Raw genomic sequence first — 113,198 nt, 5'->3', positions numbered from 1 at the left:
CGCTGCCGGCGGCGCTCGAACGCGGCGAGTTCTTCATCGAGTACCAGCCGCTGGTGCACCTCGGCGACGGCAGCGTGCACGGCGCCGAAGCGCTCGTACGGTGGTGCCATCCGCAGCACGGGGTGCTCGGGCCCGACCGGTTCATCCCGCTCGCCGAGAACACCGGGCTCATCGTGCCGCTCGGCCGCTGGGTGCTCCAGGAGGCCGTCCGCCAGGCCCGGTTCTGGCAGGCCCGGCACTCCGACGGGGGCCCGCTGCGGATCAACGTCAACCTCTCGCCGACCCAGCTGCACCACCCGCGCCTGGTCGCCGACACGGTCGACGTCCTGGAGCGGTCGGGGCTGGAGCCGGGCGCGCTCTGCCTGGAGGTCACCGAGTCGGCGCTGATCGGCGCGGACGACGACCTGCTGAAGCCGCTGCGGCAGCTCGCCGAGATGGGCGTCGACATCGCCCTGGACGACTTCGGCACGGGCTACTCGAACCTGGCCAACCTGCGCCGGTTGCCGGTGAGCGTGCTGAAACTGGACCGCTCGTTCACCCAGGGCATGCAGCAGCACCCGGCGGACCCGGTCGACCTGAAGATCGTGGAGGGCATCGTCTCGCTCGCCCACAGCCTGGAGCTGGCGGTGACGGTGGAGGGCGTGGAGACGGGGGCGCAGGCACAGCAGCTCCGCGAACTCGGCTGTGACACCGCCCAGGGCTGGTACTACGCCCGCCCGGGCGCCCCGGACCGCATCCACTCCCTGCTCCTGGCGGACGCGGTGTAGGCGGAGCCGTCTGCCGCCTGCCGTCTGCCGTGGGCGGGGCGGGAGCTGTCGTGCCAGGGGCAGCGCGGTGCGGTCCGGAGCCGTCATGCCGTGGGCGGCGCGGAGGGTGCCGGAGCCGTCATACCGTGGGCGGGGCGGAGGCGCGGGAGGCCAGCAGGACTCGCTGCAGCTCCCGCGCCGCCCGGGGCGGGGCCACGTCGCTGCGGTGCGCCAGTGCGATCGTCCGGCGCAGCCCGGGGCGGGCCAGCGCCGTGACCCGGATGTCGCCGCCCGCGCGGGCGGCGACCATGGCGGGCACCACGGCGACTCCCAGCCCCGCCCGCACGAAGCCGAGCACCGCGTCCATCTCCCCGCCCTCCACCGTGAACGACGGCTCGAACCCCTCCGCCCGGCACGCCGCCACCGTCAGCTCCCGCAGGTCGTAGCCGTGCCGGAACATCACCAGCGGCCGGTCGCGCAGATCGGCGATCCGCACCGGCCGGCTCGGCCACGGCGCCGCCGCGCTCGACGCCACCACCAGGTCCTCCCGCAGCAGCTCCACCGTGGTCAGCGCCGGGGACGGCGTCGGGAGCGGCAGGACCACCAGCGCCAGGTCGAGAGCCCCGCGCGCCAGCTCCCGTACGAGATCGTGCGAGCCGCCCTCCTCGATGAGCAGCTGGATCCCCGGGTGCCGGTCGTGGAAGGCGCGCAGCACGTCCGGCAGCAGCCCCGTGCACAGGCTCGGCGTCGCGCCCAGCCGCACCCGCCCCCGCTTCAGCTGCACCAGCTCCTGCACCTCGTGCCGGGCCGTGTCCGTGTCCGCGAGGATCCGGCGGGCCAGCGGCAGCAGCGCCTCGCCCGCGTCGGTCAGCGCGATGTTCCCCCGGGCCCGGCTGAACAGCTCCGCCCCGAGCTCCTGCTCCAGGGCCCGGATCTGCTGGGACAGCGAGGGCTGGGAGACGTGCACCCGCTCGGCGGCGCGGGTGAAGTGCCGGGTCTCCGCCACGGCCACGAAGTACAGAAGCTGCTGGAACTGCATAGGCTCAGCCTATCGAGATGAGCCGGACCATGTCTTGGACCTCTCGGGCCCTTCGGCCCTAGCGTCTGTCGCATGGCTCTGGCAACGAAGACGGCACCCCCGCCGCCCACCCGCCCCCGCGGCTTCTGGTCCTCGACCATCGGCAAGAAGACCGTCATGGCCGTCAGCGGTCTGCTCATGCTCGGCTACCTGGTGGCCCACGTCATGGGCAACCTCAAGGTCTTCTTCGGCCCCGAGGAGTTCAACGCCTACGGCCACTGGCTGCGCACCATGGGCGAGCCGGTCCTGCACTACTCCTGGGCCCTCTGGCTCGTCCGGATCGTGCTGCTCGCCGCCGTGATCGGCCACGCCGTCTCCGCCTACCAGCTCAGCAGGCGCGACATCAAGGCCCGCCCCACCGGCTACGTCCACCGCCGCAAGGGGTCCTCGTACGCCACCCGCACCATGCGCTGGGGCGGGATCATCATGGGCCTCTTCATCGTCTGGCACGTCCTGGACCTGACCACCGGCACCGTCCACCCCGGCGGCTTCCAGGAGGGACGGCCGTACGAGAACGTCGTCGACACCTTCTCCACCTGGTACGGCAACGTCATCTACATCGTCGCCATGCTCGCCGTCGGCCTGCACGTCCGCCACGGCTTCTGGAGCGCCGCCCAGACCCTCGGCGTCGGCAACGCCCGCCGGGAGCGGCTCCTCAAGATCCTCGCCAACGGCCTCGCGCTCGTCCTGACCGTGGGCTTCGTCTCCGTCCCCGTCGCCGTCATGACCGGAGTGGTGAGCTGACATGAGCTTCCTCGACTACACGACCGGTGAGCCGGTCGTCGACCACAAGGCCCCCGCCGGCCCCATCGCCGAGCGCTGGGACACCCGCCGCTTCCAGGCCAGGCTGGTCAACCCCGCCAACCGGCGCAAGCACACCGTCATCGTCGTCGGCACCGGTCTCGCGGGCGGCTCCGCGGGCGCGACCCTTGCCGAACAGGGCTACCACGTCGTCCAGTTCTGCTACCAGGACTCCCCGCGCCGCGCCCACTCGATCGCCGCCCAGGGCGGCATCAACGCCGCCAAGAACTACCGCAACGACGGCGACTCGATCCACCGCCTCTTCTACGACACCGTCAAGGGCGGCGACTTCCGGGCCCGCGAGTCCAACGTCCACCGCCTGGCCCAGGTCTCGGTCGAGATCATCGACCAGTGCGTGGCCCAGGGCGTCCCCTTCGCGCGCGAGTACGGCGGACTGCTCGACACCCGCTCCTTCGGCGGCGTCCAGGTCTCCCGTACCTTCTACGCCCGCGGCCAGACGGGTCAGCAGCTGCTGCTCGGCGCGTACCAGGCGCTCTCCCGGCAGATCGCCGCCGGGAACGTCGAGATGCACGCCCGCACCGAGATGCTCGACCTGATCGTGGTCGACGGCCGGGCGCGCGGGATCGTCGCCCGGGACCTGGTCACCGGCGCGATCTCGACCCACTACGCGGACGCCGTCGTCCTCGCCAGCGGCGGCTACGGCAACGTCTTCTACCTGTCGACGAACGCCATGAACTCCAACGCCACCGCCGTCTGGCGGGCCCACCGGCGCGGGGCGTACTTCGCCAACCCCTGCTTCACCCAGATCCACCCCACCTGCATTCCGCGCACCGGCGACCACCAGTCCAAGCTGACGCTGATGAGCGAGTCGCTGCGCAACGACGGCCGCATCTGGGTCCCCAAGGCCCAGGGCGACACCCGTCCCGCCGCCGACATCCCCGAGGCGGAGCGCGACTACTACCTGGAGCGGATCTACCCCTCCTTCGGCAACCTCGTGCCCCGCGACATCGCCTCCCGCGCCGCCAAGAACGTCTGCGACGAGGGCCGCGGCGTCGGCCCCGGCGGCCAGGGCGTCTACCTCGACTTCGCCGACGCCGTCCGGCGGATGGGCCGCAAGGCGGTCGAGGAGAAGTACGGCAACCTCTTCGACATGTACGAGAGGATCACCGCCGAGAACCCGTACGAGGTCCCGATGCGGATCTACCCGGCCGTCCACTACACGATGGGCGGACTCTGGGTCGACTACGACCTCCAGACCACCGTGCCGGGCCTGTTCGCCGTCGGCGAGGCCAACTTCTCCGACCACGGCGCCAACCGGCTCGGCGCCTCCGCGCTCATGCAGGGCCTCGCCGACGGGTACTTCGTCCTGCCGGCCACCATCAACGACTACCTGGCCAGGCACCCCGCCGACGCGCCGGTCACCGACGAACACCCCGCCGTGCGCGAGGTGCTGGCGGAGACCGAGGACCGGCTGAACCTGCTGCTCGCGGTGGACGGCGACCGGACACCGGACTCCTTCCACCGCGAACTCGGCGAACTGATGTGGGAGTTCTGCGGAATGGCCCGCACCGACGAGGGCCTGCGCAAGGCGCTCGACCGCATCCCGCAGATCCGCGCGGAGTTCTGGCGCCGCATCAAGGTCCCCGGTACGGGCGAGGAGTTCAACCAGTCCCTGGAGAAGGCCAACCGGATCGTCGACTACCTGGAGCTCGCCGAGCTGATGTGCCTCGACGCGCTGCACCGGGCCGAGTCCTGCGGCGGCCACTTCCGCGAGGAGTCCCAGACCGCGGACGGCGAGGCCGAGCGCCGCGACGAGGAGTTCTCGTACGCGGCGGCCTGGGAGTTCAACGAGGGCGCCGCCCCGGTCCTGCACAAGGAAGACCTCGTCTTCGAGTACGTCCACCCCACCCAGCGGAGCTACGCATGAAGCTCAACCTCCGCGTCTGGCGCCAGAAGAACGCCGACGCCCCCGGAGCCATGTCCACCTACGAGGTGGACGGCATCTCCTCCGACATGTCGTTCCTGGAGATGCTCGACACGCTCAACGAGGAGCTCATCCTGCGCGGTGAGGACCCCGTCGCCTTCGACCACGACTGCCGCGAGGGCATCTGCGGCGCGTGCAGCCTGGTCATCAACGGCGACGCCCACGGCCCCGAGCGCACCACCACCTGCCAGCTCCACATGCGGTCCTTCCGCGACGGCGACACCATCGACATCGAGCCCTGGCGCGCCTCCGCCTTCCCGGTCGTCAAGGACCTGGTCGTCGACCGCTCCGCCTTCGACCGCATCATCCAGGCCGGCGGCTACGTCAGCGCCCCCACCGGCTCGGCCCCCGAGGCCCACGCGACCCCGGTGCCGAAGGCCGACGCCGACTTCGCCTTCGAGCACGCCGAGTGCATCGGCTGCGGCGCCTGCGTGGCCGCCTGCCCGAACGGGTCGGCGATGCTCTTCACCTCGGCGAAGGTCAACCACCTGAACGTCCTGCCGCAGGGCTCCCCGGAGCGCGAGACCCGCGTCCTGGACATGGTCGGCCAGATGGACGCGGAGGGCTTCGGCGGCTGCACCCTCACGGGCGAGTGCGCGACGGCCTGCCCGAAGGGGATCCCCCTGCCGTCGATCGCCGCGATGAACAAGGAGTGGCTCCGCGCGACCCGCACGTCGGGTCGGCGCTGAGGCCGTTCGAACTTCCGCGGGCGGGCGTCCGGTCGGCGCCGAGGCCGTTCGAACTTCCGCGGGCGAGCGTCCGGTCAGCCGCCGACGGCGCGCAGGGTGCCCGGGCGGCGACCGACCAGGCGGTCCAGGGCGGCGGAGGAGGCCTCGTCGGCGGGGAGGCGTACCACCAGCTGCTGGCCGTCGGTCTCCGCCAGTTCGAGCACCTCGTACGCGAGCCGCAGCTCACCGGCCTCGGGGTGGACCAGGCGCTCCACGCCCGAGCGGTCCGGCAGGACGCCCGCCGAGGCCAGCCGGTCCGAGAAGGCCGCGCCCGCCGTGATCGTCAGCTCCCGGGCCAGCTCCGCCATCGTGGGGTCGGAGCCGGTGATGCCGAAGTAGAGCGCGGCCACCTGCTGGTCGGCGACCCGGTCCCAGTCCGGATAGAGCTCGCGGGCCCGGGGGTCGGTGAAGACGTAGCGCGGCAGGCTCGGCGGGTCGCCGTCGAGCAGCCCCACCGGCCCGGCGAGCCGCGCGTAGCCGTCGCTGTACGCGACGGTCTCGCCCAGCATGTTCGTCACGGCGGCCGGGGTCTCGCCGAGCCGGTCGAGCAGGGCGCGCACCGTGGAGCGCACCTCGCGGGCCGGGGCCGGGGCCACCGCGCACAGGTGCTTGTGGTCCTGGGACTTCAGCAGCCGGCGCATGTGGACCCGGGCGTCGAGCGGCAGCCGCAGCGCGTCGCTGAGCGCCCCGAGGACCTGGGCCGAGGGGTTGCGGTCCCGGCCCTGCTCCAGGCGGGCCAGGTACTCCACGCTGATCCCGGCCAGCATCGCCAGCTCGGCCCGCCGCAGCCCCGGTGTCCGCCGGCGCGTCCCGGCCGGAAGACCGGCCTCGGCGGGGGTGAGGGCCTCGCGGCGGGCGCGCAGGAACGCGCCCAGCTCGTTGTCGCTCATCCCTCGATCGTACGAGGAGGCGAGGGCGCGAGGGTGGCCCTGTCACTACCAGCCTCCGTACTACCGGTCCCGGCGCGGCCTTCCTCACGGCGGGGCGAGGCCGCAGCGTTGAGCCATGACCAACGACGCACAGACCTCCACGACCGTGACGAGCTCCACGACCGCGCACGCCACCGGCCCCACGGGTCCCACCGGCCCCACGGACCCCACGGGCTCCGCCGTGGCCCTTCCGCTGACCGCCGGACGCTGGGTCTTCGACCCGCTGCACTCGGCCGTCGGCTTCACCATCCGCCACCTCGGCATCTCCAAGGTCCGCGGCCGCTTCAACGAACTGGACGCGGAGCTCGTCGTCGGCGAGAGCCTGGCGGACTCCTCGATCACCGCGACCGTCGCCCTCGCCTCGATCGACACCGGCAACGCGGACCGGGACGCCCACGTGCGCGCCGCCGACCTGCTCGACGTCGAGAAGCGCCCGACGATGACGTTCCGCTCCACCCGGATCGCCGGCGCGGGGGAGGAGTGGACCCTGGAGGGGGAGCTCACCATCGGGGACGTGACCCGCCCCCTCACCCTCGACGTCGAGTTCGGCGGTGTCGTCGATGTACCGGTGGACGGCAGCCGGCACGCGGGCTTCGACGCGACCGGGGAGTTCCGGCGCAGCGACTTCGGCCTGGACTTCGCCCCCGGCTTCCTCGGCGACGTGATCAAGGTCAGCCTGGAGGTCCAGTTCGTCGAGCCCCGGTAGTCCGGCGGGCGCACCGGCGTCGAGCCCCGGTAGTCCGGCGGGCGCACCGGCGTCGAGCCCCGGTAGTCCGGCGGGCGCACCGGCGTCGAGCCCCAGTAGCCCGGCGGGTGCTCAGTCGTCGAGCCCCGGTAGCCCCGCGGGCGCCCAGTCATCGAGCCCCGGTAGCCCCGCGGGCGCCCAGTCGTCGAGCGCCGGTAGTCCGGCGGCGCAGAGGCGTCGAACCCGGGTGGCCCGGCGGGTGCTCAGTCGTCGGGCCTCGGTGCCCCGGCGGGCGCTCAGCCGCCGAGCCGGGCCGCCAGATACCGCGCGGTCCGGCTCTCCGGCGCCTCCGCCACCACCCGCGGGGGCCCCTCGGCCACGATCCGGCCGCCCTCCTCGCCGCCGCCCGGCCCGAGGTCGATCACCCAGTCGGCCGTGGCCACCACGTCCATGTCGTGCTCGACGACGACCACCGTGTGTCCGGCGTCGACCAGGCCGTGCAGCTGGCGCATCAGGACCTCGACGTCGGCCGGGTGGAGCCCGGTCGTCGGCTCGTCCAGGACGTAGAGGGTGTGAGCCCGGCGCGGCCGCTGGAGCTCGGAGGCCAGCTTGATGCGCTGGGCCTCACCCCCGGACAGTTCGGTCGCCGGCTGCCCGAGCCGCAGATAGCCGAGGCCGACGTCGAGCAGGGTCCGCAGGCTCCGCGCGGCGGCCGGGGTGTCGGCGAAGAACTCGGCCGCGGACTCGACCGTCAGGTCCAGCACCTCGGCGATGGTCAGCCCGCGCAGTCGGACCTCCAGGGTCTCCGGGTTGTAGCGCGCGCCCCCGCAGTCCGGGCAGGGGGCGTACGTGCTCGGCAGGAAGAGCAGCTCGACGGAGACGAAGCCCTCGCCCTGACAGGTTTCGCACCGCCCACCGGGCACGTTGAACGAGAACCGCCCCGCCTTGTAGCCGCGGGCCCGCGCCTCCTCGGTGGCCGTGAACAGCTTGCGGACCACGTCGAAGAGACCCGTGTACGTCGCCAGGTTCGACCGGGGCGTCCGCCCGACCGGCTTCTGGTCGACCGTCACCAACCTACCCACACCGGCGAGTTCCTCGCTCAACTCGCCGACCAGGGTCGACTTGCCCGACCCCGAGACCCCGGTCACCGCTGTGAGGACCCCGGTCGGGAACGACGCCTCCACGGCGCTGAGGTTGTGCCGGGTGACGGGCCCGACGCGCAGCAGGCCCGTGGGCGGGCGGACCGCCCGCTCCGAGACGGGCGCCCGGTCGAAGAGGAAGCGGCGCGTCGCCGACTCCGCCACCCCGGCCAGTTCGCCGGGCGGGCCGCTGTGCAGGACCCGTCCGCCGTGCACCCCCGCCAGGGGGCCGACGTCCACGAGCCAGTCGGCATGGCGGATCACGTCGAGATGGTGCTCGACCACGAAGACCGTGTTGCCTGCCGCCTTGAGCCGGTCCAGGACCACCAGGAGCGCCTCGGTGTCGGCCGGGTGTAGACCGGCGGAGGGCTCGTCGAGGACGTACACGACACCGAACAGACCCGCGCGCAACTGGGTGGCGAGCCGCAGACGTTGGAGTTCGCCGTTGGACAGGCTCGGGGTGGCGCGGTCCAGGCTGAGATAGCCGAGACCCAGCTCGGTCACCGTGCCGATCCGGGCGATCAGGTCCCCGGTCAGCACCCGCGCGGTCTCGGACCCGTCGTGCTCCGCCAGCAGCCCGGCCAGGACCGTCAGCGGCAGGGCGGCCAGCTCGGCGATCGTCCGGCCCGCGAAGGTCACCGCGAGCGCCTCGGGCCGGAGCCGGGCGCCCCCGCAGACCGGGCACGGAGCGCTGGTCAGGAACCGTTCCGCCTTCGCCCGCAGCGTGGCGCTCTTCGAGTCCGCGAAGGTGTGCATCACATACCGTCGGGCGCTCATGTACGTTCCCTGGTACGGACGTTGGATCCGCCCCGCCTCCCGTACCGGATGCACCGTGACGACCGGCTGCTCGTCCGTGAAGAGGATCCATCGCCGGTCCTCGGCGGCCAGCTCCCGCCACGGACGGTCCACGTCGTGACCGAGGGCGTCCAGCACATCGCGCAGGTTCTTCCCCTGCCAGGCCCCGGGCCACGCGGCGATGGCCCCGTCCCGGATCGACAACTCCGGGTTCGGTACGAGTAGTTCCTCGCTCGTCTCGTGCACCCGGCCGAGCCCCTGGCACGCGGGGCAGGCGCCGACGGCGGTGTTCGGCGAGAACGAGTCGGAGTCGAGCCGGGCGGCGCCCGCCGGGTACGTACCGGCGCGGGAGAAGAGCATGCGCAGCGAGTTGGAGAGCGTCGTGACCGTGCCGACCGACGAGCGGGCGCCGGGGGAGGACCGGCGCTGTTCCAGCGAGACCGCCGGCGGAAGCCCGGTGATCTCGCCGACCTTGGGCGCCCCCACCTGATGGATGAGCCGCCGGGCGTACGGCGCGACCGACTCGAAGTAGCGGCGCTGCGCCTCCGCGTAGATCGTCCCGAAGGCGAGCGAGGACTTCCCCGATCCCGACACCCCGGTGAAGACGGCGATCGCGTCACGCGGGATGTCGACGTCGACGCCGGCGAGATTGTGCTCGCGCGCGCCGCGCACACGGACGTACGGATCATGACCCAGGGCGGCCGAGCGGGCGGCCGACGGTTCGCTGGAGCTGTCGGGCATGGCTCGATCCTAGGTGTTTGCCCTGGTCAGGCCGGTGTCAGGCCCGCCGTCCGGGCGAGTCGGCGGTAGGAGTCGAGCAGCGCCGCGCGGTCGTACGTACTGGTCGTCACCAGCACCTCCCGCGCCCCGCTCTCCTTCACCACCCGCTCCAGCGCGTCCCCGACCTGCTCCTCCGTGCCGTGCAGGTGCCCCTCCAGGCCCGACGCGAAGAACCCGCGCTGCTTGTCGGTCATGGCGATGCGCCCGATCTCCTCCGGAGGCAGCAGCGGCGGGAAGACGCCCCGCGTCCGGGAGTACGCGAGCGACCAGGCTTCCGGGACCAGCAGCGTCCGTGCCTCCTCCTCGGTCGCGGCGACCGCGATCGTGCCCGCGATCACGACGTACGGCTCCGAGGACCAGGTCGAGGGCCGGAAGGCGGAGCGGTAGGCGTCGATCGCCCGCAGCATCCGCTCGCGGCCGCGCAGATCGCCGATCACCAGCGGCAGCCCGGCCTCGGCCGCGATCGACGCGCCCTCGCCGGTCGCCAGGACGTACGGCGGTACCCGCAGCCCCTCCGCCGGACGGGCATGCACCTGAGGGTGGGCGGTCTGGGTCCCCGTGAACCAGCCGAGCAGCTCGTCCAGCTGCTCCGCGAACCGGTCGGCGTCGTCCTTGTCCCGGCCGAGCGCCCGCCGGATCCCGTCGGTGAAGCCGACCGAACGGCCGAGGCCCATGTCGATCCGGCCCGGGAACAGCGAGGCGAGGACGCCGAACTGCTCGGCGACGACCATCGGCTGGTGGTTCGGCAGCATCACCCCGCCGGTCCCGACCCGGATGGCGGAGGTGGCGGCGGCGACGGCCGCCGCGAGGACGGTGGGCGCCGAACCGGCCACCCCCGGCACGCTGTGGTGCTCCGAGACCCAGAACCGGTGGTACCCGAGCGCCTCCACCTCCCGCGCCAGGTCCACGGTCGCGCGCAGCGCCACGGAGCCGTCCTCGCCCTCCCGGGTCCGGGAGCGGTCGAGGACGGAGAGACGGATGCCGTCGGCGGAGAGGGTCACGTGGGGTTCAACGCGCGAGGGAGCCGAGGATTCCCGGCGCGGCGGCCCGGTCACGGTCCGGGGTTGCCCAGGTCGTGTCCGGGCACTCCCCCTAGGCTGTCCGTGTGACGCGTACCAGCAGGCCCCTCGCCGTCTTCGACCTCGACAACACCCTCGCCTCCACGGCGCACCGGCAGCGCTTCCTGGAGCGCCGACCGCGCGACTGGGCGGCGTTCTTCGCCGCCGCGCCGCAGGACCCGCCGCTCGCGGAGGGTGTCACGCTGTGCCGGGAGGCGGCCGAGGAGTGCGAGATCGTGTACCTCACGGGGCGGCCCGAGCGCTGCCGCAGGGACACCGTGGCCTGGCTCGCCGCCCACGACCTTCCGCGGGGCGGTGCCCTTCACATGCGGCGGGACAGGGACTTCCGCCCCGCGCGCGTGACGAAGCTGGAGATCCTCCGCCGGCTCGGCCGCGACCGGGAGATCCGGATGCTGGTGGACGACGACGAGCTGGTCTGCGACGCGGCCGAGGAGGCGGGCTTCACGGTCGTACGGGCCCGCTGGGCGGTGGCGTCGGAGGCGCTCATGGAGGCCCAGGAGAAGGAGGGGCGGACGTGACCGTCCGTCCTGGTCAGTCGTCCTCCAGCCGGAAGCCGACCTTCAGTCCGACCTGGTAGTGCCCGATCGCGCCGTCGACGAGATGGCCGCGGACCTGCGTCACCTCGAACCAGTCGAGGCCGCGGAGCTTCTGCGAGGCCCGCTCGATGCCGTTGCGGATGGCCTGGTCCACGCTCTCCGTGGAGGTGCCGACGATCTCGGTGACGCGGTAGGTGTGGTTCGACATGGGGGCCGGATTCCTCTCCTTAGGGGTAGTTCCACGGTGCCCCACCGGGCCCCGGTCCGCGACACGTCGGACCCGCCCGTGCCCGCACCCGCTCGCCGTCCCCTCCGGGAGGTCCCTCAGTACGCGTCTCCCTCCGTCGACGAGGTCACGACGCCGCCCTGGGTGAAGTCCAGCCGCGAGACGATCCGGTAACGGTCGCCCCGGTACACCGAGTGGACGTACTCGACGGGCCGCGCCGAGGTGTCGAGGGTGAGGCGCTCGATCAGCAGCGCCGGCGAGAGCACGGGGATGTCCAGCAGCTTCGCCTCGTCCTCGCTGACGACGGTCGGCTCGATGGACTGGGTCGCCTCCCGGACATGGATCCGGTGGTGGTCGCGCAGATGCTCGTAGAGATCACCGGCCTCCAGCTCCTCGGTGGTGAGCGCGGCGGGCAGCAGGTCCGCCGGGATGTGCAGATGCTCGATGGCCATCGGGGAGCCGTCGACCAGGCGGAGCCGGGCGATGTAGAGCAGCTCGGCCGAGGGGGAGATGCGGAGTTTCCGGCCGATCCGGGCCCCGGCCGTCGTCCTGGCCGACTCGAGGACGCGGCTCGACCACGTGCCGGCCGCCCGGGGCACCGTGAACGCCGAGTCGAGCGGCACGAGTTGCTGCGTGATCTTGGCGGGGGCGACGAACGTGCCGCGCCCGTGCTCCCGTACCAGCGCGCCCGTGGCGACGAGTTCGTCGACCGCGGCGCGCAGGGTGGGACGCGAGACGCCGAGGGCGGCGCAGAGCGTGCGTTCGGACGGGATCGCCACACCGGGCCCGCGTGCCTCGATCAGCCCGAGCAGATGCTCCCGCACCCGCTCCCGTTTCAGCACCCCGCCCGAGGGGCTGTCCTTCATGTGCTCTCCCTGGCTCCCCTGTGCTCCCCTGACTGGTCAGCTGGTAAGCCCCATCCTAGCCAGAGACGGTCACCACTGGTTAGGTGAACAGCGCATATTTTTCTAGGGGTTGACGGTCAGATTGGTCCATGCCACCTTCTGGGCACGCAGCTGACCACTTGACCAATTGGTCACATACTTCTTTCCGAGGTGCCCGTGAAGCTCAGCTCCCTCGCCGTCCCCGTCGCCCTCGCGGCCACGCTCGCCCTCTCCGTCACCGCCTGCGGCTCGGCGGACGACCCGAAGGCCGCCGGCTCCGGCGCGGTCACCGTGTGGATCATGAAGGACAGCGTCACCGACGACTTCCTCACCCGCTTCCGCGCCGACTTCGAGGCGACGCACCGGGGTACCACGCTCGACATCCAGATCCAGGAGTGGGAGGGCATCGGCGAGAAGGTCACCGCGGCCCTCGCCAGCAAGGACGCCCCGGACGTCATCGAGGTCGGCAACACCCAGATCGCGCAGTACGCGGCGAGCGGCGGCGTCCGCGACCTCAGCGACAAGGTCGCCGAGCTGAACGGCGCCGACTGGCTGCCCGGCCTCGCCGAGCCCGGCAAGGTCGACGGCAAGCAGTACGGCATCCCCTGGTACGCGGCCAACCGCGTCGTGATCTACAACAAGGACCTCTTCGCCAAGGCCGGCGTCACCGCGCCACCGAAGACCCGCGCCGAGTGGCTCACCGTCACCACGAAGCTCGACAAGGGCCCGACACAGGGCATCTACCTGCCCGGACAGAACTGGTACGTCCTCGCCGGCTTCGTCTGGGAGGACGGCGGCGACCTCGCCGTCCCGGACGGCGCACGGTGGAAGGGCGCGCTCGACACCCCGCAGGCGCTCGCGGGCATGGAGTACTACCGGCAGCTCCAGGCGCTCGGCGAGGGCCCCAAGGACTCCGACGAGGCCAAGCCCCCGCAGGCCGACGTCTTCGCCAAGGGCGACGTCGCCCAGATCATCGCCGTACCCGGCGGCGCGAAGATCGTCGAGGAGGCCAACCCGGCGCTCAAGGGCAAGTTGGGCTTCTTCCCGATCCCCGGCACGACGGCCGACAAGCCAGGCGCCGTCTTCACGGGCGGGTCCGACCTCATCGTCCCCGGGGCCGCCGCGAACCCCGACGCCGCGTACGAGGTCGTCGCGGCGCTCGCTGGCGAGAAGTGGCAGACCGAGATGGCGAGAGCGATGAGCTACGTCCCCAACCGCACCTCGCTCGCCCGGGTCATCCAGGACGACGAGGGCACCGCCGCCATGGCCGCCGGGGCGGCACAGGGTCGTGCGACACCCAACTCCCCCCAGTGGGCGGCCGTCGAGGCCACCAATCCGATCAAGCAGTACATGACCGCCGTGCTCACCGGCACCGACCCGGCGCGGGCGGCCAAGGACGCTTCGGAGAGCATCACCGAGACCCTCGGCTCGTGAACGGGCGGCGCCGGGCCGCCCTCTGGCCCTACCTCCTCGTCGCGCCGACCGTCGTCGGCGGAGCCCTGCTCCTCGGCTATCCCCTCGTCCGTAATCTGCTGATCTCCTTCCAGCACTACGGCATGGGCGAACTCATCCGCGGCGGAGCCCCGTTCGTCGGCCTCGCGAACTACCGGACCGTCCTCACGGACCCGGAGTTCTGGGAGGTCGTCCGGCGTACCTTCTGGTGGACCCTGATCAACGTCGTCCTGATCATGGTGATCGGCACCGCCGTCGCGCTGATGATGCGGCGGCTCGGCCGGCGGACGCGGATCCTCGTGACGAGCGGGCTCGTCCTCGCCTGGGCCAGCCCGGTCATCGCCACCACCACCGTCTTCCAATGGCTCTTCGCCTCCCGGCTCGGCGTCGTCAACTGGGTGCTCGTACGGCTCGGGTTCACCTCCTACGAGGGCTACTCCTGGCTCGCCGACCCCACCGCCGCCTTCACCGTCCTCGTGCTGCTCGTGGTGTGGCAGTCCGTCCCGTTCGCCGCCATCACCCTGCACGCCGCCCTGCTGACCGTGCCCGAGGAGCTGTACGAGTCGGCCCGGCTCGACGGAGCGGGGGCCGGCCGGATCTTCCGCTCGATCACCCTGCCCCTGCTCCGGCCCCTCTTCGGCCTGGTCCTCTGTCTCGAAGTGATCTGGGTCTTCCGCTGCTTCGCTCAGATCTGGGCCGTCACCCGCGGCGGCCCCGGCGACGCGACGACCACGCTGCCCGTCTACGCGTACCGGGTGGCCCAGTCCCTGCACCGCTACGACCTCGGCTCGGCCGTCTCGACCCTGACCGTGCTCCTCCTGGTCGCCGTCCTGATCGCCTACTTCCGTCAGTTGCTCCGGCAGGAGGCCGACCGGTGAGACCCCGCGCCCAGTCGTCCCGCGCCCAGTCGTCCCGCGCCCCGTCACTCCGCAGCGTGAGAGCACGCGCCCTGCGCCGACTTCCCCTGAACACGGCCGCGGCGATCGTCTTCGTCCTCGCCGTCTTCCCCGTGTACTGGATGGTCCTCACCGCCTTCAAGCCCACCCCCGACATCCAGGCGGAGACCCCCGTCCTCCTGCCCACCGCCCTCACCCTGGAGCACTTCGCGCACGCCGTCGAGGCGGACGGCTTCTGGCTCTTCTGGCGTAACAGCCTGCTCGTCACCGCCGGTTGCGTCCTGCTCGCCCTGTTCGTGGCGCTCGGCGCGGCCTTCGCCGTCGCCCGGATGCGCTGGCGCGGCCGGCGCGCCTTCGTTCTGATGGTCTTCATCGCCCAAGTCGCGCCCTGGGAAGCCCTGTTGATCCCCATGTACGTCATCGCCCGGGACGCCGACCTGCTCGACCGGCTGGCGACCCTGACCCTGATCTACTTCATGATCACCCTGCCCTTCACCATCGTGACCCTGCGCTCCTTCCTGGCCGCCGTCCCCGCCGAACTCGAAGAGGCCGCCCAGGTCGACGGATGTACCCGCGCCGAGGCGTTCCGCCGGGTGACGCTGCCGCTGCTCACGCCCGGTCTGATGGCCACCTCGCTCTTCGGATTCATCACCGCCTGGAACGAGTTCGCCTTCGCCAACATGCTCGTCATCAAGAACCAGGACGACCGGACGCTGCCCGTCTGGCTCTCCTCCTTCTCCAACGTCTTCGGCACCGACTGGGGCGCCACCATGGCCGCCTCCACCCTCTTCGCCCTGCCCGTCCTCCTCCTCTTCCTGGTCCTTCAGGGCCGGGTCGCCGCCGGGATGACCGGCGGAGCCGTGAAGGGATAGCCCGCCACCATGCGCCCGCCCCCGCTCGTGCCCGAACCCACCCACCTCTCCCCGCTGCCGGGGACGTTCACCTTCGACGAATGCACCGCCCTCCGGATCGCCCCCGGCGCCCACGGCGCCGCCGAGCTGCTGCGCACCCTCGTCGGACCCGCCACCGGACTGCGGCTGCCCGAACGGTCGGACGGGCCCGTGGTCCTCGCCGTCGACCCCGCCCTCACCGGCCTCGGGACCGAGGGGTACGGGCTGACCGTCGGCGCCCACGGGATCCTCCTACGGGCCGGGGACCCCCGAGGCCTGCTCGCCGGAGTCCAGACGCTGCGTCAACTCCTGCCGGTCGAGGCCCTGCTCGACCATCCGGTCGCGGGTGTGGAGTGGACCGTCCCGTGCGTGCAGATCACCGACGTGCCCCGGTTCTCCTGGCGCGGCGCCATGCTCGACGTCGCGCGCACCTTCCGGCCCGTCTCCTTCCTCCACCGCTACGTCGACCTCCTCGCCCTCCACAAGCTCAACGTCCTCCACCTCCACCTCACCGACGACCAGGGCTGGCGCATGCCGGTCGCCGGCCGCCCCCGGCTCACCGAGATCGGCGGCCATCCGCACGGCGGCGCCTACACCCGCGCCGAACTCACCGCCCTCGTACGGCACGCGGCCGAACGCGGGGTGACCGTCGTGCCCGAGATCGAGATGCCCGGCCACGTCAGGGCCGCGCTCGCCGCCTACCCGGAGCTCGGCAACCGGCCCGACCGTACGCTCCGCGTCTGGGACCGCTGGGGCGTCTGCGACACCGTCCTCGGGGTCCACGACGAGGCCCTGGACTTCTGCCGCGACGTCCTGGACGAGGTCATGGACGTCTTCCCCTCGCCGTACGTGCACATCGGCGGCGAGGAGTGCCCCACCACCGAGTGGCACGCCTCGCCGGCCGCCCGCCGGCGCGCCGCCGAGGAGGGACTCGACGGCCCCGACGCCCTGCACGGCTGGTTCATGGAGCGGATCGGCGGCCACCTGCGCGACGCCGGGCGCCACCCGCTGGGCTGGACCGAGACCGGCGCCGACCTCCCCGCGTACTTCACCGTCATGCCCTGGCGCGACACCGCCCACGGCCGCACCGCCGCCCGACGCGGCCACCAGGTCGTGATGGCGCCGCACCGCTCCACCTACCTCGACTACCCCCAGTCGGCGAGCCCCGACGAGCCGCCCGGCCAGCCCGGCGCCGTCGTCGACCTGCGCACCGTGCTCGGCACCGACCCCGCACCCGCAGCCTGGAGCCAGGAGGAGTCCGCACGCGTCCTCGGCACCCAGGCCCAGCTGTGGACGGAGTACGTCCCCACCGGCGCGCACGCCGAGTACCTGGCCTTCCCCCGGCTCTGCGCCCTCGCCGAGACCGCCTGGACCGGACGCCGGGACTGGCCCGGCTTCCAGGCCCGGCTGAGCCACCACCGGACCCGGCTCGACACCCTCCGGGTGCCGCGCCGCCTTTCCCCCACCTCCGCCCAAGGAGAGGACACCTGATGAGTACCCGACCGACGAACGCGGACGAGACGAACGCGGACGAGACGCACGCGAGCGAGAAGCACGCGGACGAGACGAGCTCCGGCGCGGCGACGACCCCCACCGCCCGTACCGGCCTGCGGATACGCGCCGCGCTCGCCGTCGCCGCCGTGACCGGCCTCGGCGCCACCGCCCTGACCGCCCTCCCGGCGGCCGCCGCCGGCGAGGCGGTGACCGTGCAGTACCGGCAGAGCGCCACCGGGGGCGACCAGGTGGAGCCCTGGTTCAAGGTGGTCAACACCGGTGCGTCGAGCGTCCCGTTGAGCCAGGTGAAGCTGCGCTACTACTTCAAGGCCGACGCGGGAGCCTCGTACACCTACGCCTGCTCCTGGGCGGTGAAGGGCTGCGGGAACCTGACCGGTACCTTCGGCACCCTCGCGCAGCCCACCGCCACCGCCGACCGCTATCTGGAGGTCGGCTTCACCGCCGGCGCGGGCAGCCTCGCACCCGGCGCCGACACCGGCGACATGCAGCTGCGCTTCCACCGCTCGAACTGGCAGTCGCTGAACCAGAGCGACGACTACTCCTTCGGCCCGACGCAGACCACGTACGCGAACTGGACCAAGGTCACCGCCACCGTCGGGGGCGTCCCCGTCTGGGGCACGGCACCTGCGGGCAACGAGCCGACCCCGACCCCGACCGACCCCACCACCCCGCCGCCCACCAACGGCCCCGCCCTGTTCGACGACTTCGACTACACCGGGCACGCCGACCCGTCGATCGCCGCCCACGGGTGGAGCGTGCGCTCCAACTCAGGGGGCCCGGGCGTCCCCGGAGCCACCTGGGCGCCCGAGAACGTGACCTTCGCCAAGGAGGGCACGAACTCGATCATGAACCTGCGGACCTCGACCGCCGGCACCCCCGAGTCGACCCGGCAGACCGAGGTCCTCACCCGGTCGACGAAGTTCCGGAACGGCACGTACGCCGCCCGGGTCCGCTTCTCCGACGCCCCGTTCTCCGGCCCGGACGGCGACCGTCTCGTCCAGACGTTCTTCACCATCAACGACCTCAAGGCCCCGATGGCGGACGACTACGCCGAGTACGACTTCGAGTACCTGCCCAACGGCGGCTGGGGCGAGCCCGCGAACATCCTCTACACCACCTCGTGGGAGACCTACCGGCCCGACCCCTGGGAGGCGGTCAACCAGCACTCCGAGGTCCGGGCGAGTTACGCCGGCTGGCACGACCTCGTCCTGACCATCGACGACCACACGATCGTCTACCACGTCGACGGCCAGGAGTTCGGCCGCCACGACGCCCGCTATCTCCCCGAGCGCCCGATGTCCATCAACTTCAACCAGTGGCTCATCGACCTCGCCGGCCAGCCCTCGACCACGGCGCGGTCCTACGACCAGAAGGTCGACTACGTCCTGCACGTGAAGGACCAGGTCCTGACGCCCGCGCAGGTGGCCGCCAAGGTCGCGGCCTACCGCACGGCGGGTACGGCCTTCGAGGACTCCGTACCGGCCGTCTGACGCCCCGGCCACCCCGACCGTACCCGGGGTAACGGGCAGGCGTGTACCGCACGCCTGCCCGGAACCGGGCCGTCCGGGGCTTGACCGCTTCGTTGGTCCAGACCAGAATCCAACCCACACACCCGCACGAACACGCCGTTCGGTCCCCCCACGACGGGTCAGCTACCCAACCGCACTCCATTCCTGGAACGCAGAAGGTGACCTACGTGAAGAACCGACACCTGGTCTGTCCCCTGGCAGCCGCGACCGCCCTCGCCCTCGCGGGCTGCGGGCTCCTCCCCGGCGGCTCCGCCGGCACCCGAACGGTCAACGTCTGGCTGATGCGCGACAGTGTCAGCGAGGACTTCCTCCAGCGCTTCACCGAGGCGTACGAGGCCGAACACGACGGTATCGAGCTGGAATTCACGGTCCAGGACTGGACCGGCATCGGCAAGAAGGTCACCGAGGCGATCCGGGGAGAGGGCGGCCCGGACGTCATCGAGGTCGGCAACACCCAGGTCGCCCAGTACGCGGACACCGACAAGCTCTACGACCTGACCCTGGAGTCCGTACGCGACCTGGGCAGCGAGGACTGGCTGCCGGGCCTCGCCGAACCCGGGCGCATCGGCGGGTCCCAGTACGGCATTCCCTGGTACGCCGCCAACCGGGTCGTGATCTACCACAAGGACCTCTTCGCACAGGCCGGCGTCACCAAGCCGCCCGCCACCCGGGCCCAGTGGCTCGACGACACCGAGAAGCTCAACCGCAACGGCTCCCAGGGCATCTACCTCGCCGGACAGGACTGGTACACCCTCGCCGGCTTCATCTGGGACGAGGGCGGCGAGCTGGCCGAGGACAAGGGCGGCGACTGGACCGGGGCCCTGGACAGCCCGGCGGCGCTGCGCGGCATGGAGTTCTACAAGGACCTCCAGTCGCTCGGCTCCGGCCCCAAGAACGCCGACGAGCAGACACCGCCCCAGGCGGAGGTCTTCGCCAAGGGCGACGTCGCCCAGATCATCGCCACCCCGAGCGCCGTCGCCGCCATCACCAAGGCCAACCCGGGGCTCGAGGACAAGCTCGGCTTCTTCCCGATACCGGGCAAGAAGGCCGGGCAGCCCTGCGCGGTCTTCACCGGCGGCTCCGACCTGATCGTCCCGGAGAACGCGCCGGAGCGGAACGCCGCGATCGACGTCGTGAAGGCCCTGGCGGGCGAGAAGTGGCAGACGGAACTGGCCCGCGCCATGAACTACGTCCCCAACAAGACCTCCCTCGCCTCGGTCGTCGAGGGCCAGGAAGCCACCGCCGTCATGGCCGTCGGCGCCGCGCGCGGCAAGGCCACGCCGAACTCGCCGCAGTGGGCCGACGTCGAGGCGGCCAACCCGATCAAGCCCTACATGACGGCCGTGCTCCAGGGCGACGACCCGGAGAAGGCGGCCAGGACCGCCTCGACCCGGATCACGGAGGCCCTCGCCGAATAGCCCGGGGGCTCCAGGGGGAGGGCAGACCAGCATTCAGCGCATACACACCCGCGATCCCCCGCACGGTCATGTCGAATCCAATCGGCCACGGAAGAAGTAAGGAGCCGGACCACCGCTCACCCGGTCCGGCCCTCACCGTCCCCCTTCCGTACGCCGGAGGAGCCCGACATGCCCGCACCGTCACCCGCAGCCGCTGTCGCACCCGCTGTCCCCGTCCCGGCCGGTGTCCCGCTCATGAGCGTCCCCCTCACCGGGGTCCCCGCACAGCCGCAGCCGCAGGAGCAGCCCCTCGCCGCGGAGCGGCCCACGGAGGAGCAGCCCCGCTACGTCGTCTGTCTCGCCCGCGACCAGGACGACGTCCGCGCCGCCCAACGTCTGCGTCACCAGGTCTTCGCCGGCGAGATGGGTGCCCACCTCGACGGACCGGAGCCGGGCCTCGACATCGACGCCTTCGACGCCTACTGCGACCACCTCCTCGTCCGTGAGGAGGCCACCGGCGAGGTCGTCGGCACGTACCGCGTGCTGCCGCCCGACCGCGCCCGGATCGCGGGGCGCCTCTACTCCGAGAGCGAGTTCGACCTCGGCCGTCTCGGCTCCATCCGGGACGACCTCGTCGAGGTCGGCCGCTCCTGCGTCCACCCCGCCCACCGCAACGGCGCCGTCATCGCCCTGATCTGGGCCGGGCTCGCCCGCTACATGACCCGTACCGGCCACAACTGGCTCGCCGGGTGCTGCTCGGTGCCGCTGGCGGACGGGGGCTCGCTCGCCGCGGCCACCTGGGACCGGGTCAAGGCCAGGCACCTCGCCCCCGAGGAGTACTGGGTCACCCCGCACAAGCTCTGGACCCCGGACGGGATCGCCCGCCCCGAGGGCCGCGTCGAGCTCCCGCCGCTGCTGCGCGGCTACATCCGGCTCGGGGCCTGGGTCTGCGGCGCGCCCGCGCACGACGTGGACTTCGGCGTGGCCGACCTCTACGTCCTGCTGTCGCTGCGCAACACCAACCCCCGCTACCTGCGCCACTTCCTCTCCCTCGCCCCGGCGCAGTGACCACCGCCGGCCCCGTCAGTCCCTGGCTCCCGACGTCCCCCTGCGCGCCCGACTCCTGCGCGCGGCACTCCGGTGCGGTCGCCGGGTCCGTCCTCGCGGCGCTCAGGCTGGCCCTGGGCATCGCCACCGTCCTCGCCGGGCTGCTGCTCGCGCCCCTGACGGCGCCGCTGCCGGCGGCGGGCCGGCGGGCGCTCGTCCGGGTGTGGTGCCGGCTGGTCCTGCGGGCCTTCGGTGTCCGACTGAAGGTCACCGGGATCCCGGCGCCGGCGGACGGACCCTTCCTGGTCGTCGCCAACCACATCTCCTGGCTGGACATCCCGCTCGTCGCCACCGTCCTGCCAGGGCGCATGCTCGCCAAGCGGGAGGTCGGGCAGTGGCCGGTGCTCGGCCCGCTCGCGGCGTGGGGCGGCACCCTCTTCATCGACCGCGACCGGCTGCGGGCCCTGCCCGGCACCGTGCGGGCGATGGCCGACGCCATGGCGGGCGGCGGCCGGGTGATCGTCTTCCCGGAGGGCTCGACCTGGTGCGGGCGGGGCGGCGGCGCCTTCCGGCACGCCGCCTTCCAGGCGGCTCTCGACGCGTCCGCACCGGTGCTTCCGGTGCGGCTGGAGTACCGGCCGGTCGGGCCCGCCGCGTTCGTGGGGGAGGATCCGCTCGCCGCCTCGCTCTGGCGGGTCGTGGCGGCCCGCGGCGTCACCGCCGAGGTCCGGATACTGGATCCCATGTCCACGATCCAGTATCCGAACCGGCGGGCGCTCGCTCGGGCGGCTCAGCGAGCCGTCGCCAGCGACAGCGCGAACCGCCCCTCCTCGTCCGTCCACCAGCGGGTCAGTTCGAGCCCGGCCTCGGCCAGCTCCCTGCGCACGCCCGCCTGACGGAACTTCGCCGACACCTCCGTCCGCATCTCCTCACCGGCCTCGAACGGCACCACGAGATCCAGCTGCGGGATCTTCACCGTGAGCGCGTGACGCGCCCGCAGCCGCATCTCGATCCACTCCCGCTCCCGGTCCCAGAGCGCCACGTGGTCGAAGTCGTCCGCCTCCACGTCCGCGTCCAGATCCCGGGCGATCACGGACAGCACGTTCTTGTTGAACGCCGCCGTCACCCCGGCCGCGTCGTCGTACGCGGCGACCAGCGTCGCCTCGTCCTTCACCAGGTCCGTGCCGAGGAGCAGCGCGTCGCCCGGCGCCAGCATCGCGCGCACCGAGCGCAGGAACAGCGCGCGCTCGGCGGGCAGCAGATTGCCGATCGTGCCGCCGAGGAACGCCACCAGGCGCGGTCCCGGCGTTCCGGGCAGCGCGAGGCCCCGCGTGAAGTCGGCGACCAGGGCGTGGATGTGCAGCCCCGGCCGTTCCTCGAGCAGCGCCTCGGCCGCCCCCGTCAGCGCCGACTCGCTCACGTCCACCGGCACATAGGCGGCCAGCTCCGGCAGCAGGGCGTCGATCAGGAAGCGCGTCTTCTCCGACGAACCCGACCCCAGCTCGACCAGGGTCCTTGCCCCCGTCGCCGCCGCGATCTCCGGCGCCCGCGCGATCAGGATCTCCCGTTCGGCACGGGTCGGGTAGTACTCGGGGAGCCGGGTGATCTCCTCGAACAGCTCACTGCCGCGCGCGTCGTAGAACCACTTCGGCGGCAGCTCCTTGGGCGTACGGGTCAGACCGTGGAGGACGTCGGCGCGCAGATCGGCCTCCGTGGCGTCCTCGGGAAGGGTGCGGGTCAGCTGGAACGGGCTCACGAGGACGGCTCCTTGAGCGAGGTGAGGGTGACGTCGGTACGGGTGGCGGTCAGCAGCGTGCGGTCCGGCACCTCGTGCCAGCGCGCGTCGTCGTCGTACGGTTCGGAGGCGACGACCGTGCGGACGACGCCCGGCGGGCCGGGCTCCGTCCGGTACCAGAGGGAGTCCCCCCAGGTGGTCGCCGTGATGGTGGCGCCGTCCGTGAGCAGCAGGTTCAGCCGGGAGCCGGGGGCCGCGTCGGCGACCTCCACCACCGTGTCCCCGAGCGCCCGCTCCAGGCCGTCGCCCGCCCGCAACCGGTGCAGCACCAGCGCCCACACCAGGGCGGAATCGGTACGTGCCTCCAGGGCGAGCAGCTCGGCGGCCGGCAGCGTGGCCGCGGGCGCGGCGAGCGAGCCGGGCCAGCCCCCCACGGCCCCGTTGTGGCTGAACAGCCACGGGCCCGAGCCGAACGGAGCCGCCGCGGCCTCCCCGTCCGCCCCCGGCAGCGTCGCGTCCCGTACGGCCGCGAGGAACGCACCGGCGCGCACCACGCGCGCGAGGTCCACGAACGAGGGATCGGACCAGATCGGCAGGGCCCGCCGGTAGCGCGCGGGCACGGGGTCGTCCTCGGCGTACCAGCCGATCCCGAACCCGTCCGCGTTGACCGTTCCGTACCGCTGCCTGCGGGGTTCCCAGGACTGTCGGTACAGCGCGTGCGGCGGCCGCATCAGCACCTCGCCCAGCGCCACCGTCGGCCCCAGGTAGGCCAGATGACGGCACATCAGGCGAGCTCCGCGTCCCGTGCGGTCCGGAAACCGGAGAAGATCTGCCGACGCACCGGCAGGTCCCAGTTGCGGAAGGTGCCCCGGCAGGCGACCGCGTCCACCCCGAACGCCCCGCCGCGCAGCACCTTGTGCGCGGGACCGAAGAACACCTCCGAGTACTCCTTGTACGGGAAGGCCGTGAACCCCGGGTACGGCAGGAAGTCGCTGGCCGTCCACTCCCACACGTCCCCGATCAGCTGCCGCACCCCGAGCGGCGAGGCGCCCTCGGGATAGCTGCCGGCCGGGGCCGGACGCAGGTGCCGCTGGCCGAGGTTGGCGTGCTCGGGCGCCGGCTCGGCGTCGCCCCACGGGTAGCGGCGCGAGCGCCCGCTCAACGGGTCGTGCCGGGCCGCCTTCTCCCACTCGGCCTCCGTGGGCAGCCTGCGCCCGGCCCAGCGGGCGTACGCGTCCGCCTCGTACCAGCTGACGTGCAGCACCGGCTCGTCCTCGGGCACCGGCTCCGTCACCCCGAACCGGCGCCGCATCCACTGCCCGCCGTCCCGCCGCCAGAACAGCGGTGCGGCGATGTCGTGCTTGCGGATCTGCTCCCAGCCCTCGGCGTGCCACCACCGGTCGTCGGTGTAGCCGCCGTCGGCCAGGAACGCCATGTAGGAGCCGTTGGTGACCGGCACGGTGTCGATGAAGAACGACGGGACGACCCGGGTGTGCGCGGGCCGTTCGTTGTCCAGGGCCCAGGGCTCGTCCGACGTACCCATCGTGAACGCCCCGCCGGGCACCAGGACTTCGGAGGGAAGCGGTCCGGTCTCCGTGGCGGGCGGCGGGGGAGCGGACAGCGCCTGCGGCCCCCTCCGCAGCTGATGGGTAATCAGCATGGTCTCGTCGTGCTGTTGTTCGTGCTGCGCGATCATCCCGAAGGCGAACGCCGCCTCCACCAGCGGTCGGCCCTCCAGCGGGGTGCTCGCGAGGATGTCCAGAACCCGGCCCCGTACGTCCGAGGCGTACGCACGGGCCTCGGCGGGCGGCAGCAGCGGCAAGGTGGGGCGGCTGGCACGGGGATGCTCGAAGGCGTCGTAGATGGAGTCGATCTCCGGGCGCAGCGCCTCACCCCCCGCGACCGACCGCCACAGCCACTGCTCCTCCTGGTTGCCGATGTGGGCCAGATCCCACACCAGCGGCGACATCAACGGAGAGTGTTGCGCGGTGAGTTCGTCGTCCTCGACGCAGGAGGTGAGGAGCGCGGTACGGTCCCGCGCGGTGGTGAGCGCGTCCAGCGCCCGCCGCCGCAGGGCCGCGGGGTCGTCGGTCACGGTCATGACGTCACCTCCAGAAGGTCGTCGGCGGGACAGCTGCCGGGCAGGACGTACCGCTCGTGGAAGGCGGCCACCGCACCGACGACGGCCGGGCTCGCCCCGATCCGGGGCAGCGCCTCCAGTGCGGCCGGGAAGGCGGCCAGCGCCGCGGTGTGCAGTTCGGGATCGGCGAGCCCGTCCCGGGCCGCCGCGAGCCAGAGCGGATTACGCGGAGCGGCCGACGAACCGGCCCGTTCCGCGAGGGGTTTGACGGCGCGATAGACCGTCTCGGCCGCCTCCGGATCGTCGAACAGCGCGGTGGTCACGGCCACCGGCACGATCCAGCCGTCGAGACCGGGCTGAGCGTCGATCATCCGCAGCTCCAGATGCCCGCGCGGCCGCACCGGCGGGAAAAGAGTGGTCATGTGGTAGCGCAGATCGTCCTCCTCGACCGGCCGGGGCCCCCCGGTGCGCAGCCACTCCCGGAAGGTCAGCCCCTCCGGGACGACCCACGGCGCCTCCTCACCGCGTACGCACATCACCGGAGTGTCGAGGACGTGCGCCGCCCAGGCGGCGCGCGGCTCGGCGTTCGGATCGGGGGCGAGCGCCCGCGCCGGGTCGAGATCGGTCCACAGGGCCTGCCGGGTCGAGCGCCAGCCGGTGCGGCGCCCCCCGTGGACGGGTGAGTTGGCGAAGGCGGCCACCAGGACCGCGCCCAGCAGATGGGCCAGCTGCCAGCGGCGGTGGTAGCCGAGCGGCCCCGGCTCCTCGTGGCCGGCGTCCAGGCAGACCTGTACGGACGCCGAGTCGCGCATCATGGCCCGGCCGGCCGGGCCGGTACGGTCGAGAGCCTGCTCCATCGCGTCGTAGCGGGGCTCGCGCAGGATCCGCTCGCGCGGCGCGTTCCAGGGGTCGACCCCGTAGCCGCTCAGGGAGAGACCGAGGGGGGTGAGTGCGTCACGTACCCGGCGCAGATCGGCCGAGAGAGTGTCGACGCAACTCATGAGGGAGCCGGCGGGAGGCGAGCTGAGCTCCAGCTGTCCGCCGGGTTCGAGGGTGACGGCCGAGGCCAGCGACAGCGATCGCACGGTGTCGAGGGCCGGGCCCAGCCGTTCGGGCGGGACGGGGAGCCGCGGGTCACGCAGCTCGTGGACGAGCCATTCCACCTCCACCCCGACCGTGCGGGGTGGGCCCGTCTTGAAGCAGATACATCGCAGCAGGTCTTCGGCCTCGTTCTCGGCTATGGCCTGACCGCCCCGCGGTATACCGCTCGGCGACATGTCGTTTCCTCCTGTTCCGATAGGCGCTGATTCCACCTAAAGCCACCGCCGACGGGCGTGCAAGAGCGCGTCATCGGCCTCAGGGTGAATATCCCGTTGCCCTCGGAGGGCGGATTCGATCATGCTTCCGGGCATGAGCGCACGCCTACGGGGGATCGCGAAGCAGACCGAGGAGCTCGTCGAGGCGGGCCGGTACCGGGCCCCCGGCGGCCGGTCCGTCTCCATCGAGGAGCAGCTGCGCGCCGCACTGGCCGGAACCCGTCTGTACGGTCCCGGCCCCGTCCCCGTCGTCCCCGACACCGGCCGCGCCACCGCGGTCGCGGTCACCGACGAGAGCAGTCTGGTCGCCGCCCGCCGCCTGACGGGGGCGGATCCGGCCTCCCCGGTGGCCGTCCTGAACTTCGCCTCCGCCCGCAACCCCGGCGGCGGCTATCTGAACGGCGCCCAGGCCCAGGAGGAGGCGGTCTGCCGGGCCTCCGCCCTCTACACCACGCTTCTGCGCGCCCCGGAGTTCTACGCCCACCACCGGGCGGAGAAGGATGCCTTCTACACGGACCGGGTGATCCTCTCGCCCGGTGTGCCGGTCTTCCGCGACGACCGCGGCGGCCTCCTGGACGAGCCGTTCACGGTCGGCTTCCTCACCTCGCCAGCCCCCAACGCGGGTGTCGTCCGGCGCCAGGCCCCCGAGCGCGCGGACCGGATCCCGGCCGCCCTCGCGTCCCGCGCCGAACGGGTCCTGGAGACCGCCGTCGCGGGCGGCTACCGACGGCTCGTCCTCGGCGCCTGGGGCTGCGGCGTCTTCCAGAACGACCCGGCCGAGGTCGCCGACGCCTTCCGGGCGCTCCTGACGGACGGCGGCCGGTTCGCCGGCCACTTCGACGAGATCGTCTTCGCGATCCTCGACCGCACGGCCGGACGGGCGACGCTGGGCGCGTTCCAGGACGCCTTCGGCGGCTGAAAGCCCCTGACATGCGCCGTTCGTACCCGCGTGCGAGGCTGAAAACGGCCCCAGCGTCCGAGTACCGCTGTCAGGAGGCACATCGTGGGCAAGAAACAGACCCGGGTGAACAAGGGCGCCCGAACGGGCGGCCACGAACACCGGACCGAGGCGGCGGCGAAGGAGACGACATCGGCTGTGCGGGAGACGCCCCGGCCGATCATCGAGCACGTGTCCCACAAGAAGGAGCGGAAGTTCGGCCACAACTGACCGGCTTCCCCCACGCGACTGACCGGCTTCCCCTCCACGACGACCGTGGCCCGGCGCCCTCACGGCGCCGGGCCCGGCCCTTGTGGACGCGGACGTGCCCGGCGCGGCGTGGCGCGCACCCGCGCTGCCCGCGCCCGCACCCGTAGGCTCCGGTACGGCTACTCCCGGTCGTCACCGACCGGGACCGGCTCCGTCCGCGGCGGCGCGGCCGCCCCGTTCAGGGACGGCGCCCCGGCCGCCGGGGCGCCCGGACTCATGTTCGTCAGCAGCTGGCGGGCGAGCCCCAGACCCGTCCCGCCCATGGTCAGGGCCTTGGCGAACATCTCCGCCATGCCGTCCGCGCCGTTCAGCAGGACCATCTGGTCCACGTTGCCGAAGGCCGACGCACCGGCCTCGACGATTTCCGGCCACTTCTCGGCCAGCTGCTGAGCGACCACGGCCTCCTGGTTCTCGGCCAGGGCCGCCGCCCGCGCCGCGATCGACTCCGCCTCGGCGAGACCCTTCGCCCGGGTCGCCTCCGCGACGGCGAGCCCCCGCGCCTGCTGGGCCGCCGCCTCCGCCTCACCCGTCAGCCGGGTCGCGGTCGCCCGCGCGGCGCTGGCCAGCTCGGTCTCCTTGGCCTCCGCCTGCGCCGCCGAGATCCGCGCGTCGCGCTCGGCCTCGGCCCGGGTCCGGGTCTCGTACGCCTGCGCGTCCGCCGGCTTGCGGACGTCCGCCTGGAGCTGCTGCTCCTTGCGGTGCGCCTCCAGTTCGGCGACCCCCGTCTCCTGTACGACGACCTCCTGACGGGCGCCCGCCTCCGCGAGCGGCCCGGCCTGCCGGGCCTTCGCGGACGCCTGGTCCCGCTCCGCCTGGTAGCCGGCCTGGAGGATCTCGCTGTCCCTGGTGGCCTCCGACATCCGGGCGGCGGCCTGCTGCTCGGCCTCGGTGGCCCGCCGGTTGGCCTCGGCCTGCGCGATCCGGGCGTCGCGCTGCACCGCCGCCGCGTGCGGCGCGGCCAGGTTCTTGATGTACCCCGTCGGGTCCTCGATCTCATGGATCTGCAGCGAGTCGACGATCAGACCGAGCTTCTCCATCTCGGTGCCACAGGCCGAACGCGCCTGCCCGGTCAGCTTCTCCCGGTCCCGGATCATGTCCTCGACCGTCAACCCGCCGACGATGGCGCGGAGATGACCCGCGAAGACGATGTGCACCCGCTCCGACATCAGCTTCTGCTGGTCGAGGAAACGGCGGGCGGCGTTGGCGATCGACACGAAGTCGTCGCCGACCTTGAAGATCACCACACCACGGACCTTGAGCGGAATGCCCTGGTGGGTGACGCACTCCACCTGCAACTGCGTCTCGTTGAGGTCCAGCGACAGCTTCCGTACCGCCTGGACGCCCGGCAGCACGAGCGTGCCGCGTCCCGTGACGATCCGGAAGCCCATGCCCTCGCCGAGCCCCTCCATCTTGTGGTTGGAACCGGAGATGATCAGCGCCTCGTTGGGTTCAGCGACGCGCCACATGAGTTTGAACAGTGCGATGAGGGCGAGGACGGCGACGACCACGCCGCCCGCCAGGATGCCGATGCCCATGGGCAGCTCCCCCTTCACCGGAGCCGTTGCGGATCCGGTGAAGGGAGTGTGCGCCCGACGGGACGGGCGCTCAATGGATGGGTCAACTGTCGTACGCGGCTGTGACATAGACGGTGCGTGGAGGGAGATGTTCCACGACCATCACGACCGTTCCGGTACTGATCCGTTCCTTGCCGTCGGCCGCGTAGGCGAGGAAGTGCTCGGCGCCGCCCCGGATCCGGACGATCACCTCGCCGACGAGACCCGGCCCGACGGTGCCGGTGACCCGGCCGGGCAGGCCCACCATCGAGACGTCGTCCATGACCACACGGTACGTCAGATCCATCCGTCCAGAGCGGCCATGAACCCGTCGAAGTCGTCGCGGTGGATGGTGTGTCCGGCGCCGGCGACCGTACGGACGTCGAAACCGCGCTCCACGAGCATCCGCGCGTTCTCCGCGGAGACCAGCAGGCTCGGGTCGGCCAGGGCGACCAGCGAGGGGACCCCGGCCTTCGCGGGCCACAGATCACGCCCCACACAGCCCACGAGACCGTGGGCCGCGTGCTCGTCCCAGAGCCGTACGGTCGCCATCTCGATGTCCAGATCCTGCTGCTCCCAGCGGGGGTTGAAGGTCGCGATGTGCTCCCGCGTGAACGACTTGGCGTGCGTGAACAGCTCCGGACGATAGCCCGCCTTCCCGGCGGGCAGGTGCCAGGCCGGGTCGACGTACACCGCGCGGAGCGGGGCGAGCCGGTCCACCGCGGCGGCCAGGCTCAGCCCGCCGAGCGAGTGGCCGAGGGCCAACTCGGCCCCGGCGGGCAGGGTTTCGACGAGATCGTCGGCGTAGTCCGCCGGCGTGTACCCCTCGGGCCCGGCGGCCCGGCCGCTGGCGCCGTGGCCGCGCAGATCCACCGCGATCACCCGGTAGCCGCGCTCGGCGAGGGCCGGCCCGACCCGGCGCCAGGTGCGGTGGTCGGACATGATCCCGTGGACCAGGAGCGCGATCCGGTCACCGGATCCCCAGGTGCGGGTGTTCAGCAGCACGTCGAAGCCTCTCGCGGAGCGGGCGGACGGGATGGAGGGAAGCAAGGGACCGTACGAGCGTACGGTCCCCGCCCCGGACTTCAGCGCACGCTGCGGATCGGGCGCACGGCGAGTGCGCCGAAGATCGACAGGACGGCCGCGATCAGGAAGAGGGCCGTGTATCCGCCGCTCAGCGAGACGATGAGCGAGGCCACGAACGGGGCGACGATCTGCGGCCCGGCGTTGGCGACGTTGAGCACGCCCATGTCGCGGGCCGCGTCCTCCGCCTTCGGCAGCACCATCGTGACCAGGGCCGTGTCCACCGCCATGTAGCAGCCGAAGCCGAGGCCGTTGACGGCGGAGAAGACGAGCATCGCGGTCCAGCTCGACGAGACGGCCGGGATGACGAGAGCGACGGCGGCGAGCGCGGCCGAGGCGCCGACGAACAGCTTGCGACGGTCGTAACGGTCCGAGAGCCAGCCGCCGAGGATGGTGGAGATCACCATGGCGACGGAGTTGAGCGGCATCAGGATCGCCACCGCCTCCTCGGGGCTGAGCCCGGCGGGCAGCTCGATGTGGTCCTTGAGGATGTACAGCTGGAATCCGGCGACCGCGAAGTACCCGAGGACGAGCAGCGCTCGGCCGATGAACGCCCAGCGGAAGTCGTGGTCCCTGAGCGCGCTGCCGAAGGCGGCCAGCTGCTGCCGCACGGGCAGCGGCGCCTTGGCGGGCATCCGCTCCTCGCGGGCGCAGGTGGTGAACAGGACGGCGGTCGCGGCCACGATCACACCGAAGACCAGGTAGCCGGTGCGGTAGTTCTCCGAGAACGCGGCGCCGACCAGTGCGCCGATGGTGGAGCCGATCGGCAGCCCCAGCCCGACGGCGGCCGAGGCCTTGCCGCGCGCGGCGACGGGGACCCGGTCGGGTACGACGGAGGTGATCGCCGCCTGGTAGACGTTCATCACCGCCTGGCCCAGACACCAGGCGATGAGCACGAGCAGGATCGTGTGCGCGCTGCCCAGCAGGAACATCACCGGTACCGCGAGCAGACCGCCCGCCAGGATCCAGGGGTTACGACGGCCCGACCGGTCCGACAGCGCCCCGGCGACCGGGTTGAAGACCGTGGCGAAGATCGCGGAGACCCCGGCGACCAGACCGAAGTTCGCCACCTTGTTCGCGGGATCGATGTCCTCGATCTGCAGCGCGAGCAGCAGGCCCGGCACGCCGACGTACAGCGCGTACATCGCCGTGTTCCCGGCGAGGAGCAGGGGCAGCAGACCGCGGGAGGGCCGATGGCCCGAGGGGGCTCCGGTTCCCGTGGTGGCGACTCCGGATGCGGAGGAGGAAAGGGCCACAGTGCCCTCCTGGTGAGGATCGCCCTGTGCGGGGGCGAGGAGCGGAATGTGCGACGGGTGACACGTGTCAGTGACACGTGTGAGCATTGTGTAGCACTCGAATCCGGCCATCCGCCAGACCTCGGGCCGGATCGTTCTGGAAAGATGCCGGAGCGATGAGCCAGTCACCCAGACAGTCCGCCCCACGCCCCGTCCCGACCAGCGCCGATGTGGCGCGGCTCGCGGGCGTGTCCAGAGCCACCGTCTCGTACGTCCTGAACAACACCGCGGCCGTACGGATCAGCGAGCCGACCCGGCAGCGGGTCCGGGACGCCGCCGAGGAGCTGGGCTACGTCCCGCACGCCGCCGCGCGGAGCCTGCGCGCCGGTCACAGCCGGATGGTGCTGCTGCCCACCGCGCACGTGCCGATCGGCCCCCTGTACAGCCGGTTCTTCAACGAGTTGCAGTGGGCCCTGCGCCGCCTCGACTACACCGTCGTGCAGTACGGCAGCCTCGGCCTCGAAGGGGACGAGGCCGCGCGCGCCTGGGCGGAGCTCCGGCCCGTCGCGGTGGTCTCGCTGGGCGAGGTCCAGCTCTCCGCGAGCGGCGTGGAGATCCTCAAGCGTTCGGGGGCCAAGGCCGTCATCACCGTCGGCCCGCACCGGGTCGAAGGGGCGCACGCCCTGGTCATGGACCACGGGCGGGTGGGGCGCGTCGCCGTGGAGCACCTGGTGGCACGGGGGCGGCGGCGGATCGGCGTGGTGCTTCCCGAGGAGCCGGGCCTGGAGATGTTCTCCGGCCCCCGTCTCGAAGGCGCCCGGCAGGCGGTGGCGGGGACCGACGCCACCGTCGTACCGCTGGCGCTGCGGTACGAGGAGGCGGCGGCGGACGAGCTCGCGGGGCGGTGGCGCGAACGGGGCCTTGACGCCGTGTTCGCGTACAACGACGAGTACGCGATGCTGCTCATGCGCGCCCTTCAGGACGCCGGGATCGACATCCCGGCCGAGACGGCGGTCGTGGGTTCGGACGACCTGCTGCTCGGGCGGCTGCTGCGGCCCCGGCTGACGACGGTGCGGCTCGACATGGTGATCGGCCGGCACCTGGCCGAACTCGTCGACACCACGGTCCGCGACCCCGACGCCACACCGGGCACCCAGGAGCTGATGGCCTCGCGGGTGATCGCCCGGGAGTCCAGCTGAGCGGACGGCGGCGGTCCGCGCGGCAGTGGCGGGCGGGTTGTGGCGGGCAGGGGCGGCGGTCCGCGGTCCGCGGTCCGCGCGGTAAGCGGTGGGGCGGTCGTGGCGGGGCGGTAGCGGTCCGCGCGGCAGTGGTGGGGCGGTCGTGGCGGGCGGGGGCAGGCGGGCGCGGCGCGGGTGCGTTCCGGCGGGGTCGTGGCGGGCGCCGGGCGGCGAAGCGGCTTAGCGTCGAAGCATGAGCACAGTTCCGCGGCGTTACGAGATCCTGCTCGTTCCCGAGCATGTGGTGGACCGGGGCGGCGCGTCCGTGGAGGACAGCGCGGTCCGGACGGCGGTCATCGAGGCCACGGGCCGGACGGGCGCGTCCGGCTACCCGCGCTACGAGGGGCACGGCATCGCCGCCGACGTCGACCCGGAGACGCGCACGGTCGAGGCGCTCCTCGTCGACGGCCGCGAACTCGACTACAGCCTGACCGCGCTGGTCCGGGCCGCGCCGGCGGCCTGACGCACCCGCTCCGGCCGGATCCGTTTCACCCACCACGTATCCGCGTTCCCCACCGTTGACAGGAGTTGCCGTCGGGCGGAGACTCGGCGCGCACGTCAACGAAGGAACATTCACCAGGCGAACGCGCGCGAGGGCGCTCGGCTGGGGCGGACCGCCCGAGGGGCACGTGGGAGAGAACCGATGAGCATCCGCGACGTCTACATCGTCGACGCCGTCCGCACCCCGATCGGCAGGTTCGGAGGCGCGCTCTCCGCCGTACGCCCGGACGACCTCGCCGCCCATGTGGTCAGGGCGCTGGTGGACCGTACACCCGCGCTCGACCCCGCCCGCGTCGACGACGTCTACTTCGGCGACGCCAACGGCGCCGGCGAGGACAACCGCGACGTGGCCCGCATGGCCGTCCTGCTCGCGGGCCTCCCGACCTCCGTCCCCGGCGTCACCGTCAACCGCCTCTGCGGCTCGGGCCTGGAGGCGGTGATCCAGGCGGCCCGCGCCATCGCGGTCGGCGACGCCTCCGTGGCGATCGCGGGCGGTGTCGAGTCGATGTCCCGCGCGCCCTGGGTCCTGCAGAAGCCCGAACGCGCCTTCCCGGCCGGCCACCAGCAGCTGCACTCCACGACGCTGGGCTGGCGCATGACCAACCCGAGGATGCCCGCCGAGTGGACCGTCGCGCTCGGCGAGGGCGCGGAGCTGGTCGCCGACAAGCACGCCCTCAGCCGGGAGCGGCAGGACGCGTTCGCCCTCGCCAGCCACCGCAAGGCGGCCGAGGCGTGGGGCAAGGGGCTCTACGACGGCGAGGTGGTGCCGTACCCGGGGGCGGAGCTGACCCGCGACGAATCCATCCGCGACACCACGTCCATGGAGGCCCTCGCCAAGCTCAAGCCCTCCTTCCGCAGCGAAGGCGGCACGGTCACGGCGGGCAACGCCTCACCCCTCAACGACGGCGCAGCGGCCCTGCTCCTGGTCGACGAGGAGGGCCTGCGGGAGACCGGCCGTGAGCCGCTCGCCCGGATCCGCGCCTCCGCGGTCACCGGCATCGAGCCCCAGCTCTTCGGGCTCGGGCCCGTCGAGGCGGTCCGGCGCGCGCTGGAGAAGGCGGGCCGCTCCTTCGCCGACCTGACGACCTTCGAGCTCAACGAGGCCTTCGCCGCCCAGTCCCTGGGATGCCTCGCGGAGTGGCCGGAACTCGATCCCGAGATCGTCAACCCGCGCGGCGGCGCCATCGCCATCGGCCACCCGCTGGGCGCCTCGGGCGCACGGCTCGCGGGCGCGGTCGCCCACCAGCTGGCCGCGGCGGGCTCGGGAACGGGCCTCGCGGCCCTGTGCATCGGCGTCGGCCAGGGCCTGGCGCTCGTACTGGAACGCTGACCGGAGGGTCGTCCGGCCGCCGGGGGTCCGAACGACGAAGCGGGGGCGGTACGGGAGATCCCGTACCGCCCCCGCTTCCGTCACAGCGGCGACATCGCCATCAGCGGAGCTACGGCTGCTGCTCCTGCTGCTCCTGCTGCTTCGCGTCCTCGATGGACTTGCGGACCTGGTCCATGTCGAGGTTGCGCGCCTGACCGATCACGTCCTCCAGGGCCGCCTCCGGCAGCGCACCGGGCTGGGCGAAGACGGCCACGTTGTCGCGGACGATCATCAGCGTCGGGATCGAGCGGATCTCGAAGGCGGCGGCCAGCTCCTGCTGCGCCTCGGTGTCCACCTTCGCGAAGACCAGGTCCTCGTGCCGCTCGGACGCGGCCTCGAAGACCGGCGCGAACTGGCGGCACGGACCGCACCAGGAAGCCCAGAAGTCGATCAGAACGAAGCCGTTGTCGCTCACGATCTGGTCGAAGTTGTCCTTGGTGAGCTCGACAGTGCTCATGTTTTCTACCTCTCCGGGTCTCCTGGCGGATGTCCCTCACGGTCCCCTGGGGACTCGCCCCGCACAACCGCGTATCGAGCCGCGCTATTCCGCGCCGCTCCGCGGGTGCACGAGGGCCGTTCCACGGGTGCACCGTGCGTGTTCCGCGCGTGCACGCCACGCCTGCCCATGTGGCCACGGCGCACACCTGCCACCAGACTGTTGCCCATGACACACGAGGTGGAGCATGAGTACGACGTGGTGGTCCTGGGCGCGGGCCCCGTGGGCGAGAACGTGGTCGACCGGGCCCGGGCGGCGGGCCTGAGCGTGGCCGTGGTGGAGAGCGAACTCGTCGGCGGGGAGTGCTCGTACTGGGCCTGCATGCCGAGCAAGGCGTTGCTCCGTCCGGTGATCGCCCGCTCCGACGCACGCAAGGTGCCCGGGCTGCGGCAGCTGGTCCAGGGCCCGTTGGACACGGCGGCGGTGCTCGCCCACCGCGACTACTACGTCTCCGACTGGAAGGACGACGGCGCCGTCGGCTGGCTCGACTCCACCGGAGCCCGCCTCTACCGGGGCCACGGCCGGCTCGCCGGCGAGCGGAAGGTCACCGTCGAGGGGCCCGAGGGCGACCGGCACGTCCTCACCGCGCGCCACGCCGTCGCCGTCTGCACCGGCAGCCGCGCCGCACTGCCCGACCTGCCGGGTCTCGCCGGGTCCCGGCCGTGGACCAGCCGCGAGGCGACCAGCTCCAAGGACGCCCCGGGCCGGCTGATCGTGGTCGGTGGGGGAGTGGTCGCGGCGGAGATGGCGACCGCCTGGCAGGCGCTCGGCTCCCAGGTGACGGTCCTGGTACGGGGCAAGGGGCTGCTGCCCCGGATGGAGCCATTCGTGGGCGACCACGTCGCCGACGCGCTGACCGAGGCGGGCGCCGACGTCCGTACCGGCGTGTCGGTCGCCGCGGTCGTGCGCGACGGGGGCACCGGACCGGTCATGGTGGTGCTGGAGGGCGGCGACCGAGTGGAGGGCGACGAGGTCCTGTTCGCGACCGGCCGCAGCCCGCGCACCGACGACATCGGCCTGGACACCGTCGGCCTGGAGCCCGGCTCCTGGCTCTCGGTGGACGACACCCTGCGCGTCGAGGGCAGCGACTGGCTGTACGCCGTCGGAGACGTCAACCGCAGGGCGTTGATGACCCATCAGGGCAAGTACCAGGCGCGGATCGCCGGCGCGGCCATCGTCGCCCGTGCCTCCGGCGCCTCGCTCCTCGCGGACGACCGTTGGAGCGCGCACACGGCCACCGCCGACCACGCCGCCGTACCGCAGGTCGTCTTCACCGACCCCGAGGCGGCCGCCGTCGGGCTCTCGCTCGCCGAGGCCGAGAGCGCCGGGCACCGGGTACGCGCCGTCGACCTCGACCTCTCCGGGGTCGCGGGCGCCGGGCTGTACGCCGACGGGTACCGGGGCCAGGCCCGGATGGTCGTCGACCTCGACCGCGAGATCGTCCTCGGCGTCACCTTCGTCGGGCCGGGCGTCGGCGAACTCATCCACTCGGCGACCGTCGCCGTCGTCGGCGAGGTCCCGATCGAGCGGCTCTGGCACGCCGTCCCCTCGTATCCGACGCTGAGCGAGGCCTGGCTGCGGCTCCTCGAGGCCTACCGGGACGGTGCGGGGACGTCATGACCCCCGGGGCCCCCGACCTCACCAACGACTACGACGGTCCCTGCGCGGTCTGCGGGGCCGTCGTGCCGGCGGGTACGGGGGCCCTGCGGCACGGGCACGGACCGACGGACGGCTGGCAGGTCTACCACCCGGCGCACGTGCGCGAGCCCGGGCCGCCGGCCCGGCAGAACGTGCCGGGCTGGCACCACCGGCGGCTCCTGTCGGTGGACATCGTCTCCACCGGCCACCGGACGGCGGTGGATCGGATCCTCACCGCGTCGGTGCGCGGAAGCGACGGGTATACCGGATATTGGATCATGGATATCGGATCCGATATCCATGATCCAATATCCGCCGAGGCGCCGGCCGTCGCCGCCGCCGTCGCACGCTCCCGCTCCGAGGGGACCCCCGCGCCCCGCGCCCTCGACGACCTCGCGACCGTCCTCACCGAGCACCTCGCCGCGCACGAGGTGCTCGTCGTCTGGTTCGCGCCGTACGTCCTGACCACCCTGCACGCCGAACTCCTGCGCCACGACCTGGCCCCGCTGACCGACCGCCTCCCGCAGGGCGTCGCCCCCGTCTGCGACCCCCTGGTCCTGGACCGCCACGCCGACCGCTTCCGCACCGGCCGCCGCTCCCTGCGGGCCGTCGCCGAGTGGTACGGCGTCCCGCACGGTGACCCCGGGGACGCGGCGTCGGACGCCGAGGCCGCCCTCGCGCTCGCCCGGGTGATCCCGGACTCGTACCCGGCCCTCGCCAAGCTGTCCCGCCCGGCGCTCCACACCGAGCAGATCCGCTGGTACGCCGACCAGACCCGGCGCCACCCCGACGCCCCGCCCTGGCCCTTCACCCCCACGGCCCCCGAACCCTGGCAGCCCAGCACCTAGAGACGCACCGACACCGGCTCCGACTCACGCCCCGCCCCCGCCCCCGCCCCGGCATCCGCATCCGCCCGGCGCCCACGCCGGCCCCGCCCCCGCGCCCGCCCCGGCATCCGCATCCGCCCGGCGCCCACGCCGGCCCCGCCCCCACGCCCGCCCCGACCCTCACACCCGCCCCGGCGCCGGCCCCCACACCCGCCTCAGCCCCGCGGCACCAGTAGCCCCGTCGCCGAACGGGCGGTGTCGAGGGCCGGGCGGGCGTCGGGGCCCGGGTCCTGGCCGAGGACCACGCGGGTGCTCAACCCGTCGAGGAGGGCGAGGAGTTCGGACGCGCGCGCGGTCACCTCGTCGGCGTCCATCGGCACGAAGCGGGACTGGTCCACCCCCTTGGTGAGCAGGGCCTCCAGGTCCTCCTGCCAGCCCCGGTCCAGTTCCCGCTGGGCCTCGCGCAGCGCCTCGTTCGCCGGGGTGCGCGCCCAGAGCTCGATCCAGAGCATCCACCGCGGATCGCGCGGGCCGTGCGGCAGGTACAGCCGGAGGAACAGGTCGAGCTTGCGCTCCGCCGTCAGCCGGCGGGCCAGCAGCGCCCGCCGCTCCTCGGAGAGGGCCGCCTCGCTCCAGCGCAGGGCGGCGAGCAGCAGCAGGTCCTTGCTGCCGAAGTAGTACAGGATGTGGCCGCCGCTCGTGCCCAGGCGTTCGGCCAGCGCCGACATGGTGAGCGCCGCGAGGCCGTTCTCGGCGATGGCCGCCATCGCCTCCTCCAGCATCCGCTCCTGGGTGATGTGCCCGTCCCGCCGTCGTGCCGCCCCTGCCACCCGCTCAGCCTCCGTCCCCGTGACCCCGCCAGGTCTCCGTCCCCGTGCCCCCGCCAGGTCACGACTTTAACCGCAGGTCTCCAGGGTATTGACGCGGCCGTCACCTCTCGCACATCTTGAACCCTGTTCTAACTTCTAGAACGTCATTCAAAGTCTGGGGAGTGGGCATGCTGCACCAGGAGAGAGCACCGGACACCGGGCGTGACGGGCGTGACGAGGTCTTCCAGCTCGAGGGCCACGGAATCGATCCCATCCCCGACGCGGAGCGGCACGGCGGCGCGAAGGACCTCTTCTGGCTCTGGTTCGGCTCCAACCTCACCTTCACCTACGTGATCAACGGCGCCCTCGCCGTCGCCTTCGGCCTCTCCTTCTGGCAGGCCACCGCCGTCGTCGTGATCGGCGGACTCTCCTTCTTCGCGATCAGCGCCGCCGGCCTCAGCGGCATCCGCACCGGCACCGCCACCCTGGTCGTCTCCCGCGCGGCCTTCGGCGTGCGCGGGAACTGGCCCGCCGGGTTGCTCAACTGGATCGTCAGCATCGGCTACACCATCGTCAACACGGTGGTCGGCACCCTCGCCCTCGAAGCCTTCCTCGCCGACCTCGGCTGGGCCGGCGGCGACACGGCCCGCGCGGTCGCCCTCCTGGTCACCCTCGCGATGACCTTCGCCGTCGCGCTCTGGGGCCACGCCACCGTCCAGTTCGCCGAACGCTGGATGGCCTACGCCCTCGCCCTCGGCTTCGCCGCCCTGCTCGTCTTCGTCCTGCCCGGCGCCGACACCGGGGCCACCCAGGCCGCCGGCCCCGGCGTCTCCGCCTGGAGCCTCGCCCTCGTCGTCATGTTCGCGGGCCCCTTCTCGTACGTCCCGATGCCCGCCGACTACACCCGCTACCTGCCGCGCACCACCTCGCTCAAGGCCCTCACCTGGAGCGGCGCGCTCGGCGGGTTCCTCTCCTCCGTGGCACTCGGCGTCGCCGGAGTCGCCGCGGCGACGCAGACCGACATGACCGACGCGGTCGCGGGCGCCGAGGGGCTGCTCCCCAGCTGGTTCCAGCCGCTCTTCCTCGCCCTGGTCCTCGGCGGCTCGGTCACCAACTCGATCATCACGCTCTACTCCTCCAGCCTGAACCTCCAGGTCCTCGGCATCCCCTGGAGCCGCGCCCGCGCGATCGTCATCAGCGCGGCGGTCACCGCACTCGGCTCGCTCGGCGCCCTCTTCCTCACCGACTTCACCACCTCGCTGCTCGCCTTCCTCTCCCTCCTGATCATCGTCTTCGCCCCCTGGGGCGGGGTCTTCCTCGCCGACATGGTGATGCGCCGCTGCACCTACGACTCCGACGCCCTGCACACCGGAGAGAGCGGCGCCTACTGGTACCGCTCCGGCTGGCACCCCGCCGGAATCACCGCCCTGCTCGCGGGCATGGCCTTCGCCGCCCTGACCTGCGACTCCGAACTCTGGACCGGCCCCCTGGTCGCCCCCCTCGGCGGCGCCGACCTCACCCTGCTCGGAGCGGTCGTCTCCGCGCTGGTGTACGCCGCCCTGGCGCGCCGCACCGCCGTCCCCGTACAACCGTGACACCCCGAGCGCCGACCGAAGCCGACGCACCCACCCCAGCGACACCCGCACCAGAAGCAGGAGTTCGACCGACATGACCAGCACCACCCCCGCCGACCTCGTCCTGACCGGGGCGCGTATCCACACCGTCGACCCGGACCTGCCCGAGGCGGAGGCGCTCGCCGTACGGGACGGACGCATCGTCTGGCTCGGCGCGGAGGCCGACGCCGCGCACTGGACCGGGCCGGACACCACGGTCGTCGACGCGGGCGGCCGCCTGGTCCTGCCGGGCTTCATCGACGCCCACAACCACGTACGCCTCGGCTCCGACGACGCCTGCGTCCAGCTCGCCGGGGCCCGTACGCTCGACACGATCCACGAGCGGATCACCGCCTGGCGGGCGGCCCACCCGGACGCCCGGTGGATCGAGGCCGAGGCCTTCGACTACTCCGCGATCCCCGGCGGGCGCATGCCCACCGCCGCCGACCTCGACCCCGTCACCGGCGACACCCCGGCCCTCGTCCTCAGCTACGACGTGCACACCGCCTGGCTCAACACCGCGGCCCTGCGCGCGCTCGACGTCGGCCGGGACCGCACCGACCTGCCGTTCGGCACCGCCGTCACCGACCCCGAGACCGGCGAACCCACCGGATTCGTCAAGGACTTCGCGGTCAAGGGCCTCTCCCGCGCCGGTCACCGCGCGCTGCGCGAGCTCGGCGTACCGTGGGCCTCGCCGGACCGGCAGTACGGCAGGCTCGCCAAGAGCCTCGACGACGCCATCACGTACGGCATCACGACGGTCGTCGAACCGCAGAACTCCCTGGACGACCTCGCCCTGTTCACGCGCGCCCGCGCCGAGGGCCGACTCCGTTCCCGGATCGTCGCCGCCCTCTTCCACCCGCGCGGTACGACGGACGCGGAACTGGACGAATTCGCCGCGGCGGCGAAGGAGTTCGCCGACGACCGGCTGCGCGTCGGACCGCTCAAGCTGTACATCGACGACGTGGTCGAGCCCCGTACGGCGGCGCTCCTGGAGCCGTACGCCGGCTGCGGTCACCACCGCGGCGACACCTTCTACCCGCCGGAGGAGTTCGCCGACCTGCTCACCGGTCTCGACGCGCGCGGCTTCCAGTGCTTCGTGCACGCCACCGGCGACCGGGGTATCCGTACGGTGCTCGACGCCGTCGCCGCGGCCCGCGCCGCCAACGGCCCGCGCGACGCCCGCCACCAGGTCGTCCACGTCGAGTGCCTCGACCCGGCCGACACCCCCCGCTTCGCCGAACTCGGCGTCGTCGCCTGCATGCAGCCCCGCCACGCCGCGCCCGACATCGCCGGCCCCGGCCAGGACTGGGCCGAGAACATCGGCCCCGACCGCTGGCACAAGGCCTGGCCCCTGCGCAGTCTGCACGCCGCCGGCGCGGTCCTCGCCCTCTCCAGCGACTGGAACGTCGCCGAGATGGACCCCATGGTCGGCATCTACACCGCCGTCACCCGCCGCGCGCTGAACGGCGGGGGAGCGGCCTGGACCCCGGAGGAGACGATCGACGTCACGACGGCCGTCGAGGGCTACACCATGGGCTCGGCCTACGCCAACTTCCTCGAGGAGGAGCGGGGTTCGCTGACCGTCGGCAAGCTCGCCGACTTCGTCGTGCTGTCCCGCGACATCCTCCGGATCGACCCGGAGGAGATCCTCGGCACGGTCGCCGAGACGGTCGTGGTGGGCGGCGAGATCGTCCACGCGCGGCCGCGCGGCTGAGTCCGGGTACGGGTGGGCGTACCGGCGGCCCCCGACATACGGGGGCCGCCGGTACGGCACCGGTCAGAGCCGCCCGAGGATCTCCTTCAGCTCGGCGATCTCGGCGGACTGGGTGCGTACGACGTCGTCGGCGAGCTTGCGGGCCGTGGCGTCGCGACCGTTCTTCCGCTCGGTCTCGGCCATGTCGACCGCGCCCTCGTGATGGGCGATCATCAGCTCGGCGAACTTCCGGTCGAAGGCCCTGCCTCGCAGTGCGGCCAGATCCTTCATGTCCTGCTCGGACATCATCCCGGCCATGGAGTGACCCCCACCGCCGTGGCCGCCACCGTGGGTGGCGGGGGCCTCGGGCTTCCCCCAGGCGGTGAGCCAGGCCTTCATGGTCCGGATCTCCGGGTCCTGGGCCTTTTCGACGTCGGCGACGATCTTCTTGACGCCGGCGTCCTCGGCCCGCCCGTCGGCGAGCCGCGCCATCTCCAGGGCCTGCTGGTGGTGCGGGATCATCGCCTGCGCGAAGGCGACGTCCGCGTCGTTGAACGCGCCGGCGGTACGGGAGGCGGAGGCGGAGGGCTTCCCGGCGCCGGGGGCCGTCTCCGTACCGCAGCCGGAGAGCAGAAGGCCGGTGAGGGCGACGACGGCTCCTGCGCCGGCCATCCGGCGGTTGTGGGGGTGGAAGGCAGACATCTCTGAGACACCTCGTGTGCTGTGCGGCCTGTGGGCCCGCGGGCCTGTGTGGCCTGTGCTGTCGGAAGGGCTGACGTGACGCTTCTGCGGGCGGCGCGAGGCGGCCCGCGGCGGCGATACGGCCTAGATCCGCAGGACGGACAGCTGAGCGAGGTCGGGAGGTCTGGGCGGCGGGGCGTTCGGACCCAGCGCGGGGAGGAGTCGACCGAGGAGCCGGACCAGCCGGTCGAGGTGGAGCCCGAGGGCGGCGAGGACGACCCGGGCCAGGGCCCAGACGCCGAGGACGGCCACGCAGAGCGTGGCCATGTCCCCGTGCGCACCGGAGTCGTCGGGCGCCTCGCTCCCGGCGCGAGGGGCGACGGGACCACGATCGGGCGCGGAGGCGGCGCCGTGGGTGAGGCGCTGCTCGGCGCCCGTCGCCGACGCGCCATGGGCGATGCGCTCGGCCCCGCTCGCCGGAGCGCCGTGGGTCATGTGCTGCTCGGCGCCCGTCGCCGAAGCGCTCTTCGGATGGCCGAAGGCGTGCATCACGAAGACGCCCAGGGCGAGCACGACGACGAGCAACAGGTGCGCGAGGGCGCCTGTCGCTCTCATCCCGCTCGTACGCATGATCCGGACCTCCTGGCAGGAGCGTACCGAACGGCCCCCGGCGACCGGCGCGACACCGCCGGGTTCACTCCGGCAGGTCACCGCTCATGGCGGCGGCGAGCCGCAGATGCGGCGCGGCCTCCGCGTGCCGGCCCTGGCGCTCCAGGGTGCGACCGAGCATCAGCCGGGCGTAGTGCTCCACCGGGTCCCGGTCGAGGACGGCGCGGAGCTCGGTCTCGGCGCGGGAGAGCTGGGCGGAGTGGTAGTAGGCCCGGGCGAGCAGCAGGCGCTGGGCGGTCTGGTCCGGGTGCTCGGCGACGAGACCGCGGAGGATGCGGGCAGCGGTCAGGTACTCCTTGGCCTCGAAGAACAGTTGGGCGCGGTCCCAGCGCTCGGCCGCCGTACCGAACTCGTAGTACGTGTCGTTCACTTGCTCTCCCTCGTGGCGTCTCTACCCTGCCACCCGAAGGGGCGGCACTCGCGTCAACACCTGGTGCTAGTTGAACATTCCACTACTATTTCCGCGTGGAGACACACCCACGCCGTCCCTCCACAGGAATAGGTTGAGCGTCATGAGCAATCTTGATCGTCAGGCGGACCTCACCGTCTGCGGCGGCCGTGGCTTCGTCGTGGCCGAGCCGGTCCGAGAACTCCTCAGCCCCCGTCGCGTCCAGCTCGGCGAGTCGACCGAGGTTCGCCGCCTGCTCCCGAACCTCGGCCGCCGCATGGTGGGCGCCTGGGCGTTCGTCGACCACTACGGGCCCGACGACATCGCCGACGAGCCCGGCATGCAGGTCCCGCCGCACCCGCACATGGGGCTCCAGACGGTGAGCTGGCTCCACGACGGCGAGGTCCTGCACCGCGACAGCACGGGCAGCCTGGAGACGATCCGCCCCCGCGAGCTGGGCCTGATGACCTCGGGCCGGGCGATCTCCCACTCCGAGGAGAGTCCGAAGCCCCACGCGCGCCTCCTCCACGGCGCCCAGCTCTGGGTGGCGCTCCCGGACGCCCACCGTCATGTCGAGCCGCACTTCCAGCACCACGCGAACCTCCCGCAGGTCACCGCCGCCGGTCTCACCGCCACGGTCATCCTCGGCGAACTCGACGGCGCCGCGTCGCCCGGCACGACGTACACCCCCCTGATCGGCGCGGATCTCGCCCTGACGGCGGGCACGGAGACGAGCCTCCCGCTGCAACCGGACTTCGAGTACGCGGTCCTGTCGATGTCCGGCGAGGCCCACGTCGACGGCGTCCCGGTCCTCCCGGGCTCGATGCTCTACCTCGGCTGCGGACGCAGGGAACTCCCCCTCCGCGCGCTCTCGGACGCGGGCCTGATGCTCCTGGGCGGAGAGCCGTTCGAGGAGGAGATCGTCATGTTCTGGAACTGGATCGGACGGTCCCAGCAGGACATCGAGGAAGCGCGCGAGGCGTGGACGAACGGCACGCGATTCGGCGAGGTGAAGGGCTACGACGGCGACCGGCTGCCGGCCCCGGAGCTGCCCGCGACCCCCTTGAAGCCGCGGGGGAGGGTCCGCTGAGCCACTGGTTCTCGTGCGACGGGAACCGGGGCGCGGCGCATCCCTGACTCCCGAGGCTGCCGTCGCCAGGGGGACGGTCCCCAGCCGTCTCGGCGCGGTGTGAGCCGGGTCGGGGCAAGGGCCGGGGGCGGCCGGCTCAGGGTGGGGGCGTTCCCTCCGTAGGCTCGTCAGCCGCGTACGGATGGACGCCTCGGCCGTCGCCGAAGGCGGTGAACCAACGGCCGAATCCCGTCGGCGCGATCCCGAGCGACTCCGTCGCGGGATCCCCGTCGATGCCGTCCGCGGCGTCGTCGTAGAGCCACTCGACGTCCATGTCCTCGTAGACCTCGGCCGCGAAACTCTCGAGGGCCCCCGCGACGCCGTCATCGAGGAGACCGCGCAGGTCGAGGGTGACATGTGCCTGCTCCAGGACCAGCTTCAGCGCCAGCTCCTCGGCCAGACACCCGAGCTGCGAGAAGCTGCCGTCGGTGAATCGGGTGGTGAGGGCCACGACAGTGACCAGGAAGCGACGTGCGAAGAGCTCGTCGTACCGCGGTGCGTAGCGCGGAGGCAGGTCCCCGAGGTGCCACAGGTCGCCCTCGCACTCGGCGACGTTGCTCTGCTCGTGGCCGAGGGTGCGAACGTCGTCGAACAACTCGTCGATGAGCACCACCGCCCCATGGACGATCGCTCCCGCGGCCAGTTCGGCCTCCTCAGGAGTGACCCGGAACCCGGCATCGTCGTCGTCCTCCGACTCCTCGGCGCTGCGGACCCCGAAGGAAGCGGGGGAGAAGGACCGCAGGCACGCTGCCATGGCCCGGATCCCGGATACCTGATCCTCCGTGTCGGCCACCTCGCCGGTGGATCCGTCGGCCCCTGCCGAGTGGTGAGCCCTACGGGCCTCCAGGTCGCTCGGCGGAGCGTCGGGACCGTCGGCTGCCTCAAGGCTCTCGCGGGCCAGGTCGGGGTGCAGCTTCACCTCGCTGCTCGTGACGACCCAGTCGGCCAGCAGCTCCGAGTGCTCCAGGACCTCCTGCGTCACGGAGCCGACCGCATCCTCCGCGACCTCCAACGACGACGCGTCGACGAACACGTTGAGAAGCGCGCCGGCTGGGTGGACCGCCATGATCGTGTCCAGGAGGTCCACCTCCACGCCGTCGGGCCCCTCGATCCCCACCACGGAGTCGAACCCCTGCTGCAGGAGCGCCGTGACGCCCACGCGTTGGAGTTCGTCCAGGTCCGGAGCGCCGGCAGGCGCGCGCGTTTCCACTGTTACGACATAGGTCACGACCGCAAGCCTGCCAGGTCGGATCCAGGGGTGGGTACGGCGCCCGTGGTGGCGTGGTCGACGTCCCGCCGGTGCGAGTCGAGAACTGGAGGACGTGCCGGGCGTTCAGGGACGGGGCGGCACCCGGGCCTTCCCACCCCCTGTGGGATTCTGCTGGTTCTCACAGCACGGGGCCCCGTGGGTGTGGGACGGGCGTTACCCCGCATGATCGTCCGGCGACACATCGACGACACGGGTGTTCCGTACCGTCACGGGCACACCCGATCGACAGAGAGGCCGTCCCTTGCCCCCACAGGACTCGGCGACCCCCACCACCCAGGTGCGGACGGTCTGCTCCTACTGCGGTGTGGGCTGCGGCATGCTCCTCGACATCGGGTCCGGCCCCGACGGCCGCCGCAAGGTCGTCAAGGCGCGGGGCGACAAGGACCACCCCGCGAACTTCGGGCGCCTGTGCACCAAGGGGGCGACGACGGCCGAGATGCTCGACGCCCCGGGGCGGCTCACGACCGCGCTGATACGTCCGGAGCGAGGAGCCGAGCCGGTACGCGCCCGTGTGGACGAGGCGATCGTCGATACGGCCCGGCGGCTGCGGGCCGTCATCGACGAGCACGGGCCCGACGCCTTCGCGTTCTACGTCTCCGGGCAGATGAGCCTGGAGGCGCAGTACCTCGCGAACAAGCTGGCCAAGGGGTTCGTCGGGACGAACCAGATCGAGTCGAACTCCCGGCTGTGCATGGCGAGTGCGGGCACCGGCTACAAGCTCTCCCTCGGCGCGGACGGCCCGCCCGGTTCGTACGAGGACTTCGACAAGGCGGACGTCTTCCTCGTCATCGGCTCCAACATGGCCGACTGCCATCCCGTCCTGTTCCTGCGCCTCCTTGAGCGGGTGAGGGCGGGCGCCCGACTGATCGTCGTCGACCCGCGCCGCAGCGCCACCGCCGACAAGGCCGACCTCTTCCTGCAGATCAAGCCGGGGACCGACCTGGCCCTGCTCAACGGTCTCCTGCACCTGCTGGTGGAGAACGGCCACACGGACACCGGCTTCATCGCGGACCGTACCGAGGGCTGGGAGGCGATGCCGCCGTTCCTCGCCGACTACCCGCCCGCGGTGGTCGCCGAGATCACCGGTCTCCCCGAAGCGGACATCCGACGGGCGGCGGAGTGGATCGGCGCGGCGGGGGAGTGGACGAGCTGCTGGACCATGGGGCTCAACCAGTCCACCCACGGCACCTGGAACACCAACGCCCTGATCAACCTGCACCTGGCGACCGGCGCGATCTGCCGCCCGGGCAGCGGGCCGTTCTCCCTCACCGGCCAGCCCAACGCCATGGGCGGCCGGGAGATGGGCTACATGGGTCCCGGACTCCCCGGGCAGCGGTCCGTGCTCGTGGACGAGGACCGTGCGTTCGTCGAGGAGCTGTGGGGGGTGGAGCCCGGCACCGTACGCGCGGACGGATCCGGCACGGGCACCGTCGACATGTTCCGGCGCATGGCCGACGGAGAGATCAAGGCCTGCTGGATCATCTGCACCAACCCCGTCGCCTCGGTCGCCCACCGCAGGACCGTCATCGAAGGCCTGGAGGCGGCCGAACTCGTCATCACCCAGGACGTGTTCGCCGACACCGAGACCAACGCCTACGCCGACGTCATCCTCCCCGGCGCCCTGTGGACCGAGACCGAGGGCGTGCTCGTCAACAGCGAACGCAACCTCACCCTCGCACAGCCCGCGGTCGATCCACCGGGGGAGGCGCTCGCGGACTGGCGGATCATCGCGTCCGTCGCCCGCGCGATGGGGTACGAGCAGGCGTTCGGCTACGAGAGCGCCGAGGAGGTCTTCGCGGAGATCCGGCGCGCCGCGAACCCGAAGACCGGGTACGACCTACGGGGCGTGACGTACGAGCGGCTCCGCGCCACGCCCGTCCAGTGGCCCGCGGCGACCACCGACGGCCCGGACCGTCATCCGATCCGCTACCTCGGTGCCGACGGCGGTCCCATGTTCCCGACGGCGAGCGGGCGGGCGGCCTTCCTCCCCCGACCGCACCTGCCCGCGGCCGAGATGCCCGACGACGACTACCCCTTCGTCCTCAACACCGGACGACTCCCGCACCAGTGGCACACCCTCACCAAGACCGGGAAGGTGCCCGCGCTCAACAAGCTCGACCCGGCGCCCTTCGTGGAACTCCACCCGGACGACGCGGACCGGCTGGACATCGAGGCGGGTGACTCGGTGGAGGTCGCCTCCCGACGCGGCCGGGCCGTGCTGCCCGCCCGGGTCAGCGACCGGGTGCGACCGGGCTGCTGCTTCGCGCCGTTCCACTGGAACGACCTGTTCGGCGAGTACCTGAGCATCAACGCGGTGACCAGCGACGCCGTCGACCCGCTCTCGTTCCAGCCCGAGTTCAAGGTGTGCGCGGTGACGCTCGCGAAGGTCGTCGGCACACCGGCCGCCCGGACGAAGGCACCCAGGTCCGCCACCACGGCGGCCACGGCCACCACGGCGGCCACGGCCACCACGGCGGCCACCACCACCACGGCGGCCACCACCACCACGGCGGCCACCACCACCACGGCGGCCACCACCACCACGGCGACCGCCGCCGCCGAGGGGCGGGCCGCGATCGTGCCGGTCGCCGGGCAGCACGGCGCGGCCGCCGTCTTCGGGGTCGAGAGCACACCCCCGCCGGTGCTCGCCGAGCACGAGCGCCAGTACCTGGTCGGATTCCTCGCCGGACTGGCGTCGGGCGCGCCCGGTGTTCCCGTGCTGCCGCCCGGTGCGCCGTTCGGCGAGGAGAGCGCGCGCTGGGTGAACGGTGTGCTCGCCGGCCTGTACTCCCGAGCCCCGCACACCCTCCCGACACCTACGGCGTGCGACACCGCCCCGGGCCGTGAGGTCCTCGTGCTGTGGGCGTCCCAGACCGGCACCGCCGAGGAGTTCGCCGCCTCCGCCGCCGAGCGGCTCTCCGCAGCCGGGCACCGTGCGGCGCTCATCGGCATGGACGACACGGATCCGACCGCGCTGCCGCCCACAGCCGATCTCCTGCTGATCACCAGCACGTTCGGCGACGGCGACGCCCCCGACAACGGCACCGGCTTCTGGGACGCGCTCACGGCTGCCGACACCCCGCGCCTGGACGGCCGACGCTACGCCGTGCTCGCCTTCGGGGACTCCTCGTACGACGACTTCTGCGGCCACGGGCGCCGCCTGGACCAGCGCCTGGGCGAGCTGGGGGCCGTACGCCTGGCTCCGCGGACGGACTGCGAACCCGACTACGAGCCATCCGCGGACGCCTGGCTGGAGGAGGTGCTCGCCCAGCTCACCGGAGCGTCGACGACCGGCGCGGCCCCCGCCCTGACCCCCCTGGCCGACCTCGCACCGGCTGCCCCACCCGCCCCTGCCCCGGCCACCCGCGCCCCGGTCACTCCCGCCCCCGCCGTCACACCGGTCCGCGCGGCCAAGCCGGCCCCGGCCACCGCGCTGCTGACAGGCAACCGGCTGCTGAACCTTCCCGGGGCGGCGAAGGAGGTCCGCCGGTTCACCCTCGACACCCGGGACAGCGAGACGCCGCTCGTCTACGAGGCAGGGGACGCGCTCGGTGTGCACCCCGTCAACTGTCCCGACCTCGTCGCGGAATGGCTGACTGTCACCGGAGTCGACCCCGCCGCCGCGGTCGATGTCGCCGGCGTCGGCGAGGTCGGGCTGTCCGTGGCCCTGCACCGGCACCTCGACCTCACCAAGCTCACCCCCGCCCTCCTCGCCTTCATCGGCGACCGCACCGGCGACCGCGACCTGAAGAAGCTGCTGCGCCCCGACAACAAGGGCGAGCTCGCCCGCTGGTCATGGGGCCGTCAAGCCGTCGACGTCATCGCCGAGCACCCGGTCCGCGCCACCGCGCAGGAGTGGGCGACCGTCCTCACACGACTCCAGCCGCGCCTGTACTCCATATCCTCCAGCCCGCTCACCGACCCCCACGAGGTGGCGCTGACCGTCTCCGTCGTCCGTTTCGAGAACCTCCGCGGCCGGCCCCGCAAGGGAGTGTGCTCGCCGTTCCTCGCCGACGCCGCGCCCGACGCCGCCATACCCGTCTTCGTCCAGCGCTCCGCGCACTTCCGGCCTCCGGCGGACCCCGAGACGCCCATGGTGATGGTCGGCCCGGGCACAGGGGTGGCACCCTTCGTCGGCTTCCTCGCCGAACGCCGAGCGCGCGGCCACCGGGGCCCCAACTGGCTCTTCTTCGGGGAACAGCACCGTGCCACGGACTTCTACTACGAGGACGAGTTGACCGCCTTCCTCGCCGACGGCACTCTCACCCGGCTCGACACCGCCTTCTCGCGCGACCGGCGCACCAAGACCTACGTCCAGGACCGTATGCGCGAACACGGGTCCCAGCTCTGGTCCGTGCTCCAGGACGGGGCACATTTCTACGTCTGCGGCGATGCCGCACGCATGGCCAAGGACGTGGACCGGGCCCTGCGCGACATCGCCGTCACGCACGGCGGCCTCGACGAGGCGGGAGCGGCTGCGTACGTCAAACAGCTCGTCGCCGACAAGCGGTACGTCCGCGACGTCTACTGATCCGATCGGCTCAGAGGGCCACCACGGTCGCTTCGGTCGCCTTCACGCTGGTCCAGACGGCGATCCCGTCGGCGAGGCCGAGTTCGGCGGCGGCCTGCGGGGTGATCTCGGCGATGAGGTCCGGCGCTCGCTCCGACGTGATCAGGACACGCAGCCGGCTTCCGCTGGTGGTGATCTCGCGTACGGTGCCGGGCCAGACGTTGCGGGGACTGCCGCTGGGCTTGTCGCGGTGGACCGAGACGGCTTCCGGCGCGATGATCGCGAGCGCGTCGGCGCCGGCCGGGAGCGGGTCCGCGACGACGAGCGTGCCACCGCCCGTGAGGTGGAGGCCGTCGGCGGTCGCGGTGCCGGGCCAGGCGTTGCGGCCGAGCATCCGCGCCACCCAGGGGGAGCGGGGGTGACGGGACACGTCCGCGGGCGGCGCGTCCTGCAGCGCCCGCCCGTCGTCGAGGACGAGGACCCGGTCGGCGAGTGCCACCGCCTCGACGGGGTCGTGCGTGACGATGAGACACACACCGCCGAAGCTGTCGAGATGGCGCCGCAGGGTGTGCCGGACGTGGGCGCGGGTGGTCTGGTCGAGGGCCGCGAGAGGTTCGTCGAGCAGCAGGAGCCGGGGGCGGGCGGCCAACGCCCGGGCTAGCGCGACCCGTTGGGCCTGGCCACCGGAGACCTGGGCAGGCTTGCGCTGGGCGAGGTGGCCGACGCCGAGCCGGTCCAGCCACTCCTGGGCGCTGCGCCGTGCCTCCGCGCGCGGGACGCCGTGCGCGCGCAGCCCGAACGCGGTGTTGGCCAGCGCGCTCATGTGCGGGAAGAGGGCACCGTCCTGCGGGACCCAGGCGACGCCCCTGCGATGCGGGGGGAGCGGCGTGACGTCCGTGTCGCCGAGCCGGAGTTCGGCGTGGGCGCGGGGGGTGAGGCCGAGGAGGGCGCGGAGCAGGGTGGTCTTGCCCGCGCCGTTGGGGCCGACGACGGCGATGGTGGTGCCGGGTCCGGCGTCCAGGGTGAGGGTGTTGAAGCCGGTGACGTCGGCGTGCAGGGACCAGCGTTCCCGCGCCGTCGCGTGCGGGGCGTCGCCGGACTCCGCGGTCGGGACGGCGACCGGTTCGGCCTCGTCCGCCGGGCGCCTGGCGTCGTCCGGACGGGCGGCGGGGGAGCCGGTCCAGCGGCCGCGGAGCGCGATGAGGACGAGCATGGCGATGGCGAGCAACAGCAGGGACACCGACGTCGCGGCTTCCGGCCCGTCCTGGAGCAGCAGATAGACCTGGAGGGGCAGGGTCTGGGTGGTGCCGGGGAGGTTGCCCGCGAAGGTGATGGTGGCACCGAACTCGCCGAGCGCCCGTGCCCAGGTCAGGGCCGCGCCGGCGACGAGGCCGGGGGCCACCATGGGCAGGGTCACGGTGAAGAACACCCGCACGGGCGAGGCTCCCAGGGACGCGGCCGTCTCCTCGTACCGCGGGCGGAGTCCGCCGAGCGCGCCTTCGAGGCTGATGACGAGGAAGGGCATGGCGACGAAGGTCGCGGCGAGGACGGCTCCTGAGGTGTGGAAGGGGAAGGTGATGCCGAAGGTGGACTCCAGCCAGGGGCCGAGCAGGCCGCGGCGGCCGAAGGCGAGGAGCAGCGCCACGCCGCCGACGGTGGGCGGCAGCACCATCGGCAGCAGCACGAGGGAGCGGACGAACGCCTTGCCGGGGAAGGGCACCCGGGCCAGCAGCCAGGCCAGCGGCACGCCCAGGACCAGGGACAGGCCGAGGGACCAGAAGGAGACCACCAGCGAGAGCCGGAGCGCCTCGACGGTTCCCGGACTGCTGAGATGGTCGGCGAGCTCGCCCCACGGGGTCCGCACGAGAATGCCGAGGAGCGGCAGGACCAGGAAGACCACGGCCAGCAGCGCGGGAACCGCCAACGTGACCGGAGTGCGGGGGCCGGGCGCGCGACCGCGGATGTGCTTCATCGAAAGGTCCTGGGGGATCGGGGCGAGGGAGGAATGAGGGGCGGCGGCCCGCTCCTGGGAACGGACGACCGTTCCTGGGAACGGGCGGCCGCTCCTCGGAAGGGACGGCCGCTCCGCGGAACGGGCCGCCGCCCCTCGGAACGGCCCCTGACGACGATCGGCCGGGACTACGGCTTCTGGAAGCCGGCGTCCTGGAGGATCTTCTGCCCCTCGGGCGAGGACAGCCAGGCGACGAACGCGGCGGCGGCCTCGGCGTTCTTGGAGTCCTTGAGCGTGGCGGCCGGGTACTGGGCGATCGCGTTCTGGGCGTCGGGGATCTCGACGGCGTCGACCTTGTCCGCGGCCGTCGCGGCGTCCGTCTTGTAGACGAGTCCGGCGTCCGCCTCGCCGAGCTCGACCTTGCTCAGGACGGCGCGGACGTTCGGCTCCTGGGAGACCGGCTTGACCGTGATCTTCTGGGCGTCGAGGACCTGCTTGCTGTACTTGCCGGCCGGTACCTCGGGCGCGGCGAGCACGATCTTGAGCTTGGTGTCCGCGAGGTCCTTCAGATCGTCGATCTTGTGCGGGTTGCCCTCGCCGGTGGCGATGACGAGCCGGTTCTTGGCGATGATCGTCGGGGTGCTCGTGTCGGCCTTCACCTTGTCCATGCTCTTGGTGTCGGCGGTGACGATCGCGTCGGCGGGCGAGCCCTGGGTGACCTGGGCGACGAGCTCCTGGGAGCCCGCGAAGGAGAACGTGATCTTCGTGCCCGGGTTCGCCTTCTCGTAGGCGGCGCCCGCGGTCTTGAAGACGTTGGTCAGGGACGCGGCGGCCAGCACCGTGAGGTCGGCCTTCGGCGCGCCACCGGCGGAAGCGGTGGCCTTGCGGTCGCCGCCCTCGTTCGTGGAGGCGTCGTCGCCGCAGGCGGCGAGCGGGACGAGGAGTGCGGCGGTCAGCGCGGCCGCGGCGGCGCGGCGTCTGGTGATGGCGAAGGACATGAGGGTGCGACTCCCTGGGGACGTGGTCGGCTGGTGCCGTCCGTGCGGGTGGTGATGAGCCGCGTCGGTGACGGGCGACGCCGTTCGGGTGGATCGAGGGTTCAGGTGCGGTCGATGTGCACGCTGGTCGACTTCACACGGGCGGTGGCCTGCATGCCGACTTCCAGTCCCAGCTCCTCCACGGCCTCCCGGGTGAGCAGCGAGACGAGCCGGTGCGGGCCCGCCTGGATCTCGACCTGGGCGGCGACGTCACCGAGCTTGATCGCGGTGACGATGCCGGGGAAGGCGTTGCGCGCCGAGGTGTAGGACGCGTCCTCGTCGTTGCCGCTCTGGGCGACTTCGATGGAGAAGGCCGCCAGGGCCTGGCCGTCGATGAGGCGACGGCCGCTCTCGTCGCGATGGGTCGCGACGCGGCCGGCGTCGGCCCAGCGGCGCGCGGTGTCGGGACTGACGCCGAGCAGACGCGCGGCCTGGCCGATGGTGTAGGACTGCATGCGCCACACGCTAGGGCCATAGGCCTGGCATCTGCAACTCTAGAGGTGATTATCCATAGCAGATGCAACTCTCCTTGGAGGAACGTCTCATGGACTCGGACCGGCCCCATGAGTCCGACGGGGAACCTCCATCTCGGCCGACCGTGTACTGGAGCATCAACCAAGAGGGTTTCTCTGGAAAGCCAGACGCATGTGCGGTGTCCTGTCTCGCAGCAGCCTCGTGAATGCGAGATGCGGACCGCCGCCGCAGCCGCGCAAGGAGTCACCCCGTGCACGTCGAAGATCTCCTCCAGCTGGATCGCCTGAACCTCGCTCTTGTCTGGGGGGACAAGGCGTTGCTCGGCCAGGAGATCAGCGGGGTCACCGCCACGGATCTGGAGGACCCCAGCCGGTTTCTCCAGCCGGGCGAGATCGTCCTGAGCGGACTCGTGTGGTGGAGCCCCGACGCCGATCCGGGCAAGACCGAGCGCTTCGTCTCCGCGCTGCGGTCCGTCGGCGCGGCCGCCCTCCTCGCCGGCGAGGAGACGCACGGCACGGTCCCCGACGAACTGCTCGACGCCTGCCGCGAGCACCGGGTCGCCCTGCTCGCGGTACCCGCGCAGACCAGCTTCCGCGCGATCACCGACGCGGTCTATCTACGACAGTGGGGAGACCTCAGTCGGCTCCCGGCGCCCCACTACGCGCTGCCGGAGAACGTACGGGCCGAGCTCGGCCGGCTCCTCGAGCGCGGCACGGCCCCGGCCGAGCTGCTGGATCGCGCCTTCGCCCACCTCGGCACACCCCCCTGCCACCTCCTCACCAGCAGCGGACGCACCGTCGCCCGCACCAGCACCGCCGCACCGCTCCCGGCGCCCCTGGCCGCACAGAGCCTGCACGGCAGTTCCGGCACCACGCTGCGCGTCCAGGCCGAGGGCACCGACTACGACGCGTGGCACCTCCACCTCCCGGAGGCCGACGCCGCTCCGCCGCGCGTCCTGCACGAGATCGCCGACGTCATGGCCCAGTACCGGCACCAGATCGATCGCAAGGAGGCGGCCTGGCGGCAGGCGCGGGACCGTCTCGTCGCCGTCACCGGCGCCGCGACATCGGAGGCGAACGCCGTGGAGAACGCCCTGCGCGCATGCGGCCTCTCCGTACAAGGGCCCTACCGCGTCGTCGTCGCCACCATGGACGCCGGTGCGAACCGGGCGGCCGACGACGCCCTCACCGAGGCGCTGAGCCACCTGCCCTCGGCGTCGTTCGCGGTCGGACAGGGGGCGGGCGGCGAGGCGATCGCCGTCGTCGAGAGCGCCGGCGACGACGATCTCCAGGGCCGGTTGGGGGAGGTGTGGCCCCTGGTCCACCACTGCCGGCCGGACACCGCGCTGCATGCCGGCGTCAGCGGCCTCTCACCCACCCCCTCGGGCCTGGGCGCGGCCCTCGGGCAGGCGCGCTACGCAGGCGCCGCGGCCCGGGCCACGGCCCCGCGGACCGCCCGTGTGGGGGCCGTCGAGGACCTCTCCGACCTGGAGTCACTCCTCGCGGGGGTCCCGGACGACGTGAGGGCGGCGTACGCCACCCGCACGCTGGGTCCGCTCCTGGACGCCGGACGGGCCGCGCACCCCATGCTGCTGCGGACGCTCGAGGTCTTCCTCGCCCACAACTGCTCGTGGTCGCGGACCGCCGAAGCCCTGCACCTGCACGTGAACACCGTCCACTACCGCATCCAGCGCGTCGAAGCCCTCACCGGACGCGACCTCTCCCGCCTCGACCACAAGGCCGACCTGCGGGCCGCGCTCCTCTGCCGCTGACGTGGTGCGTCAGGGCCGGTCGACATGGACGTTCGTCGACTTCACCCTCGCGGTGACGGTGACGCCCACGGCGAGGCCGAGCTCCTCGACGGACTCGCGGTCACCAGCGAGACCACCCGGTGCGGTCCCGACTGGATCTCCACCTGCCGATGCTGTACGACGGCACACCCGCACTCCAGGCCAGGGCCGCCCGCCGACCGGCCGATCACCCGCCCGAGGACCGGCCGACCACCCGCCCGCCCGGACCACCGCCGATGCGCGTCGGCGAGCCCACCAAGTGAGCTTATGTGTGCGGTAGTTGAGTGTTCCTGAGTGATTCCGTTGGAACATGTTTCGTGTTACCTTCCGGGCACTTCGCTCGCTCCACCCCGTTCGGAATCCCGCCCGCTGTCATGGCCGACGGCCGCGCGGTGCGCCGGACTCCGTGCGCCGTCCTGCCCGGAGGAGTTCCATGCGACGCATCATCGCCGTTCTCACGGGGCTGTGTCTGATGGCCGGAGGCCTTCTCCTCACCGGCCTCACCGGCACCGCCGCCGCCGTCACCCCCAAGCCGCCCCCCTTGACCACTCCGTGGACCAGCCAGGTGTCCACCACGGCCCCCCTGCCGGAGTACCCGCGCCCGCAGCTGACGCGGCCGGACTGGCAGAACCTCAACGGAGAGTGGCAGTTCCTCAACCCGCCGACCGACAGCGTGGGCAACGTCAACCGCAACGCCGCCCCACCCGTCGGGCAGACCCTGCCGGAGCGCATCCTCGTGCCCTACCCGGTGGAGTCCGCACTCTCCGGGATCATGCGCAACGACAACCGCGACCTGATGTTCTACAAGCGGACCTTCACCGTTCCGCAGAGCTGGAACGGCAGACGGGTGCAGCTGCACTTCGGCGCCGTCGACCACGAGGCCACCGTCTGGGTCAACGGCACCCAGGTCACCACGCACAAGGGCGGCTACGACCGGTTCGAGGTCGACGTCACACCGCAGCTCAACGGCGGCACGAACGAGCTGATCGTGCGCGTCTACGACCCGACCGACGGCCGCGGCGAGAAGCAGCCGGTCGGCAAGCAGGTCAACAACCCCGGCGGCATCTTCTACACGCCCACCTCGGGCATCTGGCAGACGGTCTGGCTGGAGCCCACCCCCACGTCGTCGATCTACTCCGTCGACATCACGCCGGACCTGTCGACCGACACCGCGCGGATCCGGGTCTTCACCCGCGGCGACGTCTCCGGCCACACCGTGCTCGCCGAGGCGGTCTCCGGATCGACCGTCGTGGGCCGCGCCACCGGCGGTCTCACCGAATTCTCCGTGCCGGTGCCCGACGCCCGCCGGTGGTCGCCCGACGACCCGTTCCTGTACGACCTGAGGGTCACCCTGCGCAGCGCCTCCGGCGCCGCCGTCGACAGTGTCACCAGCTACTTCGGCATGCGCGAGATCGGCAAGAAGCTGGTCGACGGGGTCATGCGCCCCACTCTGAACGGCGAGTTCGTCTTCCAGATCGGCACCCTCGACCAGGGTTTCTGGCCGGACGGCCTCTACACCGCACCCACCGACGAGGCCCTCGCCTTCGACCTGCGGAAGCACAAGGACCTCGGCTTCAACATGGTGCGCAAGCACATCAAGGTGGAGCCCGCACGCTGGTACCACCACGCCGACCGGCTCGGACTCCTGGTGTGGCAGGACATCCCGTCCACACCCGCGTTCGACGCCGACCGCACCGCCGCGCAGATCGCGCAACTGGAGACCGAGGCCCGCGAGATCATCGACGAGCACCGCTTCTCCCCGGCCGTCGTCACCTACGTCCCGTTCAACGAGGGCTGGGGAGAGTGGGATCTCGCCGCGACCCGGCGGGTCACCACCGATCTGGAGAACCACGATCCGACCCGCCTGATGAACGCCCACAGCGGCTACAACTGCTGCGCATCCAAGGGCGATCCGGGCACCGGTGACATCATCGACTGGCACGTCTACACCGGACCCGACGCACCACGCCCCTCCGCCACCCGCGTCTCCGTCCTCGGCGAGTTCGGCGGCATCGGACTGCGCACGCCCGGCCACGAGTACAGCCCGAACGGTCAGTTCTTCGCCTACGAGCAGGTGTCCAGCCGCGAGCAGCTGAACGACCGCTACACCGGCATGGTCCGCGACGTACAGCAACTGATGGGCACCAAGGGCCTCTCCGCGTACGTCTACACCGAGATCACCGACGTGGAGGGCGAGTACAACGGTCTGCTCACCTACGACCGGCGGGTGCAGAAGGTCGACACCGACCAGCTGCGCCGGGCCCACGCAGGCCTCGTCGCCGCCTCGCGCAACCTCAACGCCGCCGTCCCCCTCCGTCTCGGGCATGTCCGGTCGTTCAAGGTGACCACAGCCGGTCACACCGACCGCTATCTGCGGCACGCGAACTCCGAGGCCCGCACTGACGTGCTGACACCGGCCTCCGCCGACGGCGCACGTCAGGACGGCTCGTACCGCACGGTCGCCGGTCTCGCCGACCCGCGCTGCTACTCCTTCGAGTCGGTCAACCAGCCCGGCCGCCATCTACGGCACGCCGCCGGCCGGGTGCGGGTCGACGCGGACACCGGGGGCACCTTCGCCGGGGACGCCACCTGGTGCGGCCGCCCCGGCCTCGCCGCCGGCGGCGTGTCCTTCGAGTCCCTCAACCACCCCGGCCATTACCTGCGGCACTACGCCGACGGCGTGTACCTCGCCCGCAGCGGTGGCCCGAACGCCTGGGACACCCCGGCGTCCTTCGCCGCCGACGCCACCTGGAACGTGGACCAGCCCGCGCTGTGGCGCAGTTCCGTGCTGCTGCCCACCGACAGGCGGCAGTCGTTGCGCGTGACCACGTGGGGGCACACCGACCGGTACCTGCGGCACGCCGACAGCCTGGCCTTCACGGAGATCGTCGACTCCGGCAGCAGCGGCCTGCTCAAGCAGGACGCGACGTACACCGTGCGCCGGGGCCTCGCGGACTCCTCCTGCTACTCCTTCGAATCGGTGAATTACCCCGGGCGGTTCCTGCGGCACGCCGACAGCCGCGTGCGCACGTCACCCGACGACGGCTCGGCACTGTTCCGCGCCGACGCCACCTTCTGCGCCCGGCCCGGGATGGGCGGTACGGGAGTCACCTTCGAGTCGATCAACATCCCGGGCTCCTACCTCCGCCACTACGCGTCCGAGGTCTTCATCGCCTCCGGCGGCGGAACCGGTGACCACCACGACCGCCCCCAGGCCCTCTCCGCCGACAGCAGCTGGATCCTCGCGGCCCCGTGGTCGCCGTGACCGGGTGAGCGCTCGAAGGACGGCGCACCGGGAGACCCGCTCGGACCGGCCTCGTCGCGCCCGACCCTAGGGGGTGTCTTGTCCGGAAGGTCTGGCCTGGCTCGGCGGGCGGACGGCCGAACTTTCCGGACACTCCCGAGCGGGCGACGGACCTCACGCCTCCCATCGCCAGTCGGTGACCGAGGCCGGGTCGACGCCGGTACGGCGCAGTTCGCGCCGGATCTCGTCACGGCTCCGGACGTAGTGCGCCGCGAGGTCGCCGGTCTCGGCCGGACGGCCGCGCAGGTGACCGAGGGCGGTGACGGCCAGGTCGTGTCGCGACGTGCCGTTGCTGATGAGCAGGTCGTACGGCGTCGTGGTGGTGCCCTCCTCGACGTACCCGCGGACGTGGAAGCGGCTCGGGTCGGGGCGGCCGTGCAGCAACTGGTGCACAGCGGACGGGTAGCCGTGGAAGTCGAGCACGACCGGTGTGTCGTGGCCGAACAGCTCGGCGAAGGTGGCTTCGTGCATGCCGTGAGGATGGCGCTCGGGGGTGGCGAGCGCGCACAGGTCGACGATGTTGACGACGCGGACCCGCGCGTCGGGCAGGTCGCGCCGCAGCATGTCGGCGGCGGCCAGGGTCTCGACGGTGGGGATGCCGCCGGCGCAGGCCAGGACGACCTCGGCGTCCTCGCCGTGGTCGTGGGACGCCCAGCGCCACACCGATGCCCCGGCCTCGCAGTGGCGGCGGGCGTCGTCCGGCCCGAGCCACTGGGCGGCGGGCTGCTTGCCCGCGACCACGACGTTGACCTTGCCCGTCTCGTCCAGCAGACGCTCCATGGTGACCAGCAGCGTGTTGGCGTCGGGCGGCAGGTAGACACCGGTGACGGTGCTCTTCTTGGTGAGCAGGTTGTTGATGAAACCCGGGCCCTGGTGGCTGTAGCCGTTGTGTTCCTGGCGCCAGCCCTCGCTGGTCAGGAGATACGTCATGCTGCTGACCGGGGCCCGCCACGGCACCTCGTGGGACATCTTCAGCCACTTGCCGTACTGGTTGACCATGCTGTCGACGACGGACGCGAAGGCCTCGTAGGTGGGGAACAGCCCGTGACGCCCCGTCTGCAGATAGCCCTGGAGCCAGCCCTGGCAGTTGTGCTCCGAAAGGACCTCCATGACCCGCCCGTCCCGCGCGAGGTCCTCGGCGTACTCCTCGACCGGCCACACGTAGGCGCGCTTGCTCGTCGCGAGTACGGCGTCGAGCTTGTTCGAAGCCAGCTCGTCCGGTGAGACGATCCGGAAGTCCCGCCGGGTCTCGGTCCTGCGCATGAGCTCGGCAAGCCATGCGGCGAGCACCTTGGTGGGGCTCGCGCGGTGCGCGCCCGGCCCGTCCGGCAGTTCGACCGTGTACGGCGCGAGATCGGGCAGGTCCAGCGGCTCGCGCAGCCGGCCGCCGTCCGCGGCGGGCTGCATCCCGATCCGGCGCTTGCCGTCGGGCACGGCGGCCAGTACCTCCGCGCCGGGCCGGCCGTCCTCGTCGAAGAGCGCCTCGGGCCGGTAGGAGCGCAGCCAGTTCTCCAGGGCGGCCAGTTGCTCGGGGTCCTCGCGTACGTCCGCCAGCGGAACCTGGTGGGCGTGGAAGGTGCCTTCCAGCGGCTGCCCGCCGACCTGCTCGGGCGCACCCTGGCCCTTCAGGCTCCGCAGCACGATCATCGGCCAGGCCGGGCGGGCGGCCGGCCGACCGGCCCTGGCGGCCGACTGGATGGCGCGGACGGCCGCGTGCGCCTCGCGGACGGCGTCGGCCACCGGGTCGCCGGCCGGGCGGCCGGTCACGTCCACGATCCGTGGATCCCAGCCGTAGCCGCGGAACAGGTGGATCAGTTCCTCGTCGGACATGGTGGCGAAGAGGGTGGGCGAGGAGATCTTGTAGCCGTTCAGATGCAGAACGGGCAGCACGGCCCCGCAGGTCACGGGATCGAGGAACTTCGGCGAGTGCCACGCGGCCGCGGTGGGGCCGGTCTCGGCCTCGCCGTCGCCGACGATGCAGGCCACCAGCCGCTCGGGGGCGTCCAGCGCGGCACCGAAGGCGGTGGCCAGCGCGTAGCCGAGCTCGCCGCCCTCGTGGATCGTGCCCGGCACCGACGGGGACAGATGGCTCGGGAAGCCGTCGGGGGCGCAGTAGCGGCGGGCCAGCTCGGTCAGCCCCGCCGTGTTCCGGGCGAGGGCGGGGTCGTACTCCTCATGGGTGCCCTCCAGCCAGAGGTTGGCGTGGTTGGCGGGCGCGCCGTGACCGGGCCCGGTCACCAGGAGCACGTCGGTGTCCCGCTCGCGGACGAGCGTGTTGAGCGCCGCGTACACCATGGTGATCCCGGGGCACGACCCCCAGTGGCCCAGTAGGCGCGGTTTGATGTGCTCCGGCCGCAGCGGCTCGCGCAGCAGCACGTTGTCCCGCAGGAAGATCAGCGCGGCGGCCACGTAGTCGGCGGCGCGCCGGTACTCCGAGCCGTCCTGGTGCTCCCCACCCATGTGGTGGCCTCCGTTTCTGCCTGGTGCCGCGCGGGTACCCCGGACGCCGCGGCGCAAGCGCCCCGCCGGCGTGAGTCCGCTCGCCGTCGCGTACGGGCCGTTCAGCGCGGGTCGTTGTCGGCGACGACCCGCACGGTGCGCAGGTCGGAGTCCGCGGCGTCGGGCAGGTTCATTCCCGCGTCGACTCCTGTGCGGAGGTAGCGCAGGACCGGCTCGGTGAGGCGTTCTCCGGGGAGGACGACCGGGATGCCGGGCGGGTAGGGCGTCACCATCTCCGCCGCGATCCGGCCGGCGGCCGATTCCAGGGGGACGTCCTCGGTACGGGCGAAGTAGGCGTCGCGGGGGAGTTGCGCCTGCTCCATGCGGAGGTTCTCCGGGGCGGGGACGCTCACCTGCGGGGCGGGTCGCAGCCGGGGTGCGTGGCTCGCCAGGTCCTTGAGGGCCGTCAGCAGAAGGCCGGCCGTGTCGTCGTCGTCCGCGTGCGTCAGCTGGGCGCTGAGCCTTCGGTGATCGAAGAGGTGCATGTCGATGTGGTGGTTCTCGCGGAGCCAGTCGGCGGCGTCGTAGCCGGTGATCGCGAGGTCCGACAGGTCGATGACCACCGGCAGCGGGTCGAACTCGTAAGCGAGTCCCGGGCCGCAGAAGTCCACCGCGTCGTTGACGTGCAGCCCGTCGATCCGCTCGATCTCGCCACGGACACGCGCGGCGAGGTCCAAGGCCCCGGCGAGAAGATTCTTGCCGTCCCTGACCATCTGGCGGCGCCAGCCGTCGATACCCGCGTACAACAGGACGGACGGGCTCGTCGTCCCCAGCAGGTCGGCACGGGAGGCCAGATCGGCGGGGTCGATCAGTCCGCCGCGCAGATGGAAGACCGACCCCTGCTCCAGGCCGCTGCCCATCTTGTGGATGCTGGTGACGCAGACGTCCGCTCCCGCGTCCATCGCCCAGGTGGGCAGGTCCGGGTGGAACGGCAGGTGGGCGCCCCAGGCCTCGTCGACCACGAGCGGCCTGCCCCGGCGGTGGCACACCTCGGCGATGGCGGCCAGTTCGGCCGCCGAGCCGTACGGGGTCGGGCTCGTGACCAGCGCGCCCCGGGCGTCGGGGTGGTCACGGAAGGCCTGCTCGTACGCCTCTGCCGTGGGCGCGTGGGCGAGGTGCCGCTCGCGGTCCCAGGCCGGCTCGACCCAGACCGGTTCGATCCCGCAGAGGATCAACCCCGCCACGACCGACTTGTGGGCGTCCCGGCCGATCAGCAGCTTCTCGTGCGGCGCGGCGACCGTCAGCATCGCGGCCTTGACCGACAGCGAGCTGCCGCAGGTCGAGAAGAAGGTGTGCTCGGCGTGGACCGCCTCGGCCATCAGACGCTCGGCGCGCTCGAGGACCTTCCCGCGCGTCCTTCGGTCGTCCAGGCCGCCACTGGCCAGTACGTCGGCGTGGAACACCGCGTCGCCGAGCACCCGGCGGACGGCCGGGTCCGCTCCTCGCGCCTGCTTGTGCCCCGGCGGTGTGAACCCCACCTCCCCTGCCCGGTGATAGCGCTCCAGCGCCTCCAGGACGGGGGCTTGTTCCTGATCGTGGTGCTGATCCGATGTCGTCATGCATGCACGTCTTCCCCGCGTTCGCCATTTTCCGCCTCCTGCGCCCGTCCGGACGTGGCCGCCACGGGGCTCACGGGAGGGGAGTGCCGCCGGTGGCGTTGACGATCTCCCCGGTGATGTAGCCGGCCTGCGGAGAGGCCAGGAACACGTAGGCGGGGGCCATCTCGGCCGGTTGGGCGGGTCGCCCCAGGGGAGACTGTTCGCCGAAGTGCTTCGTCTCCGGCATCGTCGCGGGGATCAGCGGGGTCCACACCGGGCCGGGCGCGACGGCGTTCACCCGGATGCCGCGCTCGGCGAGCATCTGCGCCAGGCCGTGGGTGAAGGAGACGATCGCCGCCTTGGTCATCGCGTAGTCGAGAAGGTGAGGACTGGGCTGATACCCCTGGACGGACGTCGTGTTGATGACGGATCCGCCGCGCGGCATGTGGGCGAGTGCCTGGCGGGTGAGCCAGAACATGCCGTACAGGTTCGTCTTCATCACCCGGTCGAACTGCTCCGTGGTGATCGCCTCGATGCCGTCCGGCTGTGCCATCTGGTACGCGGCGTTGTTGACGAGGATGTCGATCCGGCCGAGTTCGCCGACGGCCCGTTCGATCAGCTGCGCGCACTGCTCCTCGTCCCGGATGTCGCACGGAACGGTGACGGCGGTACGCCCGGCCTCACGTACCAGACGCGCGGTCTCCTCGGCCTCGCCGGCTTCTTCGGGCAGGTGGGTGAGGACGACGTCCGCGCCTTCGCGTGCGAACGCCAGACATACGGCCCGACCGATTCCGGAGTCCCCGCCGGTGACGACCGCCGCCCGGTCGGCGAGGAGCCGGTGTCCCTGGTAGGAACTCTCACCGTGGTCGGGGCGTGGATCCATGTGCTCGGTCGAGCCGGGATGCTCCTGCCGCTGTTCGGGCTGTGGGGGCCGGGGGTACCGGGACGTCGGGTCGGGGAGGGCGGGCTCGTCCTGTGCGGGCGTGGGATTCATGGTCATCGACTACCCGTACATCTCGGGCAAAACCCGCAGATCTCGGCCCGCTTCTCCGTGACGAGGGGTGAGAGAATGGGGCAGGGCCTGCCGCGGGAGGTGTGGAGTCGTGGACCCTGTTGCTCCCGGTGACGGGCCTCCTCTCTTCAGTGCCCAGGAGGCCCGGCGGCTGTCGTCGGTGTTCGGAGGGGCCGTCTCCGGTGTACCGGCCAGAGACGTGCCGGCGGTGCTGTGCCTGGCGTGCGTCGATCTTCTGGACATCACGGGAGCCTCCGTGTCCCTCGCGGGGGAGGGCGACGCGAATACGTTGTGGTGGTCCTCCGACGAGCGGGCCGGCCGTCTGGCGGAGGCCCAGTACTCGCTGGGCGACGGCCCGTGCCGCAGCGCACTGGCGTGGGCGGCGCCCGTCCTCGCGGTCGATCTGTCCCTGGGGCAGGACGCCCGGCGGTGGCCGATGTTCGCCCAGCAGGCGGTCGCGCTCGGGGTGAAGGCGCTGTTCTCCCTGCCTCTGGGCAGTGGCGGCCTGGCCATCGGGACACTGGATCTGTACCGGGACACGCCGGGACCGCTGTCCGAGCGGGACCAGTCCTTCGCCTTCCCGGCGGCGGACGCGATCACGACCGCCCTGCTCGCGCTCCACACCCAGGAGGACGGGACCGACGGACAGACCGCCGAGTGGCTGCACGCGGCGGAGACCGACCATGAAGAGGTCCACCGTGCGACCGGGATGATCATGGTGCATCTCGAAGTGAGCGCGGAGGACGCCCTGGCCCGGTTGAGGGGCCATGCCTTCGGCCACGGACAGACCGTGACGGAGACGGCTCGCGACGTCATTGCCGGGAGGATCAGGTTCGATGAGTAACCCGACCGAGGGTTGGACCGCAGCAGCGGAAACGGTGACCGGCATGACGCGTGAACGGCAGCTCACCGAGGCGTTCGTCAGCCTCACCGACGTCACGGCCGACGAGGTCGACCCGATGGTCCTCCTGCGCCGTCTCGTGGACCACAGCGTCCGGCTCACCAGCGTCGACGCGGCCGGTGTGATGCTCGCCAACGCACGAGGACAGCTCCGTCCCGTCGCCGCGACATCGGGTCAGGTGGAGATGACGGAGATGCTCCAGGGCCAGATCGCGCAAGGGCCCTGCGTCGACGCGTACGTCACCGGCGTGCCGGTCCACGCCGACGACATCGGCGCGCGGGCCGACCGTTGGCCCGCCTTCGTACCGCTCGCCGAGGCCGCCGGATTCCGCGCCGTGCACGCGCTGCCGTTGCGCGTCCGCCACCAGCGGGTCGGGGCGCTCAACCTGCTCGCCCACGGCCCCACCTCCCTGAGCGCGGACGAGACCCACCTGTTGCAGGCGCTGGCGGACACGGCGGCCACGGCGGTGATCACCTGGACGTCCGATCCTCTGCGGCCGTTCGACATCGTCACGCGCGCCCAGGCGGCCCTGTCAGGGAAGGCGCTGGTCGACACCGCCATCGGGATGATCGCCGCCACCGCCGGCATCGGCCCGAGCCGCGCGGCCGAGCACCTCTCCGCGTACGCGGCCGCCCGGGGCGAACGCGTCTCCGAGGTCGCCGCGCAGATGGTGAAGCGGGTGCTCCTGCCGGAGACGGTCCTGCGCTTCGAGCCGTGAACACCGTGAACACACTGGGCGCCGTGGGCATGAGGGCGGTGCCGCGTGGTGATCAGCCGGCAGGTTCGGCGCGAAGCGCCTGATAGATGCCTGTAGCGCGCTGCGCTGCCACGCGCGTACCGAGGGCGCGGGACAGCGCTGACCGCGCACTGTCGTCGACCGCCGCCGCCGGGACGTACAGCACCGCGTCGTCGGGCGGGACGCAGAGCAGGCTCACGCGGTGCCGCTCGGTCCAGGCCCGGACCGGGGCGAGGACGCCCGCACTGTCGGTGACGGACACCTGCTCCATGTCGAGGACGAGGAAGTCGACACCGGGAGGGACCCGCGCCAAGGCGGGCATGAGCAGCGCCACGTAGGCGGAGGTCGGAGAGGCGTACGACGGCGGGCGCACGGTGACGACCGCGAACGAGCCCAGGATCCGGGTGTGCGCGAGCCACGTGTTCATGAGGGCTTCCCCACCTAGGGGGCGGCAGCCTTGAGACAGCGAACCCGAAGGGTCGTGATCGGAGCACGGCGGATGCCGTGGACATGTCCGGCGATCAAAGCCGCGAAGGCAGCCGCCGAGGGCGGGGGCGCCGAAGCCTCGGAACGACGGAACCAGGCTGTTCCATCTCCTCCATCCTCCCACTTCCGGGGCGGCCGGAAGCCTCGTCGGTCTCGCGTGCACGGTCGGCGGCATCGGCGACCGGGGGAGCCGTACCCCTGGTGCGGGGGGGCGTACCCCTGGCGCCGTGCTCAGCTTCTGCGGCGGGTCCCCTGCGGCACGCCGCAGAAGCTCGCCACCGCCGGGACGGAGCGGTCGAGCCCGGCTGCCTGCATCCCGCGCTTCCAGCCCTCCCGTACGTGGGCTTCGAGACTGCGGCGCAGGGCGACCGAAGGAGCGGGCGGCCGGCCGGCGCAGGAGTTCGACGTCGTTCGATCGACGTCCCGCGCCAGATCCAGGAGGCGCAGCGGCTGCGGGCGCCAGTTGACGAGGAACAGCGCCACTCCCAGCGCGTCCAGCCGTTCGGCCAGGGAGAGCAGGCACTTCAGGCCGGACACGTCCATGAACGGCACCCGCCCCATGTCGCAGACGACCACGCGGACGCCGTCGTCGACGGAGCTCTGCACCCGTTCGAAGGCCGTCCGCCCCGCCCCGTCGAGCTCTCCCGCCGGGACGAGGTGGAGGACGCTCTCATAGCGGGTCACCGTGATGTCGAAGGCGTTCTCCATGGGTCATCACCTCGCCGTACAGGTGATCTGTGTCCGGTCCGCCGAAACATGTTCGGCCGACGCAACGATTTTCGCCCGGATCCGTGGCCCGGGGCAACCGCGTCGCGCCTCGCCCCGCCCGCGTGGCCGCTTCACGTACGACATCCGCGCCCTGACCGGGCGGGTCGGCCGGGAGTCCGTCACCGCCCGCCGCAGGGCGGGAAGCCGTGCCGTGGGTGGTACCTCAGCCCCGTCCCTTCCGGTGGGGGAGAGCCTCCTGGAGCTTCGCCTTCAGCCCCTGAGCCACGACATGCCCGCGCCCCTTGTCCTTCGCCAGGGCGGACGCGGTCGCCTCGATCTGCTCCCACGTGGAGTGGGGCGGGATCGGGGGGGCGGCGGGGTCGGTGCGGAAGTCGAGGACCACGGGACCGTCCGCGGAGAGCGCTGTCCGCCAGGCCTCCTCGACGTCCTCCTGTCGCGTGACGCGGATCCCGTCCATGCCGAGCGAGCGGGCGAAGTCCGCGTACGCCACGTCGGGAAGCGCCTGGGAAGGCTCGAAGGGAGGAGTGCCGCCCATGGCGCGCAGCTCCCAACTCACCTGATTGAGATCCTGGTTGTTCCACACCGCGACCACCAGCCGGGGATCCGCCCACTCGGTGGCGTACTTGGCCACCGTCACCAGTTCGGCGAGGCCGTTCATCTGCATGGCTCCGTCGCCGACGAGGGCGATGGCAGGCCGGTCGGGGTGCGCGAACTTGGCGCCGATCGCGTACGGGACGGCGCTGCCCATCGTGGCGAGCGTCCCGGACAGGGAGCCGCGCATGTGTCCGTGGAAGGTCAGATGGCGCGCGTACCAGTTCGCGGGAGAACCGGAGTCGCACGTGATCATCGCGTCGTCCGGCACCAGGGGGTCGAGGGCATGCGCGACGAACTCCGGGTTGACGGGGTCGGCTTCGAGCTCGGCTCGTCGCTCCATCACCGTCCGCCACCTGCGCACCCCGGACGCGGTCGTCTCCTGCCAGGACCGGTCCTCCTTGCGCGCCAGCAGGGGAAGCAGCTTGCGCAGGGTGGCCGCGGCGTCTCCCACGAGGTTGACCTCGTAGGGGTAGCGCATGCCGATCAGATGGGGGTCGATGTCGATCTGGACGGCTCGCGCCTGCCCGTAGGGCGGCAGGAACTCGGCGTACGGGAAGTTGGACCCCACCGTCAGGAGCGTGTCGCAGTCGCGCATCAGCTCGTACGACGGACGCGTGCCGAGAAGCCCGATCGAGCCCGTCACGTACGGCAGTTCGTCACTCAGCGCGTCCAGTCCGAGCAGGGCCTTGGCGACGCCGGCACCGAGCAGGTCGGCCGTCTCCGCCACCTCCAGCCGAGCCCCGGCCGCACCCTGGCCGACGAGCATGGCCACCCGCCGTCCCTCGTTGAGGAGTTCGGCTGCCCTCGCGACGGCGTCGTCGTCGGGGACGGGTGCCCAGCCGCTCGCGTCGAGGCTCGACGGGACCATCTTGTGGGCGTGTTCGGGTGCGGAGTACTCCAGTTGCTGCACATCCGCCGGTATGATCACGGCGGTCGGTGCGCGCCGGGCGTACGCGGTGCGGATGGCTCGGTCCAGGACGTTCGGCAGCTGCTCCGGCACGGTGACCGTCTCCAGGAAGTCCGACGCCACGTCCTTGAACAGGCTGTGCAGGTCGACCTCCTGCTGGTACGCCCCGCCCATCGCGCTGCGATCCGTCTGCCCGACGATGGCCACCACCGGGACATGGTCCAGTTTGGCGTCGTACAGGCCGTTGAGGAGATGGACCGCGCCGGGGCCGGACGTCGCCACGCAGACACCGACGCGTCCGGAGAACTTGGCGTAGCCGACCGCCTCGAAAGCGGCCATCTCCTCGTGCCGTGCCTGGATGAAGCGAGGGTCGTCACCGGCCCGCGCCCACGAGGTCAGCAAACCGTTGATGCCGTCGCCGGGATACCCGAAGACATGCCTGACTCCCCAGGCCCGCAACCGCTCGAGTACCCGGTCGCCCACCGTCTCCTTGCTCACGAGAACACTCCTCCGTCCCTCAGTACCTTGTCCTGGTCGACATCGCCGAAGCCGCGCCATGCGGCTGCCCATGGACGCGCCGAACATGCCGGACGTATGCCGGGCGCCGTCGGTCGGACCGCGGGTCGCCGCGCCCCGCGCTTCAGGCGTCCGTTCCGCTGCCCGGCTTCGCCATGCGGCGGTGGCCCTCGGCCTTGACCTTGTCGGGGAGCACCCGGCCGACCAAGCCCTGTGCCTTCGTCTTCCAGGAACCGGCGACGACCTTGTCCCTGCCCGCCATCATCGCCTCGAAGCCCTGCGCCGCCACGAGGCCGGCGTCGTCCTTCTCCGACCGGCCGACCTTCGTGTCCAGCATGTCGGCTCGCGCGAAGAACTCGGTCTCGGTCGGACCGGGCATGAGCGAGGTGACCGTCACGCCGGTCTCCTTCAGCTCGTTCTGGAGAGCCTGCGCGAAGGACTGGAGGAACGACTTGCTCGCGTTGTACACCGCCTGGAACGAACCGGGGATGGTGGAGGCGATCGATGACGTGATCAGGATCCGGCCCTGCCCGTCCTCCACCATCCTCGGCAGCAACAACTTCGCGAGATGGACGGTGGACGTCACGTTGAGGTCGATGATCGCCAGCTCGTCGGCCAGCTCGGTCTTCAGGAAGGGCCCGCCGTGGCCGACTCCGGCGTTCAGCGCGGCTGCCGCGACCGGCCGTCTTGTGGCGGTGATCGCGCGGTGGAGCGTTTCGACGCCCTCTCGGCTGCTGAGATCGGTCTGGACGGTCTGGACGGTCTGCGCGGGAGTTCCGTGCGTGGTCAGGGCGGCTGCCGCCGTCGCGAGGGAATCGTCCTCGGCGGCGATGATCAGGTCGAAGCCGTGTGCGGCGAACTGTTCGGCCAGCTCGAATCCGATACCGCTCGACGCCCCGGTGACGACTGCGAGGGGGTGGGCTGTTGTCTCCATGCGAGGCGCGTAACCTGCCCGGGCGCGCCTAACCGTCCCGAAGCCCAGGCGTCGGACTGGTCCCGCTCGCGTGCGGGCCCTCGTCGTCGTAGACCTGAGGGTATGAGCGATGACAAGACTTCATGGCATCCGGGCGAAATCGTGCCCGACAGCGGGATCTACGCATGCGACTGCGGCGGAGAACACCATTGGAGCACCGACGTGAAAGGCCACCGTTTCCCGCCGCTCCCAGCGGGATGCCCGGGCGAATTCTGGGCGCTGAAGACCCAGGCTCACCCTGAGGGCCACCCCGGCTGACTCCGAATGCTCCGCGACCTCGTAAGGCGCCGCGCGGGAGAAGCGTAGCCTCAGAGGGAGGAGCAAGGTCGAAGCCCGGGTGGGGCGTGGCTCGTGCCGTGAGGCATGCGCCGCTCGGCCGCCTCCGCTGCCGGGGTCACGGAAGGGCGTGCTGCCTTGGGCTCCTGGCCGTACCGTCGAAGGGCGGATTCCCCGCCCCCGACGCCACATCGGCAGACGTACGCGGCGCCGAACGGTGCCGCCGAGGTCACCCTTGAGCACACCGAGGATGCGGCCGACTACGTGCTTCGTGCCCGTGGCGCGTTCGACGTGGAGAGCGTCGACTGCCTGAACCGCGCCTTGCGCGATGTCCCGCAGACCCGTCCGGGACGCACGGTCATCGACGTGGCGGACGTCGAATTCGGTGATTCCTCGTTTTTGCACGCACTTGTCCGCGCACATTTCCAGGAGCGCACCCTTCTCATCGCGGGACCGCTTCCTTCGGAACTCCGACGCCTTTTCCAGGTCACCGGAAGTCTGCGCATGTTCACCGTCGTGCGGTCCTGTCCCGGCAGCGCGGCGTGAGGATTCTTTGCCGTTCGGTCGGTACCGGGGTCGGGCTCTGGGGCGCCCCGGCTGGATTGCATGCGAGGGGAATTCCGGGGCAGGGGGGTGGCGAAGGCCGATGCGATCCGAAAGGAGACGGCGATGACCACCGCACGGGAGATCATGAGCCCGGACGCGACGTGCGTGAAAGCCACCGACACGGTCCTGGACGCGGCGAAGAAGATGAAGGAGCTCGGCGTCGGCGCGCTGCCGATCTGCGGTACCGACGAGAAGCTCAAGGGCATGCTGACCGACCGCGACATCGTCGTGAAGGTGCTGGCCCAGGACAAGGACCCCGCCACGTGCACGGCCGGTGAGCTCGCTCAGGGCGAAGCCGTCACCATCGGCGCGGACGACGAGGCGGACGAGATCCTGCGCACCATGAAGGAGCACGAGGTGCGTCGGCTGCCCGTGATCGACGGGCACACCCTCGTGGGCGTCGTGGCCCAGGCGGATGTGGCGCGCGCTCTGCCGAACCCTCAGGTCGGTGACCTCCTGGAGGCCCTCTCCGCCGCGTGACGCGCGGCGCCGACTCGTGCGCTCCGCCTGCGTGCAGGGCTGTCGCCCACGGGTCCGACCGTGGCCCGGGCGGCACCGCCCACCACAGCGCGCGTGGGCCGGGCGGCACCGCCCATCACAGCGCGCGTGGCCCGGGCGGCACCGCCCACAGAGCGGCGCCGCAGCCCACCCCAGGGCCGTCGGCGCCGCCCACCTCAGGGCAGGGGCGCCCGAGTCGGGCCGCCGGGGGCCGTACTCTCCTCCTGTGCCCGAACCCCGCCTGCGTCGCGTCGCCGTCCTCGTGCTGGAAGGTGCGAAGCCGCTCGATGTCGGGATCCCCGCGCAGGTTTTCACCACCCGCGCGAGCATGCCGTACGAGGTACGGGTGTGCGGGGCGGCGCCCGGTCCGGTGACCGGTGGCGACGGCCTCGCCTACCACGTCGCCCACGGCCTCGACGCGCTCGCGTGGGCCGACGTCGTCTTCGTCCCCGGCTACCGCTCCCCGGACCGGGACGACCCGCCGGAGGCCGTCGTCGAGGCGCTGGTCACCGCCCACGACCGGGGTGCGCGGCTCGCCGCCATCTCGACGGGCGCCTTCGCGCTCGGCGCCACCGGCCTGCTCGACGGCAGACGTGCCACGACGCACTGGCACTACACACGGGCCCTCGCGGCCAGGTATCCCCTCGTCCAGGTCGACGAGAACGTGCTGTTCGTCGACGAGGGCAGCGTGCTCACGTCGGCCGGCGCCGCCTCCGGCATCGACCTGTGCCTACACATCCTGCGCGGCGACCTCGGAGTGGCCGCGTCCCACCACGCGGCCCGGCGCCTCGTCGCGGCCCCCTACCGCAGCGGCGGCCAGGCGCAGTACGTACCGCGCAGCGTCCCCGAGCCGCTCGGCGAACGGTTCGCAGCCACCCGCGAGTGGGCGCTGCACCGCCTCGGCGAGCCCGTCACCCTGGACATGCTGGCGCGCCGGGCAGGGGTCTCGCCGCGCACGTTCTCCCGTCGTTTCGTCGAGGAGACCGGCTACACCCCGTTGCAGTGGGTGATGCGCGCCCGCATCGACCTGGCCCGCGAACTGCTCGAGCGCTCGCAGCGCAGCGTCGAGCAGATCGCCACCGACGTCGGGCTCGGCACCGGGGCGAACCTGCGCCTGCACTTCCAGCGCGTCCTGGGCACCACACCGAGCGAGTACCGGCGCACCTTCACGCGGGGCGAGTGACGCGCCGGGCGCGTGACGCACGGGGGAGCGACGCGCCGGGCGAGTGACGCGCCGGCCGCGTGGCGGGATCGGCGCTGCGGGATCGGTGGGCGCCTGCACCGACGTGGCGAGATTCTTTTGAACCATGGCGATCCCGCCACTGTCAGCGATGCCCGCGGCGCGCGAGCCTGGTGCGGAAGGGAAGGGACACCACTCATGACTCGTATCGCCATCAACGGATTCGGCCGCATCGGACGCAATGTGCTGCGCGCCCTGCTGGAGCGCGACAGCAAGCTGGAGATCGTCGCCGTCAACGACCTGACGGAGCCCGCCACTCTCGCCCGGCTGCTCGCCTACGACAGCACGGCCGGCCGGCTCGGCCGCCCGGTGACCGTCGACGGGGACGTCCTCGTCGTCGACGGCCGTCGGATCACCGTGCTGGCCGAGCGCGAACCGGCGCAACTCCCGTGGGCCGAGCTCGGCATCGACATCGTCCTGGAGGCCACCGGCCGCTTCACCTCCGCCAAGGCCGCCCGGGCCCACCTCGACGCGGGCGCGAAGAAGGTGCTCGTCAGCGCACCGTCGGAGGGCGCCGACGTGACGCTCGCGTACGGGGTCAACACCGACGCCTACGACCCGGCCGTGCACACGATCGTCTCCAGTGCCTCCTGCACCACCAACGCGCTCGCCCCGCTGGCCGCGGTCCTCGACGAACTCGCCGGTATCGAGCACGGGTTCATGACGACGGTGCACGCCTACACGCAGGAGCAGAACCTCCAGGACGGTCCGCACCGCGACGCCCGCCGTGCCCGCGCCGCCGGGGTCAACATCGTGCCGACCACGACCGGCGCCGCCAAGGCGATCGGCCTGGTGCTGCCGAACCTCGACGGCAGGCTGTCGGGCGACTCGATCCGCGTACCGGTGCCGGTCGGCTCGATCGTCGAACTCAACACGACCGTCGCCCGCGACGTGACGCGCGACGAGGTCCTGGCGGCGTACCGCACCGCGGCGGAGGGGCCGCTCGCCGGCATCCTCGAGTACTCGGAGGACCCGCTCGTGTCGTCCGACATCACGGGCAACCCCGCCTCGTCGATCTTCGACTCGGCCCTCACCCGCGTCGACGGCCGTCACGTCAAGGTGGTCGCCTGGTACGACAACGAGTGGGGCTTCTCGAACCGCGTGATCGACACACTCGAGTTCCTCACCACCGCCTGACCGGGAAGCCGGGGCTGCTCCCATGCCGTCGAGGCCCAGGTCGGCGACGAGGACGGCCTCCTGCTTCGACGGCACCGCCGGCCGCGCAGGCGTCCCCGCCCCGCACGCGAAAGGGGCGGCGTACCCGACGTGGTGTCGGAGTACGCCGCCCCGGGGGCGGAACTCGGTGGCGGGAGGCGGCCCGCGCTGTCATGGCGCTTACTGCGGGTCGCTGTTGAACTTCGAGGCCGACCAGAAGTAGCCGAGGACCGCGAGGCCCACGCACCAGGCGACCGCGAGCCACCCGTTGTGACCGATCTCGGTGCCGAGGAGCAGACCGCGCAGGGTCTCGATGGCGGGGGTGAAGGGCTGGTACTCGGCGATCGGCTGGAACCAGCCCGGCATCGCGTCGACCGGGACGAAGGTGCTGGAGATGAGCGGCAGGAAGATCAGCGGCATCGCGTTGTTGCTGGCGGCCTCGGCGTTCGGGCTGATCAGGCCCATGCCCACAGCGATCCAGGTGAGCGCCAGGGCGAAGAGTGCCAGCAGCCCGAACGCCGCCAACCACTCCAGGGCGGTGGCGTCGGTGGAGCGGAAGCCGATGGCCACGGCGACGGCGCCGACGAGGACCACGCTCATCACACACTGCAGGACGCTGCCGACGACGTGTCCGACGAGCACCGAACCCCGATGGATCGCCATCGTGCGGAAGCGGGCGATGATGCCCTCGGCCATGTCGGTGGAGACGGAGACCGCCGTGCCGATCGTGGTGCCGCCGATGGTCATCATCAGGATGCCCGGGACGACGTAGGCGATGTACGCGGAGCGGTCCGCGCCGCCGCCGATGCCCGCACTCATGGTGTCGCCGAAGATGTAGACGAAGAGCAGCAGCAGCATGACCGGCGTGAGCAGCAGGTTCAGGGTGAGGGAGGGGTAGCGCCGGGCGTGCAGGAGATTGCGGCGCAGCATCGTGGTCGAGTCGCGCACGGCGAGGGAGAGAGAGCTCATCGGACAGCCTCCTTGGCGGTCAGGGCGAAGAACACGTCGTCGAGGTCGGGGGTGTGGACGGTCAGTTCGTCGGCCTCGATGCCGGCGGAGTCCAACTGGTCGAGGACGGAGCGCAGTTCGCGCTGACTGCCGTCGCTGAGTATCTGCAGCGCGAGCGCCTCGTCGTCACGGGTGGCCTCGCGCAGCGCGCCGGCGGCGGACCGGTAGGCGGCCGGGTCGGAGAAGCGGAGCCTGACGTGCCCGCCGGGGACGATCCGCTTCAGCTGCTCGGCGGTGCCCTCAGCGGCGATCTTGCCGTCGTTCAGCACCGCGATGCGGTCGGCGAGTTCGTCGGCCTCCTCCAGGTACTGGGTGGTGAGGAAGACGGTCACGCCGTCGGCGACCAGTTCGCGGATGATCTGCCACATGTTGTGGCGGGAGCGGGGGTCGAGGCCGGTGGTGGGCTCGTCCAGGAAGATGATCCGCGGGCTGCCCACCAGGGTCATGGCGATGTCGAGACGGCGCTTCATGCCGCCGGAGTAGGTGGAGGCGGGCTTCGACGCGGCCTCCACCAGGTCGAAGCGCTCCAGGAGTTCGGCGGCGGTGCGGCGGCCCTCGCTGCGGGAGAGGTGGTGCAGGTCGGCCATGAGGAGCATGTTCTCCTCGCCGGTGATCAGGCCGTCGACGGCGGAGAACTGTCCGGTGACCCCGATCGCGGACCGGACCGACTGCGGCGAGGTGGCGAGGTCGTGGCCGCCGATACGGATCTCGCCGGAGGCGGGGCCGGGGGAGATGAGGGTGGAGAGGATCTTGACGGCGGTGGTCTTGCCGGCGCCGTTCGGGCCGAGCAGCGAGAAGATCGTTCCTTCGGGGACGGCCAGGTCGATGCCGTCGAGGACGGTCTTGTCGCCGTAGGACTTCCGCAGCCCGTACGCCGCGATGGCCAGGTTGGTCATGATCGGGTGCTCCTCAGAAGCGGTGAGTCAGAAGGAGTGGGTCAGCAGCGGGGGGAAACAGGGAGGGGCAGAAGCGGGGGGTGGGAACAGGGGGCGGAAGGAGGGGAGGAGAAGCGGGTCAGAGGCTGCGGGCGGTGATGTCGCCGTGCGGGGTGGTGGCGCGGATGGCGAGCTCGGTGGTGCCGTCGTTCTTGAGGGAGTCGCTGACGCGGCCGTGTCCGCTGCCGGCGTCGAGGGAGGCGGAGACGCCGACGGCGGCGCAGACCGAGATGTCACCGGACCCGGTGCGGAGCACGACCGTGCCGCGGACGGCCTCGGCGATCCGGATGTCTCCCCGTGCGGTGCTGACCTCCGCCGAGCCGCCCAGTCGGCCGACCGCGACGTCGCCGTCGACGGCGGTGAGGCGGATGCTCGCGGCTTCGTCGATCGTGATCTGGCGGTACGCGCCGTCGAAGGCGAGGTCGCCGAGCCGTCCGGTGGACCGGAGTTCGGCGGCGCCGGCCGTGGCCTCGACGTGGGAGCCGGCGGGCAGCTGGACGGTCACCTCGACGGAGCCGGAGTCGCCCAGGGCCTTCTTCGCCGCCGGGTACTCCACGCGCAGGACGCCGTCGGCGTAGGTGACCTCGACCCGCTCGGCGGCCTGCACGTCGCGGCTCTTGGAGGCGTCGGCCGGGAGGACCTCGACGGTGGCGTCGGCCCGCTCGGCGGCGATGAACCGGATGCGTCCGGCGGGGACGGCGAGGACGGCGGTGACCGGGGCGGTGGTGTCGAACTTCTGCATCGTGCTCTCCTGGGCTCGTCGTTTCCGATGAGTGAAAAGCTACGTTGCATTCGAGGTTCGGGCAACATGCTTGTTGCGTGAAATCCGTATCGCTGCACGTGAAGACAGGTTTTTCGTTGCAACGTGCGTAGAATTAACGCAACGTCAGACAGTGCTGTGTTGCAATAGGTTAAGAGTGAACGCTAAGGCGCCCGCTCTTCCGGCCCATCGGCGGCTCGCCGGGCGCCGCGTCGACCGCCGACGCGGCCGTGAGGGCTGTGGGGGCCTGCGGGACAGGCGCCTGGGGCGTCACGGTGCTGACCTGCGGAAATAAGTGCCCTGTGAACGGATACGCCTGTCCGGATAACGGTCGAGTCACGGCTGCTGGGGATATGGAAGATCACCTTCAGTCATGTGAGATGGGCCACACAGATTCATCAGGTTGTCGTGGTAGGAATGCGCAACTTCGCAGGTGGCACCACCCATCGCCGCCCGCGGAGCGGTCGGCACGCACCGGCCTGCCCCACACCTGCCCGACCGAGGTGGTCACGCTCCGAGTCCGCGGACGTGGACACCTCGGGTCGCCGACCGGACGACGGCGTTCGCTCACAGACCGCACTCCCCACCGGCGCAGCCTCCCGCGCGTCGGTCCTGCGTACTGAGGTCCCACCGTGTCACTCGATTCCTTCACCCACTCCGTCGACGACGCCGTCAGCGGCTTCTTCGAGCCCATAGCCAAGTGGCTGGGCGAGGTCGTCTTCTACTCCGTCCCCGTAGGGGGTACGGACCTTCCGCTGATCGTGGCCTGGCTCGTGGTCGCGGGGCTGGTCTTCACGGGCTGGTTCGGCTTCGTCCAGCTGCGCAAGTTCCGGCTCGCCCTCGACGTGGTCCGCGGCAAGTACGACGAGAAGGGGTCGGCCGGTGAGGTCAACCACTTCCAGGCGCTGACCGCCGCCGTCTCCGGCACGGTCGGCCTCGGCAACATCGCCGGTGTGGCCGTCGCGGTCTCCATCGGCGGTCCCGGCGCCACGTTCTGGATGATCCTCTGCGGTCTGCTCGGCATGGCGACGAAGTTCGTCGAGGTCACCCTCGGTGTGAAGTACCGCGAGGTGCACCCCGACGGCACCGTCTCCGGCGGCCCGATGCACTACCTGCCCAAGGGCCTGGCCGACCGCTTCGGCAAGAACGGCAAGACCCTCGGCAAGGTGCTCGCGGTCCTCGCCTCCTTCATGGTGCTGTTCTTCGGCCTCTTCGGCGGCAACCTCTTCCAGGTCAACCAGTCGTACGCCCAGCTCGTCTCCGTCACCGGCGGCGAGGACGGCCTCGTGGGATCGTCCGCGGGCGCCCTCTTCTTCGGCGTTCTCGTCGCCGCCCTGGTCGGCATCGTGCTCCTCGGCGGCATCCGCTCCATCGCCTCGGTGACCAGCAAGCTCGTCCCCGCCATGGCCGGCATCTACATCGTCGCCTGCCTCGTCGTCATCCTGGTGAACGTCACCGCCGTCCCCGCCGCGATCTCCTCCATCATCGAGGGCGCGTTCAACCCGCAGGGTGTCGCCGGTGGCGTCCTCGGCGCGCTGATCATCGGCTTCAAGCGGGCCGCGTTCTCCAACGAGGCCGGCCTCGGCTCCGCCCCGATCGCGCACTCCGCGGTGAAGACCAAGCACCCCGCGAGCGAGGGCCTGGTCGCCCTCCTGGAGCCGTTCATCGACACGGTCGTCATCTGCACCATGACCGCGCTGACCATCGTCATCGCCAACCCGGCCAGTTGGGCCGAGGCTCGTGCCGGCGAGTCGATCGGCGGGGTCACGATCACCTCCGACGCCTTCGGCACCGTCCTGCCCTGGTTCCCGTACATCCTGACCGTCGCGGTCATGCTCTTCGCCATCTCCACGGTGCTGACCTGGGGTTACTACGGTCTCAAGGCGTGGACGCACCTCTTCGGCCGCAGCCGCACCAGCGAGATCACGTACAAGGTCGTCTACACCGTCTTCGCGGTCGCGGGTTCGCTGCTCACCCTCCAGACGCTGATCGACATGGCCGACGCGGTGCTCTTCATGCTCGCGGTCATCAACATCATCGGCCTGTACCTGCTCGCCCCGGTCGTCAAGCGCGAGCTGAACTCGTTCCTGGCCTTCGTGAAGAAGCGCGACGCCGGGCTCGAGACGGACGAGGACTCCGACCAGGAGTCGGTGAAGACCACCGTCTGACCGCCCCGGCGGCCCGGCTCCGGAGAGGGTCCGTCCCCACCTCGCGCCTTGGTGGGGGCGGACCCTCTCGCCCGTTTCCGCAGATGACAGACGTCCTGGCGAGACTCCTGGTCACCCGATAGGGTGTTAAGAACGCATCAACATGATGCTGGTGTGCCGGGAAGTCTGGTCGGCGTCCGAGGGTCTGTGTGCCCATCTGCCGACAAGCCCCGGAGGACCCTTCCCATGACTGAGGCACGCCCCCCGCGCACCACCGTGTTCGGTGTCCTGCCCTGGCCCGAACGCCAGGCGATCACCGAGGCGCTGCGTACGGAGACCGTAGGCGGTCTCGTCCTGCTCGCCGCCGCCGTGGTCGCACTGGTGTGGGCGAACAGCCCGTGGAGCGCGGCGTACGAGTCCGTACGGGACTTCCACTTCGGCATACCCGCCCTCGGCCTCGACCTGTCGGTCGGCCACTGGACGGCCGACGGACTCCTCGCGGTCTTCTTCCTGGTCGCGGGCATCGAGCTGAAGCGCGAACTCGTCGTCGGTGAACTGCGCACCCCCGCCACCGCGGCCCTGCCCGTGATCGCCGCCCTGTGCGGCATGGCGGTCCCGGCGGCCCTCTACACCCTGGTCGCCGCGTCCGGCGGCGGAAGCCTCCACGGCTGGGCCGTCCCCATGGCCACCGACATCGCCTTCGCCCTCGCCGTCCTCGCGGTCATCAGCACCCATCTGCCCTCCGCGCTCCGGGCGTTCCTCCTCACCCTCGCCGTCGTGGACGACCTCGGCGCGATCCTCATCATCGCGGTCTTCTTCACCTCCGGCCTCAACTTCTGGGCGCTGGGCGGGGCGTTCGCCGGCCTGGTCCTCTTCTACGTCCTCCAGCGCCTCCGGGTCCGTGGCTGGTGGTGGTACGTGCCCCTCGGCGTCGCGACCTGGGCGCTCATGTACAACTCCGGCGTCCACGCCACCGTCGCGGGCGTGGCCATGGGCCTGATCCTCCGTACGACCCGCGACAAGGGCGAGGCCGCCTCGCCCGGCGCGCGCGTCTCGCACCTCGTCCACCCCGTCTCCGCGGGCGTCGCCGTCCCCCTCTTCGCCCTCTTCGCCGCAGGCGTCACCGTCTCCGGGGGCGCGCTGGGCCGCGTCTTCACCGACCCCGAGCCCCTCGGCGTCGTCACCGGCCTCGTCGTCGGCAAGATCCTGGGGATCTTCCTCGGCACCTACCTCGCCGCACGCTTCACCCGGGCGCGGCTCAACCCCGACCTGGCCTGGGCGGACGTATTCGGTCTCGCGACCCTGGCCGGGATCGGCTTCACGGTCGCCCTCCTGATCGGTGAACTGGCCTTCCCCGACCCGTCCGAAGCCGAGCACATCAAGGCCGCCGTCCTCGTCGGCTCGTTGATCGCCGCCGCCCTCGCCGCCGTCCTCCTGCGCCGCCGCAACCGCCTCTACAAGCGCCTGTACGAGGAGGAGGAGCGCGACGACGACGCCGACGGCATCCCCGACATCTACCAGACGGGCTCCCGCAGCGGCGCGAGGTGACCGCCGCGGAGCCCTCGGTGGGCTCCTCCGGTCGCCTCCGATCGCTCCCGACCGTAGACGTGACCGTAATATCCGTTCTGTGTGGGTTCCGTCTGGGTAGAACGGTAAGAGAGTCCCCCTGAGGGAGGCTGATTCGATGCCGTGGCTTGCATGGCTGCTCGCCGCCGCGGCGCTCGGCGTCGCGGAGTTCTTCACCCTGACGCTCGTCTTCGGGCTGTTCGCGGGTGCCGCGTTGGTCGCCGCGGTGGTCGCCGGTGTGGGCGTCGGCCTTCTCGGGCAGCTCGTGGCGCTCGGCGTGACGGCGGCGGTGGGCCTCCTCCTCATCCGTCCGGTCGCGCTCCGGCAGATGGCACAGGTGCCCCTCACGCGTGAGGGGAGCGATGCGTTGATCGGCAAGCGGGCCGAGGTCATGCAGGAGGTCACCGCGAGTCACGGCCTGATCAAGCTCTCCGGTGAGGAATGGTCGGCTCGCGCGCTCGACGAAAGCCTCGTGATCCCGGTGGGAGCGCTGGTGGACGTCATGGAGATCGAAGGCGCCACAGCCCTCGTCTACCCCCGCGAACTGCTTCCGTGAACGGCTGAACACGTCCCCAGGGAGGGATTGTGGACCCCGTGGTCATCCCGATTCTCGTGGCGGCGATCGTCGTCGTCTTCCTCCTGGCCGCCACGGTACGCATCGTCCCGCAGGCGCGCCGGTACAACATCGAGCGGTTCGGCCGGTACCGGCGGACGCTGCAACCCGGCCTGAACTTCGTCGTGCCGGTGGCGGACCGCGTCAACACCAAACTCGACGTGCGCGAGCAGGTGTACTCGTCCGCGCCCAAGCCGGTGATCACCGAGGACAACCTCGTGGTGAACATCGACACCGTTCTCTACTACCAGATCACCGACCCGCGAGCGGCGGCCTACGAGGTCGCCGACTATCTGCACGCCATCGATCAGCTCACCGTCACCACGCTGCGCAACGTCATCGGCTCGATGGACCTGGAGGAGACGCTCACCTCACGCGAGGAGATCAACGCCCGCCTCCGCGCCGTCCTCGACGACGCGACCGGCAAGTGGGGCATCCGGGTCAACCGCGTCGAGATCAAGGCGATCGATCCACCGAACACCATCAAAGAGGCGATGGAGAAGCAGATGCGGGCCGAGCGCGACAAGCGCGCGGCCATCCTGCACGCCGAAGGTGAGCGGCAGGCCAAGATCCTCACCGCGGAGGGTACGAAGCAGAAGGACATCCTGGAAGCGCAGGGCACGCAGCAGGCCATGATCCTCCGCGCGGACGGCGAGGCGAAGGCGGTGGAGCGGGTCTTCCAGGCCGTCCATCGCAACAACGCCGACCCGAAGATCCTCGCCTACAAGTACCTCGAGACTCTCCCGCACCTGGCGAAGAGCGAGAACAACACGTTCTGGGTGATCCCGGGCGAGCTGACCGAGGCCGTTCGCGCCGTGACCGGCGCCTTCGGTGACCGGTCGACGATGGGTCTGCCCGATGCGGCCTCGCGCGGGGGAGCGGCCGCGGCCGATCCCGATGCCCCCACCGACTCCGCGCCGGACGACGGCGGCGCGCAGGAGCTGGCCGCGGCCTCGCCGCTGTCGTTGGACGCCGCGGCGGCCGCCGACGAGGTGGCGAAGCAGGCCGACGCCGTGGTGAACGACGCGAAGGCCGAGGCCGCGAAAGTCACCCAGGCGCCGGGACGGGGGCAGACGACCGGCGAATGAGCCGACGAGTGACGCGCGGGGCGAGCCGAACGCGGAAGCGGGAGCGCGGCCTCGCGTCCGGCGGCGGGTTGACACTGATCGACTCCGTCGTGGCCCGTGACGCATGAGGTGCGGTGCGCGTGAGTGAGCCCCCGGCAGGGCGTGCCGGGGCTTGCCGCGTACCGGTCCCAGCTGTCCTGGTCGGCGAGGACCATCTCGACGACGTCACAGCCCAGGGCACCGAACTGTTCGAGCAGTTCCGGCAGCGGCGGCAGGTCGTCCTTGCGGGCCGGAAGACGGTGTTGATGTCCACCCCCGGTGCCGGTCACACCGTGGTCCCGGGCCCACGTGCGCAGCATCTCGCCCTGCCGGCACGCCCCTCACTCCCTCGCCGGGGGAGCCGTCCGCGCGAAGTGGCGGGCGGTGGGGACGAGAGCCGCCGCGCACGGGACGAGGAAGCAGGCGGCGGCGCACACGGCCAGTACCGGCGTGACGCCGAACGCCGCCATGGCACGGGCGATCAGGGCGAGGCCGACCGGTGCCAGGCCGTAGGAGACCAGGAAGTCCAGCGAGGAGACGCGGGCCAGCTTGTCCGGGGCGACTTCGCGCTGGGTGGCCGTGAACCAGGGCACGTTGAACAGCTCGATCCCGACGCCGGCGACGGCGTACGCGGCGACGACCACGACCGGGTGCACGGGCAGCGTCAGGCTCAGCGGCGCGACACCGTACGCGGCCAGTCCGGCGAAGGCCGCCCAGCCCTGGGAACGGGGGCGCCATCGGGCGATGACCAGGGCCCCGCCGAGCGCGCCCACGGTGTAGGCGGTCATGGCCGAGGCCAGGACCCACGCGGAGCCGTAGTGATCACGGCTGATCAGCGGCAGCGCGACGCTGGTGGCGGAGTAGCCGAGCGCGATGACCGCGACGAGCGCGCCGAGCCCGGCGAGGAACCAGGGGTGACGGCGTGCCTCGCGTATCCCCTCCAGGAACTCGACGCGGAAGCCGGCGCGGTCGGCGGGCCCGGCGGCCGGATCAGCGGTCGGATCACCGCCCGGCACTGTCCCCCTGGCCGGCACGAGCGCGGCGACCAGCCAGAGCAGGCCGATGCCGAGCAGCAGGGCCCAGACGTCGAGGAAGGCCGCGAGAAGTGCCGTCAGGGCGGGGCCCGCGAGCGTGGAACTGCGTACGGCCATCGTCATGGCGGCGTTGGCCTGCTGACGGCTGTCCGGGGCGACGGTCTCGGCGGTGAGCGCCTGGAACGCAGGGCGGCAGGCGCCCTGTCCGGCGCCCGCGAGAGCCGCGGCGGCCGCCATCAGCAGCAGAGAGCGGCCCAGTCCGGCGGCGAGGAGGGGCGAGGCGACCGCTGCCGCGAGGGCCGACCAGAGGACGACGGCGCGGCGCGAGTGCCGGTCGGCCAGCACGCCGCCGACGGAGACGGCGACGAGGAATCCGGCGGTACGCGCGGCGAGGGCCAGGCCGAGACCGGCTCCGTCCAGGTCGCGGTGCAGGACGGCGAGACCGAGGACGAAGGGCAGGGCCCAGGTCGCGAGCCCGGACGCGGTCGTTCCGGCCCAGAGGCGCAGGAACGCGGTGTCCCGCAGGACCGAACGAGGGGGTGGGGTGTCGGCTTCGGCCGCCACCGGCGTGGGTGTGGTCGCCACGGTGAGGTTGCTCCTTGGGGGAGGGGTCGGGAAGGGGGTGCGATGCCGTCGTCTGTCGTCGTCGGGCGCCGGAGCCGTGCGGGCTCAGGAGCGCGTCGCGGCCGGCGCGGGCGCCGGTGAGCGGTTCCACCGCATCCGGGACCAGGGGAGGGCGAGTTCGGCCTGGGTGGTCACCGGCCGGGGCGCGAGGTCTTCGATGCGGGCGGCTTCCGCGTGCCGGGCGAAGACCGTGTCCACGTACCGGTGGCCGGTGTCGGCGGCGATGAAGACCACGGTCCGCCGAGGGGACCGGTCGCGTTCCCAGCGGGCGGCGAGGTAGCCGGCGCCCGTGGACAGTCCGGCGAAGACGGCGTGGCGTCGCAGCAGGTCCGTACTGCCGGCGAGGGCCGCCTCGAAGGCCACCCAGTGGAGGGTGTCGTACAGCTCGTGGCGGACGTTGGCGAAGGGGATGGAGCTGCCGATGCCGGCGATGATGATCTCCGGGTCGGCGACGTGCTCGCTGCCGAACGTGACGCTTCCGTACGGCTGTACGCCGACGAGTTCCACGCCGGGCGAGTCCTCCCGCAGGTAGCGGGCGAGCGCCCCGGTGGAGGCACCCGACCCCACCCCGCCGACGAGGGTGAGCTCCTCCGCACCGGTCGCCTCGCGGATACGGCGGGCGATGGAGCGGTAGCCGAGGTAGTGGATGTCGTCGTGGTACTGCCGCATCCAGTGGTGGTCGGGGTGTTCGGCGAGGATCTCGTGGACGCGGGCGACCCGCCGCTTCTGATCGAGTTTGAGGTCGCTGCACGGCTCCATCTGTTCGAGCGTCGCGCCGAGCACGGCGAGCTGGGTCCGCAGCGTCCGGTCGACGGTCGTGGAGCCGACGATGTGACAGCGCAGACCGTGGCGGTGGCAGGCCAGGGCGAGGGCGTAGGCGTAGATGCCGCTGGAGCTGTCCAGCAGCGTGTCGCCGCGGCGGACGGTTCCGGCGTCGAGCAGGTGACGGACGGCGGCCAGTGCGGAGACGACCTTCATCGTCTCGAAGCGCAGGCAGATGAGCCGGTCGTCGAGGCGTATCAGGTCCGGCCGGCCGATCGCGTCGGCGATGTGCTGGTCCATGCGGAGACTCCGTGGTGGTGAGGAAGGGTCGTGAAGGTCCGGGTGGTGGGGACGCCTGTGCTCTCCAGAGCGCGTACGCAGCCCGCCACGCGGCTCGCCAGGCGCGCGTCGGCGGGGTCGAAGAGCAGTCCGGCGACCGCCCCGCTGTGCGCGATCTGCACCCCCACCGCCCCGACGGCTTCGGCGATGTCCGTGAGGGCGTCGAACTCGGCGTGTCCCAGGCGCTGCTGTCCTCGGCGCGCGCTGGCGGTGGCGACCGCGCCGAGGAGCGCGACGTCGCCGGTGACCACGGCGCGCCGCAGGAGCGCCCGCAGCCGCTCGTAGGCCCGGACGTCCTCGTCGTCGTGGACCGGGACGGGCAGCGACAGGGTGTCCACGGGCGCGCCGCCGCCGAGGACACAGCCCACCACGACGACCGGCGGCAGGGCCGGGCCGAGGACTTCCAGGACGCGCCCCTCCCGCTGGGCGAAGAGCACGGGACGGCCGTCGAGCATCAACGGGTCGCAGGCCAGCTCGGCCCGCACCGCGAGACGGGCGATCGTCTCGGACGGCAGCCGCAGCGAGAAGGAGTCCGCGACAGCGCGCACGACGGCGATGACGTCGCTGGTGGAGCTGCCCATGCCGAGGCCGACGGGGATGCCACCGGTGAGCCGCACCTGACCTCCGCACGGTGCCTCCCCGCACAGGGGAGCGCATTCCGCGAGGGCGAGGGCCGCCGCACGCCGTGCCTTCGTACGGTCCGCGGGGAAGACCGAGAGCTCTTCGGGCGGGCTGCCCGGACGGCGTACGAACTCGGCGCGGCTGCCCGGTCCGCTCATGGGCAGGGTGACCAGGCCCGCGCACCGGTGTCCGCGGTCGTCGAGGAAGACCCCTTGCAGGATCTCGCCGTGGTGGCAGGAGGCGTACGCGGTGCCGGTGAGGACGGCACCGGCACCGGGTACGGCCGGGCGAGCGGCCGGGATCATGTGCCGCTCACCGTCCGGTAGCGGTACAGGGTGGTCGGTTCGGCGCTGAACTGGGAGAACGGAAACGGTTCGGCGGACAGCGCGGTGACGCCGGCCCCGAGGAAGGCGCGGGTCACGGCGCTGCCGCTCTGGGCGTAGACGACCAGGGGGATGCCCCGGGCGCGGCAGCGGTCGAGGATCGTGTCGAACGAGCCGTTGCCGAGAGTCATCCCGGTGGCGACGACGGCATCGGCGCGGTCCAGGACGTCGTTCATGTCGTCGGTGACCGGATCGCCCCACTGGGTGGTCCGCAGGTTGAAGTCGCAGGGCAGGGGGACGCCGCCGCGCTCCCGGATCGCGGCGACCAGCGGGTTGACGACGCCGATGAGGCCCACGGTCGCGCCCTCCCCGATGTCCAGCAGTCCGGCGATGGCGGCGTCCCGGGCCCTGGCACGGACCTCCGGCGGGCCGGCCGGAAGGGTGACCGGCTCGGCCTCCCCGGCATCCGCCGCCGCGCGGTGCGGCCGCGCCTCGGCGAGGTAGGCGTCCAGAGCGGCGATGCGCAGCGGTCGGGGAGCGTCGCGCAGCAGGACGTCGAGAGGGACGCCGGAGGAGTCCCGGCAGACGGCCGGGTCGATCTCACCGGCCTCGAAGGCGCAGCCGCCGAACGAGCCGCCGAGGCGCACGAGCACGTACTGGTTGAGATAGGTGGTGTCGCCGCCGGCCAGCCGGGTCCCGTGGTGGATCCAGAAGACGCTGGTCGCGACGAGCGCGGAGGGCGGCGGGCCGTACTCCCCCCGGAGTACGGCGGTCGCCAGGGCGTCGACGCTCCGGGCGGCGGCGGTGTTCGTCGTGGTGTTCACAAGGCTCCTTGGTGCTGGGTGAGGGGAAGGCGGGAGGGGGACAGCGGCCCGCGGTAGGCGACCGTGAGGTTGCCGAGGGCGTCGGCGGCGAGCTCGGCGTCCACCTCGAAGACGGCGGCGAGCCGTTCGGGGTCGAGGACGTGGGCGGGGGAGCCGTCGGCGACCAGGCGCCCCCGGTGCATCAGCAGCAGCCGGTCGCAGTACCGCGCGGCCAGGGAGAGGTCGTGCGCCGCGACCAGGACCGTCTGATCGGTGGCGGACAGCAGTTCCATGAGCTCCAGCTGATGCTTGATGTCGAGGTGGTTGGTCGGCTCGTCGAGCAGCAGGCAGTACGGCTGTTGGGCCAGCGCGCGGGCGATGTGGGCGCGCTGCCGTTCGCCGCCCGACAGCGCCTTCCAGGGCCGGTCCGCGAGAGCGGTGAGCCCGACACGGTCCAGTGCGGCGACGACGACGGCCCTGTCCTGGGCATCCGGTCCGCGCCAGCGGCTCCGGTAGGCGGTCCGTCCGAGCCCCACGAGGTCGGCGACGCGCAGATCGCTGTCGGACCCCGAGTCCTGCTCGACGAAGGCGACATGACGGGCGATCCGGCGCGCGCCCCAGTCCCGTACCGGCTCCCCGTCGTAGCGGACCGTGCCCGCGTCCGGAACGCGCAGCCCCGCGAGACAGCGCAGCAGCGACGACTTGCCCGACCCGTTGGGGCCGAGCAGCCCGACGGTCTCGCCCGGGACGATGTCCAGGCTCACGTCGCGGACGACGGTCGTACCCGCCACCGACCAGCTCAGCCGTTCGGCGGTGATCCTCACAGCTCACCTCGCCTGCGCAGGACGAGAAGGAACAGCGGTACGCCGAGCAGGGCGGTGATCACGCCCACCGGCACCTCCCGGGGAGCGAAGGCGAACCGCGCCAGCGCGTCCGTCCACACCAGGAACACCGCGCCCGAGAGCGCCGCGTAGGGCAGCAGCACCCGGTGCAACGGCCCGATCAGGAACCGGACTCCGTGCGGCACGATCAGCCCGACGAATCCGATGGCACCGACCGTGGCCACCGCCACCGACGTCAGCACGGCGGTCACCACGAGCAGCAGCAGCCGGACCTGCCGTACGCCGATGCCCAGGGACGCGGCGGTGTCGGCGCCGAACGCCAGCCCGTCGAGGGCGTGCGAGCAGAGCCACGCCACCGCGAGCCCGACGGGCGCGACGATCGCGCAGACCACGACGGCGTCCCAGCGCGCCGGGGCCATCGAACCGAGCAGCCAGTGGGTGACCGCGCGGGTGGTGTCCGCGTCGGCGGAGGCCATCAGGATCAGCGACGTCAGCGCGGTGAAGAGCTGGCCGACGACGACGCCCGTGAGGACGATCCGCGCCGAGTCGAGACCGGTCCGGCGCAGCAGGACCAGCAGCAGGCCGAAGGAGAGCAGCGCGCCGGTCAGGGCGCCGCCGGTGACCCCGAGCGTGCTCGCGCCGACGCCGAGCACGACGACGGCGACGGCGCCGGTCGACGCCCCCGAGGACACCCCGAGCAGGTACGGGTCGGCGAGGGCGTTACGGGTGACCGCCTGCAGCACCGTGCCGCACACGGCGAGCGAGGCACCGACCAGGGCCGCCAGCAGCACACGGGGGAACCGCAGATCCCAGACGAGCGAGTCCACCAGTGGCGGCAACGGCTCGACACCCAGACCGAGGCGGGTGCCGAGCACCCTGGCGAGGTCGGCCCATCCCACCGCGGTGGTGCCGATCCGTACCGACGCCGCCACGGACACGACGAGCACGGCCGCGGCGACGAGGAACAGCCCCGCCTGCGTCGGCGCGGACCGGCCCGCCCGGGGCGGAGGCACGGTCGCGGCGACCGGTGGTGGCGCCGCCCCGCGCGCCGCGGGACGGAGCAGATCCACCGGTCCCGGCCGGACGGCCGGGTCAGCGGGCATGGCCGAGGTCCTTCATACCGGCCGCCAGCAGGCTCAGCGCGTGCACGGAGCGGACGGACGGGTCGAGTTCGATGCCCGGAACCTCGATGATCTTGTTGCTGCGCACCGCCGTCAGCCGGGAGACGACCGGGTGCCCGGCCATCGTGGCGCGCTTCTCTCCGGCGCTGTCGCCGGGCCGGCCGCGCTCGGAGAGGTCGCCGATCACGATGAAGTCCGGGTCGCGCTCGGCGACTTCCTCCCAGGAGACCTCCGGCCAGTCCTCCCGCACGTCGTCGAAGGCGTTCTTCGCGCCGACGATCCGGCTCATCTCGCTGGGGAGGCCGGTCCCGCCCGCCACGTAGGGCATGCCGTTGAAGACGGAGTAGAGGTAGACGACCGTCGGCCGGTCCGCGCCCCGGGGGACCCCGGCCGCGGTCTCGCCGGCCTTGGCGACCGCGGCGCGCTGGTCGGCGGCGAGCCGGCCGGCCCGCTGCTCGGCGCCGAAGATCTTGCCCAACGTCTCGTAGTCGGAGAAGAGCAGCTCGAAGGGGGTCCGGCCGGCCGGGTTCTGCCGGGGGCAGTCCACGGCGCTGACGAAGGTGGGCACCTTGAGCGCGCCGAGCTCCTCGCGGGTGCCGGCGCGGTCCTTGGTGAAGAGGTCCGTGGACCCGGCGACGACGAGGTCCGGGGTGGCGGCGCGCAGTTGCTCGCCGGTGGCGATCTTGGGGGCGAGGACGGGGACGCCGGCGTAGGCGGCCTGGTACTGCGGCGGGATCTTCGTCTTCAGGTTCGCCGTCCCGGCCATGCGGTCCTGGAGGCCGAGCTCCAGCAGGGTCTCGGTCGATGTCTGGTCCAGGGCCACGGCCCGCCGGGGCGGCTCGTCGAAGGAGAGCCGCTCTCCGCAGCTGGTGACGGCCGTCGGCTCGGCCGCTGCCGGGCGGGCGGCCTTGTCGGCGGCGGGGGAGCCGCCGGTGGCCGCCGAGCAGCCTGTGGTCGCCGCGGCGAGAGCGGTGGCGAGGGCGATGCCGAGGCGGGCGGGGTGGCGCATGGGTTCTCCGGTCTGCGGTCGGTGGGAGCGCACGGTGTCGTGCACGGGGCGGGAGTGCCGCGTTCGGAGAGTACTGTAATGGTAATCGTTTTCAATAAACTACCCCGGGGTGCCGACCGGTCGATGCGGATGGGGGCGCCGCGGGTTGATCGGTCGTCATCGACGTTCGATGATCACGGGGTTCGAGACCGTGGATTTCTCTCAGAGGCAGGAGCGGTGGTGGCGGCGATGCGGGCGGTTCCGCTGGTGGGCGGTGCGGTGGAGCTACGGGGGGCGCTGGACCTGGAGGTCACGGAAACGGGGGTGATGCCGCGCCGTCTGCCCGCGTGGACCACGGAGCAGTACCAGGACCCGACGGTCCACGGCGTGAGCGTGATGCCGTCGGGCGTGCGCCTGGTGTTCCGCACCGACGCGCGTGTCCTGGAGTTCGAGGTGCTCACCTTCACGGGGCAGCTCGACACCGACCCCGGACCCCGTCCGACGGGCATGCTGGACCTGCTGGTGAACGGCGTCCTGATGGAGCGTCGGCAGGCGCCCCTGGGCAACGTGCTGCGCATGGCGGGCCCCGGGGCCGCGCAGCGACTGGTTCCGGGCGAGCCCGGGACCGTGCGGTTCACCGGGCTACCGGCCGGCATGAAGAGCGTCGAGCTGTGGCTGCCCCAGCAGACCCCCACGGAACTGGTGGCGCTGCGCGCCGACGGTGACGTACTACCGCCGCTGCCGGACGGCCGGCGCCGCTGGGTCCATCACGGCAGTTCGATCAGCCACTGCATCGAGGCCGAGGGGCCGACCGACACCTGGCCGGTGGTGGCGGCCGCGCTCGGCGGAGTGGAGGTGATCAACCTCAGCCAGGCGGGCAACGCGATGCTGGACCCCTATGTCGCCCGGACGATCCGCGACATGCCCGCGGACCTGATCAGTCTCAAGGTGGGCATCAACATCGTGAGCCTCGCCGCCTTCCGGCTGCGGACGTTCGGCCCGGCGGTGCACGGATTCCTGGACACGATCCGGGACGGGCACCCGGACACCCCGCTCCTGCTGACGTCCCCGGTGAGCTGTCCGGCACTCGAAGAGGCTCCCGGCCCGACCGCGACGGGCCGGGACGGGAAGATCACCGCCCTGGGAGACCCGTCGGAAGTGGCTCGGGGCGCGTTGTCGCTGGCGGTGGTCCGCGCGGAGCTGGAAAGGATCGTGACGGCCCGGCGGAAACGCGACCCCCACCTCCACCATCTCGACGGCCGCGAGCTGCTTGGCCCCGACGAGACGGACGATCTGGCCGACGGCCTTCACCCCACCGCCCCGGCATACCGCCGCATGGGCAGAAGGTTCGCCGCCCTTGCCTTCGCGGACGGCGGCCCCTTCCATTGACCGAAGAGGGCGCCCCGCGCGCGTACTTGCGTACGCGCGGGGCGCCCCCTCCGCCGTTCGTTCGGCCGGAGCGTCAGCTCCCCTCGGTCTCGAAGGCGCGCAGCAGATCGGCGGCGACGCTCACCGCGATCGTCGCGGGCTCCTTGCCCGTGATGTCGGTCAGCCCGATCGGGGTCTTGATCCGGTCGATGGTCGCCTCGTCGTGTCCGCCCTCGTTGGCGAGGAGGGCGCGGAACCGGCCCCACTTGGCCGTCGAGCCGATCAGCCCGATCGAGCCGAGATGGGCCGTGCGCAGGGCGGTGTCGCACAGAGCGGCGTCCTCGGCGTGATCATGGGTCATGATCAGGACGTGGGTGCCGCGCGGCAACTCCGCCAGCACCTCCTCCGGCAGCAGCGGCGTGTGATGCACATGCACCTGCGCCACCGCGTCCGCCAGCACGTCCAGCCGCTCCTCGGTCAGGATGTCCGACCGGGTGTCGATCAGGTGCAGGTCGAGGTCCTGTCGTGCCAGGATGCGCGCCAGCTCCAGGCCGACGTGCCCGACGCCGAAGATCGCCACGGCCCTTACCACCGGCAGCGGTTCGAGCAGTACGGAGACCGTGCCGCCGCAGCACTGCACGCCGTGCCGGTTGGTCACCTTGTCGTTCAGGGCGAAATCGATCAGCTCCGGCTCCGGTCGGTCCGCGACGATCACCTCCCGGGCCCGATCGATCGCCACGGCCTCGACGTTGCCGCCACCGATCGATCCCCAGGTCTCGTTCTGGCCGACGACGAGCTTCGCGCCGGCGTTGCGCGGGGCGTGGCCGCGCACGGTCGCGACGGTCACCAGCACGCCGGACTCCCGACGTGCCCGCAACCGTGCGACCGCGGCGACCCACGTCATGTCAGGCACCGCTCAGCACTTCTGCGTCGGTCCGGCCCCGGCCGTCGGCCCGCCCGACCCCGGCATGACCGGAGGTGGCGTGACCGGGGGTGGCGTTGCCGTCTCCGGCGTCGCCAGGGGTGGCAGCGCCGGGGCGGGTGTCGCCGGTCGGGGAGCCGTCGCCCCGGCGGGCAGCCTGGATCGCCCAGTACACCGCCTCCGGCGTCGCCGGCGACGCCAACTCGACGCTGCGGCCGCTCGGTCCGAAGGAGGCGGCGGCCTGCCGCAGCGCTTCGCGTACCGAGAACGCCAGCATCAGCGGAGGCTCGCCCACCGCCTTGGAGCCGTAGACCGCGCCCTCCTCGGAGACGTTCTGCAACAGCGTGACGTGGAACTCCTCGGGCATCTCCGAGAAGCTCGGCAGCTTGTAGGTGCTCGCGGCCTGGGTCAGCAGCCGGCCGCGGTTCGGCCCGTCGCCGGCGTCCCAGCGCATGTCCTCCAGGGTCAGCCAGCCCGCGCCCTGCACGAAGCCGCCCTCGACCTGACCGATGTCGATCATCGGGGACAGGCTGTCGCCGACGTCGTGCACGATGTCCACCCGCCGGATCCGGTACGCGCCGGTGAAACCGTCCACCTCGACCTCGGCCGCGGCGGCGCCGTGGGCGAAGTACTTGAACGGTGTGCCCCGGAACGACTTGGCGTCCCAGTGCAGACCCTCGGTCCGGTAGAAACCGGCCGCCGACAGCTGGACCCGCTGGAAGTACGCCGTGCGCACCAGGTCGTCCCAGGCCAGCTCCCTGTCGCTGCCCAACGTACGCGCGACGCCCTCGACGATGCGCACGTCCGACGCCGGCGCACCCAGCTGGGTGCCGGCCACCTCCAATAGCCGTCCGCGCAGCTGCTCGCAGGCGTTCTTCACCGCCGCGCCGTTGAGATCCGCACCGGCACTGGCGGCGGTGGCGGAGGTGTTGGGCACCTTGTCGGTACGCGTGGGGGCCAGCCGCACCTTGTGCGGCGGGATGCCCAGCGTGGTCGCGGCCACCTGCAGCATCTTGGTGTGCAGGCCCTGCCCCATCTCGGTGCCGCCGTGGTTGATCAGGACCGAGCCGTCCTTGTAGATCAGTACCAGCGCGCCGCCCTGGTTGAAGGCGGTGAGGTTGAACGAGATGCCGAACTTGAGGCCGGTGATCGCCAGGGCCCGCTTGGTGTGCGGGTGCGCGGCGTTGAAGGCGGCGATCTGCCGCTGCCGGTCGACGACGCCGGCGTTCTCCTTGACCTGCTCCCAGACGGCGGAGATCCGCTCCGGCTGCACGACCTGCTGCCCGTACGGCGTCGACTGACCCCGCCGGTAGAAGTTCCGTTCCCGCAACTCCGTCGGATCCAGGCCGAGCAGGGGCGCGCACCGGCCCATGATGTCCTCGATCACCAGCATGCCCTGGGGTCCTCCGAAGCCGCGGAAGGCGGTGTTGGAGACCTTGTTGGTCTTGGCGATGCGACCGTCGATCCGCGCGTTGGGGATCCAGTAGGTGTTGTCGATGTGGCACAGCGCACGCGCCACCACCGGCTCGGACAGGTCCAGGCTCCAGCCGCCGTCCGCGGTCAGGGTGGCGGCGAGGGCCCGGATCCGGCCGTCGGCGTCGAAACCGATCTTCCACGCGGCGTGGAACCCGTGCCGCTTGCCGGACATGGTCAGGTCCTGGGTCCGGTTGAGCCGCACCCGGACGGGCCGGCCGGTCAGCTTGGCGCCGAGCGCGGCGACAGCCGCGAACCCGTGCGGCTGCATCTCCTTGCCGCCGAACCCGCCACCCATCCGCAGGCACTGCACCGTCACCTCGTGGCTGTGCAGACCGAGGACGTGAGCGACGATCTCCTGGGTCTCGGACGGGTGTTGGGTGCTGCTCTGGACGAACACCTGCTCGGCCTCGTCGACATACGCCAGCGCCGCGTGGGTCTCCAGATAGAAGTGCTCCTGATCGGAGAACTGGAACTCGCCGGTGAACACGTGCGCGGAGTCCGCGAACCCGGCGTCGACGTCACCGGTCAGCATCACGGGCCGGGCGCCGTGGAAGCTGCCGGCGTCGATGGCCTCCCGCAGCGTGATCACCGAGGGCTTCTCGTCGAGCTCCACCTCGACGGCCGCCGCACCGAGCCGGGCCGCCTCCAGGGTCTCGCCGAGCACCCAGGCGACCGCGTGGCCGTAGAACATGACCTCGTCGGGGAAGAGCGGTTCGTCATGCTTCATCCCGGCATCGTTGACGCCGGGCACATCGGCGCCGGTCAGCACGCGGACCACCCCGGGCACGGCGAGCGCGGGCTCGGTGCGCAGCGCGGTGATCCGGCCGTGGGCCTTCATGACCTGGACCGGGTGGGCGTGCAGCACGGACTTGGTCCGATGGACCAGGTCGTCGGTGTAGAGCGCGGTGCCGGTCACGTGCTGGGTGGCGCTCTCGTGCGGCATCGAGACGCCGACGACGGGCTTCTCGGGGCGCTCGGACAGCTGGCTCATGAGGAAACCGCCTCGGTTGTCTGCGCGTACAGCTTCAGCAGGCTCTGACCGAGCATCGCGGAGCGGTAGGCGGCGCTGGCACGGTGATCGTTCATCGGCGTGCCCTCGGCCTGGAGCAGCAGCGCCGCCGTCTCGACGGTCTCGGCCGCCCATGACCGGCCCTCCAGGGCCGCCTCGGTGGAGAGGGCGCGGATCGGGGTGGCGGCCACGCCGCCCAGGCCGATCCGCGCCTTACGGACGATTCCGCCCTCGATGTCGAGCGCGAACGCGACCGCCACGCTGGAGATGTCGTCGAAGCGGCGCTTGGCGATCTTGTGGAAGGCCGTGACCGGCGACAGCGGCAGGGGGACGCGCACCGCGCGGATCAGCTCGCCGGGACGGCGCACGCTCTGCCGGTAGCCGGTGAAGTAGTCCGCCAGCGGAACCTCGCGTTCCCCGTCGGCGTCGGCGAGGACCACCGATGCCTCCAGCGCGAGCAGCACCGGCGGGCTGTCGCCGATGGGGGAGCCGGTCCCCAGATTGCCGCCGAGGGTCGCTCCGTTGCGGATGAGCCGCGAGGCGAACTGCGGGAACAGCTCCGCCAGCAGCGGGACGTGGCCGTCGAGGCGGCCTTCGATCTCGGTGAGTGTCAGCGCCGCCCCGATCTCGACGGAGTCGTCCGCGACGCGCAGCTCCCGCAGTTCGGGGAGTCGGTCGACGGCGACCACACAATCCGCCCGGCGGGAGCGGATGTTCACCTCCACGCCCCAGTCGGTGGAACCGGCGACCACGACCGCGTCGGGCCGCTCGCGCAGCAGCCGCAGCGTCTCGTCCAGGGTGCTCTTCCGCAGGAACACGCTGTCGTCCTGCGCGTAGGAGGTGGCGACCGGCGCGGGCGGCGCCTGCTCGCGACGCTGCGCGAGCGGGTCGGTGTCGGTGGGCGCCCCGACGGCGAACGCGGCGTCGCGAATCGGGCGGTAGCCGGTGCAGCGGCACAGGTTCCCGCTCAGCGCGTGGAGGTCGAAGCCGTTCGGGCCGTGCTCGGCGTCGACGTCGGTGACATCGGTCGAGTCCGCCTCCGAGGTGGGGTGGGCGCAGCGGTCGGGCCGGTAGTACTCGGCGGCCATGCTGCAGACGAACCCCGGTGTGCAGTAACCGCATTGGGAGCCGCCACGCACCGCCATCTCCTCCTGCACCGGGTGCAGGACGGGTGGCGTTCCGGGCCCGGAAGCGGTGGCGAGCCCTTCGGAGGTGATGATCTCCTGACCGTCGAGTGCCGCGGCCGGGACCAGGCAGGCGTTGACCGCCACCCAGTCGGTGGGCTTGGTCACCCCGGGGCGCGCCACCAGGACCGAACAGGCGCCGCACTCACCCTCCGCGCAGCCCTCCTTGGTCCCGGTGAGGCCACGCTCGCGCAGGAGATCGAGCACGGTGGTGTGGGGCGAGGCCGGTGAGATCGGGGTTTCTGTCCCGTTGACCGTGATCCGCGGCGCTACCACGACAGGCCCTCGTTTCGGTGCGCGACGGGTCGATTCATCATGTTCGCCAATTTCGGGCAGCTTTCTGTGTTCAGACGCGCCACGGGGGAGGAGTGGGCGCAAAACGGCACGCGGCAGGAGGGCGTGCCAGGAGGCGGTGAAAGAAGACCTGGAATGTGCCACGGACGGGCACATCAGAAACGGCGCGGTCAGCAGCCGTGCGCGATACGACCCGGAATCCAGACCGTGCTGTGGGCGAGGCGACTCAGGTCGGAGCTGGTGTACATCCGCTGGTCGCCTCCTCCGGTCGTCATGGGTCGATGTGGACCGCAAGGTAGTTGCTTGCGGTCCCGTGGGTCAAGAGGCCGTCTCACTCGTGGGTCAGGAGGCCGTCTCAGTGGAGGCAGAGGCAGAACGGGTGGCCGGCGGGGTCCGCGTAGACGCGCCAGTTGGCCTCAGGGCGGAGCTGGTCGGTCCGTTCCAGCACGGTCGCGCCGAGGGCGAGCGCGCGCTTCTCGTCCGCCTCGATGTCGTCCACGTCGAAGTCGAGGTGCAGCTGCTGCGGGCTCTCCTGGCCGGGCCACGCGGGCGGGCGGTAGCCCTCCACCCGCTGACATGCCAGCGGCGTCCCCTCGAACCCGCGTACCTCGACCCAGTCGGGCTCGTCCGGGTCGGCGACCACGTGGCCGCCGAGCAGCTCCGCGTAGAACTCGGCGAGACGAACAGGGTCGGCGCAGTCCAAGGCGACCGCCTGTAGCTTCCGAATCACTCCCAGCACCTCGTTCCCGGGTGGTTCCCGCGCTTCGCACGGGAAGACGTACCCCGATCCGTCGCGGGCATGCGGGGGCGGTCGATGTGCCCCGCCCTGTGGCCTGTGGGAAAATCGAACTCCCACAGGTGCGCACGTGTACCTTCCGCACGGACAGGCAGGTCGGCTCATGGCCGGGAATCCGAAGTCCGAGAATCCGAAGTCCTCCGGGCGCTCGCGCGGCGAACCGAGCCGCGACGGCATGGAGGGGCAGCACGGATGGTCCCCCGACGTGGACGAGACCCGGCAGCAGGACAATCCCAGCGCCTCGCGTTCCTTCAACCCGGAGAAGCACGCCCCCTCGCGCGGCAAGGGGCGGAAGGTCAGCGAGGAAGAGACCGGGAGCGTCCCGGGCGACACCGTGCGCAGCGAGGCGACCGGCGGAGAGGAGCGGGGGCGCTCGTCGCAGAAGGGCATGGAGGACACCGGCCGCAAGGGTCGGTCCCAGCGCCCGAGCGGCACGAAGGACGACGAGGCGTTCACAGGCGTGAACCCTGACGACGACTCCTCCGGCCCGCGCCCGGGCTGACGCGGCGCGCGCGGGAGCTGTTCCGAGCCCGACCGCGGCGGCCCGGGACGCCGGGCCCCGGGCGCGGCCGCCCGGACCGGGACGCCGGGCCCCGGGCGCGGCCATCCGGACTGGGACGCCGGACCCCGGGCGCGGCCATCCGGACCGGGACGCCGGACCACGGGCGCGGTGGATGCCCGATGACGTCGACGCTCTGCTCACGGCGGGCGACGGCGACCCGGCGCCCGTAAAGTCGTACCCATGCCGGACCTCACGCTCGACCAGGTCGAGGCGATCGCCCGCGAAGGTCACGCCCGACAACGGGACGAGACGGGACGGCCCTACCTGGAGCACGTCCAGGCCGTGGCCGACGGTGTCAGGACGCGCGGAGGCTCCGACGAACAGATCGCCGCGGCCTGGTTGCACGACACGATCGAGAACGACGTGCTCTCCCGCGAGTGGCTGGTGACCGCCGCGCTCCCGCAGCCCGTGAAGGCCCTGGTGGACGCCTTGACCAAGCGCCCGGACGAGAGCGACGAGTCGTACACACAACGCATCCTCGCCACACCGGGCGCCCGCCTCATCAAGGAGGCGGACCTCGCCCACAACGCCGACCCCGCCCGGCTCGCGCTGCTCGACGAACCGACCCGTGCCCGGCTGGGGGAGAAGTACGCGACGCTGCGACGGCTGCTCGGCCTCCAGGAGCGCTGAGGATCGCGCTCCGCCCGCGCCGCGGGTCGGTCGCCGGAGGCCCAGGACCGGTCCGTGGCGGCCGTCCCGCGCGCGTGCGGCTCGGCCGTTCGGCGGACAGACATTGTTCGCAATCGGAATCCCGGGGAAGAGGTTCCGCGTCGATCGTCGTCGAGAACGTGCGCAGAGGAGTGAAGGCCGTGGATGGGACCGCGCCACCGGGCGAGGACTTCGCCTCCGTCGTCTCGCTCCAGGTCAACGGGGCGACACACACGCTGTCGGTCGACAACCGCACGACCCTCCTCGACACGCTGCGCGAGCATCTGGATCTCACCGGTGCGAAGAAGGGCTGCGACCACGGTCAGTGCGGGGCGTGCACCGTCCTGGTCGGCGGGCGGCGGGCCAACAGCTGTCTTCTCCTCGCCGTCGCCTGCGACGGCGAGCCCATCACCACCGTGGAAGGTCTGGTCGACGGCGACCGGCTCCACCCCGTCGTCGAGGCGTTCGTCGCCCGGGACGCCCTGCAGTGCGGGTACTGCACCCCGGGGCAGATCTGCTCCGCCCTGGGCATGTTCGAAGAGGCCGCCCACGGCCACCCCTCGCACGTGACACCGCCGCCGTCCGGCCGCGACGACGGCCCCGCCCGACTCACACCACCGGAGATCCGGGAACGCATGAGCGGCAACATCTGCCGGTGCGGCGCCTACCCGAACATCGTGGACGCCATCGAGGAGGCGGCGCCGTGAAGCCCTTCACGTATCTCCGTGCCGAACGGCCGGAGGAGGCGCTCGCCGCCCTCACGGAGCACCCCCGGGCCCAGTTCCTCGCCGGCGGCACCAACCTGGTCGACCTGATGAAGCTCGGGGTCACCGCCCCGCCGTTCCTCGTCGACATCAGCCGGCTCCCCCTGGACGGCATCGAGGAGACAGCCGAGGGCGGGCTCCGGATCGGGGCCACCGCGCGCAACACCGAGCTGGCCGCCCACCCCGGCGTCCGCGGCCGTTGGACCGCCCTGTCCCAGGCCCTCCTCGCCGGCGCGTCGCCGCAGGTCCGCAACACGGCGACCACCGGGGGCAATCTGCTCCAGCGCACCCGCTGCCCGTACTTCCAGGACACCTCCAAGCCCTGCAACAAGCGCGAACCCGGCACCGGCTGCCCGGCCCGCGAGGGCGCGCACCGCGACCTCGCGGTGCTCGGTCACTCGACCCACTGCGTCGCCACCCACCCCTCGGACATGGCCGTCGCGCTGGCGGCGTACGACGCGGAGATCCACCTGCTCGGGCCCGACGGCACGCGCACCGTACCGATCACCGACTTCCACCGGCTCCCGGGCGACCACCCCGAGGACGACACCGTCATCCGATCCGGTGAACTCATCACCGCGGTCGTCCTGCCGCCGCCTACCCCCGGAACCCACAGCGCCTACCGCAAGGCCCGCGACCGCGCCTCGTTCGCCTTCGCCCTCGCCTCGGTCGCCGCCGTCCTCCGCGTCGAGAACGGCGTCGTGCGGGATGTCGCCCTCGCCTTCGGCGGGCTCGCGCACAAACCCTGGCGTGCCCACACCGCGGAGAGCATGCTCACCGGCGCGCCCGCCACCGAGGAGACGTTCGCGCGGGCGGCCGAGGCGGAACTCGCCGCGGCCGAACCGCTGCGCGACAACGCCTTCAAGGTGTCCCTCGCCCGCAACCTCGCCGTCAGCGTGCTGAACGACCTCGCGTCCCGTGCCTGAGGAGGCCCGCCCCGCCATGACTCCCCCACCGGCGCCCCGGCCCGACGGTCCCGTGCGACGCGACGCCCGCGAGAAGGCGACCGGCGCGGCCCGTTACGCCGCCGAGCACACCCCTCCCGGCTGCGCCCACGCCTGCCCCGTACCCGCCACCGTCGCCCGCGGCAAGGTCACGGCCGTCCACGCCGACGAGGTCCTGCGGCTCCCCGGCGTCCTCGCCGTGCTCAGCCACGAGAACGCGCCGCGCCTGGGCGAGGCCGACGACCCGACGCTGTCGCTGCTGCAGGACGACAGCGTCCCCCACCGCGGTTGGTACGTCGCCGTCGTCGTCGCCGACACCCTGGAGAACGCCCGGGCCGGTGCCGACGCCCTGCGGGTCACGTACGCGACCGAGCCGCACGACGCGACGCTCCGCGAGGACCACCCCCGCCTCTACACCCCCGAGGAGGCGAACGGCGGTCATCCGGCCGTCCGTGAACGGGGCGACTTCGACACGGCTTTCGCCGCGTCCGCCGTCCGCGTCGACGCGACGTACACCATGGCCGCCCTGCACAACCACCCGATGGAGCCGCACGCCGCCACCGCCTGGTGGGAGGAGGACCGGCTGATCGTCCACGACTCGAGCCAGGGCTCGACCACCGTACGGGACACCCTGGCCGGGTTGTTGGGGGTGCCGCGAGCGGACGTCACCGTGGTGTCGGACTACGTCGGCGGCGGTTTCGGCTCGAAGGGCACTCCACGCCCGCACGTCGTCCTCGCCGCGATGGCCGCCCGGCACACCGGCCGCCCGGTCAAACTGGTCCTGCCACGCCGGGAGCTCGCCGCGGTCGTCGGCCATCGCGCCCCCACCATCCAGCGGGTCCGGCTCGGCGCGGGCGCCGACGGCGTGATCGACGCGCTGGCGCACGAGGTCGTCACGCAGACGTCGACGGTCAAGGAGTTCGTCGAACAGGCCGCCGCCCCCGCCCGCACCATGTACACCTCCCCGCACAGCCGCACCACCCACCGGGTGGTGGCACTCGACGTGCCGAGCCCGTCCTGGATGCGTGCCCCGGGCGAGGCGTCCGGCATGTACGCCCTCGAATCGGCCATGGACGAACTCGCCCTCGCCACCGGGATCGACCCGGTCGAGCTGCGCGTGCGCAACGAACCGGAGAAGGAGCCCGACAGCGGCAACCCCTTCAGCAGCCGGAACCTCGTCGGGTGCCTGCGCGAAGGCGCCCGGCGGTTCGGCTGGGAGGGGCGCGACCCCCGTCCCGGGGTACGCCGCGACGGGAACTGGCTGCTGGGCACGGGTGTCGCCGCGGCCACCTACCCCTACCTCGTCAGCCCGTCCACGGCCTCCGCGCACGCCGAACCGGACGGCGGCTTCGTCGTACGGGTCAACGCCACCGACATCGGCACCGGAGCGCGGACCGTGCTGGCCCAGGTCGCCGCCGAGGCGCTCGGAGCCGAGCCGGCCGCGGTCCGCGTCGAGCTCGGCAGCAGCGAGCTGCCCGACGCCCCCCTCGCCGGCGGGTCCTCCGGGACGTCGTCCTGGGGCTGGTCCGTCCACCGGGCCTGTACCGCCCTCGCCGAGAAGCTGCGCGCACACGCGGGAGCGCTGCCCGCCGAGGGTCTGTCCGCGTTCGCGGACACCGAGGACGAGGCAGGGCAGGAACCCCCGTACGCGCGCCACACGTTCGGCGCGCACTTCGCCGAGGTCCGGGTGGACGCCGAGACCGGCGAGGTACGCGTGAGCCGTCTGCTGGGGGTGTACGCCGCCGGGCGCATCCTCAGCGCCTCGACCGCGCGGTCGCAGTTCATCGGCGGCATGACGATGGGGATCGGCATGGCGCTGACCGAGACCAGCACCATGGACCCCGCGTTCGGGGACTACGTGGAGCGCGACCTGGCCTCCTACCACGTGCCGGTCTCCGCCGACGTGCCGGCCATCGAGGCGCACTGGCTGGAGGAGGAGGACCCCCATCTCAATCCGATGGGCAGCAAGGGCATCGGAGAGATCGGCATCGTGGGCACGGCGGCGGCCATCGCCAACGCCGTCCACCACGCGGTGGGCGTACGGCTGCGGGAACTGCCCCTGACACCCGACCGACTGCTCCCGCACCTGCCCCGCACCTGATCCGGGAGGACCGTATGACCAGCAGCTTCGCCGTGGGGGACCGGGTGACCACGCAGGACCTCGGGCAGACCGCAGGCTCCACGCCGGTCTCGCGCGCCGACCTCCCGGTCGGCCGGATCACCGCGCTGTCGGGCGACACCGCCACCGTCGAGTGGTACGACGGCGAGAAGGTCGACGCGACCACGGACGTACCGGTGGCGCACCTGCACCACGTCACGCGGCCGTAGCCCTGACTGCCGGTCCCCGGCGGACCGCCACCCGCCGCCGTGCCCGCGCACGTCAGGAGCTCCTCGCCGAGCTGGGGGCGGGTGGCGGAGTAGCCGAGGACGGTGAGGGGGCCGCCGACCGGGCGGTCGAAGGCTTGGCCTTCGGGCCGGTCGGGCCGGTCGGGCCGGTCGGGCCGAGGCCCACGGACCTGCCCACCGCCTTCATGCGGGCGGGCGTCCAGTACGCGAGGGCGTCCTTACGTTCCTGAGGGGTGTACGCCGGTACGGAGACCGGGTGGGCGGCGGCTACCGCGGCCAGCGGATCCGACGAGGCGGACGCGGTCGACGCCGGGAGCGCGCTGTCGATGATCTGTGACACGCGAGAGCCCCCACCGGCGTGCAGGTGAGGGTTCTCGGTCCGGCGGGCCGGGGCGCGGTGGTCACCCGTCCTCAGGGGCCGGCAAGGTGAAGGTGATCGCCTCGGCGGGGCAGAGGCCGGCGGCCATCCGGGCCGCCGCCCGCTGCGCGGGGGCCGGCGTGGGGTGCAGGAGGACCACCAGGCCCTCGTCGTCGTCCTGGTCGAAGACGTCGGGGGCCGTCAGCGCGCACATGCCGGCGCCGGCGCAGCGGGCGCGGTCGACGCTGAGGTGCAGAGCCTGCGGCTCTCGTGGGTCGCTCACGGGGCTACTTCCTCGTCCCACGTGACGGGCAGGCTGATCACCCCGTAGATGTTGGCGCGGTCGCGCAGGGGCACCTCCTCCGGGGGCACCGCGAGTCGCAGGGTGGGGAACCGCGCGAAGAGCGTCGGGAACGCCACGGCCATCTCGACGCGGGCGAGTTGCTGGCCGAGGCACTGGTGGGCGCCGTGGCCGAAGGACAGGTGACCGGTCGCCTTGCGGTGGAGGTCGAGCCGGTCCGGACCGGGGAACCGGTGCGGGTCGCGGTTGGCGGCCTGCACGGAGACGGTCACCGTCTCGCCCGCCCTGATGAGCCGGCCCGCCACCTCGACGTCTTCGAGCGCCGAACGGGTCAGCGGGTCGGCGACGCTGAGGTAGCGCAGCAGCTCCTCCACCGTCTGCTCGGCAAGGCCGGGGTCGGCGCGCAGCGCGTCGAGCTGGTCCGGGTTGCTCAGCAGGGCGAAGGTGCCGAGAGCGAGCATGTTCGCCGTGGTGTCGAGTCCGGCGGCGAGCAGCAGCCCACCGATACCGGTCAGCTCCTCGTCGGTGAGGTCGGAGGCGGTCAGGTCGCTGAGCAGGTCGTCCCCGGGCTCGGCGCGCTTGGCGAGGACCAGTTCGTTCAGGTACTGGTGCACCGCCGCGTACGCCCGGCCCGACGCCTCGGCGCCCGCGGTCTGGTCGAAGAGCGTCGCCACATCGCCCTGGAAGCGCTGCCGATCGGCGTACGGCACACCGAGCAGCTCGCAGATCATGAGCGCGGGCACGGGCTGCGCGAGCGCCTCCACCAGGTCGACGGTGGGCCCGGCCTGCTCCATGGCGTCCAGCTGCTCTGCGGTGAACTGCTCTACGCGCTCGGCCAGTTGGCGCATCCGGCGGACGGTGAACCGGCCCGTGAGCAGGCGCCGGTAGCGGGTGTGCTCCGGGGCGTCGAGGCCGATCATGTCGCCGACCGGGGCCGGCGGCAGCTCCGCAGGTGCGCCCTCGATCGGCATGGGCAGGTGCAGGAGTTCGTACCGCGAGCTGAAGCGCGGGTCGGCCAGGATCGCCCGCGCCGCGGCGTGGCCGGTGACCAGCCAGCCGATGTGGCCGTCGGCGTAGCGCATGCGGCGCAGCGGCGTGTCGCTCAGGGCGGTGAGTTCGGCGGGCGGATCGAAGGGGCAGCCGGTGCGCCGGTCGGTGGGCAGGGTCGGCAGCTCACCTAAGACGTCGGTGGTGGTGGCCGCCAGGGCGGTGGTGGGCGTGGGCGTCGGGTCGTACGACATGGCTCCTCCTGGGAGGGTCGGGACGGTGCTGCGACGGTGGACGGGCGAACGGTGAAGGGGGCCGAGGGGAGCGGTGGTTACCGCTCGGCTGCGGACTTGAGGGCGCCGGAGGGGGGCGGGTCGTCGGGTCGATGCCGGGCGCCAGGGGGTACGGGCGTCAGGCGCGGGTGATGATGATGTCGCCGGCCCCGGTCCGCGCGTGCACCTCGACGGTCTCGTCGGACTCCGCGGGGCCGGCGGCGGAGTCCAGTGAGTTGCGTACCGTGCCGTGCTTGGGGTTCAGGTCGAGCCAGGCCGCGGTGCCCTCGTGGATGCCGACTTCGAGGTCTCCGACGGACGTTCGCAGTTCGATCCGGCCGCGGATGACGTCGCCGACGCGGATGCCGCCGTTGGCGGAGGAGGCCTCGACCCCGGCGTGTGCGACGCCGATCTCGATCCGGCCGTTGGCGCACTTGGCGCCGACGCTGCCGTGCGCGACGCCGACGGAGATGTCGCCGTTGGCGGCGCTGGTCTTCAGGACTCCGGTGACCTCACCGATCGCGGTCGCCCCGTTGGAGTTCTTGACGGTCGCCGCCCCTGCGACGGTGCCGATCTCGATCCGGCCCGCGCCGACGACCTCGGCGCCGCCGGTCGCGCGGGTCAGCCGGATCTGGCCGGTGTCGGTCCGCAGGTCGACGCCCGCCACCTCGTCGACCTGGAGGTCGCCGAGGCCGGTCCTGAGCGCCGTCTCGCCCAGTCGGCCCTCACAGAGGAAGGCGCCCATGCCCGTGGTGGCCCGGACGTCCGACCCGGCGGGCAGTTCGACGCTCACCTCGATGGCGCCGGGCTTGCCGAACGGGGACCGCTTCCGTGGGGTCTTGATGGTGAGGCGGCCGCCCGAGTAGGTGACCTGGGTCTGCTGCACGGCGCGTACGTCGTTCTCCTCGGAGCCGTCGCGCGGCAGCACCTCCACGACCGTGTCGGTGCGCTTGCCGGCGGTGATGCGGGCGGTCCCGGCGTCGAGTTCGAGGATGGCGGTGATCGGTTCGGGCGTCTCGAACGTAGGCATGGCTGTTCCGTCCTCTTGGTTCGGTGGGTGATCCCGCTGGTGGGGCGGGTGAGGAGTGACGTGCCGCCGACGCGCCGCCGACGTGAGGTGACGTGACGTCGGCGGATCGGGTCGGGGCGGTGGTCCGCGGTGAAGCGGCGCGGGCCCTAGCGGACCCAGCCGGTGAAGCCCCGGCTGCCCATGTCCTTGCCTCGGCTCGACGGATCCGCGCGTTCCCGGCCGTCGAGGGCGGTGGAGACCGCCCGTACCAGCCACGCGTTGACCGACAGGCCCTCCGCCGTCGCGGCGTTCTCCGCGCGGGACTTGAGGTGGGCGGGGAGGCGGAAGTTGATCCGCGCCATGCTGCCGTCGTCGGCTTCCGAGTGCGCCGCGAGCGGCGCCGTCGCGGCGGGAGCCGTGGTCGGCGCCCGTGTCTCCTCGAACGGCTCGGCCGCCGGCGGCGGCGTCACCACGAACTCGGGGTCGAGTCCGCGCAGCCGCACGTCGACCGAGCCGGGGGCCAGCTCCCGGGTGACCTCGCCCATGGCCGCGGACAGCGCGTTGAGCAGGGTGAGCCGGGTGGCGGACTCCAGGGGAGCGGTGAGCCGCTCGGCCAGGGCGCGGGCTTCTTCGCCGCCGGCGTCCGCCGCGACGGCGAGTTCGTGGCGGAGGTTGTCGACGTAGGGCGTGAGGTCCATGACGCCATGATGGCACAGCCATGGCGCTATGGCGAGCCATGCTGGCTTTTCCCCGGCACACCCGCCCTTGACCTGCGGCTTCTCTGGTGTCCTGTTGTGGCGCGGTGGCGCTTCCGGCGAGATGTGGCTTGCGGTGGCGGCGCAGTGGTGTCATGGTGGCACCACTCAAGCGGCACGTATGGTGCCATGAGGGCGCCGCCTGGTGTCACCTCCCAGGGGCTCCCTCTTCTCGCCGGTGCAGCCCGTCCCCCCTTCTTCCTCCGTCCGCTCTCGCGGTCCACTGACAGGAGTTCCCAGCCGTGGCTACCTTCCTCTACAAACTCGGCCGACTCGCCTTCCGTCGTCGATGGTTGACGGCCCTGCTGTGGGTGGTGATCTTCTGCGGCGCGGGAGTCGCCGCCTCCTCCGCGTCACCGCCGCCCGCCGACACGTTCTCCATGCCGGGCACGCAGTCGCAGCAGGCCTTCGACCTCCTGGAGGAGAAGTTCCCGGCCGCGAGCGCCGACGGAGCCAGTGCGCGCATCGTGGTCCGGGCGCCCGAGGGCGCCAGGATCACCGCCGCCGCGCAGCAGGAGCATGTCGCGGCGCTGGTCGCGCGGCTGAAGAAGTCCCCGCAGGTGACGTCGGTGAGCGACCCGTTCGCGACGCGGGCGGTGAGCGAGGACGGCACCACCGCGTACGCCATCGCCACCTACGAGGTCCCTGCCACGGAGGTCGGGGACGAGGCGCACGACGCGCTCGACGACGCGCTGGCCGCGGCCCGCGACAGCGGCCTGACCGCGGAGGCGGGCGGCGACGCCGTGAAGATCGACGCGGCGATGAGCGGCACCGGCGAGCAGATCGGCATCGTGGTCTCCGCCGTCGTCCTGGTCCTCACCTTCGGCTCGGTGATCGCCGCCGGCATGCCGCTGCTCACGGCCCTCATCGGTGTCGGCGTCGGCATCTCCGCGATCACGGCGCTCGGTTCCACCCTCGGCCTGTCCAGCACCACGTCGACCCTCGCGATGATGCTCGGCCTGGCCGTCGGTATCGACTACGCCCTCTTCATCGTCTCCCGTTACCGTGCCGAGCTGACCGAGGGCCGCGACCGCGAGGACGCCGCCGGGCGGGCGGTCGGCACCGCGGGCTCCGCCGTCGTCTTCGCCGGGCTCACGGTCATCGTGGCCCTCGCGGGGCTGGCCGTGGTGAACATCCCGATGCTCACCAAGATGGGCCTGGCCGCGGCCGGCACCGTCGCCGTCGCCGTACTCGTCGCCCTCACCTTCGTCCCCGCGCTCCTCGGCTTCGCGCCGGTCAAGGTGCTCCGCCGCCGCGACCGCGCGCGGTTCTCCGGCAAGCCGCTCAGCGCCCGCCGGCAGCGCAGGGCCGCCCGGCACGCCGAGAAGGACGCGCGCCGCAGGCCCAACCTCGGCGCCCGTTGGGCCGGTTTCGTACTGCGCCGCCCCGTCGCCGTCCTGCTCGTGGCCGTCGCCGGCCTCGGCGCGGTCGCCGTGCCGGCGGCCAGTCTGGAGCTGGGCCTGCCCGGCGAGGGCACCATGGCGCCGGACACCACGCAGCGCAAGGCCTACGACCTGCTCTCGGACTCCTTCGGCGCCGGGTTCAACGGTCCCCTGCTGATCACGGTCGAGGGACCGGACGCGGCGGCCGCCGCCAAGACGGTCGGCGAGCGGCTGGCCGAGCAGGACGGCGTCGCCGCCGTCACCCCGGCCACGCCCAACGAGGCCGGTGACACCGCGATCCTCACCGTCGTCCCGACCACCGGCCCCACCGACGGCGCGACCGAGGACCTCGTCCGCACCCTCCGGGGCCTCGCCGACGGACTCCGGGCGGACACCGGAGCCGAGGTGCTCGTCACCGGCCAGACCGCGATGTTCATCGACTTCTCGCAGACCCTGAACGACGCGCTGCTGCCCTATCTCGCCCTCGTCGTCGGCCTGGCGTTCCTGCTCCTGATGGTGGTCTTCCGCTCGGTCCTCGTCCCGCTCAAGGCGGCCCTGGGCTTCCTGCTCTCCGTGGCCGCGGCGCTCGGCGCGGTCGTGGCGGTCTTCCAGTGGGGCTGGCTCGCGGACGTCTTCGGCGTCGACCAGCCGAGTCCGATCATGAGCACGATGCCGATCTTCATGATCGGTGTGGTCTTCGGCCTCGCCATGGACTACGAGGTGTTCCTGGTGACCCGCATGCGGGAGGCGTACGTCCACGGGGCGCGGCCCGCCGAGGCCGTCGTCACCGGCTTCCGCTACGGCGGCCGGGTGGTGGCCGCGGCCGCCGCCATCATGATCAGCGTGTTCTCCGGCTTCATCGTGGAGGACAACGACTTCATCAAGATGATCGGTTTCGGCCTCGCGGCCGCGGTGCTCTTCGACGCCGTCATCGTCCGGATGACGATCGTGCCCGCCCTGTTCGCCCTGCTCGGCAAGAGCGCCTGGTGGCTGCCGCGCTGGCTCGACCGGCTCCTTCCCGACCTCGACGTCGAGGGCGCGAAGCTCTCCCACCCGGACCCGTCGGAGCGGACGGCCCCGCGCCGCCGCGAGCGTGAACTGGTCGACTAGCGGACCGGTTCGCTCAAGGGGCACCCCTGCTCAGGCCCAGCGGCTCGACGCCGCTGGGCCTGGCAGTGTGTCGGGCGCCAGGCCGTCGGACGTGGCGGCAGGGGCACCGTGCACCGCACGGTGACGACGCCGTGCTCAGCGTGCTCTCGCGCCGCCCGGAGCCGGCCCCGACCCCGGCACCTCTTCCTTCGCCGTCGGGAGGGTGGTGGGTTCGTGGCGCGGGAGCAGGAGCGGGGTGGCCAGGAGGAGGACGCCGGCGGCGGCGATCGCGACCCGGGGGCTGGTGGCGGCGGCCAGGAGGCCCCACACCGCGGTGAGGGCCGCGATGGAGGCGCCGGCGCTGATCGACCAGGCCGCCAGGGTACGGGCGAGCCGGGTGGGGTCGGTGTGCTGGAGGCGGTAGGTGGCGAGGACCGGGTTGAACAGGCCGCAGCAGGTCACCAGGCCGAACTGGACGGTGAGGATGAGGACGACCCCGGGGATGCCCGGCTGTACGAACGCCAGGCCGAGGGGCCAGATCGCGCGCAGCGTTCCCGCGACGAGGAGCACCGTGCGCTGCCCGCGGCGGGCCACCAGCCGGTGCGCGAGGCGTGAGCCGAGGAGGCCGCCGACGCAGGGCAGCGCGAAGACGAGCCCGTACTGCCAGGGAGCGAAGCCGAGTTCGCGCAGCAGCAGCACCGCGAGCAGGGGTTCCGACGCCATGATCAGGCCGTTGACCGCGATCGCGTTGAGGAAGAGCGGCCGCAGTGTGGGGTGGGCGAGGATGTACCGCCATCCTTCGAACAGATCGGGCACCCGCAGGCGCGGCGGGGCGGTCCGTGCGGGGCGCGGCTCGACCCCGCCGACGGAGCGGATGCCGAGGGCCGAGAGCAGGTAGCTGCCCGCGTCGGCCATCACCGTCACCACCGGGCCGAACATGCCGATCGCGGCTCCTCCGAGCGGTGGCCCGACCATGGTGGCCGTCCATGTCGTGGACTCGAACCGGCTGTTCGCGACGAGCAGGTCGTCCGCCGGCACCAGCGTCCTCAGGTACGCGCCTGACGCCGCCCTGAAGGCGATCTCCGCCGCGGCGACCACGACGGAGACGACGAGCAGCTGGACGAAGCCGAGCCATCCGAGCGCGTACGCGGCGGGGACGCTCATCAGCGCCGCGAACCGCGTCAGGTCCATCGCCACCATGACCGGCCGCTTCCGGCGGAACTCCACCCACGGCCCGAGCGGCACCGCCACCAGGGCCCCCACGGCCCGTCCCGCGGCGGCCAGCGCCGCCACCTGGGCCGGCCCCGAGTCCAGTACGAGGACCGCGATCAGAGGAAACGCGCCGAAGCCGAGGGAGCTGCCGTACGCGCTGACGGCGTACGCGGCCCACAGCCGCCCGAACCGCGGTCCCAGCTTCCGCCTCACCTCGAACTCGCGGAGTGGTCGCCGGGGTGGGCGTGTACGCCTGCCAGGAGTGCGGCCAGGTAGCGGTGGGCGGTCCCGACGCGGGCGTCGGGGGCGCTGTGCACGGTCGCGGCGTAGGCGACCCCGCACAGGAGCGGGACCAGGTCGGCGGAGGTCAGGTCGGGGCGTACGGCTCCGGCGTCGCGGGCCCGGTCGAGGAGCCGGCCGCCGACCGCCGACAGGGTCCGCTTCAGTTCGGTGGTGCGCGGCAGTGCGTCCGCGGTGACGGCCATGACCGCGGTCAGGGAGGGATCGGCGACCTGCGCCTCGATGGTGCGGGTCAGGAAGCCGGTGAGCGCGCGCCAGGGGTCGTCGTCGGCCGGCGCCTCTTCGCCGTGGGCGGTGAGTCTCTCCAGGGCGGGCGTGGCGACGGTCTCGCGCAGTGCCTCGGGGGTGGGGAAGTGGCGGTAGACGGTGCCCACGCCCACGTCGGCGCGGCGGGCGACATCGTTGAGCTGGAGGGGTACGCCCTCGTCGAGGAGGGCGCGGGCGACGGCGACGATCCGCTCCCAGTTGCGGGCGGCGTCCTTGCGCAGGGGGGCGGTCGTCATGCCGGGAGTCTAACCGGATAGGTCATCCGGCTTGTCGGTGGGCGGTTCGGGGGATCCGTGGACCGGGCTCCATGGAGCGGCGCGCCCGAGCAGCACACGCCTTCCGTCCCGCGCGAGCGCCGTGCCCGCGTGGGCAACTCCTGTGCGCGGACGGGACACCCGGCGTCCTCCGTCGCTCCTACGGTGAGGCCGTTCCCCGTGCGAGGGCTCGTCGCGGCCCCACGATCTCATCGGAGGTGAGCCGCGTGACCTGCATGCCGGTAGCGGGCGTCGTCCCGGCCCCGGGCGTCGTCGACCCCGTCGAGCTGCTCGTCCGTAACGCCAAGGTGTACACCGGCGACCCCCGGCGCCCCGAGGCGTCGGCCGTCGCGATCCGGGGCGGCCGGATCGTCGCCCTCGGCGACGACCGGGCGGTCGCCGGGCTCGTCGGGCCGGGCACCAAGGTCGTCGACGCGCTCGGACGGCGCGTGGTCCCCGGGCTCAACGACTCCCATCTGCACGTCATCCGCGGCGGCCTGAACTACGTCCTCGAACTGCGCTGGGACGGCGTCCCGTCGCTGCGCCAGGCGCTCGCCATGCTGAAGGAACAGGCCGGGCGCACGCCCAAGGGCCAGTGGATCCGGGTGGTCGGCGGATGGACGGCCGACCAGTTCGCGGAGCGGCGGATGCCCACCGTCTCCGAACTGAACGCGGCGGCCCCCGACACCCCGGTCTTCGTCCTCCACCTCTACCAGTCGGCCCTGATGAACCGCGCCGCCGTCCTGGCCGCCGGCTTCACCGCGAAGACGCCCGACCCGCCCGGCGGGCAGATCGTGCGAGGGCGCGACGGCGGCCCCACCGGAGTCCTCCTCGCGGCGCCGGGAGCGCTCGTCCTCTACTCCACGCTCGCCAAGGCACCGACGCTCGGCGCCGACGACCAGCGCACCTCGACCAAGCACTTCCTGCGCGAGCTGAACCGCTTCGGGCTGACCTCCGCCGTCGACGCCGCCGGCGGCTTCCAGAACTTCCCCGACAACTACCGCACCGTCATCGACCTCGCCCGCGCCGGCGAGCTGACCCTGCGGATCGCCTACCACCTGTTCCCGCAGACCGGTGGCCAGGAGATCGCCGACCTCACCCGGTGGATCGAGACCGTACGGCCGGAGGACGGCGACGACTGGCTGCGGCTGAACGGCGCCGGCGAGAACCTCACCTGGGCCGCCGCCGACTTCGAGAACTTCACCGAGCCGAGGCCCGAGCTGAGCGGCGGCTACGAGGGCGAGTTCGAGAAGGCCGTACGGCTGCTCATGGAGAACGGCTGGGGCTTCCGCCTCCACGCCACGTACGACGAGACGATCCGCCGCGATCTCGCGGTCTTCGAGAAGCTCGCCGCCGACGGGCTCTTCCCGGCCGGCAACCGCTGGCTCTTCGACCACGCGGAGACCGTGAGCGACGCCAGTCTGGACCGGATCGCCGCACTCGGCGGCGCGATCTCCGTGCAGAACCGCATGTCCTTCCAGGGCCGCGCCTTCGCCGACCGGTACGGCGCGGCCGCCGCGGCCCACACCCCGCCGGTGCGCCGCATGCTCGACAAGGGGCTCGTCGTCGGTGCCGGTACGGACGCCACGCGCGTCTCCTCGTACAACCCGTGGGTCGCGCTGCACTGGCTCGTCAGCGGCCGCACCATCGGCGATCTCCCCCTCTGTCCCGAGGAGAACCGGCTGACGCGCGAGACGGCCCTGGAGCTGTACACCCGAGGGGGAGCGCGGCTGACGGGCGAGGACGATGTGAAGGGGATCCTGCGGGAGGGCTTCTTCGGCGACCTCGCGATCCTCTCCGACGACTACTTCGCCGTACCCGAGCAGGACATCGCCCACATCGAGTCCGTCCTGACCGTCGTGGGCGGCCGCATCGTCCACGCGGCGGCGGAGTACGAGGGGCTCGACGAGACGATCGAGCCGATCAGTCCCGCCTGGAGCCCCGTCGCCCACTTCGGCGGCTACCAGGCCACGCCACGGCCCAGCGTCACCGGGGCGCGCCAGGCGGATCTGCTCGCCGAGGCCGTTGCCGAGTCCGAGCAGCACCGCCAGTGGCGCGCGGCGCGCGGATACGTACCGGAGCCGCGCACCGAGGTCTTCGACCCATGCTTCGTGCTGTGAACGGGGTGACGGCGTGAGCGCGAGAGCGAGCGCGTGACCGCCCGGGCTTCCCACCGCTTCCGGTACGACGGCTCCCAGTCCCAGGAGAGTGCACCACGATGACCACCAACCCCCCCGACGGCCTGGAGCGGCCGGAGCCGACTGAGTCCTCCGACCCCGGAGAGTCCGCCGAGACCCCGGCCTTCGCCGGGCGGCACTTCGAGCCGGACCTGAGGCCGATGACACGGATCACGCTCCGCCCGATCGCCTCCCCGATGCCCGTCGGCTTCTTCGCGGTCGCCATCGCGTCGGTGATGGTGGGCAGCCTGCAGCTCGGCCTCCTCGGCGAGGACTCCGCCCGCGCGGTCGCCCTCACCATCCTTCCCGCGTTCGTGCTCCAACTCGTCGTGGCCGTCCTCGCCTTCGGCGCGCGTGACGTCCTCGCGTCGACGCTCATGGCCTGCTTCGCGGGCATGTGGCTGGCCAGTTCGCTGGTCCTCGCGCTCGAACCGCCGGGCGGCGCCCGGGTCCTCGGGGTGCTCAACCTCGTGTTCGCCTTCTTCGCCCTGCTGATGGCCTCGGTCGCGCGGCGCAAGCGCGCCCTGTGGTTCGTCCTGTGCGTCGCCGTACCCCGCTTCGCGGTCGGTGCGCTCGCCAACCTGACCGGTGCCGAACTGCTGGTCACCGTCTCGGGCTGCCTCGGGCTGGTCCTGGCGGCGGTCGCCATGTACGCGGCGTTCGCGCTCATGCTGGAGGACATGCGGGGCGAGGAGGTCCTGCCGATCGGACGGCGCGGCCCCGCCCACGCGGCGGTCGAAGGGGACCTCGCGGTGCAGCTGCGCGACCTCGAACGGCAGGCGGGCGTGCGCCGCACCCTCTGAGGCGCCTGCGGGCGGTGCCCGTGCGGGGCGGGCCGGGCGGGCGGGCGGCTCAGGCGGGATGGATCCGGTCGCGCAACTGGCTGCGCGAGGTGATCCCGAGCTTCGGGAAGACGCGGTACAGGTGCGCGCCGATCGTCCTCGGGGAGAGGTAGAGCTGCTGGCCGATCTCCTTGTTGGACAGCCCGTCGGCCGCCAGCCGGGCGATCTGGAGCTCCTGGGGTGTCAGGAGGTCCCAGTCGGTACTCTCGCGGCGCCTGCTCCCCTCGCCCGCCGAGCGGAGCTCCTGCCGGGCGCGCTCGCCCCACGGCTCCACCCCCAGGGCCTCGAAGGAGACGACGGCGATCCGCAGCGGGGTACGCGCCTCCACCACCTGGCGCCGTCGGCGCAGCCAGGTGCCGTGTGCCAGCATCAACCGGGCCCGGGTGAAGGGCGCGTGGGACATGTCCAGGTCGAGAGCCGTACGGAACCGGTCCTCCGCCTCCTCGTCCTCGGCGAGGAGCGCGTGCGCGAAACCGAGGTTCACCCGGGTCAGTTGTGCCGGGCTCGCCACGGCGGCGGCGTCGAGCCGGTGCAGCGCCGCGCGCGCCATCGCGCGCTGCTCGGCGCCGGTCGCCGCCTCGGCCAGCTCCGCGACGGCGATGGTCTGGAGGAACGGGTGGTAGGCCGGGTCGGCGGGGTCGAAGACCCGCCACACGCAGTCGAAGGCCTCCGCGTGGGCGCCCGCAGCGAGGCCGATGAGACCGCGGGTGATCTGGATGAAGGCCAGGTTCGACGGGTTGGCGACGG

The 113,198-nt window shown here is 72.3% G+C and carries 100 protein-coding genes and 2 pseudogenes (2 of these 102 cut by a window edge); 49 read left to right on the top strand and 53 right to left on the bottom strand.

All coding sequences use genetic code 11. From position 1 onward, the window contains the following. Positions 1–767, top strand: the end of a protein-coding gene (locus tag ACIPPS_RS08685) for a putative bifunctional diguanylate cyclase/phosphodiesterase (RefSeq protein WP_401428521.1). Its footprint begins 1,462 nt before the window's first position; the window shows 767 of its 2,229 coding nt (coding positions 1,463–2,229); its start codon lies off the left edge, out of view; the stop codon is at positions 765–767. Between the two features lie 118 nt (positions 768–885). On the opposite strand, the gene ACIPPS_RS08680 is transcribed toward ACIPPS_RS08685, so the two are convergent. Further along, positions 886–1,785: a LysR family transcriptional regulator gene (locus tag ACIPPS_RS08680; protein WP_401428519.1), complete on the bottom strand. Its 900-nt coding sequence runs from the start codon at positions 1,783–1,785 to the stop codon at positions 886–888. A 72-nt stretch (positions 1,786–1,857) separates the two neighbouring features. On the opposite strand from ACIPPS_RS08680, the gene ACIPPS_RS08675 reads away from it, so the two are divergent. Genes ACIPPS_RS08675 through ACIPPS_RS08665 form a run of 3 tightly spaced genes read left to right on the top strand, consistent with a single transcriptional unit; the run spans position 1,858 to position 5,259 of the window. Continuing rightward, positions 1,858–2,568 carry a succinate dehydrogenase gene (locus ACIPPS_RS08675; protein ID WP_401428517.1) on the top strand — a complete coding sequence of 237 codons (711 nt, stop codon included), beginning with the start codon at positions 1,858–1,860 and terminating at the stop codon, positions 2,566–2,568. A gap of 1 nt (position 2,569) precedes the next feature. Beyond that, complete coding sequence (locus tag ACIPPS_RS08670; protein ID WP_401428515.1) at positions 2,570–4,513, top strand: fumarate reductase/succinate dehydrogenase flavoprotein subunit; 1,944 nt, start codon at positions 2,570–2,572, stop codon at positions 4,511–4,513. Then, a complete protein-coding gene (locus tag ACIPPS_RS08665; RefSeq protein ID WP_401428513.1) occupies positions 4,510–5,259 on the top strand; it encodes a succinate dehydrogenase/fumarate reductase iron-sulfur subunit in 750 nt (249 codons plus the stop codon). Before ACIPPS_RS08670 ends, ACIPPS_RS08665 begins: the two co-directional genes overlap by 4 nt. Positions 5,260–5,333: 74 nt before the next feature. Here ACIPPS_RS08665 and ACIPPS_RS08660 read toward each other — a convergent pair whose 3' ends face one another. After that, positions 5,334–6,188, bottom strand: coding sequence for a helix-turn-helix domain-containing protein (locus tag ACIPPS_RS08660; protein WP_401428511.1), 855 nt, complete (start codon positions 6,186–6,188; stop codon positions 5,334–5,336). Positions 6,189–6,303: 115 nt separating this feature from the next. On the opposite strand from ACIPPS_RS08660, the gene ACIPPS_RS08655 reads away from it, so the two are divergent. Further along, positions 6,304–6,933 (top strand): YceI family protein, encoded by a 630-nt coding sequence (locus tag ACIPPS_RS08655; RefSeq protein ID WP_401428508.1) that lies wholly within the window; start codon positions 6,304–6,306, stop codon positions 6,931–6,933. A gap of 275 nt (positions 6,934–7,208) precedes the next feature. Here the strand turns inward: ACIPPS_RS08655 and ACIPPS_RS08650 are convergent, their stop codons facing one another. Continuing rightward, positions 7,209–9,587: an ATP-binding cassette domain-containing protein gene (locus ACIPPS_RS08650; RefSeq protein WP_401428505.1), complete on the bottom strand. Its 2,379-nt coding sequence runs from the start codon at positions 9,585–9,587 to the stop codon at positions 7,209–7,211. A gap of 26 nt (positions 9,588–9,613) precedes the next feature. After that, positions 9,614–10,627, bottom strand: a complete 1,014-nt coding sequence (locus tag ACIPPS_RS08645) for an LLM class flavin-dependent oxidoreductase (protein ID WP_401428502.1) — start codon at positions 10,625–10,627, stop codon at positions 9,614–9,616. 104 nt (positions 10,628–10,731) lie between these two features. On the opposite strand from ACIPPS_RS08645, the gene ACIPPS_RS08640 reads away from it, so the two are divergent. Continuing rightward, on the top strand, positions 10,732–11,223 hold the full coding sequence (locus tag ACIPPS_RS08640) for a hypothetical protein (RefSeq protein ID WP_401428500.1): 492 nt from the start codon (positions 10,732–10,734) through the stop codon (positions 11,221–11,223). 13 nt (positions 11,224–11,236) lie between these two features. Here the strand turns inward: ACIPPS_RS08640 and ACIPPS_RS08635 are convergent, their stop codons facing one another. Beyond that, positions 11,237–11,449 (bottom strand): dodecin, encoded by a 213-nt coding sequence (locus ACIPPS_RS08635; RefSeq protein WP_401428498.1) that lies wholly within the window; start codon positions 11,447–11,449, stop codon positions 11,237–11,239. 116 nt (positions 11,450–11,565) lie between these two features. After that, a complete protein-coding gene (locus tag ACIPPS_RS08630; RefSeq protein WP_401428496.1) occupies positions 11,566–12,333 on the bottom strand; it encodes a GntR family transcriptional regulator in 768 nt (255 codons plus the stop codon). 195 nt (positions 12,334–12,528) lie between these two features. Between ACIPPS_RS08630 and ACIPPS_RS08625 the strand changes: the two genes are divergently transcribed. From ACIPPS_RS08625 to ACIPPS_RS08590, 8 genes are all read left to right on the top strand, one after another. Then, the gene (locus ACIPPS_RS08625; protein ID WP_401428494.1) at positions 12,529–13,785 is read left to right on the top strand and encodes an extracellular solute-binding protein; all 1,257 of its coding nucleotides are present in this window, start codon (positions 12,529–12,531) and stop codon (positions 13,783–13,785) included. Continuing rightward, positions 13,782–14,681 carry a carbohydrate ABC transporter permease gene (locus tag ACIPPS_RS08620; protein WP_401428492.1) on the top strand — a complete coding sequence of 300 codons (900 nt, stop codon included), beginning with the start codon at positions 13,782–13,784 and terminating at the stop codon, positions 14,679–14,681. Before ACIPPS_RS08625 ends, ACIPPS_RS08620 begins: the two co-directional genes overlap by 4 nt. 56 nt (positions 14,682–14,737) lie before the next feature. Continuing rightward, positions 14,738–15,571, top strand: a complete 834-nt coding sequence (locus ACIPPS_RS08615) for a carbohydrate ABC transporter permease (protein WP_401428490.1) — start codon at positions 14,738–14,740, stop codon at positions 15,569–15,571. A 9-nt stretch (positions 15,572–15,580) separates the two neighbouring features. After that, complete coding sequence (locus ACIPPS_RS08610; protein WP_401428487.1) at positions 15,581–17,080, top strand: beta-N-acetylhexosaminidase; 1,500 nt, start codon at positions 15,581–15,583, stop codon at positions 17,078–17,080. After that, a complete protein-coding gene (locus ACIPPS_RS08605) occupies positions 17,080–18,594 on the top strand; it encodes a cellulose binding domain-containing protein (protein ID WP_401428484.1) in 1,515 nt (504 codons plus the stop codon). The genes ACIPPS_RS08610 and ACIPPS_RS08605 overlap by 1 nt, the downstream gene beginning before the upstream one ends. Positions 18,595–18,800: 206 nt before the next feature. Beyond that, positions 18,801–20,051, top strand: a complete 1,251-nt coding sequence (locus ACIPPS_RS08600) for an extracellular solute-binding protein (protein ID WP_401428482.1) — start codon at positions 18,801–18,803, stop codon at positions 20,049–20,051. A 234-nt stretch (positions 20,052–20,285) separates the two neighbouring features. Further along, positions 20,286–21,098 (top strand): GNAT family N-acetyltransferase, encoded by an 813-nt coding sequence (locus ACIPPS_RS08595; protein WP_401428479.1) that lies wholly within the window; start codon positions 20,286–20,288, stop codon positions 21,096–21,098. Then, entirely contained in the window at positions 21,095–21,973 is an 879-nt protein-coding gene (locus tag ACIPPS_RS08590; RefSeq protein ID WP_401428477.1) for a lysophospholipid acyltransferase family protein, read from the top strand. The genes ACIPPS_RS08595 and ACIPPS_RS08590 overlap by 4 nt, the downstream gene beginning before the upstream one ends. Here ACIPPS_RS08590 and egtD read toward each other — a convergent pair. Genes egtD through egtA form a run of 4 tightly spaced genes read right to left on the bottom strand, consistent with a single transcriptional unit; the run spans position 21,868 to position 26,169 of the window. Continuing rightward, the gene (gene egtD / locus ACIPPS_RS08585; protein ID WP_401428475.1) at positions 21,868–22,833 is read right to left on the bottom strand and encodes an L-histidine N(alpha)-methyltransferase; all 966 of its coding nucleotides are present in this window, start codon (positions 22,831–22,833) and stop codon (positions 21,868–21,870) included. The two genes, ACIPPS_RS08590 and egtD, sit on opposite strands and share 106 nt — an antisense overlap. Beyond that, entirely contained in the window at positions 22,830–23,597 is a 768-nt protein-coding gene (gene egtC, locus ACIPPS_RS08580; RefSeq protein ID WP_401428472.1) for an ergothioneine biosynthesis protein EgtC, read from the bottom strand. The genes egtD and egtC overlap by 4 nt, the downstream gene beginning before the upstream one ends. Next, a complete protein-coding gene (gene egtB, locus ACIPPS_RS08575) occupies positions 23,597–24,913 on the bottom strand; it encodes an ergothioneine biosynthesis protein EgtB (protein WP_401428470.1) in 1,317 nt (438 codons plus the stop codon). Before egtB ends, egtC begins: the two co-directional genes overlap by 1 nt. Then, the gene (egtA, locus tag ACIPPS_RS08570) at positions 24,910–26,169 is read right to left on the bottom strand and encodes an ergothioneine biosynthesis glutamate--cysteine ligase EgtA (protein ID WP_401428468.1); all 1,260 of its coding nucleotides are present in this window, start codon (positions 26,167–26,169) and stop codon (positions 24,910–24,912) included. Before egtA ends, egtB begins: the two co-directional genes overlap by 4 nt. 133 nt (positions 26,170–26,302) lie before the next feature. Between egtA and ACIPPS_RS08565 the strand changes: the two genes are divergently transcribed. Both ACIPPS_RS08565 and ACIPPS_RS08560 read left to right on the top strand, forming a co-directional pair. Continuing rightward, positions 26,303–27,127: a TIGR02452 family protein gene (locus tag ACIPPS_RS08565; protein ID WP_401428466.1), complete on the top strand. Its 825-nt coding sequence runs from the start codon at positions 26,303–26,305 to the stop codon at positions 27,125–27,127. Positions 27,128–27,211: 84 nt separating this feature from the next. Beyond that, on the top strand, positions 27,212–27,376 hold the full coding sequence (locus tag ACIPPS_RS08560) for a hypothetical protein (protein WP_401428464.1): 165 nt from the start codon (positions 27,212–27,214) through the stop codon (positions 27,374–27,376). 158 nt (positions 27,377–27,534) lie between these two features. Here ACIPPS_RS08560 and ACIPPS_RS08555 read toward each other — a convergent pair whose 3' ends face one another. From ACIPPS_RS08555 to ACIPPS_RS08540, 4 genes are all read right to left on the bottom strand, one after another. Beyond that, complete coding sequence (locus ACIPPS_RS08555) at positions 27,535–28,950, bottom strand: flotillin family protein (RefSeq protein WP_401428462.1); 1,416 nt, start codon at positions 28,948–28,950, stop codon at positions 27,535–27,537. 82 nt (positions 28,951–29,032) lie between these two features. Beyond that, positions 29,033–29,251, bottom strand: a complete 219-nt coding sequence (locus ACIPPS_RS08550; protein ID WP_401428460.1) for a hypothetical protein — start codon at positions 29,249–29,251, stop codon at positions 29,033–29,035. Between the two features lie 14 nt (positions 29,252–29,265). After that, positions 29,266–29,973, bottom strand: a complete 708-nt coding sequence (locus tag ACIPPS_RS08545) for an alpha/beta fold hydrolase (RefSeq protein WP_401429543.1) — start codon at positions 29,971–29,973, stop codon at positions 29,266–29,268. 80 nt (positions 29,974–30,053) lie between these two features. Further along, a complete protein-coding gene (locus ACIPPS_RS08540; RefSeq protein WP_401428458.1) occupies positions 30,054–31,307 on the bottom strand; it encodes an MFS transporter in 1,254 nt (417 codons plus the stop codon). Between the two features lie 155 nt (positions 31,308–31,462). On the opposite strand from ACIPPS_RS08540, the gene ACIPPS_RS08535 reads away from it, so the two are divergent. The 3 genes from ACIPPS_RS08535 (at position 31,463) to ACIPPS_RS08525 (ending at position 34,355) form a co-directional block, all read left to right on the top strand. After that, positions 31,463–32,485, top strand: a complete 1,023-nt coding sequence (locus ACIPPS_RS08535) for a LacI family DNA-binding transcriptional regulator (RefSeq protein WP_401428456.1) — start codon at positions 31,463–31,465, stop codon at positions 32,483–32,485. Between the two features lie 232 nt (positions 32,486–32,717). Then, positions 32,718–32,987 carry a hypothetical protein gene (locus tag ACIPPS_RS08530; RefSeq protein WP_401428454.1) on the top strand — a complete coding sequence of 90 codons (270 nt, stop codon included), beginning with the start codon at positions 32,718–32,720 and terminating at the stop codon, positions 32,985–32,987. Between the two features lie 180 nt (positions 32,988–33,167). Beyond that, complete coding sequence (locus ACIPPS_RS08525) at positions 33,168–34,355, top strand: thiolase family protein (RefSeq protein ID WP_401428452.1); 1,188 nt, start codon at positions 33,168–33,170, stop codon at positions 34,353–34,355. Positions 34,356–34,464: 109 nt separating this feature from the next. Here the strand turns inward: ACIPPS_RS08525 and trxA are convergent, their stop codons facing one another. Beyond that, positions 34,465–34,851, bottom strand: coding sequence for a thioredoxin (gene trxA / locus ACIPPS_RS08520; protein WP_401428450.1), 387 nt, complete (start codon positions 34,849–34,851; stop codon positions 34,465–34,467). A gap of 207 nt (positions 34,852–35,058) precedes the next feature. On the opposite strand from trxA, the gene ACIPPS_RS08515 reads away from it, so the two are divergent. Together ACIPPS_RS08515 and ACIPPS_RS08510 are read left to right on the top strand one after the other, a co-directional pair. Beyond that, entirely contained in the window at positions 35,059–36,510 is a 1,452-nt protein-coding gene (locus ACIPPS_RS08515) for a dihydrolipoyl dehydrogenase family protein (RefSeq protein WP_401428448.1), read from the top strand. Further along, the gene (locus tag ACIPPS_RS08510) at positions 36,507–37,376 is read left to right on the top strand and encodes a 3'-5' exonuclease (RefSeq protein WP_401428446.1); all 870 of its coding nucleotides are present in this window, start codon (positions 36,507–36,509) and stop codon (positions 37,374–37,376) included. The genes ACIPPS_RS08515 and ACIPPS_RS08510 overlap by 4 nt, the downstream gene beginning before the upstream one ends. A gap of 194 nt (positions 37,377–37,570) precedes the next feature. Here the strand turns inward: ACIPPS_RS08510 and ACIPPS_RS08505 are convergent, their stop codons facing one another. Continuing rightward, positions 37,571–38,185 (bottom strand): TetR/AcrR family transcriptional regulator, encoded by a 615-nt coding sequence (locus ACIPPS_RS08505; protein WP_401428444.1) that lies wholly within the window; start codon positions 38,183–38,185, stop codon positions 37,571–37,573. 167 nt (positions 38,186–38,352) lie between these two features. Between ACIPPS_RS08505 and ACIPPS_RS08500 the strand changes: the two genes are divergently transcribed. Continuing rightward, positions 38,353–39,759 carry a purine-cytosine permease family protein gene (locus tag ACIPPS_RS08500; protein ID WP_401428442.1) on the top strand — a complete coding sequence of 469 codons (1,407 nt, stop codon included), beginning with the start codon at positions 38,353–38,355 and terminating at the stop codon, positions 39,757–39,759. A 73-nt stretch (positions 39,760–39,832) separates the two neighbouring features. Then, the gene (locus tag ACIPPS_RS08495; RefSeq protein ID WP_401428440.1) at positions 39,833–41,494 is read left to right on the top strand and encodes an amidohydrolase; all 1,662 of its coding nucleotides are present in this window, start codon (positions 39,833–39,835) and stop codon (positions 41,492–41,494) included. Positions 41,495–41,557: 63 nt separating this feature from the next. Here the strand turns inward: ACIPPS_RS08495 and ACIPPS_RS08490 are convergent, their stop codons facing one another. The 3 genes from ACIPPS_RS08490 to ACIPPS_RS08480 form a co-directional block, all read right to left on the bottom strand. Next, positions 41,558–42,175: a DUF305 domain-containing protein gene (locus ACIPPS_RS08490; RefSeq protein ID WP_401428437.1), complete on the bottom strand. Its 618-nt coding sequence runs from the start codon at positions 42,173–42,175 to the stop codon at positions 41,558–41,560. 123 nt (positions 42,176–42,298) lie between these two features. Next, the gene (locus ACIPPS_RS08485; protein ID WP_401428435.1) at positions 42,299–42,784 is read right to left on the bottom strand and encodes a hypothetical protein; all 486 of its coding nucleotides are present in this window, start codon (positions 42,782–42,784) and stop codon (positions 42,299–42,301) included. A 64-nt stretch (positions 42,785–42,848) separates the two neighbouring features. After that, entirely contained in the window at positions 42,849–43,193 is a 345-nt protein-coding gene (locus tag ACIPPS_RS08480) for a tetratricopeptide repeat protein (protein WP_401428433.1), read from the bottom strand. A gap of 142 nt (positions 43,194–43,335) precedes the next feature. On the opposite strand from ACIPPS_RS08480, the gene ACIPPS_RS08475 reads away from it, so the two are divergent. Further along, positions 43,336–44,301 carry a pirin family protein gene (locus ACIPPS_RS08475; protein ID WP_401428430.1) on the top strand — a complete coding sequence of 322 codons (966 nt, stop codon included), beginning with the start codon at positions 43,336–43,338 and terminating at the stop codon, positions 44,299–44,301. 136 nt (positions 44,302–44,437) lie between these two features. Here ACIPPS_RS08475 and ACIPPS_RS08470 read toward each other — a convergent pair whose 3' ends face one another. Beyond that, entirely contained in the window at positions 44,438–45,568 is a 1,131-nt protein-coding gene (locus tag ACIPPS_RS08470) for a hypothetical protein (RefSeq protein ID WP_401428428.1), read from the bottom strand. Between the two features lie 358 nt (positions 45,569–45,926). Between ACIPPS_RS08470 and ACIPPS_RS08465 the strand changes: the two genes are divergently transcribed. Beyond that, positions 45,927–50,141, top strand: a complete 4,215-nt coding sequence (locus ACIPPS_RS08465) for a molybdopterin-dependent oxidoreductase (RefSeq protein WP_401429541.1) — start codon at positions 45,927–45,929, stop codon at positions 50,139–50,141. A 10-nt stretch (positions 50,142–50,151) separates the two neighbouring features. Here ACIPPS_RS08465 and ACIPPS_RS08460 read toward each other — a convergent pair whose 3' ends face one another. The 3 genes from ACIPPS_RS08460 to ACIPPS_RS08450 all read right to left on the bottom strand — a co-directional run bounded on the left by ACIPPS_RS08460 (position 50,152) and on the right by ACIPPS_RS08450 (position 53,563). Continuing rightward, positions 50,152–52,092: an ABC transporter permease gene (locus ACIPPS_RS08460; protein WP_401428426.1), complete on the bottom strand. Its 1,941-nt coding sequence runs from the start codon at positions 52,090–52,092 to the stop codon at positions 50,152–50,154. 167 nt (positions 52,093–52,259) lie between these two features. Further along, on the bottom strand, positions 52,260–53,069 hold the full coding sequence (gene modA, locus ACIPPS_RS08455) for a molybdate ABC transporter substrate-binding protein (RefSeq protein ID WP_401428424.1): 810 nt from the start codon (positions 53,067–53,069) through the stop codon (positions 52,260–52,262). Positions 53,070–53,170: 101 nt separating this feature from the next. Continuing rightward, on the bottom strand, positions 53,171–53,563 hold the full coding sequence (locus ACIPPS_RS08450) for a molybdopterin-binding protein (protein ID WP_401428422.1): 393 nt from the start codon (positions 53,561–53,563) through the stop codon (positions 53,171–53,173). A 269-nt stretch (positions 53,564–53,832) separates the two neighbouring features. Here ACIPPS_RS08450 and ACIPPS_RS08445 point away from each other — a divergent pair, with 269 nt between their 5' ends. Further along, positions 53,833–55,353 (top strand): PucR family transcriptional regulator, encoded by a 1,521-nt coding sequence (locus tag ACIPPS_RS08445; RefSeq protein ID WP_401428420.1) that lies wholly within the window; start codon positions 53,833–53,835, stop codon positions 55,351–55,353. Positions 55,354–55,362: 9 nt separating this feature from the next. On the opposite strand, the pseudogene ACIPPS_RS08440 reads toward ACIPPS_RS08445, so the two are convergent. Beyond that, positions 55,363–55,670, bottom strand: a pseudogene (locus ACIPPS_RS08440) (TOBE domain-containing protein). Between the two features lie 134 nt (positions 55,671–55,804). Here ACIPPS_RS08440 and ACIPPS_RS08435 point away from each other — a divergent pair. Together ACIPPS_RS08435 and ACIPPS_RS08430 are read left to right on the top strand one after the other, a co-directional pair. Beyond that, a pseudogene (locus ACIPPS_RS08435) lies at positions 55,805–58,138 on the top strand (AbfB domain-containing protein); the annotation flags it as partial. Continuing rightward, positions 58,127–58,636, top strand: a complete 510-nt coding sequence (locus ACIPPS_RS08430; protein WP_401429539.1) for an AbfB domain-containing protein — start codon at positions 58,127–58,129, stop codon at positions 58,634–58,636. The pseudogene ACIPPS_RS08435 and the gene ACIPPS_RS08430, both read left to right, overlap by 12 nt. 153 nt (positions 58,637–58,789) lie before the next feature. Here ACIPPS_RS08430 and ACIPPS_RS08425 read toward each other — a convergent pair whose 3' ends face one another. The 3 genes from ACIPPS_RS08425 to ACIPPS_RS08415 all read right to left on the bottom strand — a co-directional run bounded on the left by ACIPPS_RS08425 (position 58,790) and on the right by ACIPPS_RS08415 (position 63,712). Next, complete coding sequence (locus tag ACIPPS_RS08425) at positions 58,790–61,135, bottom strand: phosphoketolase (protein ID WP_401428418.1); 2,346 nt, start codon at positions 61,133–61,135, stop codon at positions 58,790–58,792. 101 nt (positions 61,136–61,236) lie between these two features. Next, positions 61,237–62,733, bottom strand: coding sequence for an aminotransferase class I/II-fold pyridoxal phosphate-dependent enzyme (locus ACIPPS_RS08420; RefSeq protein ID WP_401428416.1), 1,497 nt, complete (start codon positions 62,731–62,733; stop codon positions 61,237–61,239). 70 nt (positions 62,734–62,803) lie between these two features. Then, on the bottom strand, positions 62,804–63,712 hold the full coding sequence (locus tag ACIPPS_RS08415; protein WP_401428414.1) for an SDR family oxidoreductase: 909 nt from the start codon (positions 63,710–63,712) through the stop codon (positions 62,804–62,806). 268 nt (positions 63,713–63,980) lie between these two features. On the opposite strand from ACIPPS_RS08415, the gene ACIPPS_RS08410 reads away from it, so the two are divergent. Together ACIPPS_RS08410 and ACIPPS_RS08405 are read left to right on the top strand one after the other, a co-directional pair. Next, positions 63,981–64,568, top strand: a complete 588-nt coding sequence (locus ACIPPS_RS08410; RefSeq protein ID WP_401428412.1) for a GAF and ANTAR domain-containing protein — start codon at positions 63,981–63,983, stop codon at positions 64,566–64,568. 43 nt (positions 64,569–64,611) lie between these two features. After that, the gene (locus ACIPPS_RS08405; RefSeq protein ID WP_401428409.1) at positions 64,612–65,343 is read left to right on the top strand and encodes a GAF and ANTAR domain-containing protein; all 732 of its coding nucleotides are present in this window, start codon (positions 64,612–64,614) and stop codon (positions 65,341–65,343) included. Positions 65,344–65,395: 52 nt separating this feature from the next. On the opposite strand, the gene ACIPPS_RS08400 is transcribed toward ACIPPS_RS08405, so the two are convergent. The 4 genes from ACIPPS_RS08400 to ACIPPS_RS08385 all read right to left on the bottom strand — a co-directional run bounded on the left by ACIPPS_RS08400 (position 65,396) and on the right by ACIPPS_RS08385 (position 69,527). Then, complete coding sequence (locus tag ACIPPS_RS08400) at positions 65,396–65,788, bottom strand: hypothetical protein (RefSeq protein ID WP_401428406.1); 393 nt, start codon at positions 65,786–65,788, stop codon at positions 65,396–65,398. A gap of 290 nt (positions 65,789–66,078) precedes the next feature. After that, complete coding sequence (locus ACIPPS_RS08395) at positions 66,079–66,555, bottom strand: STAS domain-containing protein (protein ID WP_401428404.1); 477 nt, start codon at positions 66,553–66,555, stop codon at positions 66,079–66,081. Positions 66,556–66,778: 223 nt separating this feature from the next. Then, the gene (locus tag ACIPPS_RS08390) at positions 66,779–68,575 is read right to left on the bottom strand and encodes a thiamine pyrophosphate-requiring protein (protein ID WP_401428402.1); all 1,797 of its coding nucleotides are present in this window, start codon (positions 68,573–68,575) and stop codon (positions 66,779–66,781) included. A 142-nt stretch (positions 68,576–68,717) separates the two neighbouring features. Continuing rightward, complete coding sequence (locus ACIPPS_RS08385) at positions 68,718–69,527, bottom strand: SDR family NAD(P)-dependent oxidoreductase (protein ID WP_401428400.1); 810 nt, start codon at positions 69,525–69,527, stop codon at positions 68,718–68,720. 102 nt (positions 69,528–69,629) lie between these two features. On the opposite strand from ACIPPS_RS08385, the gene ACIPPS_RS08380 reads away from it, so the two are divergent. The 5 genes from ACIPPS_RS08380 to gap all read left to right on the top strand — a co-directional run bounded on the left by ACIPPS_RS08380 (position 69,630) and on the right by gap (position 73,323). After that, positions 69,630–69,824: a hypothetical protein gene (locus tag ACIPPS_RS08380; RefSeq protein WP_401428398.1), complete on the top strand. Its 195-nt coding sequence runs from the start codon at positions 69,630–69,632 to the stop codon at positions 69,822–69,824. Between the two features lie 105 nt (positions 69,825–69,929). Next, complete coding sequence (locus ACIPPS_RS08375) at positions 69,930–70,388, top strand: STAS domain-containing protein (RefSeq protein ID WP_401428395.1); 459 nt, start codon at positions 69,930–69,932, stop codon at positions 70,386–70,388. 123 nt (positions 70,389–70,511) lie between these two features. Next, positions 70,512–70,928, top strand: coding sequence for a CBS domain-containing protein (locus ACIPPS_RS08370; protein WP_401428393.1), 417 nt, complete (start codon positions 70,512–70,514; stop codon positions 70,926–70,928). A gap of 244 nt (positions 70,929–71,172) precedes the next feature. Next, entirely contained in the window at positions 71,173–72,129 is a 957-nt protein-coding gene (locus ACIPPS_RS08365; protein ID WP_401428390.1) for a GlxA family transcriptional regulator, read from the top strand. A 195-nt stretch (positions 72,130–72,324) separates the two neighbouring features. Next, positions 72,325–73,323: a type I glyceraldehyde-3-phosphate dehydrogenase gene (gap, locus tag ACIPPS_RS08360; RefSeq protein WP_401428387.1), complete on the top strand. Its 999-nt coding sequence runs from the start codon at positions 72,325–72,327 to the stop codon at positions 73,321–73,323. Between the two features lie 198 nt (positions 73,324–73,521). On the opposite strand, the gene ACIPPS_RS08355 is transcribed toward gap, so the two are convergent. The 3 genes from ACIPPS_RS08355 to ACIPPS_RS08345 form a co-directional block, all read right to left on the bottom strand. Beyond that, the gene (locus ACIPPS_RS08355; protein WP_401428385.1) at positions 73,522–74,310 is read right to left on the bottom strand and encodes an ABC transporter permease; all 789 of its coding nucleotides are present in this window, start codon (positions 74,308–74,310) and stop codon (positions 73,522–73,524) included. Further along, entirely contained in the window at positions 74,307–75,245 is a 939-nt protein-coding gene (locus ACIPPS_RS08350; RefSeq protein WP_401428383.1) for an ATP-binding cassette domain-containing protein, read from the bottom strand. The genes ACIPPS_RS08355 and ACIPPS_RS08350 overlap by 4 nt, the downstream gene beginning before the upstream one ends. 118 nt (positions 75,246–75,363) lie before the next feature. Continuing rightward, positions 75,364–76,026, bottom strand: coding sequence for a DUF4097 family beta strand repeat-containing protein (locus ACIPPS_RS08345; RefSeq protein WP_401428381.1), 663 nt, complete (start codon positions 76,024–76,026; stop codon positions 75,364–75,366). A gap of 650 nt (positions 76,027–76,676) precedes the next feature. Between ACIPPS_RS08345 and ACIPPS_RS08340 the strand changes: the two genes are divergently transcribed. From ACIPPS_RS08340 to ACIPPS_RS08325, 4 genes are all read left to right on the top strand, one after another. After that, positions 76,677–78,212, top strand: coding sequence for an alanine/glycine:cation symporter family protein (locus ACIPPS_RS08340; RefSeq protein WP_401428379.1), 1,536 nt, complete (start codon positions 76,677–76,679; stop codon positions 78,210–78,212). A gap of 225 nt (positions 78,213–78,437) precedes the next feature. Further along, positions 78,438–79,739: a Na+/H+ antiporter NhaA gene (gene nhaA / locus ACIPPS_RS08335; RefSeq protein ID WP_401428376.1), complete on the top strand. Its 1,302-nt coding sequence runs from the start codon at positions 78,438–78,440 to the stop codon at positions 79,737–79,739. Positions 79,740–79,875: 136 nt separating this feature from the next. Continuing rightward, complete coding sequence (locus ACIPPS_RS08330) at positions 79,876–80,313, top strand: NfeD family protein (protein ID WP_401428374.1); 438 nt, start codon at positions 79,876–79,878, stop codon at positions 80,311–80,313. 29 nt (positions 80,314–80,342) lie between these two features. Continuing rightward, entirely contained in the window at positions 80,343–81,458 is a 1,116-nt protein-coding gene (locus ACIPPS_RS08325; protein ID WP_401428372.1) for an SPFH domain-containing protein, read from the top strand. A gap of 359 nt (positions 81,459–81,817) precedes the next feature. Here the strand turns inward: ACIPPS_RS08325 and ACIPPS_RS08320 are convergent, their stop codons facing one another. The 7 genes from ACIPPS_RS08320 to ACIPPS_RS08290 form a co-directional block, all read right to left on the bottom strand. Then, positions 81,818–83,095, bottom strand: a complete 1,278-nt coding sequence (locus ACIPPS_RS08320) for an MFS transporter (protein ID WP_401428370.1) — start codon at positions 83,093–83,095, stop codon at positions 81,818–81,820. Between the two features lie 84 nt (positions 83,096–83,179). Beyond that, positions 83,180–84,196 carry a pyridoxal-phosphate dependent enzyme gene (locus ACIPPS_RS08315; protein ID WP_401428368.1) on the bottom strand — a complete coding sequence of 339 codons (1,017 nt, stop codon included), beginning with the start codon at positions 84,194–84,196 and terminating at the stop codon, positions 83,180–83,182. Then, positions 84,154–85,161, bottom strand: coding sequence for a GHMP kinase (locus tag ACIPPS_RS08310; protein ID WP_401428366.1), 1,008 nt, complete (start codon positions 85,159–85,161; stop codon positions 84,154–84,156). The genes ACIPPS_RS08315 and ACIPPS_RS08310 overlap by 43 nt, the downstream gene beginning before the upstream one ends. Continuing rightward, positions 85,158–86,003 (bottom strand): Rossmann-like domain-containing protein, encoded by an 846-nt coding sequence (locus ACIPPS_RS08305; RefSeq protein ID WP_401428363.1) that lies wholly within the window; start codon positions 86,001–86,003, stop codon positions 85,158–85,160. Before ACIPPS_RS08305 ends, ACIPPS_RS08310 begins: the two co-directional genes overlap by 4 nt. Beyond that, entirely contained in the window at positions 86,000–86,806 is an 807-nt protein-coding gene (locus ACIPPS_RS08300) for an ABC transporter ATP-binding protein (protein ID WP_401428361.1), read from the bottom strand. The genes ACIPPS_RS08305 and ACIPPS_RS08300 overlap by 4 nt, the downstream gene beginning before the upstream one ends. Then, a complete protein-coding gene (locus tag ACIPPS_RS08295; RefSeq protein ID WP_401428359.1) occupies positions 86,803–87,927 on the bottom strand; it encodes a FecCD family ABC transporter permease in 1,125 nt (374 codons plus the stop codon). Before ACIPPS_RS08295 ends, ACIPPS_RS08300 begins: the two co-directional genes overlap by 4 nt. After that, on the bottom strand, positions 87,917–88,954 hold the full coding sequence (locus tag ACIPPS_RS08290; RefSeq protein WP_401428356.1) for an ABC transporter substrate-binding protein: 1,038 nt from the start codon (positions 88,952–88,954) through the stop codon (positions 87,917–87,919). The genes ACIPPS_RS08295 and ACIPPS_RS08290 overlap by 11 nt, the downstream gene beginning before the upstream one ends. A 228-nt stretch (positions 88,955–89,182) precedes the next feature. Between ACIPPS_RS08290 and ACIPPS_RS08285 the strand changes: the two genes are divergently transcribed. Beyond that, positions 89,183–90,322, top strand: coding sequence for a lipase (locus tag ACIPPS_RS08285; RefSeq protein WP_401429537.1), 1,140 nt, complete (start codon positions 89,183–89,185; stop codon positions 90,320–90,322). A gap of 73 nt (positions 90,323–90,395) precedes the next feature. Here ACIPPS_RS08285 and xdhC read toward each other — a convergent pair whose 3' ends face one another. The 4 genes from xdhC to ACIPPS_RS08265 all read right to left on the bottom strand — a co-directional run bounded on the left by xdhC (position 90,396) and on the right by ACIPPS_RS08265 (position 95,916). After that, on the bottom strand, positions 90,396–91,205 hold the full coding sequence (gene xdhC, locus ACIPPS_RS08280; protein ID WP_401429535.1) for a xanthine dehydrogenase accessory protein XdhC: 810 nt from the start codon (positions 91,203–91,205) through the stop codon (positions 90,396–90,398). A 1-nt stretch (position 91,206) separates the two neighbouring features. After that, complete coding sequence (gene xdhB / locus ACIPPS_RS08275; RefSeq protein WP_401428353.1) at positions 91,207–93,690, bottom strand: xanthine dehydrogenase molybdopterin binding subunit; 2,484 nt, start codon at positions 93,688–93,690, stop codon at positions 91,207–91,209. Beyond that, positions 93,687–95,168 carry a xanthine dehydrogenase small subunit gene (locus ACIPPS_RS08270; RefSeq protein ID WP_401428351.1) on the bottom strand — a complete coding sequence of 494 codons (1,482 nt, stop codon included), beginning with the start codon at positions 95,166–95,168 and terminating at the stop codon, positions 93,687–93,689. Before ACIPPS_RS08270 ends, xdhB begins: the two co-directional genes overlap by 4 nt. Before the next feature lie 373 nt (positions 95,169–95,541). Next, positions 95,542–95,916, bottom strand: coding sequence for a VOC family protein (locus tag ACIPPS_RS08265; RefSeq protein ID WP_401428349.1), 375 nt, complete (start codon positions 95,914–95,916; stop codon positions 95,542–95,544). 169 nt (positions 95,917–96,085) lie between these two features. Between ACIPPS_RS08265 and ACIPPS_RS08260 the strand changes: the two genes are divergently transcribed. The 6 genes from ACIPPS_RS08260 (at position 96,086) to ACIPPS_RS08235 (ending at position 101,228) form a co-directional block, all read left to right on the top strand. Beyond that, positions 96,086–96,484 carry a hypothetical protein gene (locus ACIPPS_RS08260; RefSeq protein WP_401428346.1) on the top strand — a complete coding sequence of 133 codons (399 nt, stop codon included), beginning with the start codon at positions 96,086–96,088 and terminating at the stop codon, positions 96,482–96,484. A gap of 240 nt (positions 96,485–96,724) precedes the next feature. Next, positions 96,725–97,174, top strand: coding sequence for an HD domain-containing protein (locus ACIPPS_RS08255; protein ID WP_401428344.1), 450 nt, complete (start codon positions 96,725–96,727; stop codon positions 97,172–97,174). Between the two features lie 179 nt (positions 97,175–97,353). Then, complete coding sequence (locus ACIPPS_RS08250) at positions 97,354–97,899, top strand: 2Fe-2S iron-sulfur cluster-binding protein (RefSeq protein WP_401428342.1); 546 nt, start codon at positions 97,354–97,356, stop codon at positions 97,897–97,899. Then, positions 97,896–98,882 (top strand): FAD binding domain-containing protein, encoded by a 987-nt coding sequence (locus ACIPPS_RS08245; RefSeq protein ID WP_401428339.1) that lies wholly within the window; start codon positions 97,896–97,898, stop codon positions 98,880–98,882. Before ACIPPS_RS08250 ends, ACIPPS_RS08245 begins: the two co-directional genes overlap by 4 nt. A gap of 16 nt (positions 98,883–98,898) precedes the next feature. Further along, positions 98,899–101,001: a xanthine dehydrogenase family protein molybdopterin-binding subunit gene (locus ACIPPS_RS08240; RefSeq protein ID WP_401428337.1), complete on the top strand. Its 2,103-nt coding sequence runs from the start codon at positions 98,899–98,901 to the stop codon at positions 100,999–101,001. Positions 101,002–101,015: 14 nt separating this feature from the next. After that, complete coding sequence (locus ACIPPS_RS08235; protein WP_401428335.1) at positions 101,016–101,228, top strand: hypothetical protein; 213 nt, start codon at positions 101,016–101,018, stop codon at positions 101,226–101,228. 52 nt (positions 101,229–101,280) lie between these two features. Here the strand turns inward: ACIPPS_RS08235 and ACIPPS_RS08230 are convergent, their stop codons facing one another. The 5 genes from ACIPPS_RS08230 to ACIPPS_RS08210 all read right to left on the bottom strand — a co-directional run bounded on the left by ACIPPS_RS08230 (position 101,281) and on the right by ACIPPS_RS08210 (position 104,871). Beyond that, positions 101,281–101,586 carry a hypothetical protein gene (locus ACIPPS_RS08230; protein ID WP_401428332.1) on the bottom strand — a complete coding sequence of 102 codons (306 nt, stop codon included), beginning with the start codon at positions 101,584–101,586 and terminating at the stop codon, positions 101,281–101,283. Between the two features lie 61 nt (positions 101,587–101,647). Continuing rightward, positions 101,648–101,887 carry a ferredoxin gene (locus ACIPPS_RS08225; protein ID WP_401428330.1) on the bottom strand — a complete coding sequence of 80 codons (240 nt, stop codon included), beginning with the start codon at positions 101,885–101,887 and terminating at the stop codon, positions 101,648–101,650. Further along, complete coding sequence (locus tag ACIPPS_RS08220; protein WP_401428328.1) at positions 101,884–103,146, bottom strand: cytochrome P450; 1,263 nt, start codon at positions 103,144–103,146, stop codon at positions 101,884–101,886. The genes ACIPPS_RS08225 and ACIPPS_RS08220 overlap by 4 nt, the downstream gene beginning before the upstream one ends. A gap of 157 nt (positions 103,147–103,303) precedes the next feature. Then, positions 103,304–104,194 (bottom strand): DUF4097 family beta strand repeat-containing protein, encoded by an 891-nt coding sequence (locus ACIPPS_RS08215; protein ID WP_401428326.1) that lies wholly within the window; start codon positions 104,192–104,194, stop codon positions 103,304–103,306. A 146-nt stretch (positions 104,195–104,340) separates the two neighbouring features. After that, a complete protein-coding gene (locus ACIPPS_RS08210) occupies positions 104,341–104,871 on the bottom strand; it encodes a hypothetical protein (RefSeq protein WP_401428323.1) in 531 nt (176 codons plus the stop codon). 299 nt (positions 104,872–105,170) lie between these two features. Between ACIPPS_RS08210 and ACIPPS_RS08205 the strand changes: the two genes are divergently transcribed. Continuing rightward, positions 105,171–107,420 carry an MMPL family transporter gene (locus ACIPPS_RS08205; protein ID WP_401428320.1) on the top strand — a complete coding sequence of 750 codons (2,250 nt, stop codon included), beginning with the start codon at positions 105,171–105,173 and terminating at the stop codon, positions 107,418–107,420. A gap of 135 nt (positions 107,421–107,555) precedes the next feature. Here ACIPPS_RS08205 and ACIPPS_RS08200 read toward each other — a convergent pair whose 3' ends face one another. Together ACIPPS_RS08200 and ACIPPS_RS08195 are read right to left on the bottom strand one after the other, a co-directional pair. Further along, positions 107,556–108,824, bottom strand: a complete 1,269-nt coding sequence (locus ACIPPS_RS08200; RefSeq protein WP_401428318.1) for an MFS transporter — start codon at positions 108,822–108,824, stop codon at positions 107,556–107,558. Next, positions 108,821–109,414 (bottom strand): TetR/AcrR family transcriptional regulator, encoded by a 594-nt coding sequence (locus ACIPPS_RS08195; RefSeq protein ID WP_401428315.1) that lies wholly within the window; start codon positions 109,412–109,414, stop codon positions 108,821–108,823. The genes ACIPPS_RS08200 and ACIPPS_RS08195 overlap by 4 nt, the downstream gene beginning before the upstream one ends. A 254-nt stretch (positions 109,415–109,668) precedes the next feature. Between ACIPPS_RS08195 and ACIPPS_RS08190 the strand changes: the two genes are divergently transcribed. After that, positions 109,669–111,552 (top strand): amidohydrolase, encoded by a 1,884-nt coding sequence (locus ACIPPS_RS08190; RefSeq protein WP_401429533.1) that lies wholly within the window; start codon positions 109,669–109,671, stop codon positions 111,550–111,552. Positions 111,553–111,650: 98 nt separating this feature from the next. Next, positions 111,651–112,412 (top strand): GPR1/FUN34/YaaH family transporter, encoded by a 762-nt coding sequence (locus ACIPPS_RS08185; RefSeq protein ID WP_401428313.1) that lies wholly within the window; start codon positions 111,651–111,653, stop codon positions 112,410–112,412. Between the two features lie 49 nt (positions 112,413–112,461). Here ACIPPS_RS08185 and ACIPPS_RS08180 read toward each other — a convergent pair whose 3' ends face one another. Continuing rightward, positions 112,462–113,198, bottom strand: partial view of an ATP-binding protein gene (locus ACIPPS_RS08180; protein ID WP_401428311.1) — the 3' portion only. Its footprint extends 2,170 nt past the window's final position; the window shows 737 of its 2,907 coding nt (coding positions 2,171–2,907); its start codon lies off the right edge, out of view; the stop codon is at positions 112,462–112,464.

This window comes from Streptomyces sp. NPDC090127 (genome assembly GCF_044746945.1).
Taxonomy (GTDB): Bacteria; Actinomycetota; Actinomycetes; order Streptomycetales; family Streptomycetaceae; genus Streptomyces.
The sequence above is the reverse complement of the archived record's forward strand: the minus strand, read 5'-3'. Positions and strand labels throughout refer to the sequence as shown.

Bases quoted from the DNA above. Each gene is read 5' to 3' on its own strand.
- ACIPPS_RS08680 (WP_401428519.1), bottom strand. From the start codon at position 1,785: ATGCAGTTCCAGCAGCTTCTGTACTTCGTGGCCGTGGCGGAGACCCGG.
- ACIPPS_RS08675 (WP_401428517.1), top strand. From the start codon at position 1,858: ATGGCTCTGGCAACGAAGACGGCACCCCCGCCGCCCACCCGCCCCCGC.
- ACIPPS_RS08670 (WP_401428515.1), top strand. From the start codon at position 2,570: ATGAGCTTCCTCGACTACACGACCGGTGAGCCGGTCGTCGACCACAAG.
- ACIPPS_RS08665 (WP_401428513.1), top strand. From the start codon at position 4,510: ATGAAGCTCAACCTCCGCGTCTGGCGCCAGAAGAACGCCGACGCCCCC.
- ACIPPS_RS08660 (WP_401428511.1), bottom strand. From the start codon at position 6,188: ATGAGCGACAACGAGCTGGGCGCGTTCCTGCGCGCCCGCCGCGAGGCC.
- ACIPPS_RS08655 (WP_401428508.1), top strand. From the start codon at position 6,304: ATGACCAACGACGCACAGACCTCCACGACCGTGACGAGCTCCACGACC.
- ACIPPS_RS08650 (WP_401428505.1), bottom strand. From the start codon at position 9,587: ATGCCCGACAGCTCCAGCGAACCGTCGGCCGCCCGCTCGGCCGCCCTG.
- ACIPPS_RS08635 (WP_401428498.1), bottom strand. From the start codon at position 11,449: ATGTCGAACCACACCTACCGCGTCACCGAGATCGTCGGCACCTCCACG.
- ACIPPS_RS08630 (WP_401428496.1), bottom strand. From the start codon at position 12,333: ATGAAGGACAGCCCCTCGGGCGGGGTGCTGAAACGGGAGCGGGTGCGG.
- ACIPPS_RS08610 (WP_401428487.1), top strand. From the start codon at position 15,581: ATGCGCCCGCCCCCGCTCGTGCCCGAACCCACCCACCTCTCCCCGCTG.
- ACIPPS_RS08605 (WP_401428484.1), top strand. From the start codon at position 17,080: ATGAGTACCCGACCGACGAACGCGGACGAGACGAACGCGGACGAGACG.
- ACIPPS_RS08595 (WP_401428479.1), top strand. From the start codon at position 20,286: ATGAGCGTCCCCCTCACCGGGGTCCCCGCACAGCCGCAGCCGCAGGAG.
- egtC (WP_401428472.1), bottom strand. From the start codon at position 23,597: ATGTGCCGTCATCTGGCCTACCTGGGGCCGACGGTGGCGCTGGGCGAG.
- egtB (WP_401428470.1), bottom strand. From the start codon at position 24,913: ATGACCGTGACCGACGACCCCGCGGCCCTGCGGCGGCGGGCGCTGGAC.
- egtA (WP_401428468.1), bottom strand. From the start codon at position 26,169: ATGTCGCCGAGCGGTATACCGCGGGGCGGTCAGGCCATAGCCGAGAAC.
- ACIPPS_RS08565 (WP_401428466.1), top strand. From the start codon at position 26,303: ATGAGCGCACGCCTACGGGGGATCGCGAAGCAGACCGAGGAGCTCGTC.
- ACIPPS_RS08555 (WP_401428462.1), bottom strand. From the start codon at position 28,950: ATGGGCATCGGCATCCTGGCGGGCGGCGTGGTCGTCGCCGTCCTCGCC.
- ACIPPS_RS08550 (WP_401428460.1), bottom strand. From the start codon at position 29,251: ATGGACGACGTCTCGATGGTGGGCCTGCCCGGCCGGGTCACCGGCACC.
- ACIPPS_RS08535 (WP_401428456.1), top strand. From the start codon at position 31,463: ATGAGCCAGTCACCCAGACAGTCCGCCCCACGCCCCGTCCCGACCAGC.
- ACIPPS_RS08530 (WP_401428454.1), top strand. From the start codon at position 32,718: ATGAGCACAGTTCCGCGGCGTTACGAGATCCTGCTCGTTCCCGAGCAT.
- ACIPPS_RS08525 (WP_401428452.1), top strand. From the start codon at position 33,168: ATGAGCATCCGCGACGTCTACATCGTCGACGCCGTCCGCACCCCGATC.
- trxA (WP_401428450.1), bottom strand. From the start codon at position 34,851: ATGAGCACTGTCGAGCTCACCAAGGACAACTTCGACCAGATCGTGAGC.
- ACIPPS_RS08515 (WP_401428448.1), top strand. From the start codon at position 35,059: ATGACACACGAGGTGGAGCATGAGTACGACGTGGTGGTCCTGGGCGCG.
- ACIPPS_RS08510 (WP_401428446.1), top strand. From the start codon at position 36,507: ATGACCCCCGGGGCCCCCGACCTCACCAACGACTACGACGGTCCCTGC.
- ACIPPS_RS08500 (WP_401428442.1), top strand. From the start codon at position 38,353: ATGCTGCACCAGGAGAGAGCACCGGACACCGGGCGTGACGGGCGTGAC.
- ACIPPS_RS08495 (WP_401428440.1), top strand. From the start codon at position 39,833: ATGACCAGCACCACCCCCGCCGACCTCGTCCTGACCGGGGCGCGTATC.
- ACIPPS_RS08490 (WP_401428437.1), bottom strand. From the start codon at position 42,175: ATGTCTGCCTTCCACCCCCACAACCGCCGGATGGCCGGCGCAGGAGCC.
- ACIPPS_RS08485 (WP_401428435.1), bottom strand. From the start codon at position 42,784: ATGCGTACGAGCGGGATGAGAGCGACAGGCGCCCTCGCGCACCTGTTG.
- ACIPPS_RS08475 (WP_401428430.1), top strand. From the start codon at position 43,336: ATGAGCAATCTTGATCGTCAGGCGGACCTCACCGTCTGCGGCGGCCGT.
- ACIPPS_RS08465 (WP_401429541.1), top strand. From the start codon at position 45,927: ATGCTCCTCGACATCGGGTCCGGCCCCGACGGCCGCCGCAAGGTCGTC.
- ACIPPS_RS08460 (WP_401428426.1), bottom strand. From the start codon at position 52,092: ATGAAGCACATCCGCGGTCGCGCGCCCGGCCCCCGCACTCCGGTCACG.
- modA (WP_401428424.1), bottom strand. From the start codon at position 53,069: ATGTCCTTCGCCATCACCAGACGCCGCGCCGCCGCGGCCGCGCTGACC.
- ACIPPS_RS08450 (WP_401428422.1), bottom strand. From the start codon at position 53,563: ATGCAGTCCTACACCATCGGCCAGGCCGCGCGTCTGCTCGGCGTCAGT.
- ACIPPS_RS08425 (WP_401428418.1), bottom strand. From the start codon at position 61,135: ATGGGTGGGGAGCACCAGGACGGCTCGGAGTACCGGCGCGCCGCCGAC.
- ACIPPS_RS08420 (WP_401428416.1), bottom strand. From the start codon at position 62,733: ATGACGACATCGGATCAGCACCACGATCAGGAACAAGCCCCCGTCCTG.
- ACIPPS_RS08415 (WP_401428414.1), bottom strand. From the start codon at position 63,712: ATGACCATGAATCCCACGCCCGCACAGGACGAGCCCGCCCTCCCCGAC.
- ACIPPS_RS08405 (WP_401428409.1), top strand. From the start codon at position 64,612: ATGACGCGTGAACGGCAGCTCACCGAGGCGTTCGTCAGCCTCACCGAC.
- ACIPPS_RS08400 (WP_401428406.1), bottom strand. From the start codon at position 65,788: ATGAACACGTGGCTCGCGCACACCCGGATCCTGGGCTCGTTCGCGGTC.
- ACIPPS_RS08395 (WP_401428404.1), bottom strand. From the start codon at position 66,555: ATGGAGAACGCCTTCGACATCACGGTGACCCGCTATGAGAGCGTCCTC.
- ACIPPS_RS08385 (WP_401428400.1), bottom strand. From the start codon at position 69,527: ATGGAGACAACAGCCCACCCCCTCGCAGTCGTCACCGGGGCGTCGAGC.
- ACIPPS_RS08380 (WP_401428398.1), top strand. From the start codon at position 69,630: ATGAGCGATGACAAGACTTCATGGCATCCGGGCGAAATCGTGCCCGAC.
- ACIPPS_RS08375 (WP_401428395.1), top strand. From the start codon at position 69,930: ATGCGCCGCTCGGCCGCCTCCGCTGCCGGGGTCACGGAAGGGCGTGCT.
- ACIPPS_RS08370 (WP_401428393.1), top strand. From the start codon at position 70,512: ATGACCACCGCACGGGAGATCATGAGCCCGGACGCGACGTGCGTGAAA.
- gap (WP_401428387.1), top strand. From the start codon at position 72,325: ATGACTCGTATCGCCATCAACGGATTCGGCCGCATCGGACGCAATGTG.
- ACIPPS_RS08355 (WP_401428385.1), bottom strand. From the start codon at position 74,310: ATGAGCTCTCTCTCCCTCGCCGTGCGCGACTCGACCACGATGCTGCGC.
- ACIPPS_RS08350 (WP_401428383.1), bottom strand. From the start codon at position 75,245: ATGACCAACCTGGCCATCGCGGCGTACGGGCTGCGGAAGTCCTACGGC.
- ACIPPS_RS08345 (WP_401428381.1), bottom strand. From the start codon at position 76,026: ATGCAGAAGTTCGACACCACCGCCCCGGTCACCGCCGTCCTCGCCGTC.
- nhaA (WP_401428376.1), top strand. From the start codon at position 78,438: ATGACTGAGGCACGCCCCCCGCGCACCACCGTGTTCGGTGTCCTGCCC.
- ACIPPS_RS08330 (WP_401428374.1), top strand. From the start codon at position 79,876: ATGCCGTGGCTTGCATGGCTGCTCGCCGCCGCGGCGCTCGGCGTCGCG.
- ACIPPS_RS08315 (WP_401428368.1), bottom strand. From the start codon at position 84,196: ATGGACCAGCACATCGCCGACGCGATCGGCCGGCCGGACCTGATACGC.
- ACIPPS_RS08310 (WP_401428366.1), bottom strand. From the start codon at position 85,161: ATGATCCCGGCCGCTCGCCCGGCCGTACCCGGTGCCGGTGCCGTCCTC.
- ACIPPS_RS08295 (WP_401428359.1), bottom strand. From the start codon at position 87,927: ATGCCCGCTGACCCGGCCGTCCGGCCGGGACCGGTGGATCTGCTCCGT.
- ACIPPS_RS08290 (WP_401428356.1), bottom strand. From the start codon at position 88,954: ATGCGCCACCCCGCCCGCCTCGGCATCGCCCTCGCCACCGCTCTCGCC.
- ACIPPS_RS08285 (WP_401429537.1), top strand. From the start codon at position 89,183: ATGCGGGCGGTTCCGCTGGTGGGCGGTGCGGTGGAGCTACGGGGGGCG.
- xdhC (WP_401429535.1), bottom strand. From the start codon at position 91,205: ATGACGTGGGTCGCCGCGGTCGCACGGTTGCGGGCACGTCGGGAGTCC.
- xdhB (WP_401428353.1), bottom strand. From the start codon at position 93,690: ATGAGCCAGCTGTCCGAGCGCCCCGAGAAGCCCGTCGTCGGCGTCTCG.
- ACIPPS_RS08260 (WP_401428346.1), top strand. From the start codon at position 96,086: ATGGCCGGGAATCCGAAGTCCGAGAATCCGAAGTCCTCCGGGCGCTCG.
- ACIPPS_RS08255 (WP_401428344.1), top strand. From the start codon at position 96,725: ATGCCGGACCTCACGCTCGACCAGGTCGAGGCGATCGCCCGCGAAGGT.
- ACIPPS_RS08240 (WP_401428337.1), top strand. From the start codon at position 98,899: ATGACTCCCCCACCGGCGCCCCGGCCCGACGGTCCCGTGCGACGCGAC.
- ACIPPS_RS08235 (WP_401428335.1), top strand. From the start codon at position 101,016: ATGACCAGCAGCTTCGCCGTGGGGGACCGGGTGACCACGCAGGACCTC.
- ACIPPS_RS08220 (WP_401428328.1), bottom strand. From the start codon at position 103,146: ATGTCGTACGACCCGACGCCCACGCCCACCACCGCCCTGGCGGCCACC.
- ACIPPS_RS08215 (WP_401428326.1), bottom strand. From the start codon at position 104,194: ATGCCTACGTTCGAGACGCCCGAACCGATCACCGCCATCCTCGAACTC.
- ACIPPS_RS08210 (WP_401428323.1), bottom strand. From the start codon at position 104,871: ATGGACCTCACGCCCTACGTCGACAACCTCCGCCACGAACTCGCCGTC.
- ACIPPS_RS08195 (WP_401428315.1), bottom strand. From the start codon at position 109,414: ATGACGACCGCCCCCCTGCGCAAGGACGCCGCCCGCAACTGGGAGCGG.
- ACIPPS_RS08190 (WP_401429533.1), top strand. From the start codon at position 109,669: ATGCCGGTAGCGGGCGTCGTCCCGGCCCCGGGCGTCGTCGACCCCGTC.
- ACIPPS_RS08185 (WP_401428313.1), top strand. From the start codon at position 111,651: ATGACCACCAACCCCCCCGACGGCCTGGAGCGGCCGGAGCCGACTGAG.